Source organism: Lelliottia sp. 489, assembly GCF_050435885.1.
GTDB classification, from domain to species: domain Bacteria; phylum Pseudomonadota; class Gammaproteobacteria; order Enterobacterales; family Enterobacteriaceae; genus Enterobacter; species Enterobacter nimipressuralis.
Genome location: NZ_JBNDLC010000001.1, coordinates 508,694 through 622,858, shown reverse-complemented (window position 1 = coordinate 622,858; position 114,165 = coordinate 508,694). Strand labels below are relative to the sequence as shown.

Sequence of the window (114,165 nt, the reverse complement as noted above, 5' to 3'; positions counted from 1 at the left end):
GATTTCACCACGACCGAGGGCGAACAGGCGGTGGTGCATGGCGCGTATGCCTACACGTTTCGCACGCTGGAGTATGGGCAGGGCCGCTGGTGGTATTTGACCTCGGATCTTGCCGATCCACAGTCACCGGTCGCGCCGGTGCCTGAAGTGCCCAATCCCGAAACCCCTGTGCCCAACCCGGTCACGCCGGGATTACCGGTGTTCCCTGTCATCCCTGAAACGCCGGATGAAAATGTGCCGCAGCGTTACCATCCCGGGGCGGCCCTCTATGAACAGTATCCGCAGATCCTCGCGGAACTGAATCGCGTTCCTACCCTGCAACAGCGCGTGGGTGATCGCTACTGGGTGGACGGCGTTGCGCCGCAAACAGAAAGTGCGCCTGGCTCCTGGGCGCGCATTGAAGGTACGCGTACGCACAGTGAGCCGGTCACATCCACGACCGACGCTCAGCGTACAACCACGCTCTGGAAACTACAGACCGGGCTGGATGTGCCAGTCCATGAAAACCCGCACGGGTTGCTGACGGGCGGCGTGAACTTTAGCTATGGCAAGGCGGATGCGGATATTCGTGCTTACTCTGGCAAAGGCAGTATCAACACCACCGGTTACGGCCCTGGGCTGACGCTGACCTGGTACGGCAATAATGGTTTTTATGTCGACGGGCAGCTGCAAATGATGTTTTTCGACAGCGATCTGGATTCCGATACGGTCGGCAAACCGCTGACATCGTCCAACAAAGGGAACGGCTATGCAGGCTCCGTCGAAACGGGCTGGCGTCTCGATTCCGACACCGGTTTTACGGTTACGCCGCAGGCGCAGCTGATCTGGTCGCGCGTGGATTTCGACAGTTTTGAAGACAGGTTCGACAGCAAGGTGTCACTCAGCGAGGGGAACAGTCTGCTTGCGCGTCTGGGTGTCAACGGCGATCGTCGTGACGAATGGCAGGCGCAGGACAAAACCCGGACACGCTCGTTGCTGCAAGTTACGCTCGATGTGTATCAGGAGCTGGGCGATGGCCGCTCAGTGGATGTCGCCGAGGTGAACTTTGCATCGCGCGATGCGCGGACGCAAATTGCGACGGGCGTTGGCGGGACACTGGCGTGGAATGACGGGCGCTATGAGGTGTACGGCAACCTGGGCGTTCAGGCGAGTCCGCATAATCCATCCGATAACTACGGGGCCGGCGGGAATATCGGGGTGCGCGTCAAATGGTAATGTCCCCGTCTGGAGTGACGGGGAGGGTTTAGTTTACTCAGCGGCGCGATCTCACCACCTGATAGCGCCGCGTAAGGTACTCCACCGGCGCGCTCCAGACGTGAACCAGCCGGGTGAACGGGAACAGCAGGAAAATGGTCATTCCAAGCACCAGATGGACGCGGAAGATGTAGGCCACGCCGTCGAGATGCGCGGAAGCACCGCCGTGGAAGGTGACGACCGCCTGCGCCCAGTCGACCAGTTTCAGCATTTCGCTGCCGTCGGGGTGTTGTGCGGAAAACGGTATCGTCGCCAGACCGAGAATACACTGCACCAGCAGCACGCAGAGGATCAGGATATCCGCCGTGGACGAGGTCGCGCGGATACGCGGATTAGTGAGGCGTCGCACCAGCAGTCCCGCGCCGCCAATCAGCGTCAGCACGCCGCAGACGCCGCCGAGGATCATCGCCATCAGCTGTTTTTGCGACATCGGCAGGAACCACGAATAGACCCAGTGCGGCGTCAGCATCCCGAAGGCGTGGCCGAAAAAGATCCCCAGAATGCCGATATGGAACAGATTCGACCACAGCACCATGCCGCGCTTATCAAGCATCTGGCTGGATGATGCGCGCCAGGTGTACTGCCCGTAGTCGTAACGCAGCCAGCTTCCCAGCAGGAACACGGTCCCGCACAGATACGGGTAGATATCGTAAAAGAAGACGTTCAGAAAGTGCATCATTTCGGGCCTCCGGCGCTGACGTCCACGTACTGAGGCGCGACGTCCTGGCTAAAGCGTCGTTGATATTGCTGCATCGGCGAGCTGTCGCACGCCGTGGCATTGTCCTCAATAAACTTCACCTGTTCCTCTTCCCACACGGCATCCAGCGCCTGGCGGGTGTCATCGCGTTGTTCTGTTGCCACCTGTTTAGTGACGCTGTCACTTGTTAGCTTGCTGGCGGCGAGCTGAAGCAGGGCGTCGAACAGCTGATACTGCGGGACATCGCGCTGTTTTAGCCGCCCGCCGATCAGGGCCAGAATAGGCGCAACGTTTTGCAGCCCCTCGCGCGCCTCATCGTCAGGAATGAGACTCAGATACTCCAGATAGAGCGGCAGATAATCCGGCAGTTCGCGGCAGTCGAGCTGTAAACCGGCTTTCTCGTACTGGCTCATCAGATCAACCATCGCCTGACCGCGATCGCGGGATTCGGCGTGAACATGCTCGAACAACAGCAGCGAGGTGGCCCGTCCGCGCTCAAACACTTCACACCACTGGGCCTGTTTATCCAGCAGCGCCGCGCCAAGATGCTGCTGCGCAAACGGCAGCAGCGGCGGGGCATCTTGTGCGATCAGAGAAAGGGCTTCATCGCGGCTCTCCCATAGCGCCTCGTCGGGGTATTCAATGAGCAGGGCAATAATTTTGAGAATTCGCATTACTCTCCCTCCCCGTGTTCACGCACCTCTGAGATATTAATGGCGTCGATGCGCTGGCTGTTAAACAGGTTGAATTTGGTGTCGGAGCCGTGACAGCCGTCGCCGAAGGTAAAGCCGCAGCCGTTTTTCTCCGGGAAGGCGTCACGCGCCATTTCACGGTGGCTGGTCGGGATCACGAAGCGGTCTTCGTAGTTGGCAATCGCCAGGTAGCGGTACATCTCTTCTACCTGTTCCACGCTCAGGCCCACTTCGTCGATAGCGCGCGTATCGGTCACCCCTTCGACGGTTTGGGATCGTTTGTAGTGGCGCATCGCCATCATGCGTTTCAGGGCGCGCAGCACCGGGCCGGTATCGCCCGCGCTCAGCATATTCGCCAGATACTGCACCGGAATACGCAGGCTCTCGACGGCAGGCAGAATGCTGTCGGTCTGGGGCAGACCCCCCGCATCGGCGTAGGACTGAATCGGCGACAGCGGCGGCACATACCAGACCATCGGCAGGGTACGGTATTCCGGGTGCAGCGGCAGGGCCAGCTTCCAGTCCATCGCCATTTTGTAGACCGGCGAGCGCTGCGCCGCGTCGATCACGTTCTGCGGAATGCCCTGTTTCAGCGCTTCCTCAATCACTGCCGGGTCGTTCGGGTTCAGGAACACGTCGCACTGACGCTCGTAAAGATCCGTTTCGTGCTCGGTGCTCGCCGCTTCTTCGATGCGGTCCGCGTCGTACAGCAGCACGCCAAGATAACGAATGCGCCCGACACAGGTTTCCGAGCACACGGTCGGCTGGCCGGATTCGATACGCGGGTAGCAGAAGATGCATTTTTCAGACTTGCCGCTCTTCCAGTTGAAATAGATTTTTTTGTACGGACAGCCGCTGATGCACATGCGCCAGCCGCGGCATTTGTCCTGGTCGATCAGGACGATGCCGTCCTCTTCGCGCTTGTAGATGGCGCCGCTCGGACAGGTGGCGACACAGCTCGGGTTGAGGCAGTGTTCGCACAGGCGCGGAAGGTACATCATGAAGGTGTTTTCGAACTGGCCGTACATCTCCTTTTGCATCTTGTCGAAGTTACGGTCGCGGGCGCGTTTCTCGAATTCGCCGCCGAGCAGCTCCTCCCAGTTCGGGCCGCCGACGATTTTGTCCATCCGTTTGCCGCTGATCAGTGAGCGCGGGCGAGCGGTAGGGAGATGATCGCCCTCCGGCGCGCGGTGCAGATCCTGATAGTCAAAGGTGAAGGGTTCGTAATAGTCGTCAATGCCCGGCAGCGACGGGTTGGCGAAGATTTTCGACAGCACGCCTACGCGTCCACCGAGGCGCGGCGTGAGCTTTCCGGTGATGCCACGCACCCAGCCGCCTTGCCACTCCTCCTGATCTTCCCAGTTTTTCGGATAGCCAACGCCCGGTTTGGTTTCGACGTTGTTAAACCACGCGTACTCCATCCCTTCGCGCCCGGTCCAGACGTTTTTGCACGTCACCGAGCAGGTATGACAGCCAATGCACTTGTCGAGATTCAGTACCATGCCGACCTGTGAGCGTATTTTCATTTTTTCGCCTCCTGTACCTGATCCCGACCTTCGCCATCCAGCCAGTTAATGTTTTTCATCTTGCGGATCATGATGAATTCGTCGCGGTTCGAGCCGACGGTGCCGTAGTAGTTAAAGCCGTAGGCCAGCTGCGCGTAGCCACCAATCATGTGCGTGGGTTTTGGGCAGACGCGGGTGACGGAGTTATGAATGCCGCCGCGACGTCCGGTCACTTCCGATCCCGGTATGTTCAGAATGCGCTCCTGGGCGTGATACATCATGGTCATCCCTGGCGGCACGCGCTGGCTCACCACCGCGCGGGCGGTGAGGGCGCCGTTGGCGTTGAAGGCTTCGATCCAGTCGTTGTCTTCAATGCCTAACTCTCTGGCGTCCGTTTCGCTGATCCAGACGATCGGCCCGCCGCGAGACAGGGTCTGCATCAGCAGATTTTCGCTGTAGGTGGAGTGGATGCCCCATTTCTGGTGCGGCGTCAGGAAGTTCAGCGCTTTTTCCGGGAAGCCGTTTGGCGGAATTTCTCGCATGTGGGTCACGCTACGGGTATCAATCGGCGGACGGTAGGCCACCAGGCTTTCACCAAAGGCGCGCATCCACTGATGGTCCTGATACAGCTGCTGGCGACCAGATAGGGTGCGCCACGGGATCAGCTCGTGAACGTTGGTGTACCCGGCATTGTAGGAGACGTGTTCGCTCTCAATGCCAGACCAGGTGGGGCTGGAGATGATTTTGCGCGGCTGGGCCTGGATATCGCGGAAACGAATTTTCTCGTCCTCTTTGTTGATCGCCAGATGAGTGTGAGTGCGCCCGGTAAATTCGCCGAGGGCTTTCCAGGCTTTCACCGCCACATGGCCGTTGGTTTCCGGGGCCAGCGCGAGGATCACCTCCGAGGCATCAATGGCCGTATCAATCAGCGGTCGCCCTTTGGCCGGGCCGTCGAGTTTGACGTAGTTCAGCTTGCCGAGGAAATCGACTTCATCCTGAGTGTTCCACGAAATGCCTTTTCCACCGTTGCCGAGTTTGTCCATCAATGGCCCCAGCGACGTAAAACGCTCGTAGGTTTCCGGATAGTTGCGCTCAATAACGGCGATATTCGGCGCCGTTTTGCCGGGAATCAAATCGCATTCGCCTTTGCGCCAGTCCTGAATATCAAAGGGCTGGGACAGCTCCGCCGGGGAGTCGTGCTGCAGAGGCTGCAACACCACGTCGGTTTCGGTGCCCAGATGCCCGACGCAGACGTCGGAAAAGACTTTGGCGATCCCTTTGTAGATTTCCCAGTCGCTGCGGGACTCCCACGCCGGATCGACGGCGGCAGAAAGTGGATGAATAAACGGATGCATATCCGACGTATTCATGTCGTCTTTTTCATACCAGGTGGCGGTCGGCAGGACGATATCCGAGAAAAGACAGGTGCTGGACATCCGGAAATCGAGGGTCACCAGCAGGTCGAGCTTGCCTTCGATGGCGGCCGTTTGCCACTCCACCTCCTCCGGTTTAACGTCGTCCGTGGAGCCAAGATCGTCGCCCTGAATCCCGCTTTCCGTGCCGAGCAGGTACTTGAGCATGTACTCGTGGCCTTTCCCGGAGGAGCCGAGCAGGTTCGAGCGCCAGACAAACAAATTGCGTGGATGATTTTTACCGTTGTCCGGCTGTTCGCAGGCAAAGCGCAGATCGCCCGATTTCAGCGCCTGAACGGTGTAATCCTGCGCCGACATCCCGGCGGCATCGGCGCGCGCTTTGATGTGCAGCGGGTTAAGCGAAAGCTGCGGCGCAGAGGGCAGCCAGCCCATCCGTTCGGCGCGCACGTTAAAGTCGATCAGGTGACCGGTGAATTTGGCGCTATCCGCCAGCGGCGAGAGCAGCTCCTGAGCGGTGAGTTTTTCATAGCGCCACTGGCTGGCGTGGTTGTAGAAGAAGGAAGTGCTGTTCATCTGGCGCGGCGGGCGGTTCCAGTCGAGGGCAAACGCCAGCGGCAGCCAGCCGGTTTGCGGACGCAGCTTCTCCTGGCCGACATAGTGCGACCAGCCGCCGCCGCTTTTGCCGACACAGCCGCAGAAGACCAGCATATTGATCATCCCACGGTAGTTCATGTCCATGTGATACCAGTGGTTCACGCCCGCACCGAGAATGATCATCGACCGTCCATGGGTTTTATGAGCGGTATCGGCGAATTCACGGGCGATCTGTTCAATATGGCGACGCGGTACGCCGGTGATCTGCTCGCCCCAGGCCGGGGAGTAGGCTTTGATTTCGGCGTAATCTTTTACGGCGTTGTCATCTTCCAGACCGCGATCCAGGCCGTAGTTCGCCAGGATCAGATCGTAAACGCTGGCGACCTGTTGCTGACGGCCATCGGCGAGGGTGAGGGTTTTCGATGGCACTTTGCGGATCAGCACCGGGTCCTGCTTCACGCTGCGAAAGTGCGGGTTTTCATTGCCGCCGAAATAGGGGAACGCCACATTCGCGACCTGATCGTGGGTGATGAGCAGCGAGAGCGTCAGCTCAGTCTCCTGACCGGCAGCCAGCGGCTCCAGGTTCCATTTGCCTTTTTCACCCCAGCGGAAACCAATCGAGCCGTTTGGCGCTACCAGGCCACCGGCGATATCAAAGGCGACGGTTTTCCATTCCGGGTTATTTTCCTCACCCAGCCCGTCGGCCAGATCCGAGGCGCGCAGCATCCGCCCCGGGACCAGGCTGCCGTCGTCCCGCGCATCCAGCATCACCAGCATCGGCATGTCGGTGTAGCGGCGGCAGTAGTTGAGGAAATATTCGCTCGGGTTATCGAGGTGGAACTCTTTGAGGATCACATGGCCCATCGCCATTGCCAGAGCGCTGTCGGTGCCTTGCTTCGGCGCCAGCCACTGATCGCTCAGCTTAGCGACTTCCGAGAAATCCGGGGTAATGGCGATGGTTTTGGTGCCTTTGTAACGCACTTCGGTGAAGAAGTGAGCGTCCGGTGTGCGCGTCTGCGGCACGTTCGAGCCCCAGGCGATGATGTAGCTGGAGTTGTACCAGTCGGCCGACTCCGGCACATCGGTCTGCTCGCCCCAGGTCATTGGCGAGGCGGGCGGCAAATCGCAGTACCAGTCGTAAAAACTCAGGCAGGTGCCGCCGAGGAGTGAGAGATAGCGCGTACCGGCGGCGTAAGAGACCATCGACATCGCCGGGATCGGCGAGAATCCGGCGACGCGATCCGGGCCGTAATGTTTGATTGTCCAGACGTTCGCGGCGGCGATCAGCTGGTTGAGTTCTTTCCAGTTAGAGCGGATAAATCCGCCGTGGCCGCGCGCTTTTTTGTAGCTGCTGGTCTTTTGCGGATCGCTCATGATGGCATTCCACGCCAGCACCGGGTCGCTGTGCTGGCCGAGCGCTTCGCGCCACAGTTCGATCAATTTCCTCCGCACCAGCGGGTATTTCAGGCGGTTAGCGCTGTAGAGATACCAGGAGTAACTCGCGCCGCGCGGGCAGCCGCGGGGTTCATGATTGGGCAGGTCAGGGCGGGTGCGGGGGTAGTCGGTCTGCTGCGTTTCCCAGGTCACCAGGCCGTTTTTGACATAGATTTTCCAGCTGCAGGAGCCGGTACAGTTAACGCCGTGGGTGGATCGCACGATTTTGTCGAATTGCCAGCGCTGGCGATAGCTGTCCTCCCAGTCGCGGTTGGTGTGCATCACCTGCCCATGGCCGTCGGCGAAGGTGTCGCCTTTTTGTTTGAAATAACGAAAGCGATCCAACAATTTACTCATGACGTTTCTCCTGACGGGGCGACGCCCACCCCGTGGTTACACTGCTCACAAAAGTGTTGAACGGAATAGTTATGATTTGACGTGTTTCTGCCGACGGCCATACACCAGCCAGGTGACAAACACGCAGACGATATAGAACACCAAAAAGACCTTCATTGCGCCGACGGGGGAACCGGTCATCGCCAGCGAGGTACCGAAGGCTTTAGGAATGAAAAAGCCGCCGACCGCGCCGATGGCGGAGATAAACCCGAGCGCCGCCGCGGTATCAGACACCGCTTCCTGCTGGGCTTGCTCTTCCGTGCCGCCGCGCAATTTGACGTTATAAATCGTGATCTGGCGGAAGATCACCGCGATCATCTGGAAGGTGGAGCCGCTGCCTAAACCGGCGGTCAGGAACAGGCCCATAAACACCAGATAGAAGGCGGTGAAATTGCCGGAACCGGAGCCGGGGAGCGTCAGGAACAGCAGGGCGCTGAAGGCGGCCATCAGGATAAAGTTCACCAGCGTTACGCGCACACCACCGAGTTTGTCCGACACCACGCCACCCGCCGAGCGCGCCAGCGCTCCGATCAACGGGCCGAAGAAGGCGAGGTGGAGAATGTTCACATCAGGAAACTGGGTTTTGGCGAGCATCGCAAAGCCTGCGGAAAAACCAATAAAAGAGCCAAACGTCGCCAGATAGAGCAGGCTTAGCAACCACAGATGCGGCTGTTTCAGCACCGGCAACTGGCTGGCAATCGAGGCTTTCGAGCTGGCAATATCGTTCATGCCGAAAAAGGCGGCGAGAGTGGCAATAATCAGTAGCGGCACCCAGATCCACGCGGCGTTAGCCAGCGACAGCACAGAACCGTCATCCTGCGGTACGCCATGGACGCCGAGAAACGCAAACATCGGCAGGAAGATCACCGCCGGAGCCACCATCTGCATCACGCTGACGCCGAGATTACCCAGCCCGCCGTTAATGCCCAGCGCGCTGCCTTGTTTTGCTTTCGGGAAGAAAAAGCTGATGTTGCCCATGCTGGAGGCAAAGTTCGCACCGGCAAATCCGCACAGCAGGGCGATGATGATAAACACCCAGTAGGGCGTGGCGCTATTCTGCACGGCGATCCCCAGCCACACGCAGGGAATAATCAGAATAACGGTGCTTAATATTGTCCAGTAACGTCCGCCAAATATCGGCACCATAAAGGAATAGGGCACGCGTAATATTGCGCCAGAAAGAGAAGGTAATGCGGTTAACATGAAAAGCTGATCGGTGGTGAAATTAAAGCCGTCTTTATTGAGATTGACCGCAACCGCGCTGAATAACATCCACACGCAGAAGGCCAGTAGCAGACAAGCGACGGATATACAAAGATTTCGTCGCGCGATGTGTTTTCCTTTATTCTCCCAAAATGCCGCGTTTTCCGGTTTCCAGTTATTTAAAAGATAATGATTATTCTTCTCACTTTTTTGTGACATATCGCCCTCGTACTTACCCGTAAAAAACAGAAAAGAGAAGTGAAAACAGTCAGATGGCTGACGTTATACGATTAAGGTTTTTGGAATTTTTCAGATGCTTCTGAAAGGATAGATAAGAAAGCGAATCCCTGAGTTTGCGAGAGGAGAGATGATTCGCTTTATGTGTTACTAATTGTAAAAAATCGCGGTTTTAAATACTCAATTAGGAGTATTAAAACAATTCCAGAGAGATTAATTTATCAAGATGTTTATTAAATGCGTCGTCATCCATTTCGGGCATATTTAACACGTAGATACCGTCCAGTCCGCAGACTAAACCTATCAATCGCCATGCGATATTTTCGGGGCGGTCTGAGAGTGTAAATACCTTTTCTTCGGCGCCCTGACGGATAATGGCGACGGTATCCTGATGCCACATTTCCATGGTCATCACATAGGCGCTTTTAATGTCCGGATCGCGGCTCGCGAGGATCTGCGCTTCCCGCCACAGACGAATATAAGGCTCGAACAGACCCTCATCGCTGCCGAGCATGGCGCGCAGACGATGGCGACAGTCGCCCACCACCTCGGCATCGAGCAGTTCGCGGATCAGACGCACGAAGGCCAATGCTTTCAGCTCGCCGGCGCTGGCGAAATGGTGATGTACCTGGCCGGAGGCAATACTCGCTTCGCCCGCAATGCGCCGCACCGTCATGGCGCTGAACCCTTCGTTTAAGGCGACGCGCATCGCGGCCTGCAGGATATCTTCCCGTCGTTCATCCTTGCTCAAATAGCTCATGTTCTCTCACTCTCAATGGCGACGAAACGAGTGTAACAAAAAGCTGGACACGCGTTCAACTTTCCGTAGGATCGCATCCTGGACACGTGTCCAGATTAGTGTGAAAGGGAAATTTATGTTTCAAAGGTGGTTAGCGTTAGTGATTATCGTGCTGGTGTATATTCCGGTCGCGATTGACGCAACGGTACTGCATGTGGCCGCGCCAACGCTGAGTATGACGCTCGGGGCCAGCGGTAACGAATTGCTGTGGATTATTGATATTTACTCGCTGGTGATGGCGGGCATGGTGCTGCCGATGGGCGCGCTCGGGGATCGTATCGGCTTTAAAAAGCTGCTGATGCTCGGCAGTATCCTGTTCGGACTGTCGTCACTGGCGGCTGCGTTTGCCCCGTCCGCGGCCTGGCTGATTGCCGCCCGCGCGACGCTGGCGATTGGTGCGGCGATGATTATCCCGGCGACGCTTGCGGGGATTCGCACGCTGTTTGTCGAAGCGCGTCATCGTAATATCGCGTTAGGTGTCTGGGCTGCGGTCGGTTCCGGCGGAGCGGCTTTTGGCCCGTTGGTGGGCGGCCTGCTGCTGGAGCACTTCTACTGGGGATCGGTATTTTTGATCAACGTGCCGATCGTGGTGGTCGTGGTGGCACTGGCGGCGCGTTTTGTGCCGAAACAGCAGGGACGCCCGGAGCAGACGCTGAACATTTCGCACGCGTTAATGCTGATCGTGGCAATTCTGCTGCTGGTCTACAGCGCGAAAACGGCGCTGAAAGGGACACTTTCACCGGCTATCGTGGCGACAACGTTGCTCACCGGCGCGGTGATGTTGTTCATCTTCGTGCGTATTCAGCTGCGAGCCAGCAAACCGATGATCGACATGCGCCTTTTCTGCCATCGCATTATTTTGAGCGGCGTGGTGATGGCGATGACCGCAATGATCGCGCTGGTGGGCTTTGAACTGCTGATGGCGCAGGAGCTGCAGTTTGTGCACGGTTTTACGCCGTTTGAGGCGGGCATGTTTATGCTGCCGCTGATGGTCGCCAGCGGTTTCAGCGGGCCGATTGCGGGCGTGCTGGTTGGAAAGCTTGGGTTGCGGCTGGTCGCGGCAGGCGGCATGGGGCTAAGCGCGGTGAGCTTTATTGGTCTGTCGATGCTCGATTTCAGCACTCAGCAGTGGCAGGCATGGAGTCTGATGGTGCTGCTCGGTTTCAGCGCCGCGAGTGCGCTGCTGGCATCGACTTCCGCGATCATGGCCGCCGCGCCGAAGGAAAAAGCGGCCGCGGCAGGGGCCATCGAAACGATGTCCTACGAGTTAGGCGCGGGTCTTGGGATCGCGATTTTTGGCCTGATGCTTACCCGCAGCTTCTCGGCCTCTATCGAGCTGCCGCAGGGGCTGAGCGCCACGCTTGCCGACAAAGCCTCTTCGTCGATTGGTGAAGCGGTCAAAGTTGCGCAAGAACTCACGCCGACGCTGGCAGACGCGACGATTGAAGCCGCTAAAGCCGCGTTTATCACCTCTCACAGCGTCGCGCTTGGTAGCGCCGGTGCCATGCTGATGATACTGGCGTGCGGCATATGGTTTAGTCTGGCGAGGGTGGAGCAGAAGTAACATTAAACCCGGTAACAGAGTTACCGGGTTTTTCTGTGTTAGATATTTTATATTAACTTAAATCATGATTTACGATGGTCTTGCAGATAGCGGGATCGGTTGCAAAATAGTGGGATAACATTGGAGGCTCCTTACATATTTGATAAGGAGTGAAAAAGGAAATGTACAAATAAATCAATAGTGACAATATATTAAATAGAACCAAGAGCATTATCGACACCAAAGCAAGCAGATTGCCTGAATAATTGAAAGCCATAGGTACCTTATTATCTTTAGTAAATGGAACACATGAAATCATTATAATGGCATATATCAGGCACGGAGTGCATGATATCATTGCCAGATGTCGCCCATCAAACCAAAAAAAATCGCTATTGCTAAAAAACAACATGAAGTCATGATAGGGTATATTAATAGAGAAATGAAAAAGGAAGCTTAGTATTATAATAAGAAGAATTGAAATTATAGTAAATGCTATTTTATTTAATATTTTAACGATCATGAGAAGCCTATTTAATAATTCATAAAATGTTAATAGTCTTAATCTTTATTAAGGTATAGATCACTACATCCAATCATTGGTGGTTGACTCCAGCAATTCTTCTATTTGCGGGAAGGTAAGTAGTGATACAAGGATGATAGGGGAGCAACTGGCTAATGGGCAATTGTCCCCATTGCAGTTCTCCTACGAAGCCAGACCATGTAGTGTCTCGTGATGAATCGTAATTGTTCATATTTATTCCCCCGGTATTTTTCATGCCACAAAAAGTTATTACTGACTATCGCAAAAGGATGCGCTATGTCATATAATGCATCCTTATCCATTCACAAGATCTATATATTTTTAGTTAATAATATTTCTGCTATCCCACCTTGGGATTATTCATTATGAGTTTTTATTTGGCAATATTAATGAATCTAAAGTATATAATATAATAAATATTCCGCATTAATCATCAAAGAGATTTTTTGTTGAGGTTATACAAGTTATAGATGGATCGAATTAAACACTTAGCCTGGTTTCTAATCATCACTTCCCTTGCGCGTATTTAGTCTCGGCAGAGTAATACTGGTGATAAATGTGTCCGGTATAGTTCTCGCTAGTGAGTGCACAGGCAAGACTACACCCGGTAACAGGATTGCCAGGTGTAGTCTATGTAATAAAAATCTGTTAATTTAACTCACGGTTTACGATGGTTTTGCAGATTGCTGGATCTTTGGCAAAGTAATGAGAATACGTGGATGGTTCCTTACATAACTGGTAAGGAGTGAAATAGCCAATATAAAAATAAGTCATCAATGATAATATGCTAAACAACATAAATATTACGAGTGAGATTAGTCCCAGTACATTTCCCCAATAATAAAACGATTTTGGTATCTGGTTATCCTTCGTGAATGGAACTGTAGCCATCATTATACTAAGGTAAATAAAAGCTGGTATGGAAGATATGAGTGAAAGGTGCCGCCCATCGAACCAAAAGTAATTACTCCTCCCGAAAAATAGCATAAAATCATGAAAAGGTATGTCAGTAGAGTATGAAATGATAACGACAGATATCGCGAAAACAATAATACATCTTATAATAGACCATGCTTTAATTAAAATATTAACCATTGTTGATACCATTTTAATAATTAAAACTACCCGGTGGTAACATCCCCGTGCTCGTATGGATATTATTCCACTCATTGATACGTTGTTCTTCGTAAAATGCTTCCTTAATCCTATTTTTTAACTCAACAGACCATCCATGTAGTTCGTCGTATTTATTAAGAGTAGAGTTAGTCGCTAAGCCAATAATGATAAGTGCAATTGTGGTTAAGATAACAGGTGCACCAAGCAATATTAACCCAGCAACACCCGCCACAACAATTGAGATCAAAGTCTTAGCAGCATCTGCAATAATATCACCAAAGAAATCCACCAGCGTATATTCGTTTTTGAATATTAACTCTATTGCCCTAAAAGCCAGGGAAAAGTAAACACAAAACTTAGCACCCTGATACAAGTTATACCCTAAACCTCGCCAACCAATACTCAGTTCCAGCAGTTGCAGATTATTCGCGCGATAGCGGGTACCGTTCAGGATGCGACGCAGGCTCGGGTACCCACTGATTTTTATATAGGTAACTCCACCGTATCGACAGGTTTTAGCCGTGATCCCTATACTCTTGAGATTAAAGCGCAACTGGTTAGCTTCATTCAGATAAGTTGAGAATCTACTGCTACTGAATGCTCCGTCCCAGATGTCTTTGAAATTGCCAGCACCGATTTTATATGAAAGAAAATTATCCGTCTGACCTATAAGGTCGCTCAATACACCTCGCGCTTCCTCTATGGTCAGCAACATGAAGTATTGGGTGTTTTTCTCCAGCAACTTTTCCATTTGGGGTAGAGTATCAATATAGGGATGAGTCGGGATCAACTGATTAATGGGCTGTTGCCCCCGCAGCAGTTCTCCCACATAGCCAGACCAGCCGGTATCTCTTGATGAATCGAAACTGTTCATATAACTGCTATCCCTAGAATATATTTTCTTCCCATAGGCTGTACGTACTGGTCCCAGCATTGATATGTTCCCAGCCAATAGACTTATAGCTAAATGAGATTGTCTCCTGGGCTTCTTTTTCGCTCTGAGTGACTGAGTGGGGGATATGTAAGTCCAGCTCAGTTATGCGCGCATCTGTCAGCTTTAACTGGTAATAACACTCCATACGGCCTGCTTTATCGGTACGGTAAAAATCGAATACACAGCTGAGAGACTCATTATCCGTGATGGCTTTGGCCAGCAGTGGCGAGGATTTATCAAGTGGTTTAACGATACTGACATGATGATGATTAACGTTTCTTTCACGAGAAAGGGCATGGGAGAGAGAATAAACAAGAATTTGATCGCTGTGCGCAACTTGCGCTTTATTACCGACAGATGCATGACTCAAACATCCTGAAGAAATCAATCCCTGCATTTCGCCGACAAGCGACAGATAAACTAATCCGGCCATATGATTCATCCCTTTATATTCATTCCATTTATAGATGTTTCACTACGTATATTTTAGTGAAGCGTTGAGCAATTATTCACCGTTCATTATTGGCAGGCAATCTAAAATAAGAATAAATGAGAGGGGAGTTTTACCTACCGCATTCATAATCAAAAGCGACCGTTATGGGGCGTTTCGCTGGAATAGAGAAGAAGAGGGTGAGCAGGCATAAAAAACGCCCGGTAGCGTTGCGCTTACCGGGCCGTTTTTTCACGAATCATTTCTCCTGTGCCGCACTCAGTACACTGTGCAACAGGACGTTCGCCCCTTTCTCAGACCACTCCGGCAGAACGTTTTCCGCTTCGTTGTGGCTGATGCCTTTTTCGCAGGGAATAAAGATCATGCTGGCCGGGGTGATTTTGCTGATATAGCAGGTGTCGTGCCCGGCGCCGGAGACCATCGCTTTTGATGAATAGCCGAGGGCTTCGACCGCTTTTTCACTGCGCATAAGACACTGCTCGTCGAAGGCGATAGGCGCGTAGTCGAAGATTCGTTCGACCTTTGCCGTAACCCCTCGTGTGGCCAGTCCTTGCGCCGCCTCACGCAGCGCGGCTTCCATCGCTTCAAGCACGTCGCTTTGCGGATGGCGGAACTCCACGCTGCACACCACGCGCGACGGGACGACGTTGCGTGAATTTGGGGTTATCTGCGCCATGCCGATGGTCGCGCGGCCGTCCGGTTTGTGCTGATAGCCAATCTCTTCGACCATCAGCGCCAGTTCAGCGAAGGCGGTTAACGCATCGCGACGGCTGTGCATTGGCGTCGTCCCTGCGTGCGCGGCAAAACCGTCCAGCGTCAGGGTAAACCAGCGCTGGCCCATCGCGGCGCGCACCAGTCCGATATCGATAGCCTCATCTTCCAGAATCGGACCCTGTTCGATATGCAGCTCGTAGCAGGCGTGAACCGGAAACGCGCGCGCAGGCACGGTGCCGCGATAGCCGATAGCCTCCAGCGCTTCGCCTACGGTTATGCCTGCGTTATCCGTACGGACGAGGGCGTATTCTTCGCTAAATTGCCCGGACCAGACGCCGGATGCCAGCATCGCTGGGGCGAAGCGCGCCCCTTCTTCGTTCGTCCAGTTCACCAGCACGATGTCGCGCTCGGTTTCCACGTGATGATCGTTGAGGGTGCGCAGAACTTCCAGCCCGGCCAGCACGCCGTAGATCCCGTCGTAATTTCCGCCCAGCGGCTGGGAATCCACATGCGAGCCGGTCATCACCGGTGGCAGGGCGCGGTTTTTCCCGGCGCGGCGAATAAACATGTTGCCCATGCTGTCGACGTCGCAGGTAAAACCCGCTTCCCGCGCCCAGTCGCGAAGCAGGTTGCGGGCAATGCGATCTTCGTCGCTCAGCGCCAGACGCGTTACGCCACCGGCGGGCGTGCCGCCGATCTGCGCCATCATCCCGAGCGTGGACCAAAGCCGCTGCGCATCGATGTGGATCATGCTTTGTCCTTTTTCGTGTGGTAGCGGAAATCACAGCATTTTCCGCCCTGCATGATGGTGGTGGTGCGTGTCAGTTCGACGTCTGGCGCGTAGCCGACGATGAATTTCTCATCGCGGGCGCACGACAGCAGGTGACCGATCTCGCCCAGCCCCATTTCGTGATACATCTCGGCATACCGACAGCGGGTGACGTTATAGTTGTACTGCTGGTCGTCGGCGTCGATCACTTTCACGTCCAGCGCGTTGTCTTTCTCCCAGAGATATTGCAGGGCGATAAAACTCTTCACATCCGCGCCGTTCGGCTCCTGACGGGCAAAATGTGCCCCTGCGTCAATCGCCGCCTGTTCGATGGCTTCCCCAATTACCGCCTGGGCGCGGGCTTTCCCTATCTCGCGCACCAGGATTTCGTAAATAGGTTTAATAATTTCTGCTTCTATTTTGCGGCGGGCGAGAATGCCCAGCTCATTGTTATCACTCATCACATTGCCTCACTGCGTTACTTCGTTTTTGCGCCGCCCAGAACGGTTAGCGGCTGCCATTTGCCATCGACCACTTTGTAGACGGTAAAGGACGGGGATTTCAGGTTGCCCTGTGCGTCAAAGGCGATCTGTCCGGTGACGCCGGAATAGCTGATGGCACGCAGGGCGGGCAGATATTCAGCCGGATCGACAGAGTTAGCTTTTTCCATGGCGGCAACCAGCACGCGGGTGGCGTCATAGGCGAACGGCGCATGCAGTTCGATATGGGTGTGGTAGCGCGACTGATACGCCTGCTCAAAGGCTTTACCGCCCGGCATCTGATCGACCGGCAGACCCGGCTCCAGCGCGACAACACCTTCGCCTTCTTTCTGTGCCAGCTGCAGGAACGTCTGGCTGACAAAACCGCCTGCGCCCATTAGCGTGGCGTTCATGCCCAGCTGTTTGATACGACGCGCCAGCGGAGCGGCCTGGCTATCAACGCCGCCGAAGAACACCAGATCGGCGTTTTTGCTGCGAATGGCGGTTAAGACGGCGCTAAAGTCCACGGTTTTGTCGTCAACGTACTGGCGGTCGACGATCTTCACGCCCTGCGCGTCCAGCGATTTGATAAATTCATCCGCCAGCCCCTGGCCGAACGCGGTACGGTCGTCGATCACCGCGATGCGCTTGGCTTTGAGCGTTTTCACTGCGTATTCGCCGGCGAACTGACCACCGTCATCGTCGTGGCCCATCACGCGGAAACTGGTGTCAAAACCCTGTTTGGTATAGGCGTGACCGGTGGCGACGGGCGCTACCTGGGCGATACCGGCATCGTGATACACACGCGCTGCGGGAATACTGGTGCCGGTATTCCAGTGGCCGACTACGCCCGCGACGCCGCTATCGACCAGACGCTGAGCGACAGCCACCGCGGTGCGCGGATCGGACTGGTCATCTTCGGACTGCAGTTTGAAGGTCACTGCTTTGCCGCCGATGGTCGGGTGCTGTTTGTTGATATCGTCAATCGCCAGCTGCGCGCCGTTCTCCAGATCTTTACCGATACGTGCCGACGGGCCGGTGAGCGGGCCTGCAAGGCCGATGACCACGGTTTCGCTTTCCGCCGCCCATGACGCGGAAGAGGCAAAACCACTGAGCAGAAGAGCGGCGCTGAGCGCACTGATTTTTACGGTTTTCATTATATTTCCCTGGTGTTGGTTGGTGTGTTAAACGGGCATTTCACCCAAATAAATCTGTGCAATCTGATCGTCATTGAGCATCGCTTTCGAGTCGCCGTGATGCACAATGCTGCCGCTGTCCATCACCCAGGCGCTATCCGTCACTTCCAGCGCCAGCCGGGCGTTTTGTTCGATCAGCAGCAGGGCCACGCCGCGCTCACGCAGCCCTTTAATAACCTGAAAAATGTTTTCGACCATCTTCGGCGCCAGCCCCATGGACGGCTCATCGAGAATCAGCAGGCGCGGCTGGCTGAGCAGGGCGCGGTTCAGCGCCAGCAGCTGCTGTTCACCGCCCGAAAGCAGCCCGGCGAGCTGATGTTGACGCTCACCGAGGCGCGGGAAACGGTCGAAAATCTCGTCCATTTCGGCTTTCACATTGGCCGTGTCGCGCCGCAGCCAGGCCCCCATCTGTAAATTCTCCAGCACCGTCATGCGCGCAAAGATGCCGCGACCTTCCGGAACCATCACCAGCCCGTCTCGAAGCAGTGCTTCGGCTTTGCGTTTACGCACCGGCTGGCCGTTAAACGCAATAGCGCCGCCGAAATTTTCCAGCCCGGTGATGGCGCGTACGGTTGAGCTTTTTCCCGCGCCGTTAGCGCCAATCAGCGTCGCCTGTTCGCCTTCTTGCAGAGTGAACGACACATCGCGTACCGCCTGAATCCCGCCGTAATGCACGTCCAGACGTTCGACTTTCAGTAACTCAGACATGGGCGTTGCCTCCAAGCCAGGCGGCGATCACCGCCGGGTCACGCCGAACGGTGTCGGGTGTGCCGACGGCCAGCGTTTTGCCGTAATCAAGCACCGTCAGGCGATCGCAGATCCCCATCACCAGCTTCACGTCGTGCTCAATCATCAGCAGGGTTTTGCCATCGTCACGAATGCGGATGAGCAGTTCGCCGAGGGCGTTTTTCTCAGCCGCATTCATGCCAGCAGCCGGTTCGTCGAGGGCCAGCAGCAGTGGATCGGTCGCCAGCGCGCGGGCGATTTCCAGCCGGCGCTGATGCCCGTAGGCCAGATCGCAGGCGCGATAATGGGCGAATCTGGCGATGCCGGTATACTCCAGCCAGTGCCAGGCCAGCTCGCGGGTTTGCGCTTCTTCGGCGCGTGCCCGTTTGTGATGCGAAAGCGCTGCCCACAAGCCGTTGCGGGTGCGCACATGGCGCCCGACCATCACGTTTTCCAGTACCGACATCTCATTAAACAGGCGCACGTTCTGGAAAGTGCGGGCGATCCCGGCAGCCGTTACTTTGTCGATCTGCTTCGGAAAATAGGGCTTGTCGGCAATCGAAAACTCGCCGCTGTCCGCCGGATACAGACCGGTAATGAGGTTAAAACAGGTGGTTTTCCCTGCGCCGTTAGGGCCAATCAAACCGTAGATTTCGCCCTGATTGATGGAGAGCGAAACATCGTCCACGGCGGTCAGGCCCCCAAAGCGTTTAGACATATTGCGAACGGTGAGCAGGCTCATGCTTTAACCTCCTTGTGGCGAACCGGCCAGATCCCGGACGGGCGCAGCAGCATCACCAGCACCAGCGCCAGGCCGTAGAACAGCTGACGCAGGATTTCCGGGTCGATCAGTACGGTGCCGAACAGCGCCTGCTGTACGGGCGCGGCCTGGCTGCGCAGGATCTCCGGCAGGGCGGTGAGCAGCACTGCGCCGAGGATCACGCCTGGGATGTGGCCCATCCCGCCGAGCACCACCATCGCCAGCACCGCAATGGATTCCTGAAGGGTGAAGGATTCCGGCGACACGAAGCCCTGGAATGCGCCAAATAGCGCACCCGCCACGCCGCCAAAAGAGGCACCCATCGCAAAGGCCAGCAGCTTATAGTTGCGCACGTTGATGCCCATCGCGCGGGCCACGTCTTCGTCTTCGCGAATGGCGTGCCATGCGCGGCCAATGCGCGAATGCTGCAGGCGCAGGCAGACAAAAATAATCAGCACGATCACCAGCATCAGCAGGTAATACCACAGCCACAGGGCCGGGACTTTCATGCCGAACCAGTGGTATATGCCGCTGAACTTCAGGCCAAACAGATTGAGCGTATCGACGCCGGTAATGCCTTTTGCGCCGTTGGTGATGTTCACCGGGCGGTCAAGGTTACGCATCAGAATACGGATGATCTCCCCAAAACCGAGGGTGACAATCGCCAGATAATCGCCGCGCAGTTTGAGCGTGGGCGCGCCCAGAATAATCCCGCACACCGCCGCGACCAGCGCCGCCAGCGGAATAATCAGCAGATAAGAGGTGTGCATCCCATCCGGGAACCAGACGGCGAGAAGGGGGAACGTCTCCAGCAGATGCGGGGACGCCAGCAGCGCCGCAAGATAGGCGCCGACGGCATAAAACGCGATGAAGCCCATATCCAGCAGGCCGGTGTAGCCCACGACGATGTTCAGCCCGAGCGCCAGCATGATGTACAGCAGAGCGAAGTCGATCACGCGCACCCAGTAGTTGCCGCCGAGCTGGCTTGCCACCACGGGGGCGATCAGCAGGGCAAGGACGAACAGGGTCATGCCGGACCAGAAGCGGCGCTGCGAGGCGGGTGCCTGTAATGATGTTGTTGTCATAGTTTTCCCTACGCCCTGTGCGCCACGCGTTCGCCCAGCAGACCCGCCGGGCGGAACACCAGCACCAGAATCAGCACGATGAACGCAAAGACGTCCTGGTAGTTACTGCCAAACACGCCGTGGGTGAGTTCACCCAGATAGCCCGCGCCCAGCGATTCAATGATCCCAAGCAGGATCCCGCCGATCATTGCGCCGCGAATATTGCCGATTCCGCCCAGAACAGCGGCGGTGAACGCTTTAATGCCGGGCAAAAAGCCCATCGAGAAACTGGCGTTGCCGTAGTTACTCGCCATCATTACACCTGCGAGCGCGGCGAAGATGCCGCCGATGGCGAAAGTCAGCGTGATAATGGCGTTGGGATTGACCCCCATCAGCGTGGCCACGCGCGGGTTTTCCGCCACCGCGCGCATTCCGCGCCCGAGACGGGTGTATTCCACAAGTAGCCACAGGCCGATCATCACCGCCAGTGCCAGCGATACCGTGACAATGCCGGTGACGGTAATGATCGCCGGGGGATGGTTCACACTGCCGGAGGTGACGGCAATCGCGTCCATCGGCAGAATTTGCGGGAACATCAGCGGGTTGCGGCTCCAGATAATCATCGCCACGGTTTGCAGCAACACCGAAACGCCGATCCCGGAGATCAGCGGCGCCAGACGCGGCGCGTTGCGCAGGCGTCGATAGGCGAAGCGTTCAACGGCCATCGCCAGCAGGGCGCAGACCGCCATGGCGACAACCAGCGCGAAGCCGAGCTGTAGCAGCTGAGGCATATGCGGGAAGGTGCTGTTCAGCGCGTTCAGGGCCGACAGCGTGGTAAGCGCGCCGACCATCAAAATGTCGCCGTGGGCAAAGTTAATAATGCGCAAAATGCCATACACCATGGTATAGCCCAGCGCGATCAGCGCGTAGATGCTGCCCAGCATCACGCCATTAATCAGTTGTTGTATCAGTGTGTCCAACGTTATTACCCGACAGATTGCTCTTTCAGCGGGTAACATCCAATAATTGAATTAAATTGTAAAATACGCATATATTATTTCTTATGATAATTCGAGATTGATTTATCGCGATGATTTTAAAGAGAATAGTGAGACGTCATCTGAGCGAAATTACGGCCCTAAAATCAACATATGAATAAAACAGAACAATCACTACAGCTGCCTGCTTATGCCGAAAGCCGTCTGGCGAACGATCCGCCCCTGCGTGCCGTGCGCGCCTTTGAGGCGATTGCCCGGCTGGGGAGCGTGACGCTGGCCGCGCAGGAGATGGCGATCTCGCCGTCTGCCGTTAGCCATCAGCTCAAGGTGCTGGAAGGGTATCTGCAAATGCCGCTCACAGAGCGCCATGGGCGCAGGCTGGTCCTGAGCCAGCAGGGACGCGACTATTACCGCTCTATTCGCGCGGCGTTTAATGTGCTGCGCCAGGCGACGGAGCACCTGGTGGAGCAGGCCCAGACCCGTCAGGTGACCATCAGCCTGATTCCGCTGTTCGGTATGGGCTGGTTTATTCCGCGCCTGCCTGCGTTCATGCGCGCCAATCCGCAGACGGAAATTAACGTGGTGTATGCCAACCATCGCAATTATCTGAGCGATGCGTCGGATATGTCGATTCGCTTTGGTAACGGCCAGTGGGCGGGGTATCAGAGTGAAAAACTGATTTCAGGCCAGATGGTGCCGGTGTGCAGCCGGGCGTTTTTACGCGTCCACGGCCATATGGATACGCCGGAACAGCTGCTACAAATGCCCCTATTGCACGATGAAGAGCGCAGTACCTGGCAGCAGTGGTTTATCCAGCAGGGCGTTAAACGGCCTGCGCGCAAGAGCGGCCCGCTGTTTGAGGATGGCTTACTGACGCTGGCGGGTGTGCAGGCCGGTCTGGGCTGCGCGTTGATGCGCGAGCCGCTGATCGCGCCCTATCTGGAGAGCGGCGAGCTGGTGAAAATCTTTGATGCGCCAATCGATGACGGGCGCGATTATTATCTGTGCGTCCGTCAGGATTCGGATATGACCGAAGATGGCAAATTGCTGCAAGCCTGGCTCAGGCGCGCGGCGGTTAGCGCTACGGTGTAAACGAGCAGTTTTTGTCCAGCGCTTCGATCTCGGTGCCACTGAATCGGGCGTATTGTCCGGTGAGACGCCAGAACGCGGGCTGCGTTTCGGTGTAGATCTCGGCGGCCAGAACCAGGCGACGGCGTTCATCTTCACTCAGCTCAAGCAGCGTCCAGGGGACAAAATAGCGGCCAGTGGGAGTAAGCTCAAACCACAGCGGGCAGCCGCAGCCGGGGCAGAACCAGCGTTCGCCGCGCACAGACGACGAGAAGTGCGAAGGGGAGATCGAACCGTCTTCCACGATGGGGTCGCCCTGAGTTTCCAGATACATCGCGATGCCGCCCGACCATTTCTGACACATCGTACAGTGACAGGCATAGACGTCGAGGGCCTCGATGTTGACGCTAAAGTGGCTCATTCCACACAGGCAGCGTCCGGTATAGAGTTGCATGGCGTACTCCTTTATCACGCCAGTGGACTGCGATAAAAAAAGCCAGCCACGAGGGCTGGCTTTTTTAACAGACAAACACTTAGAACTGGTAAGTCAGACCCAGTGCAACGATGTTGTCAGTGCTCACACCAGCAGCTTTGGTGAAGGCATTGTCGTCAACCAGGTTGATTTTGTAGTCAACGTAGGTGGACATGTTTTTGTTGAAGTAGTAAACGGTACCCACTTCAATGTATTTCACCAGATCCTGGTCACCGTAAGAACCGATGTCCTTACCTTTGGACTGCAGGTATGCCAGGGAAGGACGCAGACCGAAGTCGAACTGGTACTGAGCAACCGCTTCGAAGTTCTGAGTTTTGTTAGCAATGTAACCGTCACCGAAGTTGGTCATGTTGCGGGTTTCAGAGTAGGTGGTTGCCAGGTAGATGTTGTTCGCATCGTATTTCAGGCCAGCAGCCCAAACTTCTGCGTTTTCGCCGCCTGCGTTCAGGTTGCTTGCAGCGCGAACCTGGTTGTCAGTACGGTCAGATTTCGCATAGGTCGCACCCACGCCGAAACCGTCGATTTCATAGGTAGAAGACAGACCCCAGCCATCGCCGTTCGCGGTGGTGATATCACGGTCGTCGTTTTTACCCTGGTACTGTGCAGCAAAGTTCAGACCATCAACCAGACCGAAGAAGTCTGCGTTACGGTAGGTTGCAACACCGGTAGTACGACCGGTCATGAAGCCGTCAGTCTGAGTCCAGGTGTCTCCGCCGTATTCTGGCAGAACGTCGGTCCATGCGCCGATGTCGTAGGCTACGCCGTAGTTACGACCGTAGTCGAAAGAACCAAATTCGTTGAATTTCAGGCCCGCGAACGCCAGACGAGTTTTGTTGCCTTTGTCGCCGTTGGATTCGTCGTTGTTGCCTTTGAACTCATATTCCCACTGACCGTAACCGGTCATCTGGTCGTTGATCTGAGTTTCGCCTTTAAAGCCCAGACGCACGTAAGTTTTGTCGCCGTCGTTGCCAGCGTCGTCAGAGAAGTAGTGCAGACCTGTTACTTTACCGTACAGATCCAGTTTGTTACCGTCTTTGTTAAAGACTTCAGCCGCGTTTACCGCGCCTGCTGCCAACAGAGTAGTCACTGCCACTGCAACTAATTTAAGTTTCATTTTAATAATCCTTATAATTTTCTTTTGGGCATTTCCTGAGCCATTAATAAACGATTTCTAAACGAGGTCGTTCGTCAATGGCATGCTATTTTTAGAAATGTTGTAGCCGCATTTCAATAATAAGTTTCAATTTATTGCTGATAATTTCAATTAGTGTGACCGGTGTCTGATAAAACGGCCAATATTCCGCAGATTTGATTATTTATTATTCGGTAATTGAGTATTTTCTAATATTTATAGTTATTGCCAATATAATTATCGATGGTTTTAATTTCATTGCGAAATTAACCGTAATTATAGATGAATTACCGCAATTTAATGAAGGGTGGTAACGAAGAATCAAATAGTTATGAGTCATTTGCTGTGAGAACAGGCGAGCACTACTGAAATATTCAGTCATAAACTATTGCGTGTTCGGCTATATCCATGGCGATTAATAGGCGTTTATTAATCCCAGAGGGGTGTCAGTTTATGTCAATAAGAATGTAAGAAGACGTTACGAGCGCGGGGAATATAAACAGAGTTTAAATGTAAACACTATGTGAAATATAGATAATCTGATGCAGGATCACATTTTATTTATGCAGATAAAACAGAAGGGGGAGATTTCCCCCTGAGTGGAATTATTTTCGGGTGGCGTACCAGCACAGCAGCGAGCCTGCGCAGACCATCAGCGCCCCTTGCCAGAAGGAAAATGAGAGCGGGGCGTTAAGCAGAACAGCCGCCAGTGCCGCGGACAGTACCGGGGTGAAATAAGAGACGGTGGCGAGCACAGAAACATTGCCATGCAGAATGCCGATATTCCACGCCGCATAGCCAAAGCCGAGGGCAATTCCGCACATGAGCAGTTTGATCACCACCGGCACGCTGAATATCATTTCCGGCTGATCGCTGAACAGATATTTCAGCCACAGCGCCAGCGCGGTGAGTAACACGAACAGCGTAATGCCGTTCTGTCCTTTAGCGTATTTGCTGGTGACAGTGCAGTATGCCGCCCAGATAAACGCGCCGGCAAACGCCAGCCCATAGCTCAGCGGGTTGGAGATCACATTGGCGGTTATTTCGTCGATATGCAGACCCTTCTCACCGCCTAATACCCAGCAGACACCGAACAAGGCCAGCGATAATCCGGGTACAATCCACAGAGTCGATTTCTGCCCATTGAACAAAATGGCAAACACAATCGTCAGGCTCGGCCAGAGATAATTCACCATCCCCACTTCGATAGCCTGATGACGGGTACTGGCGTACCCCAGCGAAAGGGCAAGACATATTTCATAGCTCACAAACAGCACGCTGCCGGCAATAAGATAGCGCGGTGAGAAGCGTCTGATAGTCGGGAATCCCACGGTGACTAAACAGAGTAAACCGCTGAGGGTGTAGATCATTGCCGCACCACCGACTGGCCCCAGTCCTTCGCTCACGCCGCGAATTAATCCCACCATGGTGCTCCACAGCACAATCGCGGCCAGCCCAATCAATGTTGCTCTTTTTCTGTCCATTGCTTTCCCAAACGCCAACGAAATTCAGGGGCAAATTTATAGCACTCTTTCCCGCGTTTTCGCGAATCAATCTACAAACCGCTAATCCCAAAGGGTTAAGCAAAGCCGCCAGAGCGGACTATTTAGGGGGCGAAGATCGAGGAGATTGATTTGACGCAAAAAAATCAGGGGCTTTGCTGCTAGTTTGCGGCGCGAAGTCTCCTACAGATAACGAGGACAGCAATGGACGTCAGCCGCAGAAAGTTTTTTAAAATCTGCGCGGGCGGTATGGCCGGAACAACAGCTGCTGCGTTGGGCTTTATGCCTAAACTCGCGCTGGCTCAGTCGCGTAACTATAAACTGCTGCGCGCCAAAGAGATCCGTAACACCTGCACATACTGCTCCGTGGGATGCGGGCTATTGATGTATAGCCTGGGCGATGGCGCGAAAAACGCCAAAGAAGCGATTTACCATATTGAAGGGGATCCGGATCATCCGGTGAGCCGTGGGGCACTTTGCCCGAAAGGCGCAGGCCTGCTGGATTATGTCCACAGCGACAACCGCCTACGTTACCCGGAATACCGCGCGCCTGGCTCTGATAAATGGCAGCGCATCTCCTGGGACGATGCCTTTACCCGCATCGCCAAATTAATGAAAGACGACCGTGACGCCAATTTCGTTGAAAAGAACGAGCAGGGCGTCACCGTGAACCGCTGGCTTTCCACCGGGATGCTCTGCGCATCTGCGGCAAGTAATGAAACCGGCATGCTGACGCAAAAATTTGTGCGCTCGCTTGGCATGCTGGCAGTCGATAACCAGGCGCGCGTCTGACACGGACCAACGGTAGCAAGTCTTGCTCCAACATTTGGTCGCGGTGCGATGACCAACCACTGGGTTGATATCAAAAACGCCAACGTCGTGGTGGTGATGGGCGGTAACGCCGCTGAAGCCCATCCAGTGGGATTCCGCTGGGCGATGGAAGCGAAAAATAACAATGATGCGACGCTGATCGTCGTCGATCCGCGCTTTACGCGTACGGCATCGGTGGCGGATATCTATGCTCCGATTCGTTCCGGTACGGACATCACGTTCCTGTCTGGCGTGCTGCTGTATCTGATTGAAAACAACAAGATCAACGCCGAATACGTTAAACACTACACCAACGCGAATCTGCTGGTGCGGGACGATTTTGCCTTTGATGACGGGCTTTTCAGCGGCTATGACGCAGAAAAACGTCAGTACGACAAATCCTCCTGGAACTATCAGTTCGATGAAAACGGTTTTGCGAAACGCGATGAAACCCTGACCGATCCGCGCTGCGTGTGGAACTTGCTGAAACAGCACGTTTCTCGCTACACGCCGGACGTGGTGGAAAATATCTGCGGAACGCCGAAAGCGGACTTCCTGAAAGTGTGCGAAGTGCTGGCCTCGACCAGTGCGGCCGATCGCACCACCACGTTCCTGTATGCGCTGGGCTGGACGCAGCACACCGTTGGTGCGCAGAACATCCGTACCATGGCGATGATCCAGCTGTTGCTCGGCAACATGGGGATGGCGGGTGGTGGCGTGAATGCCTTGCGCGGACACTCCAATATTCAGGGGTTAACGGATCTGGGGCTGCTCTCCACAAGCCTGAGCGGCTATCTGACGCTGCCGTCGGAAAAACAGACCGATCTGCAGACCTATCTCGCGGCGAACACGCCAAAAGCGACACTGCCGGAGCAGGTGAACTACTGGAGCAACTATCCGAAGTTCTTCGTCAGCCTGATGAAGTCTTTCTACGGCGATGCGGCGCAGAAAGAGAACGACTGGGGCTTTGAGTGGTTGCCGAAATGGGACCAGGCCTACGACGTCATCAAGTATTTCAACATGATGGATAAGGGCAACGTCACAGGCTACATCTGCCAGGGCTTTAACCCGGTGGCCTCTTTCCCGGATAAAAACAAGGTTGTGCGCAGCCTCAGTAAGCTGAAGTACATGGTGGTGATCGATCCGCTGGTAACGGAAACCTCCAACTTCTGGCAGAACCACGGCGAGATGAACGACGTTGATACCGCGTCGATTCAGACCGAAGTCTTCCGCCTGCCGTCGACCTGTTTCGCGGAAGAAGATGGCTCCATCGCCAACTCTGGCCGCTGGCTGCAGTGGCACTGGAAAGGCCAGGATGCACCGGGCGAAGCGCGTAATGACGGAGAAATTCTGGCCGGTATTTACCATCGTCTGCGCGAGATGTACGCCCAGTCAGGTGGTAAAGGGGCGATACCGCTGCTGAAAATGCGCTGGGATTACAAGCAGCCGGATCACCCGGAATCGGAAGAGGTGGCGAAAGAGAACAACGGCTATGCGCTGGAAGATCTGTATGACGCCAACGGCAATCTGCTGGCGAAAAAAGGTCAGCTGCTGAACAGCTTTGCGCTGCTGCGCGATGACGGTTCAACGGCCTCCTCCTGCTGGATCTACACAGGAAGCTGGACCGAGCAGGGCAACCAGATGGCCAACCGCGATAACGCCGATCCGTCAGGACTGGGCAATACGCTCGGCTGGGCCTGGGCGTGGCCGCTCAACCGTCGCGTGCTCTACAACCGTGCATCGGCGGATATCAACGGCAAACCGTGGGATCCGAAACGCAAACTGATCGCGTGGAACGGCACGAAGTGGGCGGGGAACGATATCCCGGACTTCAACACCGCGCCGCCGGGCAGTGCGACCGGGCCGTTTATCATGCAGCCAGAAGGGCTGGGGCGTCTGTTTGCGCTCGATAAGCTGGCAGAAGGGCCGTTCCCGGAGCACTACGAGCCGATGGAAACGCCGCTCGGCACCAACCCGCTGCATCCGAACGTGGTTTCCAGCCCGGTGGTTCGCCTGTATGAAGACGACGCGCTGCGCCTGGGTAAGAAAGATAAGTTCCCGTACGTCGGCACTACCTATCGTCTGACCGAGCATTTCCACACCTGGACCAAACACGCGCGGCTCAACGCCATCGCGCAGCCGGAACAGTTTGTCGAAATCAGTGAAACCCTGGCGCGCTCGAAAGGCATCACCAACGGCGATCGCGTGAAGGTGAGCAGCAAACGCGGCTTTATTCGCGCGGTGGCGGTGGTTACGCGTCGTCTGCAGACGTTGCACGTCAACGGCCAGCAGGTCGAGACCGTGGGCATTCCGCTGCACTGGGGCTTTGAAGGGGTGGCGCAAAAAGGCTATCTCGCCAATACCCTGACGCCAAACGTCGGCGATTCCAACTCGCAAACGCCGGAATATAAAGCGTTTCTGGTCAACATCGAGAAAGCGTAAGGAGCGATTCAATGGCTATGGAAACACAAGACATTATCAAACGCTCCGCGACCAACGGCATGACTCCCGCGCCCCGTGCGCGGGACTATAAAGCGGAAGTCGCCAAGCTGATTGATGTCTCTTCCTGCGTGGGCTGCAAAGCCTGCCAGGTGGCCTGTTCGGAGTGGAACGACATCCGCGATGACGTCGGGCACTGCGTGGGCGTTTACGATAATCCGGCGGATCTCAGCGCCAAATCCTGGACGGTAATGCGTTTTAGCGAAACCGATCAGAACGGCAAGCTGGAGTGGTTGATTCGCAAAGACGGCTGTATGCACTGCGAAGATCCGGGCTGCCTGAAGGCATGCCCGTCCGCCGGGGCGATTATTCAGTACGCCAACGGGATCGTCGATTTTCAGCAGGATAACTGCATCGGCTGCGGCTACTGTATCGCCGGCTGTCCGTTCAACGTGCCGCGTCTGAACAAAGAGGATAACCGGGTATACAAATGCACCCTCTGCGTGGATCGGGTCAGCGTCGGGCAGGAGCCTGCCTGCGTGAAAACCTGTCCAACCGGGGCAATTCATTTCGGTACCAAGAAAGAGATGCTCGAGGTGGCGCAGGAACGCGTCGATAAGCTTAAAGCGCGCGGATATGACCACGCGGGCATTTATAACCCGCAGGGCGTCGGCGGGACACATGTGATGTACGTTCTGCATCACAACGACCAGCCAGAGCTGTATCACAATCTGCCTAAAGATCCGGCGATTGATACCTCCATCAACCTGTGGAAAGGGGCGCTCAAACCGCTCGCGGCGGCCGGATTTATCGCCACCTTTGCCGGTTTGATTTATCACTACATCGGTATCGGGCCAAACAAAGAGGTGGATGACGACGAGGATGAACATCATGAGTAAGTCGAAGATGATTGTGCGCACCAAGTTTGTCGACCGCGCCTGTCACTGGACGGTGGTCATTTGCTTCTTTCTGGTGGCGGTGTCCGGGATCTCTTTCTTCTTCCCGACGCTGCAGTGGCTGACGGAAACCTTCGGGACGCCGCAGATGGGCCGAATTCTGCACCCGTTCTTTGGCGTGCTGATTTTCGTGGTGCTGATGTTTATGTTCGTGCGCTTTGTGCATCACAACATCCCAGATAAGCAGGATATTCCGTGGGTGAAAGGGATTGTCGAAGTGCTGAAAGGCAACGAGCACAAAGTCGCGAAAGTGGGCAAGTACAACGCCGGACAGAAAATGATGTTCTGGACCATCATGAGCATGATTTTTGTGCTGCTGGTGACCGGGGTGATTATCTGGCGTCCCTATTTTGCCCATTATTTTCCGATTCAGGTGATTCGCTACAGCCTGCTGATCCATGCGACCGTCGCCATCATTCTGATCCATGCCATCCTGATTCATATGTATATGGCTTTCTGGGTGAAAGGATCGATTAAAGGGATGATCGAAGGGAAGGTAAGCCGCCGCTGGGCGCAAAAACACCATCCGCGCTGGTATCGTGATGTCGAAAGACTGGAAGCGAAAAAAGAGAGCACGGAAGGGATGAAGTAACCTCATGCGCCGTCGGAATTTGCCGGCGGCGCTGGGTTTGTGCCGTCCTGGGGCAGGTGTTTTATTGGCTGCCCCTGGCGCTTTTCAGAACCGCTCCGCAATATAGCGGAACGGATAATCCGTCGGTTTTACTTTACCCACTTTACGCTTCGGCAGTTTTACCGGCTCGACGGGCAGGGTTTTGTAGGGGATTTGCGACAACAGATGCGAGATGACATTCAGTCGCACCCGTTTTTTATCCTCGGATCGAGCGACAAACCACGGCGCCCAGGCGGTATCGGTGGCAGCAAACATCGCATCGCGCGCTTCGGTGTATTTATCCCACAGTCTGAACGATTTGATGTCCATCGGTGACAGCTTCCAGGTTTTGCGCCCGTCATCAATACGATCCCGCAGGCGGCGCTCCTGCTCTTTGGGCGTCACTTCGAGCCAGTATTTGATCAGAATGATCCCTGCATCCACCATCGCCCGTTCCATGGTCGGCGTGCCATCCAGAAACTTTTGCACCTGTTCAGGCGTACAAAAGCCCATGACGCGTTCAACGCCCGCACGGTTGTACCAGCTGCGATCGAAAATCACGATTTCTCCCGCCGAGGGCAGATGCGGCACGTAGCGCTGGAAATAGAGCTGACTTTTCTCTTTCTCTGTCGGCGCGGGCAGCGCAACGACACGGAACACCCGGGGGCTGACGCGCTCGGTGATGGCTTTAATCGTTCCACCTTTGCCTGCACCGTCGCGGCCTTCAAACACCACGCAGACTTTTAGCCCTTTACTGACAACCCACTGCTGAAGCTTGACCAGCTCAACGTGCAGACGCCGCAACTCCTTTTCGTATGCCTTCTCTTTCAGCGGTTCGCGTTTCACATTTTCCGCCGGGCTTTTCGCTTTCTTGATGTTTCCCATGGCAATCCTCTTCAACAGAAGGGAGGGTAAGAACACTTTGAAGTGTAATCGTGCTCGCAAATCCTCGCGGGAATTATTTACACAACGCCATGGGATCGGGTTAGAATACGGCGTTACTGTATATAAACACAGGTGGTCGTGAAATGCTGACGCTGGACGGGGTAAGAATTGGCAAAAACCAGTTTACGGGCGAGAAAATTGAGAACGGGACATTTCGCCACTGCGACTTTTCTGGCGTCGATCTGACCGGCACGGAATTTATCGGCTGTCAGTTTTACGATCGCGAAAGCCAGCAGGGCGGGAATTTCTCCCGCGCCACGCTGAAAGACGCCATTTTCAAAAATTGCGATTTAACGATGGCAGACTTCAGGAACGCCAGCGCGCTGGGGATTGAAATCCGTGAGTGCCGCGCGCAGGGCGCAGACTTTCGCGGCACCAGCTTTATGAACATGATCACCTCCCGCAGCTGGTTTTGCAGCGCGTACATCACCAAAAGCAACCTCAGCTACGCCAACTTTTCCAAAGTGGTGCTCGAAAAATGCGAGCTGTGGGAAAACCGCTGGAACGGCGCGCAGATCCTCGGCGCAACGTTTAGCGGCTCCGATCTGTCGGGTGGGGAGTTTTCGTCATTCGACTGGCGGGCGGTTAACGTCACCCACTGCGATCTGACCAATTCTGAACTCGGCGATCTGGACGTGCGCGGCGTCGATTTGCAGGGGGTGAAGCTCGACAGCTATCAGGTTGCGCAAATTATGGAACGCCTGGGCGTCGCGATTATCGGTTAAGGATATTCACAAGCCAGACCGAATGAATGGATTAACGTGTCAGAGCGCCAATTCGAACTGGCTCACCATACCAGTTTGTTCAATAATGGCTGTTGCAAATTTTTAACAAATGGCTGTGGTATGAAAAAAACCGTTTTTTCACTGGCGCTGGGTACTTTTGGACTGGGCATGGCCGAGTTTGGCATCATGGGCGTGCTGACCGAGCTGGCGCACGATACCGGCATTTCGATCCCCTCTGCCGGGAGCATGATTTCGTACTACGCCTTTGGCGTGGTCATTGGTGCGCCGATCATCGCGCTGTTTTCAAATAAGTTCTCGTTAAAAACGGTTCTGCTTTTTCTGGTCGCCCTGTGCGTGGTCGGAAACGCCATTTTTACCTTCTCAACGTCCTATTTCTGGCTGGCTATCGGGCGGCTGGTGTCCGGCTTTCCTCACGGGGCCTTCTTCGGCGTCGGGGCGATTATCCTTTCAAAGATAGCGCCGCCGGGAAAAGTCACTCTCGCCGTATCGGGGATGATTGCCGGAATGACGGTCGCCAACCTGGTGGGCGTTCCGCTCGGCACCTGGCTGGGGCATGAATATAACTGGCGCTACACCTTCTTTCTGATTGCGGCGTTTGACGCGCTGGTGATCCTCTCGGTCATTTTCTGGGTGCCGACCCTGTACGATAAAACCGAAACCCGGCTCACGGAGCAGTTTCACTTTTTGAAGAAACCGGAACCCTGGCTGATTTTTGCCGCGACGATGTTCGGTAATGCCGGAGTCTTCGCATGGTTCAGCTTTGTGAAGCCGTTTATGGTCAACGTCTCCGGATTCTCCGCCGGGTTTATGACCGTTATCATGATGCTGATGGGGCTGGGCATGGTGCTCGGTAATCTGCTCAGCGGCAAACTTTCCGGTCGTTACAGCCCGCTGCGCATTGCGGCGACCACCGATCTGGTGATCGTGGTGTCGCTGTTGATGCTGTTTGCCTTCGGTGAAAATCAGGCTGCGTCTCTGGTGATGGGCTTTATCTGCTGCGCGGGGCTGTTCGCGCTGTCGGCACCGCTGCAAATTATGCTGCTGCAAAATGCGCAGGGCGGTGAGCTGTTGGGCGCGGCGGGCGGGCAGGTGGCCTTTAATCTTGGCAGTGCGATTGGGGCGTATTTCGGCGGGATGATGATCGTTCTTGGCTACAGCTGGAGCTATGTGACGTTACCGGCGGCGCTCCTCTCATTCGCCGCCATGTCATCGCTGCTGCTGTATGGCCGTCAGAAAGCCAAACGGGCGGAGGCTAACGCCAGCGCGTTAGCCTGATTTACGTTACGGAAGGTAAGGTTCGCCTAGGGTCAGCATTAAGCGGTTGGCCCAGGCGAAGAACGCCGCAGATTGCACCAGATCCAGCTGTTCAAGCGAGTCCAGAGACTGCTTCTCCAGTGCCGCAAGATGCGCGGGTGTCACAGCGGGTGGCGTCACGGACAGCGCCGCCGCAAAATCAATTTCCGCCTGCCAGCGCGCCGATTGCCCCTCGCTCAGGGACTGCCCCGGCCGCACGGCCAGTAGCGCGTCTACAGCATTATCGTCCTTCGACAGTTGGCTCGCCTTACGCGCATGGACAGATGCGCAGTAAATGCAGCCGTTGATCTTGCTGGTCACCGTCGCCGCCAGTTCACGCTCCGCGCGCGGCAGGCCGCCAGGCGTGTAAAAAATCCCTTTATCGGTCAGCGTGCGCTGTTCCAGAACCGGCAAATTGCGCCCCAGCAGGCGGAAATAGTCTGAGTCCGTATGGCCAAATTTCGCAAGAATAGCCTGCTCGTCGGCGTTGAACTCTGCCAGCGGTTTTGACGCCAGCCACGGCTCCCAGCCAAGCTCCTGCTGCGTGAACTGTACCGGCGCCGGTTTGCCGCTTTTTGTCTCAGGCGTGCTGTGCCAGATCCCCGCCACCACCGGCGTGTCGCTTGCCGCCACGGTTTTGTCATTCAGCAGGCGCAACCCGGCGACGAGACGGCTCTGAAAACTCACGAACGCGATTAGCTGAGCCAGCGTCACAATGGCTTCTTTGCTCCATCCAGCCTGCGTCAGCGCGCTTAATGCGCCGGGCGTGGCTTCGACCGGGGAAAACGTCAGCAGACGCGCAAAGGTCAGCGCGGGCGTCAGGCGTGCGGAAGTCGGATCAGCCAGCCCGAAACCGGCGTAGTGGGCGGCCAGCGCATCGACGCGGTGCCATTTTGCCACTTTAGCAGCCACCGCCGCGCGTTCATCAAGCGGGAACGCCGCATCCTGCTGGCTAAAAAGTGTTTCATAGCTGCCCTGGGCATGACGGGTGGCGGCATCGCGCGTGGCGCGAGCCGTTGCCAGCGGCGAACCGGGGGCGATCTCCGCTAATTCGGCAACAATATCCTGACTTAAAGACATAGGGACTCCTTAAAGAATATGAGGGGCGATATGTTCAGCAATAAGCTCAATCGAACGTAAGGTGTCCCGATGGGACGGCTCAACGGAATGGACCTGGAATGAAATATCCGTCGCCCGTTTGAGGACGGAATCCTGAGCGAGTGATTCCAGCACGGTGCGCGGCGCGCCGATATGGGCGTCGAACTGGCGAATATAATCTGTGACACTGTCACCGGTTACGGTATGACCCGCCGCCCTGTGCGCCTCTGCCTGCCGGGTTAACCCGGGCGTTGCGACGTTCAGAGCATACGCATCGCTGTCGGCCACAAACGCCGTGCGCGAGGCCAGAATTCGCGGCGCCACTCCCGAGGGCAGCGCGGCGAGATAGGCATCCACAATCGGGTTCTGGATCTGGTCGAGAGTGAGCCCTGGCTGGTCAGCCGGGCGAGGCTGAGTGCGGGAGAGCATCAGCCCGTGCCCGGCCCGGGCGGCGCGCACGGCGCCTTCAACGGAAAAGGTCGCAATCCACACCCGCTCTGCCAGCTGCGGCGCAGGTGGATAGAGATGGTTATCCGGATGCGTCAGGGAATCACCGCGCCAGGCACTCTGAATCAGGTGCAGATGGTCGGCAAACGTCGCGCCGCGCTCGTCGAACGTCAGGCCGAAAGGCAGAAATGAGGTCGGCGTGCCGCCGGAGCCAAAACCGACTTCAAGGCGACCGTCCGCCAGCAGATCGAGGACCGCCGCGTCTTCCGCCACGCGCAGCGGGTTTTCCATCGGCAGGGTAATAATCGCTGTACCCAGACGGATGCTTTGGGTCTGGGCCGCAACGTGAGCGAGGAACACCAGCGGCGACGGCAGGCCGCCTTCGCGCTCGTGGAAATGGTGCTGAGCAATCCAGGCCGTATGAAAACCGTGGCGCTCGGCATGGCGGATCTGTTCTGTTGCCAGACGATAACGCTCTTTCGCAGGCGCGTCGTCGAGCAGGCGGGTAAAGAATCCCAGGCGTTTACGCGTCATGCGTACTCCTTCGTAACGGGTGAAAAATGGGGGATGGCGTCGATCAGCTCGCGGGTATAGCTGCTCTGTGGCGAGGAGAAGAGCGCCTCCACCGTGCCATGTTCAACAACCTGACCGCTGCGCAGCACTGTGACGCTGTGCGCAATACGGCGAACGGTCGCCAGATCGTGGGTGATAAACAGATAGGTCAGCCCCAGCTGCTGCTGGAGTTGTTGCAGCAGGGCGAGGATTTGCGCCTGCACCGTGACATCCAGCGCCGAGGTCGCCTCGTCCAGTACCAGAATGGTTGGCTCCAGAATCAGCGCACGTGCGATGGCCACGCGTTGACGCTGACCGCCAGAAAGCTCGCGGGCGGTACGACTCAGCAGCTCAAGCGGCAGGGCCACGCGGGTGGTCACCGCCTCGACGCGGGATTTGCGCTCCGCTCGGGCGAGCTTATTGAAGTTTTTCAGCGGCTCTTCGATGATCTCAAACAGCGTTTGCCGTGGGTCGAGGGAGGCAAACGGATTCTGGTAGACGAACTGAATTTTCTGCCGCAGCTGGCGGCGTGCCTCCACGCTGAGCTGGGTCGCATCAATATCATCGAGGGTAACGCGCCCGCTGTCCGCCTGCTCAAACCCCAGTAATATGCGGGCCAGAGTGGTTTTCCCCGATCCCGACTCCCCGACCAGCGCGTGCGTGCTGCCGCGCTGCACATCAAAACTGACGTTATCCAGCGCCTGTAAAGTGTGGCCTTTACTGAGAGTGAACTGCTTGCTGATGGCCTGAGCGCGAATGGCAGGAGAGGCCAGCCGAAGGCCTGAGACGGGCGCAATGGTCAAGCGCGAACCCTGCAAATCGCTCAGCAACTGGCGGGTATAGGCGTGCTGCGGGGCGCGCACCACGTCGGCAGTTGCCCCCTGTTCCTGAACTTCACCGTGCCGAAAGACCAGTAAGCGATCGGCACGCTGAGCGGCCAGGGCCAGATCGTGGGTGACGAACAGCACCGCCGTTCCCGATTCGCGGCGCAGGATATCCAGCAGATCGAGAATGCGTTTTTGTACCGTCACATCCAGCGCACTGGTTGGTTCATCGGCGATGATCACATCCGGGCGCAACGCGATGGCGATGGCGATCAGCACCCGCTGTTTCATCCCGCCGGAAAGCTGATGCGGATATTGCTTCATCCGCTGTGCCGGGTGGCTTAGCCCGACTTTAGTCAGCAGCGCCAGCACCTGATTTTCTAGCTCGGTCTTTGTGATTTTCTGGTGAATATTCAGCACTTCGCCCACCTGGGCGCCGATGGTTTTGACCGGATTCAGGGAGTTGCCAGGGTCCTGCGGCACCAGGCTGATACGCGCTCCGCGCAGGCTGTTGAGTCGTTTTGCTGACCACTGGCTGATCTCTTCGCCGTTCAGCACAATTTTGCCGCTGTCGCGACGGGCGTTGTCCGCCAGCAAGCCGATAATTGCCTGCGCGGTGGTGGTTTTCCCGGAGCCAGACTCGCCTACAAAGGCCAGCATTTCCCCGCGTTTCAGGGTGAAACTGACGTTGTGGACCACTTCACGCCACTGGCGACCGATGCGGTAGCTTAAAGCCAGATTTTCCACGGACAGAACGGTCATGAGCGGCCTCCGCTTAACTGTTGGCTGATACGGTTGGTGGCAAGCACCACGGCGATCACCACGATGCCGGGGAAGGTGGTCAGCCACCAGGCGGTGGAGAGATAGTTACGCCCTTCGGCAATCAGCAGTCCCCATTCCGGGACGGGCGGCGGGGTGCCGTAACCGAGGAAACTTAACGTCGAGAGGGCGAGGATTGCCTGACCAAACTGCAGGGTCGCGAAGGCCAGCACCGCCGTTAGGGAGTTCGGTAAAATGTGACGCCACAGCACTGCCCAGAAGGTGCCGCCGCTGCCGTAGGCCGCTTCGACATAATCTGCGTGACGAATACGCACCACTTCGCCGCGCGCCAGGCGGGCAAAACTGGCAATCGACGCCACACCGACGGCAATAGCCGCGTTAACCGTGCCGAAACCGAGCAAAATAATCACCGTCAGGGAGAGCAGCAGCGAGGGAATCGACAGCAGCACATCGACAAAACGCATCAGCACCGACTCCACGCGCCCGGCGAAGGCCCCGGCGATAACCCCAATTGCCGTGCCAGCCACTAATCCCATCGCCACGGCCGCCAGGGCGGCGCTGAGTGAGTGGGATGCGCCATAGACAATGCGCGCGTAGACGTCACGACCAAGTTGATCGGTTCCCAGCCAGTGTCCCGCCTGGGGAGCTAAGCGCTGTGCGCCCGCGATCCCTTCAATCGGGCTGTAGTGGGTAAGCAAACCCGGCGCCAGTGCGGCCAGAGCGGCAACGATAATCACGCCCCACGCCAGCCATAACCCGGGCTGAATGTCGACGGTGCTAAGGGCCGGGACGCGTTTTCGCGCCGCGGCGGCATAGTCCACCAGACTCATGATGCACCTCCGGTGACGGTTTGCAGACGAGGATCAAACAGTGGCATCAGCAGATCCACCAGCAGGTTAATCAGCACAAACCCCAGGGCCGAGATCATCACCACCGCCTGTAATACGGCGATATCCTGGTTGTTGACGGCCTGCTGCGTCAGCTGGCCCAGACCGCTGCGGCCGAATACGGTTTCGGTAATCAGCGCCCCGGCAATCAGTTCGCCGAGCAAAATCCCGGCGATATTCAGCACCGGCAGCAGCGCATTGCCCGTGACGTGACGCCACAGCACGCCGGTTTCGCTCAGCCCTTTGGCGCGCGCGACGGCGACGAACGGCTGAGCGGACACCTGATCGAGACTGCGCATCAGAATTTGCGCCAGCGGGGCGGAGATCGGAATGGCGACAGTAACGATCGGCAGGATCAACCCCTGCAATAGCGACGGGTTAATCACCGGAATCAGCCGTAGCTGGAAGGAGAACAGCTGGATGAGCGCGATGCCGAGCCAGAAGGTCGGCAGCGAGATAAACAGTACCGGCACGGACTGAATGGCGTTACTCACCCAGCGCAGCCCCGGCAGACGTGCGGCAAACGCCAGCACGAAGGACAGTATTACGGCAAGCAGGAACGCAGGCAGGGCGAGACTCAGGGTGTCCGGCAGATTGCTCGCGATCAGTTCGCTCACCGGCACGCCCGCCTGCAATGAAAAACCAAAATCGCCGCGCAGCATGGCAAACAGTGTGTGGAAATACTGCAGCCAGAGCGGGCTGTCTGCACCGTAGGCGACACGCATCTCTTCAATTTGCGCCGGGCTTAAGCCCAGATCCGGGTTCTGAAATTTAATCAGCACCGCATCCCCCGGCAGCACCTGAAGCAGCACGAAGGAGAGGGTAAAGGCGGCCCACAGGACCAGCAGCCCCATTCCGGCCCGTCGCAGCAGATAATGGCTCATCATCGCCCCCTTAGTGTTTCTCGATCCACGCGCCGTAGAACGACGGACGTCCTACCGCTTCGAAGTTCACCCCTTTCAGCCATGGCGCACCGGCGAAGACCTGCGGCTCTTCAAAAATAGGGATTACATAGGCGTTATCCAGCAGATAGCGCTGGGCGTCGCCCGTCAGCTGCAGGCGTTTTTGCGGATCGACTTCGGCGGAGATGTTCACCAGCAGTTCGTTGAGTTTGTCGTCGCGGAAGCTTTTCACCTTGTCGCTGGAGCCACCTTTTTGTAGCAGCGCGTCGCGGTTGGCCGGATAGAACATGCTTTTCACTACATCCGGATCGGCGCGGCCGACTTCCGACACCGTCAGCGGCGTTTTCAGCGGATCGAGGTTATCCAGCGTGCGACTGCCCGCATCACCCGCCTTGACGCTCAGCGCCACGCCGACCTGACGCCACTGTTGGGCCACCAGTTGCAGCACCTCTTTGTTTTGCGGCTGCGGCAGGGATTCATAGACCGTCAGCGCCAGTTGCTGTCCGTCTTTGGCACGGATACCGTCGCCGCCGGTTTTCCAGCCCGCATCATCGAGCAACGCGTTGGCTTTCGCCGCGTCAAAGGTCAGCTTGTCGCTGAGATCGACAAAGCCGGCGGCAGAATCGGCAATCACCGATTTCGCCTGCGGGTAATTTGGTGAGAAGAGGGTTTCAACGACCTGTTTCGCATTGGTGGCATGGAGCAGCGCCTGACGTACGCGAAGGTCAGACACTAGCGGGTTATCCGGGCGGAAGCTGATACTGTCGTTCACGCCGCGCGTTGGGGCAGCGTAGATTTTATAGCCCTGTTCGGTGGCCTGTTTTTCGTCGTAGGCTTGCACCTGACGGATAAAGTCAGCCTGGCCCGCCAGCAGCGCGCCGACGCGTACGCTGTCTTCCGGTGTGACGATAAATTTAATGCCATCCAGATTTGCCGGGCCTTGCTGGGCGAGATTTTTCGGGCCCCACTGGTACGCTTTTCGCGCCTCAAGGGTCACTTCCCGGCCCAGTTTTTCATCTTTCACCACGAACGGGCCGGAGCCGATGATGTGGCGCGCGTCGCCCAGCTCCTCAAAGTTGCGCTTCAGGGTGCTGAGTGACACCAGCCCAGAACCAATAGTGGCGGTGCCCTGTAAGAATCCTGGCGACGGTTTTTTGAAGTAGAACTTCACCGTCTGCGGATCGATCACTTCGCTGCGATCGTAGTTGTTGATCACCTCGGAAACCGGCAGGCGCTGGGCTTTGTTGCCCAATCCGTAAGTGTCGAAGTTTTTGGCCACCGCGTTGGCGTCGAGCGGCGTGCCGTCGGAGAACGTCACCCCAGGGCGGATTTTAAAGGTGTATTCGGTTTTGTCGGCGTTGGTGGACCAGCTTTCGGCGATCCACGGCTCCACCTCCAGCGTTTTCGGGTTCTGCCAGGTGAGCTTGTCGGTGATCTGATTCAGAATGCCGCCGTTCGGGTAGAAGCCGCCCGCGGGGGGATAAAGATTGGTGTGCGCCTGTTGTTCCAGATAGACAAGCGTGCCGCCTTTAACCGGAGTGTCGGCGGCGTGAGCAGCCGTCGCCGCGAGGATCAGCGCCGTCAGCAGCGGCAGGCGAAAAGGGGTTTGCATGGTGAATTCCTTTGTTATCTTCGTTTTAGCGTCGGATTCATCATCGGGCGCGGCTGAAAACAAAGGAACAAAGGAATTGAGATAAGGATTGCCGGAAATCGGAAATATATAAGCCGCCCCCGGTCAGGAGCGGATGAACTCTTTACACAAATTTCGCCAGCGGATCCGCTGCTGCAAAGGCAACTGCGCGATTGGCCGCTGGTGGATAGATCAGTTCGTTGGTGATGGCAATTTTGAGTTTTTTCGCCTCTTCACGGACCAGTTTCACCTCTTGCTCCCAGCCCTCGGTGTACACCGCGCCCCAGGCACCGAGATCGAGGCAGGTGACGTAATTGACCTGGCGGTACGGGTAGGGCTCGACGTTCAGCAGGCTGGCAGCGGCGTTGTGTCCGGCAAATTTTCCGAGCTGGATCGCATGCTGACAGGTCATCAGCGCCGTATTCCCCACATCATCCGTTTTCGCATGGGCGGTATCGCCGGTGGCGAAGACGTCCGGGTGCGCAGGGATTTGCAGCAGTTCGTTCACCCGCAGACGCGCCTGAGCGTCACGCTCGCCGTCAATCTGAGTCGTCAACGGATGAGCCTCCACGCCAGCCGTCCAGACCACGGTGGACGCGTCAATGCGTTCGCCACTCTTGAGAATGACGCCTTGCGCATCGACCGCTTCGATTTCGCTGTTCAGACGCCACTCCACGCCCAGTTCTTTGCTGGCATTCGCAATCACATCGCGCAACGCTTCACTGTAACGACCACCGATAACCGCGCCGCGCTCAACTACGATGACTTTAGTCTGCGTATCTACACCAAAACGGGCACGCAAACGCGCCGGTAATTCGGTTGCCAGCTCAATGCCGGTAAACCCGCCACCACAGACCACCACGGTGTTACGCGCCGGGGTAGAGGGCTGATGAACCAGGGCATCGAGGTGTTTTTCGAACACCTGAGCAGATTCAAGCTGATCGATATCAAAAGCAAATTCAGTCAGACCGGCCACCGCCGGGCGTTTGGCCTGGCTGCCGGTGGCCAGTACCAGGCGGTCATACGTTATGAGGGAAGTGTTGCCCTGGCTGTCACGATACCACACGGCTTTCTCTTTGGTATCAATGCGTTCTGCGCTTCCCTGAATGTACTCAATGCCAAGTTCGGCGAACAGTTCCGTCAGAGGAGCCACCAGTCCGGCGACGTTCTCTTCATAGAAACGCGGGCGAACGCGCAGCTCAGGTTGCGGAGCCAGCACGCTAATGCGCAGATCGGTGCTCCCGTTCAGCGCCGCCAGGCGCGCTGCGCTCACCGCTGCCCACATACCGGAAAAACCACTGCCCACAATTAAAATATGCTTTTTCATTTTCGATCCTTTTGCTCATCAGGCTTTGTGTCTGACCTGACTGCAACTATACTGGTCGGAGTTAACTCCGACAACTTTTTTCTGAGTTAACTGGCGAACATATGTAAGATGAGCTGAAAATCAGAGAGTTAACTGGCGAGGGAGTCATGGGCTGTTTTTCTGCTTACGAACGCGGCTATAATAACCACGAATAATGAGAGCGGAGTTAATCATGGCCTTTTACAGTTCCGGTGTGGAGTACGCCATTCATAGTCTGATGTGCATGGTGGATGCCAAAGGCAACGAGCGAGAATTGAGCGTCCGGGAGATGGCGGAACTGCAGGGTGTACCTTACGACTATCTGGGCAAAATCTTCACCCGTCTTTCGCGGGCGGGGCTGGTCAACAGCACGGAAGGCAAGGGCGGCGGGTTTAAACTCGCGCGTCCGGCAGAACTCATTTCAGTGCTGGATGTAGTGCATGCCATTGATGGCGAGAAGAATATGTTTGAGTGTCGGGAAGTGCGCCAGCGGTTGGCGGTGTTTGATGAAGCTCCGCCTGCGTGGGTTTGCGACGGGCCATGCGGCGTGCGTTCGGTGATGGACAGCGCCCAGCAGCGGATGGAAGAAGAACTGGCGCGCCACACCATTCTCGATCTGGCGCGCAAAATGTACCGTAAAGCACCCGATACATTCCTGATTGAGGTACAGGACTGGATCACGGACCGCCGCAGCCCGTCCTGAATCCATTAAGAACGGAAATCAATCACCATACGGCCACGGATCTGGCCTTGTTCCATCTCTTTGAAAATCGCGTTGATGTCGCCCAGCGGGCGCATCGTGACTTTCGGTACCACTTTGCCTTCGGCGGCAAACTGGAAGGCTTCGACCAGATCCTGACGAGTCCCCACCAGCGAACCGACCACCTGAATTCCATCCAGTACCAGACGTGGAATATCCAGGCTCATGGCTTCTGGTGGCAGACCGACAGCCACCACACGGCCACCGGCACGTACCGCATCGACCGCAGAGTTAAACGCGGCTTTCGCCACCGCGGTGACGACCGCAGAATGCGCTCCGCCGGTTTTTTCCTGAATCACTTTCGCCGCATCTTCGTTGCGGGAGTTGATCGTCAGATCGGCACCCATGTCGGCGGCCAGTTTCAGCTGCGCATCATTCACGTCGATGGCAATGACTTTGGCATTAAAGACGTTTTTCGCGTATTGCAGCGCCAGGTTGCCCAGCCCACCCAGACCGTAGATCGCAATCCACTGGCCCGGTTTGATGTGGGAAATTTTTACCGCTTTATAGGTGGTGACGCCAGCGCAGGTGATGCTGCTGGCCGCTGCGGATTCCAGGCCGTCCGGCACTTTTACCGCATAATCGGCGGTTACGATGCACTCTTCAGCCATCCCACCATCAACGGAATACCCGGCGTTTTTCACGTCGCGACACAGGGTTTCGTTGCCAGAGTTACAGTATTCGCAGTGACCGCAGCCCTGGAAGAACCAGGCCACGCTTGCGCGATCGCCCACTTTCAGTGAGGTGACGCCAGGACCGATTTCTTTGACGATGCCAATCCCTTCATGGCCGAGGATCACCCCGGTTTTATCGCCAAAATCGCCGTTCTTCACGTGAAGATCCGTGTGGCAGACGCCACAGCATTCCATCTTCAGCAGCGCTTCGCCGTGTTGCAGCGCGCGCAGGGTTTTATCGGTGACATTAACCTGATGATCTTGAGTAACGACAGCAGCCTTCATATGTATCTCCATGTTCATGTTCGGTATCTGCATAGCCAGTAAGAAAGATGAGAATCGTTCTTACTCCTTAAGGATTAATGCTTTGGCGGTTTTATACAAGGGCGGGGCAACATAATGTAATAATTTCGTTGTCATTCAGGCGATTAAAGCATCAATAAACCATTCAAGCCCTGAATACAGGTGGGGATGAGAAACTGACAGAAAAACGTCATGGTTCTGTCATCTTGAAAACGTAACGTGTTGGCTTCCCAATAACCGAAGAGTTAAAAGACATGAAGCTGTTCAAAACCTTACTGGCCGTTAGCGTTCTTATTTCCGCCTCTGTGCAGGCGCAAAATATCCTGGAATTCCCACAGCCGGAAAATAATCCGGAAGAGTTTTATGCCGTCACCGAAATTCCGGCGGGCGGTATCATCAAATATGAAACCGATGCCAAAACCGGTTTTATTATTGCCGATCGTTTCCAGTCGATGCCGGTGGCTTATCCGGCAAACTATGGTTCCCTCACGCAGTCCCTTGCGGGCGATGGCGATCCGCTGGACGTGATTTTCTACACCCGCGCGCCGATGGCACCGGGTACGCTCATTAAACTGCGTGCGATTGGCGTGCTGAAGATGGTGGATGGCGGGGATAAAGACGACAAAATTGTGGCTGTCCCAGCGAGCAAAATCGACCCGACTTATGATGACATTAAGGAGCTGAGCGATCTGCCGAAAATCGAAGTGCAGCGCCTCGAATCCTTTTTCCGCGTCTATAAAGAGCTGCCGGAAGGGCGTAAAAAAGTGGAGCTGAATGGCTTTAACGATGCCGCGACCGCGAAGCAGGAAATCAAACAGGCGTGGGACGCCTGGAAAGCGAAAACACCGCAATAATAAACTGGCCCGGCTGAACGTGCAGCCGGGCGCAGGGTTACAGCTGTGCTTCTAGCCGGGCAATCTCCTCGCGCCACTGTTGCTGAAGCTGAGGTTTTTGATGCTTCGACTTACGCGCCATATCCTCAGCCAGCAGCGTCTCAAGCGTCACCAGTCTTTCGAGCAGATCGTCAAACTCTGTCGGCGCTGATTGCGCTGTATTGGCTGACACGTCAGATGGGGTTAATCCGCTGCTTTCCCGCAGACGCGCAAACACTGCTTCGGCGTCATGCCATTCGCTGAGCCTGCCGTCCTCAATCAGCCAGAAGCGGTTACAGCTCTGGCTGATGAGCTGTCTGTCGTGACTCACAAGCAGCACGCCGCCTTCGAACTGTTGCAGCGTTTCGGCCAGCGCCTCTTTGCCTTCCATATCCAGGTGGTTGGTTGGCTCATCAAGCATCAGCAGGCTGTAACGGGCGAGCGTCAGGCCGACAAACAGCAGGCGAGAACGTTCGCCGCCGCTGAGAGTACTGACTTTCTGCCCGTGGCGCACCCACGGAAAACCGGCGCTGATGAGTGCCATTTTGCGCACCTGCGGGTCTGGCGCGAACGGCTCCAGCGCCTCCAGCAGCGGGGCATCGTCCGACAGCTGATGCAACGTCTGGTCGTAGTAGCCCAGGGTCAGGCGGGGATGGATTTTCAGTTCATCCGTCGACTGTTCTGTGACAAATTGCCGCCAGATAAGCTTCATCAGCGAGGATTTCCCGCAGCCGTTACGGCCCATAATCGCCACGCGGTCGCCGCTCTTAAGCCTCGCGATATCCACGTCAAACAGCGCGGGCAAGCCGGGCACCGGAGGGACGGGAAGATGCGTCATCTCCAGCAACCGGTCGGCACGCAGCGCATCGCCACGCAGTGTTAACGTCCACGGACTGCCCGCCGTGAGATCGGTCTGGCTCTCTTTCAGGCGTTCGACCTGTTTTTCCATCTGTTTCGCTTTGCGGGCGAGATCTTCGTTGTCGTAGACCTTGCCCCAGGTCGCCAGCCGTTTGGCGCTGGCCGCAACGCGGTCGATCTCTTTTTGCTCGGCCTTGTGCCGCAGGGCATCGCTTTCATCTTTTGCCGCCAGCGCCTGACGGGCGGCGGAGCAAGGGAGGGCGAAACTGTGCAGCGTTTTATCGCGCAAAATCCAGCTGCCGTTGGTGACGGCATCGAGCAGCTGTTGGTCATGGGACACCAGCACAAAGCTGCCGGACCAGTTCTGTAAAAACTGCTCCAGCCAGAGCATGGTTGGCAGATCGAGGTGGTTGCTGGGTTCATCCAGTAGCAACAGATCGGGATCGCTGATCAACGCCCGCGCCAGCAGCAGCCGTGTGTGCTGCCCGCCGCTCAGGGTCGACGACTGTAAGGCCATATCCTGTGAGGTAAACCCCATACCGCCAAGCAACGTTTCGGCGCGCCAGCGCAGGCTGTCGCGTTCCGCTGCGGGCAGTTGCGCCAGCACGGCGTCGAGCATCGACAGAGAATAAATCGATTCCGGCAGATGCTGTTCCACGCGCGCCATCAGGCAGTGGCCGGCGAGCGCCACCGTGCCGACAGAAGGGGACTCGGTGCCATCGAGGATCTTCAGCAGGGTACTTTTGCCGCAGCCGTTATCGCCCAGCAGACCAATGCGGTCGCCTTTTTTCAGGGTAAAGGAGAGCGAGTCGAAAAGGGTGTTAAACGCTGTTTCAACGCGGAGAGATTGTGCAGTTAGTAATGTGCTCATTGTTGCTTACTCAAGTGTTACAGGCATGGAGATGCCTCGTCAAACATCGCTGACGATAACTCAGTAAGCCCGAGGGAAGGGATTCAGGTGTGGGTGTCTTCGCTCAAGCAGAAGTTATCGCAGCACGATACCGATAACGCTTGAGCTGGTGCGATCACCAAATGTATGTGAAACATTGAAAATTTCACTATACAGCATAATTAGCCTCCTTATTTATTCAGTGGGTTTATGGATGAAGGGAGTGTAGCGGGGTTTTACAGGCCCGGCAAGCAGAGTGCCACCGGGCCTGGCGTTTGCCGGGTGGCGTTGTGCTACCCGGCGACTTACAGAGGGAAGGTTTAAATCGAGGTACGACGATAGTTCCGGTATTCCGGCATCCAGAAGTTGTCGTCGATGGCCTGCTGCAATGCATCGGCGGAGGTTTTCACCGCCACACCCTGTTGCTGCGCCATTTTGCCGACCGCAAAGGCAATCGCCCGCGATACGGTATGGATATCCTTCAGTTCTGGCAGCACAAGACCTTCGCCGTTGGTAACCAGCGGAGAGTGCTTGGCCAGAGTTTCGCTGGCAGACATCAGCATTTCGTCCGTGATGCGCGACGCACCGGATGCGATCACACCCAGACCAATTCCCGGGAAGATATAGGAGTTGTTGCACTGCGCGATGGGGTAGATTTTGTCCTTCCACACTACCGGATCAAACGGGCTGCCGGTCGCGACCAGCGCATTGCCTTCCGTCCAGGCGATGATGTCCTGCGGCGTGGCTTCGACGCGAGAGGTCGGGTTCGAGAGCGGCATCACGATAGGACGCGGGCAGTGTTTGTGCATTTCGCGGATGATCTCTTCCGTGAACAGCCCGGTTTGCCCCGAAACGCCGATCAGAATATCCGGCTTCACGTTGCGCACCACGTCCAGCAGGGAGAGCACTTCGTTATCCGTATCCCAGTTTTTCAGGTTTTCGCGTTTCTGCACCAGTTTGGTCTGGAACGGCAGCAGGTTTGGCATTCCATCGGTCAGCAGACCGAAGCGATCGACCATAAACACCCGCGACCGGGCCAGCTCTTCGCTTAAGCCTTCGCGCTGGGTTTGCGCGATGATCTGTTCTGCGATCCCACAGCCGGCAGAGCCTGCACCGAGGAAAACAATTTTCTGGTAGCTCAGCTGGCTGCCTGCCGCGCGGCTGGCGGCGATCAGCGTGCCGACGGTCACCGCTGCGGTGCCCTGAATGTCATCGTTGAAAGAGCAGATCTCATCGCGATAGCGGTTGAGCAGCGGCATGGCGTTTTTCTGCGCGAAGTCTTCGAACTGCAGCAGCACGTCTGGCCAGCGGTGTTTTACGGCCTGGATGAAGTCGTCGACGAACTGATAATACTCATCGTCCGTTACGCGCGGATGGCGCCAGCCCATATACAGCGGATCGTTCAGCAGCTGTTGGTTATTGGTGCCGACATCCAGTACCACCGGCAGCGTGTACGCCGGGCTGATGCCCCCGCAGGCGGTATAGAGCGAAAGTTTGCCGATAGGAATACCCATCCCGCCGATACCCTGGTCGCCGAGGCCCAGAATACGCTCGCCGTCCGTCACCACGATCACTTTGATGTTGTGGTTCGGCACATTTTGCAGAATGTCATCCATGTTGTGGCGGTTCTGGTAGGAGATAAACACGCCGCGCGAACGACGGTAGATCTCGGAGAAGCGCTCACAGGCCGCCCCGACGGTCGGGGTGTAAATCACCGGCATCATCTCTTCGAGGTGATTTTGCACGAGACGGTAGAAAAGGGTTTCGTTGGTGTCCTGGATGTTGCGCAGGTAGATGTGTTTGTCGATTTCGGTTTTGAAGCCCTGGTACTGGATCCAGGCGCGTTCGGCTTGCTCTTCGATGGTTTCGACCACTTCCGGCAGCAGGCCAAGCAGGTTAAAACTGCTGCGCTCTTCCGCGCTGAAGGCGCTGCCTTTATTCAGCAGCGGGAACTCCAGCAGAACCGGCCCCGCGTAGGGGATATAAAGGGAACGATGATGTTTTGCTTTGTTGTCCATGTCACTCACTCGATTTTTTGAATATCCGTCCCTGGCACTGCGTATTGTCATCTTTCTGGCTTGCTGGCAGGGCGACGTCGACTGGCATTATAAAGGAGCTAAATGTTAATTACCGCAACACACAAACAAAAACACCATCGGTTTTGCCGATGGTGTCGTGATTCAGTGACGTGAATTATTTGTCTGCGTGGCGTTTTCTGCCGTGCGTGTGGGTGACTACCGTTTCGTTGCTGCCCTCGATCACCACTTTACGTTGGTTAGACAGCTTGTAGTTCAGTCCCAGAATGTGACGTGCCTGACGGTTCGATTTCATGTTAACTCCTCAATCCTGTTGATAGTTTTAAGGACCAGTTTGCTCTCGCAAACGAAATGTAACCCCTTAGGTTGCAGATCCAGCATAGCAGGTATTTTACAGGGGGCGATGTTGACCACTCACAACGTAGTTAATGGTCTGCTGGTAGATATCACTGAGGATGTCATTATCTGAGGCCTCGACCCAGCGGGTGAGTTCCATCAAAATGTCATCTTCAGTGACCGCGCCATGCTCGGCGCGCAGGCCCTGTTCAATCGCATTCACCAGGGCCGGTTGTGCGGAATGAGTATTTGCTGAGTAATGTGTAAACATGCTGCCTCCGTGTCGTTATCTGTTTAATAATCCGGTACGCAATTCATAATTCACATTCAGAATGGCAAATATTCTTCCCGCTGTGGTTCAGATTCATCCTGGAAATAAAAATATCATATTTAACGTTTTTTTCGTTAACTCAGGGTTTCCAGCGACGCAGATTCGTATATTTTTCGTAGGGCATCGGGGACGGCCATGATATCAATTCAACCACGCTTCCCCAGGGGGTTTTGCCGTAGCAAAAGGCATTGCCTTCGCCACATTCAGCGGGGAATGAAAGGGGTTTTGGCTCGGTAAACATCTCGCCGCCCGCGGCGGTAAAGCATGCTATGGCACGTGCAAAATCATCGACATAGACAGCGAAGTGTTGCAGGCCAAAATCACTGGGACGGGCAGCAGATTGCTGTTCTGGGCCGTGCATTTCAAACAGTTCAATGCCTGGGCCATGAGGCATTGCCAGCATCCTGATAGCGCGGACTTTGGTCCCTGGAAATAGTCTTAAGGTATTTTCCTGGGCTTCGTCATCAATATTTTCACTGCCAGGATCTGCTGAACGATATATCACTTTTGCTGCGAACGCTTTCTCAAAAAATAACGTGGCTTGTTCAATGTCAGGAACCGTAATACCAATGTGGTCAATTCCTCTTACTGAGGGTTGCATAATCATCTCCTGCTATAAAAAGAATAAATATAGCAGGAGACCGTTAGCCTGTTACCACTTCATTTCGCCGGTATTGACCTTCGCGCTCAATTCCAGGGAGCTGACTTCGGCAAGGTCCGGCCACTGTTTTTTCATGGTATCGATCACGCCAGTTGACGCTTTATGCGCCGCGAGAGCCTGCTCAAACTGCTGCAGGTAGGTGCGGGTAAAATCGATGGCGGCGGTACCGGCTGGCGGGGTACCGAGATAATGGCCCGGGATAACGCGCTCGGGTTTGTGCGCGGCCATTTCATCCAGGGTGGACAACCACTGCTGGCGGCTGGCTTTGGTTTGCGTGTCTGCCGTCCAGAGGTGAATGCCGGACGAAACGCCCGTACCGCCGAGAATGGCTTTGGCCGACGGGATCCACACGTAGGCGGCATAGCTGTCTGCCTGCTCGATATCGATTTTCTCACCGTCCACCATAAAGGTGGTTGAGGCAATCACCTGCGGGACAATCAGTTCCGACGGCGCGCCGTCCTTCATCTGCGGCCCCCAGAAGGCCAGTTTGGCATCTTTGGTGGCCTTGATGTGATCCACCACCGCCTGGGTCGCCACCACTTTGGCATTCGGGAAGGCTTTCACCAGTGGCTGAAGGCCGAAGTAAAAATCCGGATCGCCGGAGGTGATCACAATCTTGCTGAGGGTTTTACCGCTGCGGCGCACTTTCTCGACCAGCTGCTCGCCATCTTTGACGCTGAACTGCGCATCGAACAGCACGGCCTCTTTCGGCCCGGAAACCAGCGTCGAAGAGACGGCGAAGATACCTTTCTCCTGTGGGTTATAGGTATCCAGCGTTAAGGACGCGGCAAAAACAGCGGGTGTGAACAGGGCGCACAGTAGGGCAAGGCGATTGAGCTTCATCATTTTGTCTCGGTAGTGTCGGAAAGTCTCTATTGTACGGATCTCTCGATTTGCCAGAATTCCTGAAACAAGACATGCTTAGTTTCATAAATCGAGCAGATGGAGTCATAACAATGGATCGCGTGATTGCCGCCCAGGTCTATAACCGTATTTGCGAGCTGGGGAGTCTCAGCGCGGCGGCCCGCGCGCTGGGCATTTCTCGCCCGATGGTGAGCCGTTATCTGGAGCAGATGGAGAAATGGGCCGGAACGCGGCTGGTGCACCGCTCCACGCGTAAGCTGACGCTGACGCCCGCAGGGGAAAAGGTGCTGCAGAAAACCCGCAATCTCACACGGCTGTCGCAGGAGATTGAGGATCAGTCCTCCCGCGAAACGCCGTCCGGCACGCTGCGCGTAGCCTGCGCCCACTTCACGGCGATGCAGATTGTCGCCCCGATGCTGCCAGATTTTCTGACGCGTCATGCCAAAGTGCGCGTCGAGATGGACGTTAATAATCATCCCGTCAGCCTGGTGGGTGAGCGCATCGACGTGGCGATCCGCATTACCGACAACCCGGAACCTGGAATGATCGCCCGCCGTCTGGGTGAGTGCCGCTCGGTGCTTTGCGCCTCACCAGAGTATCTGGCTAACCACGGCGCGCCGCTAAGCCTTGAGGATCTCGCGCAACACAACTGCCTGCATTACAGCTTTTTTGCCGGACAGTCATGGAATTTTCTCACCGACGCGGGAGAGGTCGTTTCCGTTGCGGTGAGCGGCAATCTTAGCGCCAGTATTTCGTCGCTGCTGATGGAGGCCGCCATCCAGCACTGCGGGATCGCAATGCTGCCGGCGTGGGAAGCGCAGCCCGCGCTGGAGTGCGGCAAGCTGGTTCCCGTCCTCAGCGCATTCACGCCGAAACCGATCGGCATTTTTGGGATCTATCAGTCCAGGGATTATCAGCCTGCGGCCCAGCGCTTATTCCTGGATGCATTGAGCGAGTCGTTGATGACGAAGTGAGCAAACGCCTAAGAGTGTTCCGTGTTCCTCTCACATTGGTGTTGACGTTCTATACTTAATCCTTTGTAAGCCAAAAGGAGAGCAATAATGACGATTCATAAGCACGGTTCGGCACACTGGTCTGGCGATATTAAACGCGGCAAAGGAACGGTTTCTACGGAAAGCGGCGTCCTGAATCAACAACCTTACGGCTTTAATACCCGTTTCGAAGGTGAAAAAGGGACCAACCCGGAAGAGCTGATTGGCGCAGCGCATGCCGCCTGTTTCTCAATGGCGCTGTCACTGATGCTGGGAGAGGCGGGTTACACCGCGGATTCCATTGATACCACGGCAGATGTGTCGCTGGATAAAACTGACGGCGGCTTTGCGATCACCAAAATCGCGCTGCAAAGCAAGGTAACGGTACCTGGCATTGAGCCGCAGCAGTTTGACGGCATTATCCAGAAGGCGAAAGCCGGATGTCCGGTCTCTCAGGTTCTTAAAGCGGAAATCACGCTGGATTATAAACTGAACTAATCTCTGCAAAGCCGGGCGCCGCCCGGCTATTGTGCGTAGATGAGCGTTAACTGACCGCCGAGACGGCGGTTTTTTATTGGGCGCAGTCCGTCTCTTCGCGCAAGCGTGACGCTGTCACATGTCGTCAGGTCACAATACGGCTCTAACCACTCATCGTGGGTATCGTGCGTCAGGACATACCCCGCGAGCCTTTTGAGTGCGCCACGGTTTTGCTGGGTGATATCCACCTTATTAGCTTTCGCAAAGCTTGCGATCATGACCAGCGGCTGAAGGGCATAGTGGTGATAGGCTACGGCACGCGGGCCGCGCTTTTGCTCGTTGGGTAATATGCCGTTCGCGGTAATCTGGCTTGCTGCGATGCGGTACTCTTTTAACGACCAGTCGAAGAGATCCCGGCGATCGAGCGCGACCGACGCCGCCATCACTGACCATGCGGCCCAGTAGCTGTGATTATTGGTTTTAGAAAGGGGCAGACCGTCCCAGTCCTCTCTCACCTGATCGGCAAGCAAAGACAGCCAACGCGTCGTCGCACCATCGTCTTTTGCCGGTGCGTTCAGTTCAATCCAACTGGTGGCGAGCGTCGCCAGCGCCCATTTACGCATCGACCGCCCGGTGTGGTTGGTTTGCGTCGAGGTTAACGCCCCGGCGTTTGCCCAGCTCGTAAAGCCATTCAGAACACACTCCCGCGTTTTCTCATCGCCGCTCTGTTTATAGCGCCAGACCATTTCGGCAATCCCGCGTTCAAAATCGGTTATGGCCTTTGTCTGGGTGCGAAAGTCGCTTTCCGCCTGCGGGTTTAGCGTCGCGCGAGCGCTGTCAGACCCGTCGTATTTGCTGCGAAACACAAGATTGCCGGTGTACGGCGCGGGGAGAGGAACACATTTGCCTTGCAGTCTGTGCGGCTGGGCTTTGACAAAACCGGGGGGCGGCACGAGCGGCGCCGAAAAAACAGACATGGGCAGAAGCAGCAGAATAAGTGTCAGACGCATCAAATGACTGTACGCCAGGATTGCACTTTTGGCATCGTGCGTTATCTCTTTTAAGATAGGTCCTTATTTTTTACAGAAAGAGAGACGGGAATGGCTAATCTGCCGTGGCGGATACGGGTGCGTGTGTGGGCATTGATGAAACGTGCCGCTATGGTGCTGGGAATTGTGCTGATCGTGCTGCTGGCGGTGCGGGTCTATAAGACCGAAACCGGCCCGGCGCTGCATCCCTGGCATACCTGGACGGCGCACGAGATGTCTGTGAAGGAGGTTGATCGCGCCAGTTTCAGTGATTATCTGACGCGCGAAACGGCGATTTTCCACGATCTGCAAACAGAGGTGACGGACAAACTGGATAAAGCGGATCAGACGCCGCTGAACCGTTATTATCGTCACAGCCCTATGTGGCCGGGGCAGTTTCCCGATGACGGCAATCGTTCGTTTGTGCTGATGCCGGAAGGTAAACCGCAAGGCGCCGTTGTGCTGTTGCACGGGCTGACGGATTCGCCCTATAGCGTACGCAGTATCGCCGTTGATTATCAACAGCGCGGGTTTGTGGCCGTTGCGCCACGCTTGCCCGGACACGGTACGGCACCGGGTGCGCTAACGAATGTCGACTGGGAAGCGTGGCTGGCCGTGGCGCGTATGGCGGTTCGCGAAGCCACGCGTCTTGCGGGCAGCGATGTGCCTCTGCATCTGGTGGGCTATTCCAACGGCGGGGCGCTGGCGATGAAATATGCCCTCGACGCCAATGACGATCCCCGTCTTCGCAAACCGCAACAGCTGATCCTGCTGTCTCCGATGATCCGCGTCCACGCATTTGCGCGTTTTGCCGGTCTGGCGGGGTTACCCGCGCTGTTGCCGTCGTTTGCCAAAGCGGCGTGGCTCAGCGTTCTGCCCGAATATAATCCGTTTAAATACAACTCCTTTCCGGTGAATGCTGCGCGCCAGTCCTGGCAGTTAACCCAGGCTTTGCAAAAGCAGCTTAACAATCAGGTGCGCCAGAACAAACTGACCTCGTTCCCGCCGGTGCTGGCATTCCAGTCGGTGATGGATTCCACCGTCAGCACGCGCGGGGTGGTCGATTCGCTCTTTAATCTGCTGCCGGAGAACGGAAGCGAGCTGGTCATATTCGATATCAACCAGGCGAGCACGCTGCGCCCGCTGTTCAGGCCGGGTTCGTATGTGGCGGTGAATGGGCTGCTGCCGACTGCGCCGCGCCGCTTCGCGATCACGGTGGTGAGCAATGCCTCGGCGCAGACGTTAAACACTGAAGCCCGCACCACGGCGCCCGGGGCGGTAAATGATAACGTTCAACCACTCACGACGCCGTATCCGCGCGATCTCTACTCCTTATCGCATGTGGCGATTCCGTTCCCGCCAACGGACGATCTGTACGGCAGCGAGCCTGTGAATCCGCACCATTACGGTATCAACCTGGGAAATATTGCCCTGCGCGGCGAAACCTCGGTGCTGGTGGTAGGGATGGATTCGCTGATGCGCGTGACCTCGAATCCTTTTTATAGCTACATGCTGGAGCGGATTAATCAGCGAATTATCCCCGCAAAGGGATAAACGGCAAATATCCCCTTGCGGGGATAAAAGAGGGCGAAGTAACAATTACTACATTTGGGCTGGTTATGTTTGCACTAAAAAATCTGAAAATGATTTGTTGAGGCAATATTATTAGTCGGCGGCTATAAATTATGATAAACAATCGCTTAAAGGCGAAATTATCATGGCGAGACTGACTTACCGTGCTGACTACACTCATTTATCGAAGCCAGTTAAATTCATCCTGTGAACCATTCGAGCTCATTTCACTGGTCGAAAAAGCAAAACAGCGTAATGCCGGGCTAAACATTACCGGCATTCTGCTGTTTAACGGCGCGGAGTTTCTGCAAATCCTTGAGGGGAAAGAAGAGAACGTCGTTGCGCTTTTCCAGAAAATCCGGGCTGACAAACGGCATAACGGCGTTGTGGAGCTGATGCGCGACTACGGGCCACGCCGCCGCTTCGAAAACGTTGGCATGCTGCTGTTCGACCTGCAGGTAGATACGCCAAAATCCGTGCTGCAATCGGTGCTGCGCTACAGCAAACTCGAAAGCTACCTCACTTCTGAAGATCGGGTATTTAAATTCATTCAGCGTTTTATCACGCATAAAAAGCAGCCTGGTGCGAACGATGCATTTCGCCCCGAAAGCTGGAAACTGGAATCAGAACTGGCGCCTTTTGGACGAGGCGTCGAGGGGTTAATGACAAACCAGATATGCCAGTTTGCTTTCCAGCCGATTGTTGAGCCTTCCGAGGGGAAAATCACCTCCCTGGAGGCGCTGATTCGCGGCAATGACGGGGGAAGTCCGGAGCGATTCTTTAACGCCATTCATCCTGACAAACTCTATGAAATCGATCTTCAGACCAAAGCCTATGTCTTTGCGCTGGCAGAAAAAATCGGTATTGGCAGTCATAAGATCGCCATCAATCTGCTGCCTGGCTCACTAATCAATGTGCCCGATGCGGTGAGTTTCCTGCTGGAAAATATAGCGAAACACCACCTTCTGCCTGAGCAAGTGGTGGTGGAAGTGACGGAAAACGAGATGATTTCCGGCTTTAAACAGTTCAATAGCGCCATCAAACAACTGCGGGCGGCGGGGATCGGTCTGGCTATTGACGATTTCGGTTCGGGGTATGCCGGGCTGTCGCTGCTCACCAAATTCCAGCCGGATAAGATCAAAATTGATCGGGAAATTGTCAGCGATATTCACCTCAGCGGCCCGAAGCAGGCGATCGTGAAATCGATTGTCAGCTGCTGTACCGATCTGGAAATTACGCTGGTGGCAGAAGGTATCGAGAAGATGGAAGAGTGGTGCTGGCTGGAATCGGCCGGGATCAGACGTTTCCAGGGCTTCCTGTTCTCCCGTCCGCAGCTCAACGGTGTCGGGGATATTCACTGGCCACTGATGACGCATTAACGCTTTCTACCCGAAAGGTGAAATTTTTCTCTCCGCGCATATAAACGCCTGGTTGTGAGAAGGGGACTGGCGCTTATTGGTTCAGGAAAAAAGTGACAAAGACAAAACCTTACACACCAGGTAAGGGGATATCCATCGTTATGGTCTATTATCGGTGCGTCTTCTTTTTACAGGTGTGTTATGCGCAATCTTCTTCTTATGACCACATGGTTTATTCCCGCGCTGGCCATGGCAGCCAGCGATATTCCGCCGATTGTGAAGCAGTTTGGCGAGCAGCAGGGCATTCATAATATCAAAGAAATTGATGCTCCCGGCGGAGTAAAAAGCTGGATCGGGCAGTATCAGGACATGGGAGTCACGCTGTTTATGACGCCTGACGGGAAACATATTATCTCTGGTTATCTTTATGATGATAAAGGAAAAAACATCAGCGAAGCCTATTTCCAGAAAGAGATTTACATCCCGTTAGGCCGTCAGATGTGGGATACGCTCAACAAAACGCAGCCGTTGAAAGAGGGCGCACAGACGGCTCCCCGGAAGGTGTATGTTTTTGCCGATCCGTTCTGCCCGTACTGCAAAAAATTCTGGGCCGAAGCCCAGCCGTGGGTAAAAGCCGGGAAAGTGCAGTTAAATACGCTGCTGGTGGCGTTTTTGAATCCGAAAAGTGGCCCAAATGCAACAGCCATTCTGAATGCAGCCGATCCGGTCGCGGCATGGAAAGAGTATGAACTCTCCGGCGGTAAAATTCTGCCGGAGCTGAAAGGCACCTCATCGCGAGAGACCTTTAATTTGCTCCAGCAGCACCAGAAATTGATGGATGAGCTAGGCGCAAACGCTACGCCCGCAATCTATTACATGAATGACCGAAACGAGTTGCAGCAGGTGGTCGGGATGCCCGATCAAAAGCAATTACTGGAAATGTTCGGTCCAAAACCCGACTAGCCGGGGTTCACGAACCCCAGCGAGTTTTGATGTAGCTGACCGCTTCCTGCGCCTGCGGCTGGTTGAGATAGTCCTCTCTGAACAGAATCGTACCGTCGATGTGCGGTACCGATTCGTTCAAATCGAGCTGTTTTTTCAGCTCCGGCACACCGCCATTAACGGTCCAGTCTGGTTCATTTTTAGATCGTTCACCCACTTTATACAGCGCGACACCAATATAAAGGCGCGTGTTGGTCGGCTTTACGACGTCTGCCCACCATTTTGCCAGCACATCATAACGCGCGGCTTTGCGTGAGAAGGGCCAGTAAACCTGAGGGGCAATATAATCCAGGAGACCTTGCTTCACCCAAAGACGGGTATCGGCAAAGGCTTCGTCATAGGCTGCTGCACCGGACGTTTCGGATCCTAACGGATCGTGGGAGCGATTACGCCAGACGCCCGCAGGGCTGACGCCAAATTCGACGCCGGGATTCAGCTGCTTGATCGAGCGCGAAACTTGTTCAATTAGCTGCTGGGTGTTGTGTCGGCGCCAGTCGGCTTTGGACGCAAACCCGGCACCATATTTCTGGAACGTCTGGTAGTCATTGAGCGTCGAGCCTGGCGTTTCGGTGTAGAAATAGTCATCGAACTGCACACCATCGACCGGATAACGTGAAACGACTTCGGCCACAATACTGGTGATCCAGTCGCGGGCTTCAGGAATACCCGGGTCGAGCACGTAGCGATCGCTGGCGGTGCGGATCCAGTCGCGATGCAGAACAAACACGCTGGCCGGATTGAGCGAAATCGTGCGATTCAGTTCCGCAACCGTGCTCGGTTTAGTATTGGTCGTGACCCGGTAAGGGTTAAACCAGGCGTGAACTTTCATACCGCGCTTGTGCGCCTCGTCGAGCATAAACATCAACGGGTCGTAGCCTGGATCTTGTCCGACGTGTCCGGTGAGCGTGTCAGACCAGGGTAAAATCTTTGACGGCCACAGCGCCGTGCCATCCGGTTTGACCTGGAAAAATACCGTGTTGATACCGAGGCTTTTCAGTTTATCGAGCTTATCGGTCAGCGCTTTTTGCTGCACGCTGTTGCGGGTGGCCGGGTTGCTGATATTGACGGAGGAGACCGGCGGCCAGTCGAGACGAGACACGGTAGCAAGCCAAATGCCGCGCATCGGGCCATGGTCACGTGATTTATCAGGCAGTGGATGTTTGGTCACCGGCGGAAGCGGGGTGACTAAGGAAACCGGCGGTTTGGATGAGCAGCTGGCGAGCAGCAGCGCGAGAAGAATAAGTGCGCCAGAACGTTTAACGTGTAAGGGCATCTGATGTTAACTCTTTTTCAGTCGGCTGTTAGCCCAAGGGTCATCATGAAGCGAGTCAGATTCTTCAGGTGCCGCATCGTCCAGCGAGTCCAGATACAGGGCTTCAACTTCAGCACGTGCCCAGGGAGTACGACGCAAAAACTTCAGACTCGATTTAACGCTAGGGTCGCTTTTAAAACAGTTAATGTTGATCAGTTTGCCCAACTGAACCCAACCGTAACGGGCAACCAGTGCGTTGACTTGCATTTCAAGCGTTACGCCATGCAAAGGATCTTTGGAAATATGAGCTGCCATAGTGAAGTCCGGTTTCTGCTGTGAGTCGTCAAGGAGTGCAAGGGAAGGGTACAAGAAAGTCCGGTTATCGGCAAACAATCCAGGGGCTTTTCGCATTGGCAAAGCCGACGATTATGTTCGTTATCGCGTCTCGCGTTAAGACGCAATGACCTGTTTTTGTATCACACTGTATCAACGTCTCTGATACATACACAGGCTTGCAATAAAGGCCCATTCGCACATACCCGTTATACAAACCGATGTTGTTATATCCCCGTGAATCGTACTCAATCGGAGATAACAACATGTTCAGCAAACTCGCATACTCAACTCTGGCGTTAACCGTTTCTCTTGGTACCGTCATATCCTGTCAGGCCGAAGCAACCGGTACTGATTTCGCGACGGCTTTTGATCATCCTCAGCAGATTAACGCCGGCGACCTTAACGTCGGTTATGTCGACATCGGGCCGAAAAATGGTCAACCGATCATTTTATTACACGGCTGGCCCTACGATATTCATAGTTATGCGCAAGTCGCTCCCACGCTTGCAGCCAAAGGATATCGGGTGATTGTGCCGTCTCTACGTGGCTACGGAACTACCCGTTTCCTCTCAGATAAAACGCCGCGTAACGGCCAGCCTTCGGCCATGGCGAAAGACGTTGTGAATCTGATGGATGCCCTGAACATTAAGCAGGCCGTTTTTGCAGGATACGACTGGGGTGCCCGTACGGCGGACATCGTCGCGGCGCTGTGGCCAGAACGCGTTAAATCGCTGGTCTCCGTCAGTGGATACCTGATCAGTAGCCAGCAGATTGGCAAACAACCCTTACCGCCGAAAGCAGAAGTACAATGGTGGTATCAGTTCTATTTCGCTACTGAACGTGGCGCTGAGGGCTATGCCAAAAACACCCATGACTTCGCCCGTTTGATCTGGTCTCAGGCATCACCTGACTGGAAATTTAGCGATGCAACGTTTGACGCCAGTGCAAAATCCCTTGATAACCCGGACCATGTCGCGGTGACGCTCAGTAACTATCGCTGGCGTTTAGGGCTGGAAAAAGGGGAGCGCAAATACGACAGCTATGAGCAAAAACTGGCAACGCTTCCGAATATTACCGTCCCGACGATCACCATCGAAGGCGGAAACAACGGGGCGCCGCATCCTGCTCCACAGGCCTACGCTGGGAAATTCACCGGTAAATATGAACACCGTACCTTTGGCAAAACCGTAGGTCACAATCCACCGCAGGAAGATCCGCAGGATTTCGTTAACGCAGTTGTTGACGCAGATAACCTCTGAAACGTGCTATTTTCAATACGTTACCCTTCAGTCTGGAGATTACTGTGGAGCATATTGATCATATCCTTGTCGTCGATGACGACAGGGATATTCGTGAGCTGATTGTCGACTACCTCGTCAAGTCCGGATATCGCGCCTCTGGCGCGGCAAATGGCAAAGAGATGCGAGTTGTGCTTGATAAACAGCATATTGATCTTGTGGTGCTGGATGTCATGATGCCCGGCGATGACGGATTAACGTTGTGTCGCCAGCTCCGAAGCGGTAAACATAAAGACTTGCCCATTCTGATGCTCACGGCGCGTAACGAAGAAACAGACCGGATCCTGGGGCTAGAGATGGGCGCAGACGATTACGTCGTGAAGCCTTTTGTTGCACGCGAGTTACTCGCGCGGATAAAAGCCATTTTACGTCGTTTCCGCACAATGCCCCCCAATTTACAGGTGACAGAGGCCGGGCGACTGGTCACGTTCGGTGAATGGCAGCTGGACACCGTGGCCCGTCATTTAATCGACAGTGAAGGGATGGTGGTGGCGCTCAGCGGGGCGGAATATCGTTTGCTGCGCGTGTTCCTCGATCACCCTCAGCGCGTCCTGACCCGGGATCAACTGCTCAATCTGACCCAGGGGCGCGATGCCGAGCTTTTTGAACGATCGATTGATCTGCTGGTGAGCCGGGTTCGTCAGCGTCTGAATGAAGATGCCCGCACGCCGGCCTATATAAAGACCGTACGCAGTGAAGGCTATGTTTTTACAATGCCGGTGACCATAAAAGAGGCCAATGAATGACGCTTTGGCCACGCTCGTTGTTGTCCCGGCTGTTGGTCATTGTGCTGGCTGGACTCTTACTGGCCAATACCCTCAGCCTGACGCTGGTGATGGTTGAACGCATGCACAGCGCCCGCACCGTAATGCTGGGTAATCTGGAAAACGATGTTGCCACCAGCGTGGCCATTCTTGACAGGCTTCCCGTTCAGGAGCGGGAAGCCTGGCTGCCGCGGCTTGAGCGCGGTAACTATCGCTATATTCTTGGGCCAGGAGAACCGGGCGCACCGCCTGAGGATAAGCGTTCACGCGATGCCATTCGAACGCTAAAAGAGACCCTTGCGGCTGATCATCCGCTCACGTTTACCGCCGTTCCCGGTCCCATTTCCCATATTCAGGCGCATCTCACCTTACGCGATGGCGCACCGTTAACCATCGATCTGACACCACGCATGCCACCAGTCGCCAGCTGGTTACCTGTCGTGCTGGTATTGCAGCTGCTGCTGCTTGCGGCCTGCGCCTTGATCGCCGTTCGTCAGGTGATTCGACCTTTTTCACAGTTTACCCGCGCGGTTGAAGCGCTTGACCCGGCGGCACACACACCAATGAAGGAGAAGGGGCCGGTAGAAGTGCAAAGAGCCGCGCATGCCTTTAACGCGATGCAGGCGCGCATTCAATCCTATCTCCGCGAACGCGCGCAGATCCTGGCATCTATTTCTCACGATCTGCAGACGCCCATCACGCGCATGAAATTGCGCGTTGAGATGACCGATCAACCCGAGTTACGCGACAAGTTATTGAACGACCTCGATAACATGACCCGTCTGGTGCGGGAGGGGATTGCCTATGCCCGGTCATCAGAATCTCTGAAGGAAACCTCACTAAAGCTGGAGCTGAATGCCTGGGTAAACAGCATTGCCTGTGATTATCAGGACATTGGTAAAAACGTGCAGTTTCAGGCAAACGACACCCGCCTGCCGATAGTGACTCGGCCGCAGGCACTTCGCCGGGTGATGACCAACCTCCTGGATAACGCGCTTAAGTTTGGTGGCTATGCCGTTATTGAGATTGATGATTCTTCTGCCGGATACATTGCTATCCAGATTCTGGATGGCGGGCCAGGGATACCCGATGCTGAACTCGACGCGGTATTACAGCCTTTTTATCGGGTAGAAACATCGCGTAACCGTGATACCGGCGGAACCGGCCTGGGGCTGGCGATTGCCGCACAGCTGACCGCGCAGCTTGACGGGAAACTGCGGCTGGCAAACCGGCCTGAAGGCGGGCTGAAGGTCACGGTAACACTACCGCGTCGCTAATTGTACGGTTTTGTATCCGGTTGCGTTAGCGATACGAGAGCAGACAAATCGCCCCTTTTTGCACACATCCCAAACACATCCGTACGATGAAATACCCTCACTGCAGCGTCGCAGGCCATCTGTAATGTGAGGTTTTTATGTTTTTGATAATCGCTTTTCTGGGCGGGATGATAAGCCTGCTCAGTCCATGTACACTCCCGGTGATTCCTCTTCTGTTTGCCGGTTTTCAGGGGCAGCGAAGACATATTCTGGCTCTGTTGGCAGGGATGATCGTGATGTTTACCGTGGTGGCGATGGTTGTCACTGTTGCCAGCGAATGGATCACGGATGCCACGATAATAGGGCGCTGGCTGGCACTCATTATTCTGGGTACGGCCGCGATGGCCTTAATTTTCCCGTCATTCGCCCAGCGTATAGCCGGGCCTGCGGTCAACGCGGGCAATATCCTCAACACCCGCAGCGGACAAACGCGTGGAATGTTTTCCGCTTTCCTGGCCGGACTTGCCGTCGGTCTGCTCTGGTCTCCCTGTGCCGGACCGATCCTCGGGGCTATTTTCAGTATCAATATTGCGGGTCATTCGACCATCACCACCGGCGCGCTGTTGGCGGCGTATGGCAGCGGATGTGCGCTTATGCTGAGCCTGCTTATGGCCGGTGGTCGAAAATTGATGGCACCGCTGCGGGCCAAATCAGCGCTGATGGAGAGATTGCGCAAGGGGGCGGGTGTGGTGATGTTAGCGGCTGTTGCGTTCAACGCCACGGGGATGAACTCGGTGCTGAAAGGTGCAAATGGAGTGGCAGACCGTCTTGAAACGACGCTTCTGACCCTGGCTAAGCCCGCCACTGCCCCAGTAAAACTGCGGCCGGTGGTAATGACCGAACCCATGAGTCAGTTGCCTTCGTTAAGTGGAGGAACCGGGTGGATTAATGGTGACCCTGTCACGTCTGAATCATTGCGGGGTAAAGTAGTACTGATTGATTTCTGGACCTGGGACTGTATCAACTGCCAGCATACGCTCCCGCATGTCCGCGACTGGGCCACACGATATCAGTCCCAGGGTCTGGTGGTAATCGGCGTGCATACGCCTGAATATCCGTGGGAAAAACCGCTCTCGTCAGTGAAAAAGGCGGTGAAGAAATGGAAACTGCTGTATCGGGTCGTGACGGATGATAACTACCAGATCTGGAACGCCTTCGGAAATCAGTACTGGCCAGCACATTACTATTTCGATGCCAAAGGGCAGTTACGTTATACCTCTTTTGGCGAAGGTAACTATGAACAGCAGGAAAAAGTTATCCAGCAACTGCTTAAAGAGGCCCGGTCATAACGTTGCTCAGGGCTGGCGTTGAGCAATGACACGTCATCCAGAGGAATTCTGGCGAGCAATTCAGCGGCGGGGTCGAATACGTTCGGCTCCGCGTCGCAGGTGAAGGGAAGGGTTCCAGTCGGCCATCTTTGCATCTCCGTTGTGCATGCTTAACACCCGCAGACACCTGCACTGCGGCAGGTATCTGTCCTAAGGCATTTACAGAATACCTTTAAGGGCAACATGATAAAGCAGCATGATGGTTTTCCCGTCGACAATCCTGCCCGTTTCAATGCCGCGCAGTGCCTCTTCCAGCGTCATTTCCAGTACGTCGATATCCTCACCCTCCGCTTTGAGTCCACCGCCTTCACTGGTTTTGTCTTTCAGCTGGTATTCGGCGAGATAAAAATAGAGTTTTTCAGTGACGGAACCTGGGCTCATGTAAGCTTCAAAAATTTTCTCAACGCGGGAAACGCTATAGCCGGTCTCTTCCTCCGCTTCTGCTTTAATCCGGCTTTCCGGATCCATGTTATCGAGCAAGCCCGCAGCAGCTTCAATAAGGTCATCTTCGTGCCCGTTAATAAAGACAGGGAAGCGGAACTGGCGGGTCAGGATCACTGTCTTTTTATCCCGGTTATAAAGCAGGATGGTGGCTCCGTTTCCCCGGTCGTAAACTTCGCGATTTTGCCGCTGCCATTCACCATCGCGCCGCTGCAGATCAAAGGTATATTTTTTCAGGATGTACCAGTTATCTGACAGTGTCTCACTTTCTATGATGCGTACATCTGCACGTTTTGATTGCACGTTTGTTCCTCCTTACGTAGAGTAATTATCATAAACAGCATTGTCGTGCAGCTTCAAGATTAATCGTGCAATATCAGGAATTCCTTATGCTCACAACACAGCGAAAACAATTGATCCTTGAAAAGCTCGAGGCTGAAGGTCAGGTCCAGTCGAAAGCGCTCAGCATGCTCTTCGCGGTGTCTGAAGACACCATTCGGCGTGATTTACGCGAGCTGGCGGCAGAAGGGCGTTTACAGCGAGTTCACGGCGGAGCGCTGCCGTCATCCTCGGCCATTGCTCCGTTTGCTGAGCGTAAATCGGTAAAGATGGATGCCAAGAAAAATGTCGCCCGTAAAGGTGCGCAGCTGATTTCTGACGGCCAGGTGGTGATCATTGACGGGGGCACGACCACTTCAGAGCTGATAAGGTTTTTACCTCCTGATTTGAAGATAACCGTGGTCACGCACAGCCCAGGCATTGCGCTGGGACTTGTCGAACATCCCTCCATTGAGGTTATCCTGATCGGTGGTCGTCTGTATAAACACTCTATTGTTACGGTCGGCGCGGCTGCTATCGAAGGCATCGAAAAAATCCATGCGGACCTGTTCTTTATGGGAGTGACCGGCATCCATCCTGATGCGGGCCTGACGACCGGTGATTTTGAAGAGGCGAGCATCAAACGTGCATTTTCCGGCAGAGCCGCCGAAACGGTTGTGCTGGCTTCCCCCGAAAAAATCAATACCGCGTCATCTTTTGTGATTGGCGATCTTTCGCTGGTGAACACTATTGTCGTTGAAGACGATACCGATAGAGCCTGGATTAACGCGGTAAAAGAAAAGGGGATTTCCGTGGTGATGACCTCTGAACGGGAAGAGGCATAACCCACGCGAAAAGCCTTTATGGTCCGGCCTGTCGATACGCCGACAGGCCAGCAGGCAACATCAAACCTGTGGGATATCCTCAAGCGCAGTGTAAATCTTAAGCCCCAGCGTTTGCGCCACCTCTATGTCCATATCGGCACCTTTGGACGCGCCGGCAATCCTGTAGATAGCATCACATTTTGCAATGAGTCGGTGCGCGACGGGATACAACATGGCTTCACTGATTTCATCATCCATCGATTTCGAGCCAGCCATTTTTGCCAACGGTAAGGCCAGCCATTCGCCAATAACCGGAACGTGGCCACGTTGATAGACGGCTAACGCCGCGTTTTCAAGACGGGCAAGGTTTTCATCAATGCGCGCCTGCACGCCATCGGTGCCGCTACGATAGGGGCCGGCGATTAAAATCAACTGTTGTGTCATATCAACCTCAGTAAATAAGAGTGCATGAGTTTGCACGTTTGTGCGTTTTTTGTTTCGAGGTTTATATTAATCGGCAGCTTCGTGTGATTTCAAGTAATATTGTGCATTGGAGAGGTTTTAAGACAGTTGCAGAAGTGTAGAGCTGGTCTGGTAATGCGTTTGTTTTATTAAATCTCGCATTTAACATAATATACATTATGCGCACCAACCAAATAACTACTCAAATCTGCCACTCACATCAGGCTGATTATGTACAACCGGAGTTCATTCACTCCGGTCTTTTCCGCATCCCTCTGAAATCTGTTCTCAGATTTTTGCCTGATTCACTCGCGCCGACAGCGCCTGGTGATTCTCTTTTCTTTCGCTGTACCGGTCGGACAGATAACCTGCGTGTTTTTTAAGAATCAGCGTGATTTTATATAGCTCTTCTGTGACATCCACAATTCGATCGTACCAGGCTGACGGTTTCATCCGTCCTTCTTCATCGAACTCCTGCCACGCCTTCGGCACTGACGACTGATTTGGAATGGTGAACATTCGCATCCAGCGGCCAAGGATTCGCATCTGGTTGACGGTATTGAATGATTGCGAGCCTCCGCAAACCTGCATCACGGCCAGTGTTTTTCCCTGGGACGGCCGAACCGCGCCTTCACTCAGCGGTATCCAGTCAATCTGCGCTTTCATCACCGAACTCATTGCGCCATGCCTTTCGGGAGAACTCCAGACCATCCCGTCACACCATCTGACCAGTTCCCGCAGCTCGAGCACTTTCGGATGGGTTTCCGGTGCGTCGTCCGGCAATGGCAGACCCGATGGATTAAACATCTTCACGTCGGCGCCCATTTCGGTCAATAACCGCCCCGCTTCTTCTGCGGCAAATCGGCTGTAGGAACGCTCCCGAATAGATCCGTAGAGAATCAGAATGCGTGGCGGCGTTGTTGGGTCACTGCCTGAAATTTTGCTGGTGACCGTATCATCAAAGAATTGTGGTTCGATGGCGGGTAGATGTTTCATGAAATGGCTCCGTTCTTAAACGCTGTACTTTTAAAGTTATCATATATGGATTAACATATGTGTTGTCAAATCTTATCGAGGTGCAACATGCTACAGCCTGTTCAGCTTTTTAAATTACTCTCTGATGAAACCCGTTCAACGATCGTGATGTTGCTCAGGGAGTCCGGAGAGCTTTGCGTATGCGATATCTGTGCGGCAACGGCAGAGTCTCAGCCCAAAATTTCCCGCCATATGGCGTTATTACGTGAGGCCGGGCTGGTTTCCGATCGTCGTGAAGGGAAATGGGTGCACTATCGCCTTTCGCCACATATGCCCGCGTGGGCGGCGGCAATTATTAACTCAGCCTGGAACTGTGAGCGTGAAAACATTCGCAACACGCTCAACAACGCTTCACCTGCTGCATGCTGAAATGCGTTTACATATTCGTCTGAATAGATATGAATGGAGTGACTGATGTTATTGGCCGGTGCAATTTTTCTGCTTACCCTCGTTCTGGTTATCTGGCAACCACGGGGTCTGGGCATTGGCTGGAGCGCCATGCTGGGTGCAGGTCTGGCTTTACTGACGGGGGTCGTTCATCCCGAAGATATCCCGGTAGTCTGGCAAATCGTCTGGAACGCCACCGCCACGTTTATCGCCGTGATCATCATCAGTCTTCTTCTTGATGAGTCCGGGTTCTTTGAATGGGCCGCGCTGCATGTTGCCCGCTGGGGCAATGGCCGTGGCCGCCTGCTGTTCACCTGGATTATCCTGCTGGGTGCGATGGTGGCCGCGCTGTTCGCCAACGACGGTGCCGCGCTGATTTTGACCCCGATTGTAATCGCGATGCTCCTCGCGCTGGGTTTCAGCAAAGGCGCCACACTGGCCTTTGTCATGGCGGCCGGATTTATCGCCGATACGGCCAGCCTGCCGCTGATCGTGTCAAACCTGGTGAATATCGTATCGGCAGATTTCTTTAAACTGGGCTTTGCGGAATATGCCGCAGTGATGGTCCCGGTCAACCTCGCGGCGATTGCTACAACATTGGTCATGCTCCATGTGTTCTTTCGCAAAGAGATCCCTGCCGTTTATGACGTCTCTCTGTTGAAGCAACCGAAAATGGCCATCCGGGATGGCGCGACCTTTAAAATGGGCTGGCTGGTTCTGGTGCTGCTGTTAGTCGGATTCTTTGGTCTCGAGCCGCTCGGCGTGCCGGTGAGCCTGGTTGCTGCCGTCGGTGCGCTGCTTCTGTTTGCCGTCGCGAAAAAAGGGCATGCCATTAATACCGGCAACGTGCTGCGTGGCGCGCCCTGGCAGATTGTGATCTTTTCGCTGGGCATGTACCTCGTGGTTTACGGTTTACGCAATGCGGGTCTGACGCACGCCCTCTCTGCTCTGCTCAACCAACTGGCCGATCACGGTTTGTGGGCTGCGACACTCGGAACCGGATTCCTGACGGCGTTTCTCTCCTCCGTGATGAACAATATGCCAACCGTTCTGGTGGGTGCGCTGTCGATCGATGGCAGTACCGCGACCGGCGTCATCAAAGAGGCGATGATCTATGCCAACGTTATCGGTAGCGATCTGGGCCCTAAAATCACCCCGATTGGTAGCCTGGCGACACTGCTGTGGCTACACGTTCTGGCGCAGAAAAATATGACCATCACCTGGGGATATTACTTCCGGGTCGGGATCGTCATGACCATCCCGGTGCTATTTGTGACGCTGGTCGCGCTGGCGCTTCGCCTGTCTTTCACTGTGTAATGAGGTACTGATATGAGCAACATCACTATTTACCACAACCCAGCCTGCGGCACGTCGCGAAATACCCTTGAAATGATCCGCAACAGCGGGACGGAACCCAAGATTATCCTCTATCTGGATACCCCGCCCACGCGGGAAGAGCTGGTGAAACTGATTGCAGATATGGGGATCAGGGTTCGGGCGCTGTTACGCAAAAATGTCGAACCCTATGACCAATTAGGGTTGGCAGACGACTCTTTCAGCGATGACCAGTTGATTGATTTCATGTTACAGCACCCTATTCTCATCAACCGGCCCATTGTCGTTACCCCTCAGGGGACGCGTTTATGCAGGCCATCAGAGGTGGTGCTGGATATTTTGACGGAAGAGCAGCGCGGTGCGTTCACGAAAGAAGATGGTGAACCTGTTGTGGATGAACACGGAAAACAGATCAAGAAATAACGACTGTTCAAGGGAGCACTCAGTGCTTCTTTGATTTTTCAGGCCCGTACAGAATAACCTGAGCAACCTTCGCTTTTCACCGTCAGCCGTCTTATCAGGAAATACTCAATTTTTTGTGATAATCATTCTGACCTGTTGTTTACACTACACTTAACTCCCGGTTACTAAAAAAAAAGGAGTTCGCATGAAACTATGGCCTGTGATGACGGGTATCGCTGTGGCGCTCACGCTGGTTGCATGTAAATCACCGACCCCACCAAAGGGCGTGAAACCTGTCAGCGACTTTAACGCCAGCCGTTACCTCGGTAAATGGTATGAAATCGCGCGCCTGGAAAACCGCTTTGAAAAAGGGATGGAACAGGTTACAGCGACGTACGGTCTGCGTAGCGACGGGGGGATTACCGTACTCAACCGTGGATATGATCCGATTAAGAACAGGTGGAAAGAAAGTGAAGGGAAAGCGTACTTCACCGGAGCGCCCACCACTGCAGCGTTGAAGGTCTCGTTCTTTGGCCCGTTTTACGGCGGCTATAACGTGATTAAACTGGATAAGGATTACCAGCACGCACTGGTCAGCGGCCCGAATCGCGACTATTTATGGATACTTTCTCGCTCAACAACCCTTCCAGAGGCGGTCAAGCAGGACTTCCTCGCGACGGCGCGTGAGCTGGGCTTCCCGGTGGAACAGCTGGTCTGGGTCAAGCATTAAGGATTAGCTGATAGCGGGCGACAGAGAAAACAGCGCATAAAAAAAGCCCCTGCAATGATGCAGGGGAAACACATGTCAGAGCTTATCGTTATTTTTTAGTTAAACACCATTCCGCCGTCAATCAGCAAAGACTGACCGGTCATGTAGTTAGAATCAGGCCCTGCGAGGTAAGAGACGCAGGCGGCGACATCTTCCGGTTCGGACAAGCGGCCAAGCGTGATGCGTTTGGCGAAGGTTTCTGTGCCGTAGCCCGCCGGTTTGCCTGCGGCATCGGAAATCTGACGGTCAATCTCTTCCCACATCGGCGTTTTCACAATACCCGGGCAGTAGGCGTTAACGGTGATGCCGAGCGGAGCCAGATCTCGCGCGGCGGTCTGCGTTAAGCCGCGTACGGCGAATTTGCTGGAACTGTAGACCGCCAGTTCAGGATTTCCCGTATGGCCCGCCTGGGAGCAGGCGTTGATGATCTTACCGCCGTGCCCCTCTTTGCGAAAAGCGTCGATCGCGGCCTGAATCCCCCAGATCACCCCTTTCACGTTGATGTTATAAACCCTGTCGACAATCTCAGGCGTGATCGACTCGATAGGCGTAGACGGCGCAATCCCGGCGTTATTAACGATCACATCGAAGCCACCCAGCGCCGTCCGGGCTTTCTCTACCGCCGCAAACACCTGCTCGCGGTTCGATACATCTACCTTCACGGCAACGGCTTTGCCACCGTTACGGGTGATTTCATCGGCGACGGCTTTTGCCGTGTCGGCGTTGTAATCGGCAATAGCAACCGCAAAACCATCTTTTACCAGGCGAAGCGCAATCGCTTTACCAATTCCCTGACCGGAGCCTGTTACGAGAGCAACTTTATGCATGTCTTTGTCCTTAAGTAGTTCACAAAATCTGACTGAGATGGAGCTGGCCCATCAGCAGCGGGTTGTCGCTATAGTCGACGGGAATGGCCACCACGGCAGGGCCGTCGACCTCCATCGCCGCACGTAGCGTGGGTTCCAGCGCGTCGGCACTCTCCACGGCAAAGCCTTTCGCGCCAAAGGCATCGGCATAGGCTTTGAAATCCACCGGGCCGAAGGTTACGCCAGAAAGGCGCTGGTATTTTTTCTCTTCCTGGATAGCCACCATGTTGTAGCCGTTATCAACCCAGATGATGTGCAGAATGTTGGCTTTGAGGCGCACGGCGGTTTCCAGCTCCATGCTCGACTGCAGGAATCCCCCGTCACCGGACACCGAGACGACTTTGCGGCCAGGGTTGACCAGCCAGGCGCCAATCGCCCACGGCAGCGCAACGCCCATGGTCTGCTGACCGTTTGAAATCATCACCTGACGCGCGCGGAAGCTGTAGAGATAGCGGGCAATCCAGATGTGGAAACTGCCCATGTCGACGGTGAGCGTCACGTCGTTGTTAACGATGTCCTGCATGGCACGCACGATGCGCAGCGGATGCAGGGCAAACTGGTTAAGCGATGCGCCACGTCTGTCGAGCAAGTCACGCTGATGTCGGCGATCGAGGAGAACTTCAGTGGCGCGCGGGCTCAGCTCCAGCGTATGGCTGATCCGGCTGGCGAGCCGGTTTAGCGTACCGGCAATATCCCCGACCAGTTCGAGGTCCGGGACGTAGTTGCGCTCTTCATAGGCCGGAAGCACATCAATATGCACCAGGGTGGCGTCGCCGCTATTCCACATAGACGGCTCGTATTCCACCGGGCTGTATCCCACGCAAATAATCAGATCCGCCAGATGTAATAGCCTGTCGCCCGCCTGATTATTAAACAGGCCGACGCGTCCGGCGAAGCGGGTGAAGTGCTGTTGATTCACGGCTCCGGCGGCCTGATAGGTGCTGGTGACCGGAATACCGCTTTTCTCCAGCAGCGTATGCAGCGCCGCGCTGTTCGCGGGCTGGCTGGCCATCAGGCCGAGCAAAATGACCGGATTTTTGGCATTTTCGATGAGCTTCGCGACGTCATTAATCGCCGCGTCTGGGGCCGGGCCCATGAGTGCGGATGTGCTGGCGGGCAAAATAGCGCCAGTGGCCGGCAGATCGACAATATCTTGCGGCAGGCTTACAAACGCCCCGCCCGGTCTGCCCTGCTCAGCGGCGCGAAAGGCGTTGGATACCACCTCGGCAATGGCATCCGAAGAACTCACCTCCACGGCGTATTTGGTGACCGGGCTGAACATGCTGACGGTGTCCATGCTCTGATGGACCAGTTTGGCTTTATCTGCCCGCTTCACGGCCCCGCCCAGGGCAACAACGGGGTCGCCTTCGCTGTTGGCCGTGGCGATACCGGTGATCAGGTTCGAACAGCCCGGACCGGAGGTGACAAGTGCCACACCGGCTTTACCGGTCAATCGCCCTACCGCTGCCGCCATAAACGCCGCATTCGCCTCGTGACGCACGGGAATGATGTTGATGGAAGAATCCAGCAGTGAATCAAAGACTTTATCGATTTTTGCGCCGGGAATACCAAAAACCTGTTTCACGCCCTGCGCTTCCAGCTGGCCGACGATCATATCGGCACCATGCGCCCACTGACGAGCCTGTTTATCACTGTTCACGATGATTCTCCTGTTAGTTTTCGACGGAACGGATCGCTGCATCGAGGTCGCTCGGGTGGAGATTAGCCTGCAAAAATGCGCTGTCGGCAGGCAGGTCAATCATCAGCTTGTGAATTTCACCGAACGTGAGTACGCCCTGCTCGAGCTGGTAATCGAGCAGATGCCCGCCGCCCTGACGATCGTCAGTGATGAAATGTTCGTGATAACCCGCCACGTTAATGCCCTGCATATGCTGCGGGGTACGGAATCCGACCAGAACCCCCTTGCGCTGGTTAAAACGGAACACCGGCTGGTCGTCGAGCACGTCGGTCATCGCGCGATAAGGCGGCGTCTGACGAGGAACAGTACGGGTGTGTGCGTGGCGGAAGTTGCCGTCGATACGCAGGGCGCAAAACAGATTATCCGATGGAATTTGCTGGTCTATCACGTCATGGATCTGCTGACGGCTGACCGGTTCATCAAATGTTTTCTTATATTGCGGCTGGAACCAGGTCATCACGGCAAACGGCGTTTTTTGCTCCGGCTTTGCCGCGCGGGCGCTACCATCGGCGCGCAGCTGGTAGACCTGGCTGCTAAAGGCAATCATTTCGCCATCCAGTTCGTTGAACGTGCCGAGGCCAAAATCGCCGTGCGTGAGCAGGCTGGCGATGGTGGTCTCCCCTTCATACACGCCGCTCAACAGGGCGCTCATTAGCGATGTCTGATAGATCACGTTGTCAGGGTGTTGCGCCGAGAATCCTCTAAGGGTTTCGCACAAACTCGCCTCACAATCGCATGCAGATGAATGCGTCATCATGCGTTTCCTCTTCAACTTTATTTATAAAGGTTAAATAAATGTTGACCCGATTCAGCAGAGAGTTCCAATATAGAAAGCATGCGGGTTTGAGACGTTTTTGATATGGAACTTCGTTATCTACGGTATTTCGTCGCGGTTGCGCGCGAACGACACTTCACCAAAGCGGCTAAAGCACTGGGGATGTCACAGCCTCCCCTGAGCCAGCAGATCAAGCGGCTTGAGGAGGAAGTGGGCACCCCACTGTTCAGGCGCTTGACGCGGGGCGTGGAACTCACCGAGGCGGGAGAAGCGTTCTATGAGGACGCCTGCAAAATCCTCGCGATGAGCGATGCTGCGCTGGAGAAAGCCAGGGGCATTGCGCGTGGGCTTAGCGGGAATTTGTCAATTGGGATCACCAGTTCTGATGCGTTTCATCCGCAGATCTTTGCGCTAATTCATCAGTATCAGCTTCAGAACCCGGCGGTGACGGTTCACCAGGTCGAAGCCAATATGTCCTCGCTGATGACGATGCTGGCGGAGGGGGAACTGGATATCGCCTTTGTGCGTTTACCGTGCGAGAGCAGCAAGCAATTTGAGCTGAAATTACTCGATCGGGAACCGATGGTGGTGGCGTTACACCGTACGCATCCCCTTTCGGCGTGCGACGCGCTGGCGCTGGACCAGCTGCGGGATACGCCAATGATTTTATTCCCGCAGGAGGTTGCGCCAGCCCTTTTCGAGCGCGTTTACGGCTGCTGCGAGCGGGCCGGAATTGATATGCACCATACGCTGCAATCCTCCCAGCTTTCGTCATCCCTGAGCATGGTCGCCGCAGGGGGCGGGTTCGCCCTGGTGCCACAGTCGATGGCAGCCATTTCGCCGACCGATGTGACCTATCATGCCCTGACCACACCGGAACTCTTTACGGATATCGCCCTCTGCTGGCGTCGTTTCGAACGCTCGCGGACGGTGAAACGTTTGTTAGCGATGATGAAAGTGGATTGAGTTCCGGTCTTCTGTTCAGCGGCTTTGCTCTAACGCTATCGCTTCACGCACCTTGACCAGTGCGGTGCGTAGATGATCAATCGACACCGACCCCAGCGCGATGCGGATGGCCTGAGGGATGGTCTGCGCCGTACAGAACGGCTCTGCCGTTGAAACGGAGATATGGTTGTCCATCAGATCTTTTACCACCCGGTCGGCGCGCGCCTCTTCAGCCAGGGGAAGCCAGGCGAAATAGGAATTTGGATGAGTAATGCACGCAAGCTCGCCTAAAGACTCCCTGAGTACCGCCTGCCGTTCGCGCGCATCGCGTCTTTTCAGCGTTTCAAAACGCGACACCGTACCGTCCTGAATCCAGTTACACACCAAAGTTGTCATGATGGATGGCGTATTCCAGCTGGTCGCCCGAACCGCGCGTTCCAGGGACTGACGGTACGATTCAGGGCAGATCACCGCGCCCACCCGTAGCCCGGTCGCCACGTTCTTTGAAAATCCGGTGACGTAAACCGTGCGTTCCGGTGCATAAACCGCGACCGGCGGCGGTGGCCTGCCAATCAAATAGGCATACGCCGTATCTTCAATAATGATGAGATCGTGGGCGCGGGCGATCCCGGCCAGCACTTTTCGCTGCTCGCGATTCATCACCCAGCCCAAAGGGTTGTGCAACGTGGGCATGGTGTACACCGCCCGAACAGGGCGTTTTTGGCAAATCTGCTGTAACGCGTTCAGGTCGGGGCCGTCAGCCCGCGACGGGACAGGGATCAGCTCCAGATGATATAACGTGGCCAGCGCTTTAAAACCGGAATAGGTCAGCGCGTCCACGGCCACCACATCGCCGGGGCGCAGCAGCCCCATCACCGTGACGGTCAATCCGTGCTGGGCGCCATTGACGATGACGACATTGTCCGGCGCAGGGCGAAATCCCTGACAGGAGAAATGCCCGGCAATAATCTCGCGATCGGTCAGCCTCCCGGCATGGGGCTGATAACGTAAGTGCGATTCGATATCACCGGCGTTCGACACCTGGCGTAACGCCTCGCGCAGCAGCTCTCCCTGCCCCGCTAACGCGGGATAGTTAAAGTTCAAATCCAGCACATCAGATGCCACGGCCTGTTGATCGACCCCGTGGCCGTAAGGTACAGAAATCTCGCGAACAAACGTCCCTCGCCCGGTTTCGCCGCTCACCAGCCCCATCGCCTCCAGCTCCGTATAGACGCGGGTCGCCGTCGCCAGGGAGATTTTTTCACGCTGTGACAGGTGGCGGTGGGTCGGCAGCCGGGTGCCAGGCGTGAGCGTCCCCGCCCGAATCAACGCTGCGAAGGTATCCACTATCGCTTTATACCGGGCTTTCATCGAATGTATCCATGACAATTTTTTGATTGTATCGGATTCATGAGACTACCATCGGCTTCACAGATGCTCAAGCCTGCGGGCGTGATGAAAATAAAGAGGTGTTCGTGGTCAATTCCGTAGTGCATAAAACGGATTCCAACGCGATGTCCGGCTGGCTGAACGGGCTGCTGGGCGTCATCATTTTCAGCGGTTCGCTACCCGCCACTCGTGTGGCGGTGCTGGATATGAATCCTTTTTTCCTAACGTTCCTGCGGGCATCCATTGCCGGTCTTTTCGCCATGATGCTGATCGTCGGGTTTAAGGAAAAACGCCCGCAGTTGTCGCACTTTTTGCCGCTCGTCGTGGTCGCGCTTGGGGTGGTGATCGGTTTTCCGCTGCTGACGGCGCTGGCGCTTCAGCATGTCACCTCGGCGCACTCGATTGTTTTTCTCGGCCTGCTGCCGCTTAGCACCGCGATTTTCGGCGTGCTGCGCGGCGGTGAACGGCCCAAAAAAGCCTTCTGGATGTTCTCTGTGCTGGGCAGCGTTCTGGTGATGGGCTTTGCCCTCTCACAAAGCGCGGCAGTCTCCCTTGTTGGCGATCTGCTGATGCTCGCTGCGGTGATCGTCTGCGGCCTGGGTTACGCCGAAGGCGCCAGACTGACACGTGTACTCGGAGGCTGGCAGGTCATCAGCTGGGCGCTGTTGATTTCTCTGCCCTTTATGCTGACAGCCACGGTGATGACCCAGCCGGCCTCCTTCAGCCACATCGGATATTCCGCCTGGCTGGCGCTGGGATACGTCTCTCTTTTCAGCATGCTGATTGGCTTTATTTTCTGGTACAAAGGCCTTGCGCAGGGCGGGATCGCCGCCGTCGGTCAGCTGCAGTTGTTACAGCCGTTCTTCGGCCTGGGGCTGTCGGCGACGCTCCTGCACGAAAGCGTCAGTCCGTTGATGATCGTTATCACCGCAGGCGTCATTCTGTGCGTCATCGGTTCGCGGAAATGGGGCAAATAACGCGATTCAGAATGTCCATGATGGAGGCATGGGACAGATCAACGAGCCGCGCCCTGTGCCGCTAACGACAGAAATGCGTTCACCGCGCCGCTTGTCTCCGTGTCACGGCTAATCAGCAGCAAATTGGCCGTTAACGCCGGGGCATTCAGACGGCGATAAACCAGGCCGGGAATGTTCACCTGCTGCAGCGGTGCGGGAACCAGCGCAAGCCCCATCCCGGCGGCAGCGTGGGCCAGGACGCTCAGGGTGCTGTCAGAACGGTGTGCGATCTGCAGCCTGTTTTGCAGCTGCTGGCTCAGCATGAGATACAGATGTTCATGCATATCATGGGCGTCGTAGAGGATCAGCGGCTGCCCGGCAAGCATCTCGACGGTGAATAGCGGACGCTCAGCCAGCGGGTGTTCGTCCGATAATGCCACCAGAATGTCCCAGTCCCCTATCCTCTGCACTCTGATTCCGGCGGTCAGGGTTTTGCTGTGATCCGGCGTGTAGCCGATATCCTGCCGCCCGGCGAGAATGGCTTCCACCTGCTGCTGCGCCGGGACCTCCTGCAAAATCATCTCAACATCCGGATAGCGTTGGCGAAAATGACGCAAATCACGCATCAGTTTCCCGCTGAATACGGCATTCCCGGCAAACCCGATTCGCACCGTGCCGGTCTCTCCGCGCAGGGAACGCGCAACGGCGTGTCGGGCAAACTCGGCCTGCTCCAGCGTGCGTCGTGCCTCGGTCTGGAACAGTTTTCCCGCTTCGGTCAGCTCGACGCTTCGGCTGGTCCGAACCAACAACGCGCCGCCGAGTTCCTCCTCCAGCGCACGGATCTGCATACTCAACGCTGGCTGGACAATGTTCAGGCTCTGAGCGGCGCGGCCAAAATGCTTCTCTTCCGCCACGGCCAGAAAATAGCGTAACTGGCGTAAATCCATGTCGCACCTCCAGCAATCATTAAATCTGATTAATCTGTCATTTTATAGTATTGGATGTTATCGAACGCAGGGTGAATACTCCATGCATCTTTCATTAGCGGAGCACGAAAAATGGAAAACAGAACTGAAGATCGCCTGCAGATTACCGACCTGATCAACGGCTGGATCCACCGGGATTTGAACGAATGGGAGCAGCTGCGTTCACTCTTTCACCCTGACGGCACGATCGAAGTCACCTGGTTTGAAGGGCTTTTCGGTGATTTTGTGACGGGTTCAGAGCGTATGGGCACATCGGATATCCGCACCAAACATCTGATGGGCAGCCCGATTATTACTTTTAAGGGTGACAAAGCGATCGTGGAAACGAACGCCATTATTATCGCCGAAAACGTCAAACTGAACGTGGGCTGCAACGGACATAACCGTTTCTACGACCTGATGGAGAAACGCGACGGCGTCTGGAAACTGTTCCATCGGCAGAGCATTTACGACATGGGCACCTTTACGTTCCCGATGGGCGTGGTGGAGATAGACGCGGCGACTGCCGAGAAATACCCGCGTGAATACGCCGCTCTCGCCTACGTGCTGGAAAAGAGCGGATTCCCGGTTAAACGTGTTTTTGCCACGCGCGGCAGTGAATTAGAGCGAAAAATGAAAGCTGACGGCCAGGCCTGGTTAAACGCCTGAACATAACCATCGCCAATCATCTACACTTGCTGAAACCCGCAAACTGGAGATGCGATGATGGCCGACTGGAACCCTTCTTTATATCTGCAATACGGCGCGGAACGCACTCGTCCCGCCGCCGAACTGCTGGCAAGAGTGGCGCTGAATGAGGTGACGGATGTGCTGGATTTGGGCTGTGGCCCGGCAAACAGCACCGCACTTTTGCATCAGCGCTGGCCATCGGCACGCATTGTTGGCGTGGATAATTCACCGGCCATGCTGGAACAGGCGCGGGTTGCGTTGCCCGAATGCCAGTTTATTGAAGCCAATATTCAAACCTATCGCCCGGCGCATTCGGTTGATCTTGTCTATGCCAACGCGTCGCTGCAGTGGATTTCCGATCACTACGAGCTGCTCCCGCACCTGGTTTCTCTGCTCAAAATGAACGGCGTGCTGGCGATTCAGATGCCAGATAATCGTGATGAGCCATCGCACGTTTTGATGCGTGAAGTGGCTTACGAGCAAGGTTTCCCGGACCGCAGCCGCGATCCGCTGCCCGGCGTTCATGCCTATTTTGATATTTTGACGGACGCGGGGTGCGACGTGGATATCTGGCGCACCACCTACTATCACAAAATGAGTTCGCATCAGGCGATCGTTGACTGGGTGAGTGCCACCGGATTGCGCCCCTGGTTGCAGGAGCTGAGCGAACACGAGCAGCGGAACTATCTGGATCGCTATCTTGAACTTCTGGAGCAGCAGTATCCGCTGCAGGAAAACGGGCAGATTTTGCTGGCTTTCCCGCGCCTGTTTATCGTTGCCCGTCGTGAACCTTAAAAGAACTTAAAGCGACAGGCGATAACGTACAAAATCGTCCGCTTCACTAAACTTGTCATACAGTTTTCGCGCAGGGTTGTTTTGACGCGTCACCCAGTACAGCGTTGACCACCCTTCGCGCTTTCCTTCCGCCTGGAGGGCCTCTATCAGCGCCTTTCCGGCACCGCTCCCACGCACATTTGCATCGACAAACAGATCTTCCAGATAGCATACGGGCGCGGTTGAAAATGTCCCTTCATGCAGTACACACAGGGCGAAACCCACGACTTTCCCGTCCATTTCCGCGACCCGACAGAGCAGCGCAGAATGCGGGCTCAGCGCCCTTTCCCATGTCGACGCGGTCACGGACTCATCGAGTTTGCATTCGTAAAACGCGGTGTATCCATCCCACAGCGGCCGCCAGTCGGCATAATCCTCTGCACGCAACGCCCTTACGATTATCGTCATAGGGTCTCCTCGCCGGTTAAATCGATCGTCATGTGAATACAACGCAGCTGGGCGTCGGCCATTCTTGAATAATGAAATCCCTCGCTAACCGTTACAAAGCCTTGTTTCTGATAGAAGGTCTGCGCGTTGGGCGTTGAGGAGAGCGTTAATTGCGAAATGCCGCGTGCGCGTGCCTCTGCTTTAATCGCCGCGATGATCCGCCCCGCCAGCCCTTTTCCGGCTGCTTCGGGGACGGTAAAGATCGCTTCCACGCTGCTGGCGGCCAGATCGAGATAGCCGCTTGCCACGATTTCTCCCTTCTCATCGTCGACCACGTAAAAGGGATTATCGATTATCACCTGACGGTAACTTTCCGGCATTGCCTCCGGCGTCCAGCGGGCGATCACGTCACTATCATAGCTACTCTGGCAGCCTGCACGGATGGCCAGATTGCGAACGAGCCAGAGTCTTTCGGCCTCTTCCGGTGCGGCCAGTCTTAACGTCATATTTTCCTCGGCTATTCAGTCACAGCAGAATGTGGTAATCATGAAAATAGCAGAAGGCAAACAAAAACATAACGACAAATAATGGAGATCCGAATCGTGAAAACGCCCACGTTAACCACTGAACGTCTGTTACTCAAACCGCTGGAAGCGGAAGATGCGCTGCAAATCCAGACATTATATCCGCGCTGGGAGATCGTTCGTTATATGGTGGCGAGCGTACCCTGGCCCTATCCGTCCGATGGCGCAGAAACATACGTGAACAACGTTGCCCTGCCGGATGTGGAAAATGGCGTGGCGTGGTTCTGGACGATTCGTTGCAAAGATAATCCCGATCAACTGATTGGCCTGATCTGCCTGTACGACGTCGAGGATAATAATCGGGGATTCTGGCTGGCGCCCGAATGGCAGGGTCAGGGCTATATGCGCGAAGCGAGCATTGCCGCGACGGACTTCTGGTTTAATACGCTGAACAAACCGCTTCTGCGTGCGCCAAAAGCCGCCGTCAACCAGCGCTCACAGCGGATCTCTACCAGCAGTGGAATGCGCCTGGTGAGAACCGAAAAGAAAGCCTACGTCAGCGGCGAGCTGGACTCGGAGTTATGGGAAATCACCCGCGAAGAGTGGAACGCCTTGCAGCGTTCCTGAATGTTCATTACGTGAGCTGGTAATGCTTGTCCGGTAAGACGCGGGCGGGGATTTCCGGCTCATCGTTCATTTGCAGCAGATCGATCTCCATCGCATTGCAGATGGCATCCAGCGGCAGGTCGTTATTTTCCACGCCGAAGGGTTCTTCCAGCTCTTCAGCCAGCGCATCGAGGGAGATAAAGGTGTAAGAGATCAGCACCGAGACAAACGGCGTCATGTAGTGCAGATCGACCACCAGGGCGAACGGCAGCATGATGCAGAACAGATAGACCGTGCGGTGCAGAATCAGGGTGTAGGCAAACGGCACCGGCGTATTGGCAATCCGCTCGCATCCGGCTAACACCACGGACATGTCGTTCAGACGATTGTTGAGGCTGTGGAACAGAATATCTGACAGCTGCCCTTCCCGACGGCGCACCGCCAGCCACTCGCCCATGATCAGCAAAATACGGTTCGACGGCGAGTTTGAATCCATCACCGCGCGTAAATGTGACGCAGAAAGATAGCGTGAAAGCTGCTCCGCCTGCGGCTGGCGTCTGAGCGTCATGCGCAGGCAATGGGCGAAGGCGATCTGCAGACGCACGAACTCGCTGAGATGCGGATCGTCCGGGAGCGTGTTTTTCACCTCGCGAAATAGCGAGCGTGACGCTATCATCAGTTGCCCCCAAAGCTGGCGAGCCTCAACGTAGCGCGAATAGCAGGCGTTATTGCGAAACCCGAGGAAGATAGCGATCGCCACGCCGAGAATGCTGAACGGCGCAACGGTCAGTTTGATCCCAAGGGAAGAGTACCAGGGTAACATCACGATAACAGCGATGGATAACAGGAAGTTAAGGAACAACCGGGTAAAGATTTTAGACAGGACGGAGCCGTGCCAGACAAAAATCAGGCGCAGCCAGTGCTGTTGAGGACGAACAATCATAGTCAGCTTCAGGTCAATAAAGAGCGCGACTATTAAACGTGATCGCCGTCACGGTTGCAAGCTTGTTACAGGATTGCTGCCCCTTTTTAACTGCTAGACAAAAAGCGCACGATGCCGAAGTGTGTTATAAAAAAACGAAGCACACAGTATGTTGTAACTAATGATGCTTTAAATAAAACCCGGCCGGAGCCGGGCGAGAGGATTAGCACAGCGGTTTGACGGCCGCGCGCATCCCTTTCAGAAGAATCGCATCCAGATCGAGCGTAACCTGTTCTACCAATCCGCTCACTTTCGTCAGATCCTGCTCCCAGTGATCGCTCACGCTGAGAACCGCTTTTACCAGTTCGCTGGTGCTGATCTGCTTGTCATGATGCTGTGCCCACAGCTGCTGATAGCGCTCCAGCCAGTGCAGATCGTCCTGCACCGGATAGTTTTCACCCTCACGCTCTGCACGATAAAACGCGATCACCGCGGCCAGCGCAAAGGTGAGACGCGCAGGTAATTTCCCGGTCGCCTTCTGCCCTGCCAGCAGCTGCGGCAGGATACGGGTGCGGTATTTTGTCATTCCGTTCAGGGCAATCGACAGCAGCTGGTGTTTGATGTACGGGTTACGGAAACGCCCTGTCACCGCGCTGGCGAAGGATTCCAGCTCATCTTTTGGTAAATCCAGCACCGGGATGATCTCCTGGTAGATGGCCTTTTCCACAAATGCGCAGATTTCTGCGTCGTTCATCGCGTCGCCGACGGTGTCCAGCCCCGCCTGGAAGGCCACCGGGACCAGTGCCGTGTGCGCGCCGTTAAGGATTGCGACCTTGCGCTCTTTGTACGGTTTGATGTCGTCCACAATCAGCACGTTAAGCGGGAATTTATCGAGGCGCAGTTCGGCGGCCAGAGATTTAGGGCCCTGAATCACAAACAGATAGAAGTGTTCAGCGGTATCGAGGAAACCATCGTGGTAGCCCAGTTCCGTTTCGAGCGCGGCCACTTCGTCACGCGGGTAGCCGGTGACAATGCGGTCCACGAGGGTGGAGCAGAAACTGTTGGCATCAACCAGCCACTGGGTGAATGCCGCTGGCAGCGCCCACTCCTGGGCATATTTCAGCACCAGTTCACGCAGCGCATCGCCGTTATAATCAATCAGTTCGCACGGAATAATCACCCAGCCTTTGTCGGCCGCACCGTTGAAATGGCTGAAACGCTCGAACAGTAAACGGGTGAGTTTTGCCGGATAGCTCACGGCAGGCGCATCGTCGAATTTGTCATCAGCGTGATAGCTGATGCCCGCTTCGGTAGTGTTGGAGAACACGAAGCGCATATCCGGATTGTGTGCGAGTTTAAGGAATTCGTCGTACTGGCTGTAAACACTGATTTCACGATTCACGGAGCGGATCAGACGCGCGTCACTCACAGCCTCGCCCTTCTCATTCAGGCCGCGAATGATCGTGGTGTACAGACCATCCTGAGTGCTCAGTGAAGGTGGGAAATCGCTCTGGATAGGACGAACAATCACCACCCCGGAATTCAGATCGGTGTGCTCATTCAGCAGGTCGATCTGCCAGTCGATGAACGCACGTAAAAAGTTACCTTCACCAAACTGGATGATACGTTCAGGATAGAGAGCACCGGGAAAATCACGACGATTGAGTGTGTTCACAAGGGGTTCCTTTTTTAATTAGTCATACAGCCCGATAAGATTGGTCCAATAACTTATCAAACTTTTCGACCATGAAACCCTGTTTTGATCAATTCATAAAGCAATTGTGAAAAATATTATAAAAACTTATAGAACACTGATGTCGCCGTCATTTCGCCGTCCGGCATCAGGGCGTAGCGCGGGATCTCACCGACCTTTTGCCAGCCCGCACGCTGATAGAACGTCTCAGCGCCGCTGCCCGAAGCCGTATCCAGTACCAGCACGGTTTTACCCTCCTCCACTGCCACCGCTTCCAGGGCTTCCATTAAGCGCATCGCCACACCGCGACGGCGGGCTTTTTCGTGGACCAGCAGCTTGGCTACATCCGCGCGGTGCGGCTGGTTCTCCGGTTGATCGGTGATGAGCTGAACGGTACCCAAAAATTCGCCACCTTCGTCTCGACAGGCCAGCACGGTGCGCTCCCGGCGGGCCACGCTTTCCGCCACGCCGAGCCAGAACTGACGCGCTTTTTCAGCCGCAAAAGGCAGCATAAAACTCACCGACGCCCCACCGTTAACGCAGTTTTCGAGGATGTCAGCCAGTGAGTCGAGATGCGAGAGAATATCGTCACGTGAAAGGGTGTGAATGTGCAGAGAGGCGGTCATGGGATTTCCTTGTGAAGAGACCGCCTCAGATTGCCTTTAACAATTATTTAACGCAAGCACGCCATTCATAGGCTTTTATTATGCCCGCTGTCTGCACTGTATCGCTGTTTCATGGCGAGGATTTTGTCATGAGCGGTCTGTAGCCAGCGCTGCAAATCATCCTGCTGATGGTCGAATTCACAGATTCCCCAGGAGAATGTCAGGCTCCAGGGATGCAGCCCACGCTGGTTGTATTCCGCGACCTGCTCATTGAGATACTGCATCGCAATCCAGGCCCCCTGCTCATCCGTATCGGCAAACAGAACCGCGAATTCATCGCTACCGTAACGCACCAGCAGATCGGCCTCACGGAATGAGGTGCGCATCAGCTCGGTCATGGCTTTCAGCGCCGCATCGCCTTCTGCCTGCCCGTAGCGTTCGTTAATCTGTCTGAAGCGGTCCAGATCCATCCAGGCGAGCGTCAGTGGCTCTGCACGACGCCGGGCGCCGGATAAGGCAAACGCCGCTAACTGATTAAATCCACGTCGGTTAAACAGCCCGGTCAGCTCATCCGTCGTCGCCGCACAGGCAGCAGCGAACTCGTCTTCCGCCAGCGCTGCCAGGTCGCTCAGGGCGTTAAGATCGGCCGCAACAAAATCGCGGGGGACATAGTCCATCAAACACAGCGTGCCGACGATAGCGCCGTCGGGCAGACGCAGCGGATACCCGGCGTAAAAACGTACGCCAGGCTGGCCTTTTACCAGCGGATTATCGGCAAAACGGGGATCATGTCGCGGGTCAGACACCACCAGCGGTGCGTTATTAAACAGCGTATGCCCGCAGAAAGAGAGATTGCGCGGCAGAACGGCGGCCATGGCATTGTCTAAAGAGAGCGCCACCAGCGAGCGTTCGTCGATCAGGTTCACCCTCGCCATCGGCACGGCAAACAGGCGTTTTGCCAGCCGGGTGATGCGATCGTAGGGTTGATGGTTGTTCGACTCCAAAAGCCTGGAATCACGCAGGGACAGCAGACGGTCTGATTCATTGGCAGGGATCGCGGGCGCTTTCATGATGTCTCCTGACACGCAGCTTTTTAATAGCTTAGCCTAAAGAAACGACTTGTCAGTGCGCAAAAATTCGATTTTTACCGCCGCGCTTAGCCTGGTAAAGCGCAGTGTCTGCCGCCTGCAGCCAGTCCGTTACGTTTGACATCTCGCGGGTCGCCCCCGCGATGCCAATACTGAGGGTGCAATTGACGGTTTCATGCGCCACATCTTGCATAATGGCGGCGGCCTCCATGATCCGCGACGCCACCACGTGCGCCTCATCGATGCTGGTATCCGGAAGCAGGATCACAAACTCATCGCCGCCCAACCGCGCCGGGGTGTCTGTCTGACGCGTGGCAATGTGTAAAATCTCCGAGACCGAGGCGAGCAACGCATCCCCGACTTTATGCCCGAAACGATCGTTCACTTCTTTAAAATTATCGATATCAATGAACATCAGCGCCGATTCCCGGCAGGCCTGCTGAAGTTTATTCAGCTCGTGTTCGATGCGCTTTTCCAGCAGGCGCCGGTTCGCGATATCCAGCAGCGGATCCATCATCGCGATCCGCTCCAGCTCGCGGGATTTGATCCGCAGACGAATGGCAATACTGTCCGTCAGCACGCTAAGCGCAATGATGTAGATCGCAATCAGGGGCAAGGTGGCAAACATGGTCTGCTGCGAAACGGTGATAATAATCGCCATACCCTGCAACAGCCAGGCGGCGAGAAACACCGCCAGCATGGCTATCGCCGCGCGCTTCATTAGCACAAAACCACCTGCGGACAGACGATCGGCCAGCAGGATGGTGGCAATCACCACCGAGGGCAGCGGATTTACGGCCATCATCGCGATCCAGAACCCTCCTGCCCCTGCATCAATCACCAGATTTTGATGTTCTGCGGACAGCGGCGTAGAAGAGCGGCTGGCGCGCAGCCAGGCGACGGTCGGCCAGACAAACGCGTTTAGCGCCAGCAAAAGCATTAGCCATACTGAACGTTGATGTTCAATCAGGACAGAAAGAATAGGAATAAAACAGAGAAAGGTGCCCAGTATACGCATCAGATACATACGTTTAACAAAACGACTCCCTGGTAAGCGATGGTTTTTACTCAGTTTATCAGTTCCGTTCATTACGCGATTTTTCCGATGTGTTATCACCGGTATCTTATTGAGCTTAAAAATACGTAGCAAGCAATTTATCAGCAAAGTGATAACATCAGGGCCGCATTCTGCCTGGGATGGATACGTTTACATCTGTTCCGTACTTTTTTGCGGTTCGACGACGCGCAGATCGTCTGGATGACGCGCACTGGTACGATTTCGCCCAGCTTTTTTCGAACGATAGAGATACTCGTCGGCTTCGGCTAACAGCTTATTAAAGACCTCCGTGAGCTGCCAGGATTCTGCTTTCGCACTCCCAAGACCAATACTCACCGTCAAAAACAGCGTGTGCTGACCCCAGTTGAAGGGATGCGAAGCAACAGATTCTCTGATACGTTCTGCCAGCTCAACGCCCTGACGGGCATCAACGGTATTGGCCACGACCGCAAACTCTTCCCCGCCCATGCGCGCCACCAGCCCGTCCTCGCCCACCACTTGCTGCACCTGCCCGGCGAAAGAGGCCAGCACCCGGTCGCCACACTCATGACCATAGTTGTCATTAATGCTTTTGAAGTAGTCGATATCGAGCAGCATCACGGTCAGAAAACGGGGATGACGATGGGACTCCTCGTGTTTCAGCGCTTCATACAAACCTGAGCGCGAATAGACGCGCGTCAGGAAGTCATAATCGGCGCGCAATGACACCTGATGAATCAGAGAGTTAATCGCCGCCACGCTCACGGAGACCATCACCGGGCAAATTGCCATGGTAGCGATGCCCAGACGCGCAGAGAACATCATCGGCGTCGAAAGCGGCGTCGCCACGGCAATATTTATAATCGAGTTCGCCACCAGGATGATCTCCACCCCGCCGGTGACAAAGGTCAGCAGACAGGTCGCGGGAAGCGAATAACGCACCGCACACCAGATCAGCGCCGGCAGCGGAAACGCCAGGCTGCCCGCCCCGCCGATCACCACCGAGGCCAGGACAGAGACGATCAGTGCCACCACGGGCATAAAGTGTTCTACCCGCACCGGGTTCTTGATCTCAGGGATTTTAACGGTCAACAGACACGGCAGGATCAGCACGCCGGTCGAGAACTGCTCGCTAAACCAGTCGGCAAACAGCGGCCAGAAAGTTTGACTGTCGATCCCAACGGAACCCATCGCCCCCACCAGCGCGCACAGCAGCGCGGCGATAAGGCAAAAGTTAAACAGGCGTAAGGCATTGATCGGGTCCGGAACCGTGCGGCCCCGACGTCTGTCCCGCGTCACCAGCAGCGCCACGGTCACGATAAACACCATATTGGAGAGGTTGATCACCACCGAGGCCATCCCCCAGTTGGTGGTCACCGCGTCGTACATCAGCATCGCGACATAGGACACCGCGTAATAGTGCAGGCGATTGAGATATGCGTAACGGGCAAACACCCCGGCCATTACGCCATTCAGCGGCCAGAACAGTGAGAGCGCTTCCACCAGACGCAGTTCCGCGCCAATAAAATAGAACAGCGTGGTCAGAATAAAAATACTGACCGCATTGCGAAGCGGATTATCGGGCAGAAAAGGCTTAACGGATGTCAAAGAAGAAGGCATCAAATATCAATCCATATAATTGCTTAGCGCAATTATTTCGCGGTCATCAGCAGAATAATAAAAGATTAGCACGTATCTATAACATACATAGCCGGCATGCATAACCCATCAAGGTTGGGCGTTCATTTGCAGCACCAGCCAGTGGTGGATGACCGTCACAATGTAACGCTGCTGATCGGCATTTAACGCCTCGCCCTGGGGAATATGGTGCCATTTAGCGAGACAACCGCGACAGCAGGTTGCCGTAGCATGCTGGGCGATAAAGACCGGATGCCCGCGCATTGGGGTCTGCTTGCCGTCGTTGACGGGCATGGCCGCCGCCAGACGACGGGCAACAAAATCCGCGGCGTGTTGATCGATAGTTTCCGCCCCTTTGTCCCAGCAGTACTGCCGCTCTTTCGTGCCCAGTTTGAAGCGAGAACGAAAGGTTGAACGTGCCAGCCGGGCAAACAGATCGTCAAGGGTGTTCATCAGTAGACGGACCGCCCCAGCCGCTGGGTGAGTTTCTCCAGCACCGCCACGCCTGCCAGCGAGTTCCCGGCGTCATCCAGCTCCGGGCTCCAGACCGCAATCGCCATTTCGTGCGGCACAATCGCCACCACCCCGCCGCCGACGCCTGATTTAGCGGGCAGCCCGACGCGCCAGGCAAATTCCCCGGCGTTCTGATACATCCCGCTTGTCGCCATCAGCGCATTGACCTGACGCGCCTGCATCGGCGTGACAACTGCCTGATTATGCAGCGAGGAGAAGCCCTGGTCGGCCAGAAACAGGAAAGTACGCGCGAGTTCCACGCAGCTCATTTTCAGCGCGCAGTAGTGGAAATAGTTTTGCAGTACTGTAGCCACATCGTTATGGAAATTACCGAAAGACTTCATCAGCCAGGCGATGGCGGCGTTTCGCGCCGAATGTTCAAACTCAGAGCGAGCAACGTTAGCGTCGTAACTCAGATCCGAAACGCCGCTCAGCTGGCGCACAATCTCCAGCATCCGCTGACGCGGCGCGCTAAGACGGCTTTGCAGCATGTCGCAGACCACCAGCGCACCGGCGTTGATAAAAGGATTGCGCGGTTTACCCTGTTCGATTTCCAGCTGGAGCAACGAGTTAAACGGCTGACCGGAAGGATCTTTCCCTACCCGCTGCCAGATCTCGTCTTCGTCATACTGACGCATCGCCGCAACCAGGCTTAACACTTTGGAGATCGACTGAATCGAAAAGCGCTCGGCGGCATCGCCGGCCTGATAAAGCTCACCTTTCACGGTGCAAATGGCGATACCCAGCTTATTGCCACTGACGCACGCCAGCGCCGGAATGTAATCGGCAACCTTTCCCTGCCCGATTAATGGACGAACCTGCGCCAGAATCTCTTCCAGCATCTGATTATCGATGACCGCAGCCACATGTTGCTCCTTGCCTGGAGGCCAAAAACGGGCTGCGAGTATAACAGAGGCGAATGTGTCGCGTCAGGCGGGAAGACGAAAACGCGAAACCGCCTGCATCAGTAAATACGACTCATCGTGTAAGCGACGCGACGCCTGGGAGGCGGTGGTCACCAGTACATCCGTCTGTTGCGACACCTGATTCAGCGCCTGCAGCTGGCGGGTCATCTGATGAATACTCTCCCCCTGACTCATCGTGGCAGCAGAAATATCGTCAAGCAGACCGCTCAGATTTGCCACCAGCCCGGTTACCTGTTGCAGGTTGTTCTCAAGCTTCACCACCGCTTTCGATCCGTCTTCAATTCCCTGTAACGAGTGATTAATCAGCTCCTGAATGGTTTGCGTCGAATGACTGCTTTTTCTCGCCAGCAGCCCTACTTCACGCGCGACAACCGCAAAACCGCGCCCCTGATTACCCGCATGGGCGGCTTCAATAGCGGCGTTCAGCGCCAGAATGTTGGTCTGAAACGCCACGCTGTCGATCATCGAGACGATCCCGCGCATCTCTGACGATCGTTCTACGATCGCCTGCATGGAGGCATTAACGGTCGACATCATGATATCACCCCCCGCCGCCGTCTTACGCGCTTCATCCGCACGCGAGCTGGCGAGCTTCGCGTACCCCGTATTGCCCTCAACGTGGTTTTCCAGCGTGGCGATGTGCGCCGTCACGTCGCTCAGCTCCTGGGCCTGCCGCACAGACTGCTGATACAGCTTCTGGTTGCCTTCCGCCAGTTCGCCGATGTTTTCTACCATTGCGGTTGTGGCTTCACTCACCTGCGTCACCAGCTGCTGTAATCCGCGCTGCATGGTGCTAATACTGGCGCTCAACTGCCCGATTTCGCGGTTAAAACTGTTTACAGCCGGCGCGGCACCCGAGAGATCTCCGGCGGCAAGCTGGTTGATATGAGCGATAAGCCTGCGCAGCGGGGCAATCACCCAGCGCGACATGCCAAACCACACCGCCACCGCAATCAGTAGCAGGACCACTGGCGCCAGCAGGAACAGCGACTGCAAATCAGCGAGGCGATGCATTAGCGACTGGCGCCCTTCTCCTGCCCGTTGTTCGCTCAACTGCTGATAGCGCGCGTAGTTATCATTAAAGTCGGTCTGAAACGCCTGGGCGGGAACGGCAAAAAAAGCGTCAATGGAATGGGTCTTTACCAGCCCTTCCGCCTGCTCATTGATGGCGCCGTAGAATAACTGATAGCTATTAATCAGCGCCTCATCTTTGAGCGGATTCAGCGCCAGCCAGCCCTTCCAGGCCTCCTGGGAAGCATTAAGCGCCTTTTGCGCTTCATCCATCAGGCTGTTCCAGCTCCCTTCAGAGCCGGTCTCTTTATCCTGCATAAAATAGACGCCCGAGCGATTGAGCAGATCGCTTGCCGCCAGCAGGGAGACATGCGCCAGATCCAGTTTGCTTTGCTGCTGTTGCGCCAGCTGATTTTGTTGTTCATTGCGCTGGGCATCACGAAGCGAGGCGGTCAGGAGAATTGAGGAGGAGAGCTGCAGGGCGGAGAAAAGCCCGATAATACAAAAGATGCCCGCCAGCAGACCAAACTGACGCTTCGCAATACGGCTGAAAATTTGCGTTAGGTTCATAATATTCTTCTGTAACAGTACGTTAGACGCGTGGGAGTCTACGAAACGCAAATGACAGAACCATGACAGAAAAATGACAAAGGCCTTCGCGGTGAAGGCCTTTTAAGCAAGTTTAACAAGACCTACACGCGGTCTTTCCATACGGTCTGGATATTGCAGAACTCATGCAAACCGAAGTGAGATAACTCACGGCCAAAGCCGCTCTTCTTCACGCCGCCAAAGGCCACGCGCGCATCGCTGGCGCTGAAGCCATTGATGAACACCCCGCCGCACTCCAGCTGGCGAGCAAACGCCTCGGCACGTTGCGCATCGGCGGTAAACACCGTCGCCGACAGACCAAAATCACTGTCGTTTGCAAGCATCAGGGCATGTTCCGCGTCTTTCGCCACGGTGATCGCGGCGACCGGCCCGAACAGCTCCTGACGAAACGCGGTCATCTCTGGGGTGACGTTGCCTAATACGGTCGCCGGATAATAATTCCCCGCACCGGCCACTTTCTCTCCGCCAAGTAAAAGCGTTGCGCCCTCGTTAAGCGTCGCCTGCACCTGCTGGTGCAGTTCATCACGCAGATCGAACCGCGCCATCGGCCCCAGATAGTTCTCTTCGTTATCGGGCGCGCCCATCTTCAGGGCCGCAGCAGCCGCGACAAAGCGTTCGGTAAACTGCTCTGCGATCCCCTCTTCGACGATAAAGCGTTTGGCAGCCGCACACACCTGTCCGGTATTCTGATAGCGCCCGGCGACGGCCGCTTTCACGGCCAGATCCAGATCAGCATCGTTCAGCACAATAAAGGGATCGGACCCACCCAGCTCCAGCACGCATTTTTTGAGGACCGCAGCCGCCTGTGCGCCAATTGCCGCCCCGGCACGTACGCTCCCGGTGACGGTAATCGAAGCGATGCGACAATCGTTAATCGCCTGGCTGACGCCGTCGTTCGTGGCGTTGACCCAGCCAAACACCCCTGGCGCAAAACCGGCATCCGCGAACATATCGCCGATAAGCGTCGCCGACCCCAGAACGTTCGGCGCGTGTTTCAGCAGATAGCTGTTACCGGCGAGCAGAATCGGTACCGCCCCGCGCAGCACCTGCCACAGCGGGAAGTTCCACGGCATCACTGCCAGCACCGGTCCCAGCGGGCGATACTCGATCACCGCTTTTTGATTTTCAACCTGCGTCGGTTCCGCAGCCAGCATCGCCGGGCCGTGCTCGGCGTACCAGTCGCACAGACCGGCAGATTTCGTCACTTCGGCGCGTGCCTGCAAAATAGGTTTACCCATCTCACGGGACATCATTTGCGCCATCTCTTCTGCGCGCGCCCGCAGTGCGCTAGCAAGATCGCGCAGTTTCTGCGCCCGGTGAGTAACGCTTTCATTGCGCCACTGACGGAAACCGCGATCCGCCCGCGCGATCGCCTGCTCTACCTCGGCGGCGGTGGCCCACGGATAGGCCGCGAGGGTTTCGCCGTTAGCCGGATTAATTGACAGCGCATGGGTAGCCGGTGAATGAGTCATAGTCTTCTCCACGTAATAAGGGTTGATTGATTGTGGCTCACTCTGCTATTTCTTAAAAATGAATAATACTGACTCACTTATTCACGAAAAGAGAATGCTATGGATTTAACTCAGCTCGAAATGTTTAATGCCGTCGCCCAGACCGGGAGCATCACCCAGGCGGCGCAAAAGGTGCATCGTGTGCCGTCCAACCTTACCACCCGAATCCGTCAACTGGAGGCGGATCTTGGCGTTGAGCTGTTTATCCGTGAAAACCAGCGTTTGCGCCTCTCTCCCGCCGGGCATAACTTTCTGCGCTACAGCAAGCAGATCCTCGCTCTGGTCGACGAGGCGCGGATGGTGGTCGCCGGGGATGAACCGCAGGGGCTGTTCGCTCTGGGGGCGCTGGAGAGCACCGCCGCGGTGCGCATTCCTGAATCCCTGGCGCAGTTTAACCAGCGCTATCCGCGCATTCAGTTCGCCCTGTCCACCGGACCTTCCGGCACGATGATCGATGGCGTGCTGGAGGGCACGTTGAGCGCGGCATTTGTCGACGGGCCGCTCTCGCATCCGGAGCTGGACGGGATGCCGGTCTATCAGGAAGAGATGATGCTGGTTGCCGCCGCCGGGCATGAAAAGGTGTCGCGCGCCACGCAGGTGAGCGGTCGGGACGTGTACGCGTTTCGCGCCAACTGCTCCTACAGACGGCATCTGGAGAGCTGGTTTCACGCAGATCGCGCCACGCCGGGGCGGATCCATGAGATGGAGTCGTACCACGGTATGCTGGCCTGTGTGATTGCGGGCGCAGGTATTGCGCTGATGCCCCGCTCGATGCTGGAGAGCATGCCGGGGCATCTTCAGGTGGAGGCGTGGCCGCTGGCAGAAAACTGGCGCTGGCTCACGACCTGGCTGGTATGGCGACGCGGCGCAATGACGCGTCAGCTGGAAGCGTTTATAGCACTGCTAAACGAACGTCAGCCACCAGCACCTTCTCCATAAACAGGCTAAGCGGATCTTCGTCGTAGGGCGGAAACGCCGGGCGCGCCTGATAACCGCAGCGCTCATACAGCTGGATAGCCGCGTGCTGCTTGATACCGGTTTCGAGGCGCAACGTGTGGCAGTGGCGGCTCAGGGCTTCGTCCTCCAGCGCCGCCAACAGTTTTTCCCCAAGCCTTTGTCCGCGATGGGTGGGATCGATATACACCCGTTTCATCTCCCCGCTGCCGTCGCCGTTGAGCACGATCGCCCCGCAGCCCACGGCATTCAGCTGGTTATCACGGATCACCATCATTAAAAGCGACCCCGCCGCCAGCTGGGTGAGATCGACCAGATGGTTGCTTTCCGCCGGGTAAAGCTCAGTTTGATAGCTGTCCAGGGCGGCGATCAGCGCCAGAATATCCGGATGAGTGGCAGATTCAGAGGTAATGGAATACATGGCAGGCTCCTTTTGTTGTTTGTTATCAACATAGCTGCCACCTCGGTTCAGGTGTTCATACTTTTAACTTATCTCTGTACCTCGTTTGAGGATTACCTGATAAAAGGTGCCAAAAATGCGGGGCACTGTAATTATATACAGTCATTGTGTTTAAACCGCGATAACATCTCCCCCTACTGGCAGCATGCCCGCAGGCTGCGGGCATGTAGACGTAAAAGCGGAGACTACTGGCGCAGGAAGATTTTTCCTTTGAGATACAGCGTGGCTTGCCCGCCAATCAGCACCCGGTCGCCCTGTAGCTCACAGCGCAGATCCCCGCCTCTGGCCGACACCTGGCGCGCCTGCATCTGCGTTTTGCCGAGCTTTTCGCTCCAGTAGGGAATCAGCATACTGTGGGTGGAGCCTGTCACCGGATCTTCTGGCACGCCTTCGCCTGGGCAGAAGAAGCGGCTGACGAAATCCGCTTCGTCGCCAGGCGCCGTAATACAGACCATTTTGTCGAGCGGGATCATGGATGAGATATCCGGGCTGATGGACTCAACCTGCTGCTGGTTTTCCAGCACTACCATATAGTCTCGCGCCACGCGAACCTCTTTCGCGCTGGTGATCCCAAGGGAGTAAAACAGCAGCGCCGGAGGATTATCGACGGCCTCACTCGCCCATGCCGGGAAGTTGAGCGTCAGCCAGTCGCCGTTGCGCTTCACGGTCAGTTTGCCGACAAAACGGGTAGTGAAGGTAATTTCCGTATGCGGATAGTCGAGATATTCGAAGATCACATGAGACGCCGCCAGCGTGGCATGCCCACAGAGGTCAATCTCATCAAGTGTCGTAAACCAGCGCAGCTCAAAACCCTCGTCCGTACGCACGAAGAACGCCGTCTCCGACTGATTATGTTGCTTCGCCATGCTGAGCAACGTCTCGTCCGGAAGCCACTCCTCCAGCGGACACACTGCGGCGGCGTTGCCACCAAAGGCTTTATCGCTGAAGGCATCCACCAGATAAAAATCAATTTCTTGCATCGTCTTACCGCCTGTTTTTATTGTGCTGTTCTTTATATTCAAGGAAAACAACGCCCTTCGCTACAGGACGTATAAGCAAAATATTGAGATCTGCATCACATAATGATTGTCTTTTAGCCAGTTAAGGCTTTAAGATCGCCCTCTCATCTTTTCAGCAACGAACCCCAAATCTTATGCCTTCGAACACAGTTTCACGCAAGGTCGCGTGGCTACGTGTGGTCACGCTTGCCATTGCCGCGTTTATATTCAATACCACGGAATTTGTTCCCGTGGGTCTGCTTTCCGATATCGCTCAAAGTTTCCAGATGGAAACTGCGCAGGTCGGGATCATGCTGACCATCTACGCGTGGGTGGTGGCGCTGATGTCTCTGCCGTTTATGCTGCTGACCAGCCAGATGGAGCGACGCAAGCTGTTGATTGGCCTGTTTGTGCTATTTATCGCCAGCCATGTGCTGTCGTTCCTCGCCTGGAACTTTACCGTGCTGGTGATAAGCCGCATCGGTATTGCGTTCGCTCACGCCATTTTCTGGTCGATTACCGCCTCGCTGGCCATTCGTCTGGCACCTGCAGGTAAACGCGCACAGGCGCTGAGCCTGCTGGCGACCGGCACCGCGCTGGCGATGGTGCTCGGCCTGCCTATCGGGCGCATCGTCGGGCAGTATTTCGGCTGGAGAACCACCTTCTTTGCTATCGGTATGGGCGCATTGATTACCCTGCTGTGCCTGATCAAGCTCCTGCCGAAATTACCGAGTGAACACTCCGGCTCGCTTAAAAGCCTGCCGGTGCTGTTCCGCCGCCCGGCGCTGATGAGTATTTATCTGCTGACGGTCATTGTCGTTACCGCCCACTACACGGCCTACAGCTATATTGAACCTTTTGTGAAGGTTGTCGCGGGCTTTAGCGCTAATTTTGCAACGGTGCTGCTGCTCCTCCTCGGCGGGGCTGGCATTATCGGCAGTATCCTGTTTGGCAAACTGGGCAATCAGCACGCGTCGCTGCTGGTGAGCGGCGCTATCGGTGCCCTGATGCTGTGTCTGGTGTTGCTAATGCCGGCGGCAGGCAGCGAAACAAATTTGGCGATACTGAGTATTTGCTGGGGCGTGGCGATGATGATTATCGGCCTCGGTATGCAGGTGAAAGTCCTGGCGCTGGCACCAGATGCCACCGATGTGGCGATGTCACTTTTCTCCGGGATCTTCAATTTAGGCATCGGTGCGGGTGCGCTGGTGGGAAATCAGATCAGCCTGCATTTTTCTATGTCAGCGATTGGTTATCTGGGGGCGATTCCGGCGCTGGCGGCGTTAATTTGGTCGATTCTGATCTTCCGCAAGTGGCCGGTGGCGCTAGAAGAGCAGACACATCATGGGTGATGTCTGCCAAAGAAAGTAGCAATTGCCCGGGCCTACAGATTGTGTAGGCCCGGCTGTGTTAGTGATAGGTCTTAATAATTTCCAGTACGCCGTTAATAATAAACTGCACACCCATACAGACCAGCAGGAAGCCCATCAGACGGGAAATCGCCTCGATACCGCCTTTGCCCACCCAACGCATGATCGCGCCGGAACTGCGCAAACATCCCCACAAAATGACGCCGATAATGGCAAAGATCAGCGGTGGCGCCACCATGACGACCCACGCGGAGAAGGTTGTGCCATCACGTACCGTTGACGCGGAGCTGATGATCATCGCTATCGTCCCTGGCCCTGCCGTGCTTGGCATGGCGAGCGGTACAAATGCGATATTAGCGGAAGGCTCAGACTCCATCTCTTCCGATTTGCTTTTCGCTTCCGGCGATTCATGGGCTTTATGCGCCGGGAACAGCATGCGGAAACCGATAAAGGCGACGATTAAGCCCCCTGCAATTCGTAACCCGGGAATCGAAATCCCGAAGGTATTCATCACCACCTGTCCGGCGTAATAGGCCACCATCATAATGATGAAAACATACACCGACGCCATCAACGACTGGTGGTTACGTTCGGCGCTGTTCATGTTGCCCGCCAGCCCTAAAAACAACGCCACGGTTGTTAACGGGTTCGCCAGCGGCAGCAGCACCACCAGCCCAAGTCCTATTGCCTGAATTAATTCCACCATAGTGCGTCGTCGTCCTTATCCATAATCAACACTGACAGTATACGGTGAAATGGCCTGACACAGCCACGCAGACAACGTAAGCAGTGTTTTCCGCTGAATTACGATAACCCTGCGTTATGTTTATGATTTAAAAGGACTCAAAAAAAGTTCATGAAACGTTTTAGCAAATCGTGGCATCGGCGGATACATTCGGTTGACTTATACTTGCCTGAGCAATAATATCTGCCGTGATTAAACTACTTGCCAGGGCAACCATTGTGAAAAGCACCAGTGATCTCTTTAACGAAATTATTCCACTGGGCCGTCTTATTCATATGGTGAACCAGAAAAAAGATCGCCTGCTCAACGACTATCTGTCTCCGATGGACATCACTGCGACCCAGTTCAAAGTGCTGTGCTCCATTCGCTGCGAAGTGTGCATCACCCCGGTTGAGCTGAAAAAGGTGCTCTCTGTCGACCTTGGCGCGCTCACGCGCATGCTCGATCGTCTTGTCTGCAAAGGATGGATTGAAAGGCGACCTAACCCCAATGACAAGCGCGGCGTACTGGTGCAGCTCACCAGCGATGGTGCGGCCATGTGCGAGCGCTGTCATGAGTTAGTAGGACAAACACTGCACCAGGAACTAACAAAAAACTTAACGGCGGATGAAGTGGTCACTCTTGAGCATTTGCTGAAGAAAATCCTGCCGTAAACAGAAGAGGTATGACGATGTCCAGACGCAATAATGACGCCATCACTATTCATAGCATTTTGGACTGGATCGAAGATAACCTGGAATCGCCGCTCTCACTTGAGAAGGTGTCTGAGCGTTCAGGTTACTCAAAATGGCACCTGCAACGGATGTTCAAAAAAGAGACCGGTCATTCTTTAGGGCAATACATCCGCAGCCGTAAGCTGACGGAAATTGCGCAGAAGCTGAAAGAGAGCAACGAGCCGATTCTGTATCTGGCTGAGCGTTATGGGTTTGAATCGCAACAAACCCTGACCCGCACGTTCAAGAACTATTTCGACGTGCCGCCGCACAAGTACCGAATCACCAGTATGCCCGGCGAATCCCGCTATCTGCATCCGCTAACACATTGTAATTGCTAATCGCCTGTAATAAGACGTAACCGAGGAAATCATGAAACGTATCGCCTCCGCCGCCCTCACCTTACTGGTGCTGGTCTCCGGCCAGACTTTTGCGGAGCAAACCACTCACGCTAATCAGCAGAACAGCCGCACTACGATGGTTCTGCCTACCGCACACGATCAATCACCTTTTGATTTCAATCATATGGGTGCGGGTAGCGACAAATCCGACGAATTAGGCGTGCCGTATTACAATCAGCACGACCTCTGATTCGTTTTTGCCCCGCGTTTGCGGGGCTTTTTTCATCCCCTGATGCGCGTCGCCCGACGCAGCCGCAATCCAAAGACATTGATGTACAGCCCGGCCATGATCAGCACCGCGCCGATCAGTTGCAGCATCGTCAGTTTTTCGCCCAGCAGAACTGCCGCACTCGCCAGCCCCACCACCGGCACCAGCAGTGACAACGGCGCCACGCGCCAGGTTTCATAACGCCCGAGCAGCGTACCCCAGATGCCATACCCGACAATCGTCGCGACGAAAGCCAGATACACCAGCGACAAAATGGTGGTGAGATCGATCTCAATCAGGCTTTTCAGCATCAGCGCCGGGCCGTCAAACATCAGCGATGCCACCATAAACGGGATGACCGGGATAAGCGCGCTCCAGACAACCAGCGACATCACCGCCGGGCGCGCCTCGTGCTGCATGATCAGCTTGTTGAAGATATTCCCGCACGCCCAGCTCAGCCCTGCGGCCAGTGTGAGCATAAAGCCCAGCATCGCCACGTGCTGACCGTTCAGACTCGCTTCGGCGAGCACCAGCACGCCAAATACCGCAAGCGTAATCCCCGCCAGCTGTTTGCCCTGTAAACGCTCACCAAAGACAAACGCGCCAAGAATGATGGTGAAGAAAGCCTGCGCCTGTAACACCAGCGACGCCAGCCCGGCTGGCATCCCAAACTTGATGGCGCAGAAGAGAAAAGCAAACTGACCAAAGCTGATGGTCAGGCCGTAGCCGAGCAGCAGACGAAACGGGATCTTTGGACGGGCGACAAAAAACAGCGCCGGGAAGGCCACCAGTAAAAAGCGCAAACCGGCGAGCATCAGCGGAGGCATATTGTGCAGCCCCACTTTAATCACCACAAAATTCAGTCCCCATACCACGACCACCAGCAACGCCAGCAGTCCGTCTTTGCGCGTCATACCCTGCCCCTGATTTATTAAATTTTTGTAAACAGATTCAAGGTAACGAAAAAAGCGAGTGAGGAAAAGATCATTAATTCTGGCAGTCAGACAAAGCACTTACGGAAAAATTGGGTGGTATACAACTCCCCTTATAGCGTGATAATCATTGAGACATAAAAAAAGCATAAGCATATGTCGGGCAGGAAAATGAAATCATCACTCAGGCGCTCAACCGCAGCGTTGTTGGCATCGTCATTACTGTTAACCATCGGTCGGGGGGCCACGCTGCCCTTTATGACCATCTACCTCACACGCGTTTACCAGATGAGCGTCGCGAATATCGGCTATGCCCTGACCATCGCCCTGACCATTGGCGTGGTGTTCAGCATGGGGTTTGGCATCCTGGCGGATAAGTTCGATAAAAAGCGCTATATGCTGCTGTCGATTCTGGCGTTTATCGCCGGTTTCGTGGCCATTCCGCTGGTGAATAATGTCACCCTGGTGGTGCTGTTCTTCGCGGTGATTAACTGCGCGTACTCTGTGTTCTCAACCGTACTCAAAGCCTGGTTTGCAGATGTACTGACGCCGGGAGAGAAAGCGCGCGTCTTCTCTCTCAACTACAGTTTTCTGAATATCGGCTGGACGGTCGGGCCGCCGATTGGCACGCTGCTGGTGATGTACAGCCTGCAACTGCCGTTCTGGCTGGCGGCCTTCTGCGCCGCACTGCCGCTGGTGTTTATTCAAGTGTATGTGCAAAAGAGCATTGCGGCAGACAGTGACAACGTCACCGTTCCGTGGCAACCCTCGGTGCTGCTTCGCGACCGGGCGCTGTTCTGGTATACGCTCTCTGGTCTGCTGGCCTCTTACGTCGGTGGCTCATTCGCCAGCTGTATCTCCCAGTATGTGCTGGCGGCGGATTACACCAGTGAATTCGCAGAAAAAGTGGTCGCCGTGGTGCTGCCTGCCAACGCCGCGATGGTGGTCTCTCTGCAATATTTTATCGGTCGCAGGCTGAAGGCCAGCAATATTCGTCCGCTGATGGCGCTCGGGACACTCTTCTTCCTGCTCGGGCTGGGCGGGTTTATGCTCTCGGGCACCAATTTGATCTACTGGGGAATTGCCTCGGCGGTGTTTACCATCGGCGAGATTATCTATGCACCGGGTGAATATCTGCTGATCGATAACATCGCGCCGCCGGGGATGAAAGCGAGCTATTTCTCGGCGCAGGCGCTGGGCTGGCTGGGCGCGGCGGCGAACCCGATGATTACCGGGCTTATTCTGACCCACCTGCCGCACTGGTCGCTGTTTGTGATTATGATGGTCGCGATTGTGGTGGCCTGGCTGATGATCCTGCGCGGGATGAGCGTGAAGCCCTGGGCTGAGCGAGTGGAAACGGCGTAGCGTGTTGCCGGGCAGCGTTTTGCGTGCCCGGCGTTTAACAACATAACTTGCGGGAACCTTAGTGGTGCAACATCTCCTCCACCACCTGCTTTTTAAACATCTCGTTCGGATAATAGGTCGGCCAGTTATCCATCTCTTTCAGCAGCGCCTCATGGGAGGTATTACCCATAAAGAGATGGAAATGCGCCGAGGCACGCGGGCCGATAGTGTGGTCGCTGAACTGCACAAATTTTGGTGCTTTAGAGCTGGCGTCTTTACACTCAAACAGGTAACGCACGCCCTTCTTGCCTGACGCGTAGGTCAGGATCTTGAACCCGCTGTAGTCATAATGACAACTCGCCACCGTTTTGCCGGTGTGGAACTCCATCACGTTATTTTCAATGCCGATGGTGTCTACGTCCGTGGCGTATCCCTTGCGGTAGTAGGCTTTCACCTCGTCAAAGGATTTGCTTCCCTCTTTTTCCGCTTTCTTTTTAAAAACCGGATCCAGTGAACCGTCCAACAGGAAAGGATAAACGGACTGCCAGGTACCGTCCCAGTCGGAGAGCTTGCGGTCTTTAACGTCTTTATTCTCGAATACCCCGTTCGCCGCTTGTTGTTCCGCTTCGGTCATCTGGTGACCGTGCGAGTGGGCAAACAGATGGCCGCTGACCAGCAGCGCCCCCAGAGTCATTGCAAATTTTCCAATATGTGCTGCCAAAACGCGATCCTCACTCCATGTTATGAGAATGCGAATGTTATAATATAACATTTCAAAAAACAATAACCCTCAGATCGCCACTAAGCCGCGAACGCCCTCCTGCTCCATGTTCTCACCGCGCCCGCGCTGAATGATGCTTCCGCGCGACATCAGCAGATAGTTATCCGCCAGTTCCGCGGCAAAATCATAGAACTGCTCCACCAGTAAAATCGCCATATCGCCCCGGCTGGCGAGCTGGCGGATCACCACGCCAATCTCTTTAATCACTGACGGCTGAATACCTTCTGTTGGCTCATCGAGGATCAGCAGCTGCGGACGGCTTGCCAGCGCGCGGCCAATTGCCAGCTGCTGCTGTTGCCCGCCAGAAAGATCGCCCCCGCGACGGTGCTTCATCTCTTTGAGCACCGGAAACAGCTGCCAGATATCCTCCGGGACGCTTTTCGCCTCTCGCGCGGAGAAACGCGACATGCCCAGCAGCAGGTTTTCTTCCACCGTCAGACGCGGAAAAATCTCACGCCCCTGCGGCACGTACGCCACGCCAGACTGCACGCGATGGTGCGGCCTGGCGTGAGTGATGGTTTTGCCCTGCCAGACAATCTCCCCGCTGCGCGCCGGAATCAGCCCCATCAGGCATTTGAGTAAGGTTGTTTTTCCCACGCCGTTGCGCCCGAGCAAGCAAGTGACCTCCCCGCCGGGCGCATCAAAACTCACGCCGCGTAAAATGTGGCTGCCGCCGTAATATTGATTCAGTTCGTTAACCTGTAGCATGACGGCTCCTTTAGCGTCCCAGATAGACTTCAATCACCTGCTCGTTGGCCTGCACCTCACGCAGCGAGCCTTCCGCCAGCACTCGCCCCTGATGCAGAACGGTGACGTGATCGGCGATGGTTTCAACAAAGCCCATGTCGTGCTCGACCACCATCAGGGAGTGTTTCCCGGCAAGCGTGCGAAACAGCTCTGCCGAATATTCGGTTTCCGCATCGGTCATCCCGGCGGCAGGCTCATCGAGCAGCAGCAAATGCGGCTCCTGCACCAGCAGCATGCCGATTTCCAGAAACTGCTTTTGCCCGTGAGAGAGCATCCCGGCGCGCCGGTCGCGCTCGGCGCTCAGGCGCAGCAGCGTTAACATCTCGTGGATACGATCGCTCTGCTCTGACGTCAAACGCGCGCGCAGGCTGGCCCACACGGATTTGTCGCCTTTCATTGCCAGCTCCAGGTTTTCCCACACCGTCAGGGCTTCGAACACGGTCGGTTTCTGGAATTTGCGCCCGATCCCCTGACGTGCAATCGCCGCCGGATCGAGACCCGTTAAATCTATCGACTGATCGTAAATCGCCCGCCCGCTTTGTGGCCGCGTTTTGCCTGTAATCACGTCCATCAGCGTGGTTTTCCCCGCGCCGTTAGGCCCAATGACGCAACGCAATTCACCCACGCCAATGTTGAGCGACAAATCCGTCAGCGCCTGAAAACCGTCGAAATTGACGTTAATCGACTCCAGCTGGAGCACCGGGTCGGTCTGATCGCGAAAGCGGTCGCCGGGCAACTGCCGGGTAAAGAGTCCTTCGGCTGGCTGCATTATTTCTCTCCCTTACGAAAAAGCCCGTAGACGCCGCGCGGTACAAAGAGCGTGACGGCGATAAAAATTCCGCCGAGAAACAGCTGCCAGTATTCCGGCATCGCCACGGTGAAATAGCTTTTCGCACCGTTGACCAGCGCCGCGCCAATCACCGGGCCAACCAGCGTTCCTCGCCCACCGAGAGCCACCCAAATCGCGGCTTCAATGGAGTTCGTTGGCGACATTTCGCCGGGATTGATAATCCCCACCTGTGGGACGTACAGCGCCCCGGCAAGCCCACACAGCACCGCCGAAAGCGTCCAGACCAGCAGTTTGAAACCACGCGGATCGTAGCCGCAAAACGTCAGGCGATTTTCCGCATCGCGCACCGCCGTCAGGATGCGGCCAAATTTGCTCTTCGCCAGCGCAAAACCGATGGCAAGCGAGGCCACCAGCAGGACAACGGTCGCCAGGAACAGGGCGATACGCGTGGTTGTTGCCGTTACCGAGAAGCCCAGCAGCGTGGTAAACCCGGTAAAGCCGTTGTTGCCGCCAAAGCCGGTTTCATTGCGAAAGAACAGCAGCATGCCCGCGTAGGTCAGCGCCTGGGTCATGATCGAAAAATAGACCCCTTTGATTTTTGAGCGAAAGGCAAACCAGCCGAAGATCAGCGCCAGCAGGCCGGGGATCATCACCACCAGCAGCATTGCCCAGGCAAAATGCTGTGTGCCCCACCAGAACCACGGCAGTTCGCTCCAGGAGAGAAACGACATAAACGCCGGGAGGCTTTCGCCCGACGCCTGACGCATCAGGTACATCCCCATCGCATACCCGCCGAGAGCAAAGAAAATACCGTGCCCCAGAGAGAGCATTCCGGCATAACCCCAGACCAGGTCGAGGGCGACGGCAACGATCGCATAGCAGAGGATCTTCCCGACAAGCGTCAGCATCCAGGTGGAAACCGCCAGCGGATGGCTGGCCGGCAGCAGCGCCAGAAACGGAAGAACCAGCAAAATGGCAAGCATCAGGCTGCCAAAAAGCGGGATAAAGCGTGGCGCTTTTCGCGCCAGGGTTAACGTCAGCGGCTGGCTCATCAGTCTGTCACCCTCCCTTTAAGTGCAAACAACCCCTGAGGACGTTTCTGAATAAACAGAATGATCGCCACCAGAATCAGGATTTTGCCGAGCACGGCACCCATTTGCGGTTCAAGAATTTTGTTGAAGATCCCGAGGCCAAATGCCGCCGCCACGCTGCCTGCCAGCTGGCCGACACCGCCCAGCACCACCACGAGGAACGAATCGATGATGTAACCCTGTCCGAGTTCCGGCCCGACGTTACCGAGCTGCGACAGCGCCACGCCTCCCAATCCCGCGATCCCCGATCCCAGACCAAACGCCAGCATATCGACGCGCCCGGTCGGCACCCCGCAGCAGGCAGCCATACTGCGGTTTTGCGTCACCGCCCGTACGTTTAGCCCCAGGCGGGTTTTGTTGAGGATAAGCCAGGTGAAGAACAGGACCAGCAGTACAAATCCCAGCACTATCAGACGGTTCCACGGCAGGATCAGATTGGCAAACACCTGCACGCCCCCCGACAGCCACGCCGGGTTAGCCACTTCCAGGTTCTGCGCGCCGAAGGTCATGCGCACAATCTGGATAATCATCAGGCTGATACCCCAGGTCGCGAGCAGCGTTTCCAGCGGTCGACCGTAGAGATGGCGAATAATCGTGCGCTCCAGCGCCATACCGATCCCGGCAGTCACCAGGAAGGCTACCGGCAGCGCCACCACCGGGTAAAATGCCAGCCACTGGGGCATAAACTGCGCCATCATTTGCTGAACCATCCACGTGCAGTAGGCGCCCAGCATCAACATTTCGCCGTGCGCCATATTGATCACCCCCAGCAAGCCGTAGGTGATCGCAAGTCCCAGCGCCGCCAGCAACAGTACCGACCCCAGCGACAACCCCATAAAGGCCTGCCCCAGCAGATCGCTTATCAGCAGACGATGCTGGATTTTGCTCAGGCTGTTTTGCGCCGCCTCGCGCACGCGAGCGTCGGGTTCCATTTGGGGCTGGGTATAAGGCAACAGACGGGTCTGGGTTTCCGGATCTGCTGAGTGCCCCAGCAGCTCAACCGCCTGCAAACGCACCTCCGCCTGTGGGCTGACCAGCTGGAGATTTGCCAGCGCCACTTCCAGCGCCTGATGCACGCCGTCATCCTTCTCGACGAGCAGACGTTGCTGCAACATATTCAGCATGTCCGGCGTGGCATCGCGCTGCAACTGAAGCGCGGCACGCGCCCTTTGCGTGACGTTGTCACTGGCGAGCAGGTGCGTGGACAGCGCCGTCGAGGCCAACACCCGCAGGCGGTTGGTCAGACGGACCGCTTTCGGCTCGCCCGATACCGTCGACGCATCACCCAGCGCGACCATCTCGCCGTTGACGCGAGCAAAAGCGTGCTTCTGCCCGTCAGCAAACAGGTTCTCTTTTTGCAGGGCCTGCAACAGCGGCAGGCGTTTGACATCCGGCGCGACGGCCCAATGTTCCAGCAATGCGGTTTGCTGGCTGCGGCTTGCGACGACAAAGTTGTCTGCATCCGACGCCTGCGCCATCCCTGGCAGCAGACCGGCAAGCCAGACTATTGCGACGAACATTCGCATTACGCTCATGGCTTTTCTCCGTGCGATTAGGCTTAGTTACTGGCGGTTTTCATCGGCTGGTCGGGCTTTTTATCATTGCCCTGAATGAACGGGCTCCACGGCTGAGCACGGACGGTTTTATCGGTCTGCCAGACCACGTTGAACTGGCCATCGCCTTCGATTTCGCCAATCATCACCGGCTTATGCAGATGGTGGTTGGTTTCATCCATGGTCAGCGTAAAGCCTGACGGCGCTTTGAAGGATTGTCCGGCCATGGCGGCACGCACTTTGTCCACGTCGGTGGTACCGGCTTTCTCTACCGCCTGCGCCCACATATGAATGCCCACGTAGGTGGCTTCCATCGGATCGTTAGTCACTACCGTATCGGCGTTCGGCAGTTTGTGCGCTTTGGCGTAGGCTTTATACGCGGCGACGAACGTCTGGTTGGTCGGGTTATCGACAGACTCGAAGTAGTTCCAGGCGGCGAGGTTGCCGACCAGCGGTTTAGCGTCGATGCCGCGCAGTTCCTCTTCACCCACGGAGAACGCCACCACCGGCACATCCGTCGCTTTCACGCCCTGGTTTGCCAGCTCTTTATAGAATGGAACGTTAGAGTCGCCGTTGATGGTGGAGACCACCGCCGTTTTGCCCCCAGCGGAGAATTTCTTGATATTGGCGACGATAGTCTGGTAATCGCTGTGACCAAACGGGGTGTAGACCTCTTCAATGTCTTTATCCTGAACCCCTTTGGAATGCAGGAAAGCGCGCAGGATTTTGTTGGTGGTGCGTGGGTAAACGTAGTCGGTCCCCAGCAGGAAGAAGCGTTTCGCACTCCCGCCATCCTCACCCATCAGATACTCGACCGCCGGAATGGCCTGCTGGTTGGGTGCCGCGCCGGTATAAAACACGTTTGGCGACATTTCTTCGCCCTCATACTGCACCGGATAGAACAGCAGCCCGTTCAGCTCCTCGAAGACCGGTAATACCGATTTGCGCGATACAGAAGTCCAGCAGCCAAAGACCGCTGCGACTTTATCCTGGCTTAACAGCTGACGCGCTTTTTCCGCAAACAGCGGCCAGTTAGAGGCCGGGTCTACCACCACCGGTTCGAGCTTTTTACCCAGCACGCCGCCTTTGGCGTTGATTTCATCAATGGTCATCAGCGCCACGTCTTTCAGCGGCGTCTCAGAGATCGCCATCGTGCCGGAGAGCGAGTGCATGATCCCGATTTTAATCGTATCGGCAGCCTGCACGCCGAAACTCATCCCCATTGCGACCACGGAAGCAGACAGTGCGAAAGCTTTGATTAAGGTACGACGGTGCATATTTTCACTCCTGAAAAACAAGCTGTGCGAAAACGTCCGGTACTATCTGGACGCAGAATCAAACGTGTCATTTTCAGGAGAGCAAAAAGGATGCCAGGATGGAAAATCGCGGAATTTCAGGGGAGTAAAGGCAGTAAACGGCGGGAAACGACTCAGAATGGCACAGCGCTGCATTAATAAAGTGCAATGCTGTGCCCGAAGAATTACCAGACTTCGTCAGCGATCTGCGTCACCAGACGCACTTTGTCCCACTGCTGGGTTTCCGTCAGGGTGTTGCCCTCTTCGGTCGAGGCAAAACCGCACTGCGGGCTGAGGCAAATCTGCTCTTTTGCCACGTATTGCGCCGCCTCTTCCAGGCGCGCTTTCACCCCTTCCGGGTTTTCCAGTTCGCCATTTTTGGTGGTGATCAGGCCCAGCACCACCTGCTGTTTGCCGGGACGAACAAAGCGTAACGGCGCGAAATCACCGCTGCGGTCGTTGTCATATTCGAGGAAGAACGCGTCCACGTTGACCGAACCAAACAGCACTTCGGCCACCGGCTCATAACCGCCTTCGGAGATCCAGGTGGAGCGGAAATTGCCGCGACAGACATGCAGACCGATGGTCAGATCGTCTGGTTTGCCTTCCAGCGCTTTGTTCAGCACGCGGGCATAGGTACGGGCCAGCTGATCCGCATCGTCCCCGCGCGCTTTGATCTGGCGGCGTTGATCGTCAGAACAGAGATAGGCCCAGACCGTGTCGTCCAGCTGCAGATACCGGCAGCCCGCTTCATAAAATGCATGGATCGCATCACGCCAGGTGGTCGCCAGATCGTCGAAATAGGCGTCCAGTTCCGGGTAAACCGTCGCGTCGATATCTTTACGCCCGCCACGGAAATGCAGCACACTCGGGCTTGGAATGGTCATTTTCGGCTGGGCGTTTCCACTGATGCTTTTCAGATAGCGGAAATCTTCCAGCATCGGATGGTCGCCAAAGCCCAGTTTGCCGGTAACACGCACGCCGTGGGCCTTGGTCTGCACGCCGTTAAACTGGATACCCTGGTTCGAATCGTAGCGTTCCACGCCCTGTAAACCGTCGAAGAAATCAAAGTGCCACCAGGCGCGACGAAACTCACCGTCCGTCACCACGTGCAGGCCGCAGGCGCACTGCTGCTCTACCACCTGACGGATGGCGTCGTTTTCAACGGCACGCAGCTGACCGGCGTCAATCTCACCGCTGGCGAATTTCGCTCGCGCCTCTTTAATCGCATCGGGACGTAAAAAACTGCCTACCACATCTGCACGGTACGGGGCGTGTTGTCGTTGCATGATTCTCTCCTTTGCTGCTGGCATTTGATTGCCAACAGTGATAATTCATTAATTGAAGTTTTAGACTTCTGGATGGCTATATGTCCAAAAGATGTCATAACCCCTGCGTTGCAGCAAACGAGAAAATTTCATGGCAGATGAATTTTTTTCATCTTCGGGTCAGTCATCCGTGGCAAAGGCGAAGTTTTCATCTTCCCAACCTGTAATGCCGCCGATCATGATTTTGACCGGCAAGCCGAGACGGGAAAGCTTCAGCGCCGCCCGGTCTGCGCCGTTGCAGTGCGGTCCGGCGCAGTACACCACAAACAGGGTATCCTGCGGCCACTGCGCCATGGTTTCGGCGTTCATCGCCGACCAGGGCAAATGGATCGCCCCCGGCAAATGACGGCGGGCAAATTGCTCCGGGCGGCCCACGACGTGCAGCAGTACAAAATCCTGCTGATGATTGGCAATGGCGTGGTGCACGTCGGCGCAGTCCGTTTCCACGCTCAGACGGCGCAGAAAATGGGCGACAGACTCTTGTGGGTCGGCGGCGGGAAACTCAGTGACATAACTCATGGTACTTTCTCCTGTATGGCGTTTGTGTTAACAGTACGTTATCCAAAAATTGAGTCAGTGAATGCCTGCGGTTATGCCAGAAAACAGCAAAATGATGACAAACTTACGACAGGTCCCGCGCCCGCGGGTGGTTGCCCTGGCGTACGACGGTCTGTGTACTTTCGAGTTCGGTGTGGCGGTCGAGATTTTCGGCCTGCCGCGCCCGGAAATGGGCGATGACTGGTATCGGTTTAGCGTGGCCTCCGTGGAGCAAGGCGAGCTGCGGGCGACGGGCGGGATCAGAATGGTGGCAGACGGTGATTTAACACTTCTGGAACAGGCCGACCTGATTATCGTTCCCGGCTGGCGCGGTGTGGAGGAAACCGTTCCGCCCGCACTGTGCGAGGCGCTTCGCCGTGCCCACGCGTGCGGCTGCCATTTGCTCTCAATCTGTTCCGGCGTGTTCGTGCTGGCCGCAGCGGGCGTGCTTGACGGGCGAAAAGCCACCACGCACTGGCGCTATACAGAGACACTGAAAACGCGCTTTCCGGCAATTGAGGTGATTGAAGATGTGCTTTATCAGGATGAAGGGACAATTCTCACCTCGGCGGGCAGCGCCGCCGGAATCGATCTGTGCCTGCACGTCGTCCGGCGTGATTATGGGATGGACGCAGCGAACCGCGTGGCGCACCGTCTGGTGATTCAGCCGCATCGCGATGGCGCACAAACGCAGCAGGTGAGCCGTCCGGTCGCGGTATTGCGAGAGAGCCAGCGATTCGGGCAACTGTTTGATTTTCTGCATCAGCAGCTGACGGTGAACCACAGCGTGAGTTCGCTGGCGCGTCGTGTGGGAATGAGTGAGCGAACCTTTCTGCGCCGTTTTGCGAATGCCACGGGAACCACGCCCGCGCGCTGGCTACTGAACGAACGGCTGCTGCGGGCAAAGGAGTTTCTGGAAAATAGCCGCTTAAGTATCGACAGCATCGCAGAACAAACCGGGTTCGGCCATTCCGCTACCCTGCGCCACCATTTTCGCCAGCAGTATGATCTTTCGCCTGCGCAATACCGAAAAGAGTATTTATCCCGTCAGTGTCATGCCGATATTCGCTGAATTTAACGCAAAAAAAACCGCCATAATCTGGCGGTAAATGCTTGCATGGATAGATTTGTATTTTGGTATCTACGTCCGGTATTCCATAACCGGTAGCGGATCGCATAATAAACTACCATTCATTTCATAAACGAATATTAAACAAACGCCATCCGGCATTATCACGACTGGACATTATTCGCTGCTGTACTGATTTGCAGATATTTCATCAGCCCCTGACTGGCGCTTTGAATGGCGTTATCGTTAACCGCTTCAAGGTAAAATGCGCGTGATACGGCATATGGCGCCTCTTCAGCAGGATAGACGTCATATTCGAAGTTTTTGCTTTTCGCCAAGTTGTGGCACTCAAGATGCCACTGCTGGCCCTTCACCTGCGTGCTGTTGCAGGATACGCGGCCATAATCGCTGGTGAGATAAGAGCTGACTCGGGTTTCAGCGGCTTGCAGATAATCGGGTTTATCGTGGAAGTGCGCGTAACCCATATAGGCAGCGCCAACAATTGCGACAGCAATACCGATGGCGGAAAGAGAGGATGCTTTTGTCATTTGATCGACCTGGTCCATAGTCAAAAGCTTATTATATCGGAATCCTCCCAATCTTCTAGCGCCTATTATTTGCAGGTTCTTCAACACGCTGAAATTCCCTTAAAAATGCTGGGTCCATTATTGGACTTGATTCAAATTTGGCGCTAAAAAACTGACAAATTCTTTTCGTTAGTTTGAATATCCGAATAATAACCCGACGCAACTATTGGCATAGTAGCCGCAAATATTACGCGGCGGTGATGAAATGGTTAAAACGTGTTTATCAATCGTACTGCTGACCTGCGCGTTGTTTTCGGGTCAGTTAATGGCGGGGCATAAAGGGCATGAATATCTGTTGGTACAGAATGCCGACCATCAGTTGCGTCATAGCGCGGACAGCGACGAACTGCGGTATGTGGCGGAGGAGTCGGCGGAGGGTTTGCGCGAGCACCATCACTGGCTAAAATCGCGCAAACCGGAGACCCATTTTCGCTGATTAAACCCCTTTACGCTTTGGCAGGGTTTTCATCAGATCTTCCGGGCTGACAGATGCCACCACGCTACCCGGCTGTGGCATCTTAAAGATGTGATTTTTCATCTTACCAATGACGTGCATTTCACACGGACGGCAGTCAAATTTCAGCGTTAACACTTCGTCTCCGTTCACCAGCTGCATTGGCGTTGCTTTCCAGCTTTTGATGCTGCCTTTCGCCTGTTTCGGACACAGGTTAAAGGCGAAGCGCAGGCAGTGTTTGGTGATCATCACCGGCACATCGCCCTTCTCTTCATGCGCTTCATAGGCCGCGTCGATCAGCTGCACGCCATAGCGATGGTAGAACGCCCGCGCTTTGTGGTTGTAGACGTTAGCAAGGAACGACAGGTGGGTGTCCGGATAGACCGGCGCAGGCACAGAAACCGCTTTACGGCTGCCGCGCGGATAGTTTGCCAGACGCGCGTCATCCAGCATCTCTGCCGTTTCGCGACGGAATGCGTTCAACAGGCTGTTCGGAACAAACAGCGCGGAGGGCAGGTTCACCTGAATATCGCGCGCGTAGTAGATTGTCTGCCCGAGCTTCGCCACGCCCTCTTTCAGGCTGTTCAACGCTTTTTCGGCGTTATTCGCCTCTTCAAACTGACCGTCCAAAGTATGAGTCACGCTCACGCCATCTTCGCTGGTCATGGTCAGGATCAACTGCTCTACCCAGCCGCCCAGTTCGATATCCACGGCGATGCGACGTTCGCTGGAGGTTTTCAGCAGCGCCTGCTGCCAGTTGTGGTCCAGGTTGCGATTGAGCGCCGCATTCGGACGCGCTTTATAGAGATCGGCAGGCATTTCATTTGGCCAGATGCGATACTGATTTTCGCCGGTTTTCTCCACTGTATTAGCGCGGAAACCGACAATTTCACGTTTGATCATCACATTCAGACCGTCGCCATTGGCGAGCGTCTCGGTCACTTTCACGTCGAGATGGTCTTTCGCGACCTTCAGCACTTCTCCCACCGGCAGACCGATAAATTTCGGTGAATCGAACGCGCCGATATCGCCTTTTCGCGCATTCACAAAGTAGTCGGTGCTGCCACGGTGGAAGGTTTTATCCGTCGACGGAATAAAGAAATGCTCGGTACGCCCGGCAGACGCGCGCGCCAGATCGCCGCGATCGTCAATGATGGCATCCAGCATCTGGCGGTAGTGCGCGGTGATGTTTTTCACGTAGCTCATGTCTTTATAGCGCCCTTCAATTTTGAAGGAGCGCACGCCTGCGTCGATCAGCGCCGCCAGGTTGGCGGTCTGGTCGTTGTCTTTCATCGACAGGAGGTGTTTTTCGAACGCCACAACGCGGCCCTGATCGTCTTTCAGGGTGTACGGCAGACGGCACGCCTGAGAGCAGTCGCCGCGGTTCGCGCTGCGCCCGGTCTGCGCGTGGGAAATGTTGCACTGGCCGGAATAGGCCACGCACAGCGCGCCGTGAATGAAGAATTCAATGGTGGCGTCGGTCGCCTGGTGGATATCGCGGATCTGGTTCAGATTCAGCTCGCGCGCCAGCACGATCTGGGTAAAACCGACGTCAGAGAGAAACTTCGCTTTTTCAACCGTGCGGATATCGCATTGAGTGCTGGCATGCAATTCAATCGGCGGTATGTCCAGCTCAAGCACGCCCATGTCCTGCACGATCAGGGCATCAACGCCGGTCTGGTACAGATCGGTAATCAGACGCTGGGCAGGCTCAAGTTCATCATCATGAAGAATGGTGTTCAGGGTCACGAACACTTTGGCACCGAAACGGTGGGCAAACGGCACCAGCTCGGCGATATCGCGCAGGCTGTTGCTGGCATTATGGCGAGCGCCAAAGCCCGGGCCGCCGATATAGACCGCGTCCGCACCGTGCAGGATCGCCTCACGCGCGATGGAGGCGTCACGGGCCGGGCTTAAGAGTTCAAGATGATGGGATTGCAGGCGCATACTTCGTCGTTATCCGTTATGGTCAAAATGGCGGCTATTGTAGTCAGAAGTCTACGACAGCGAAACCGTTTTGCGTACCTTTAGCGGGGATAATGTATCAACGAATGAAAGTGCACGGTCTGCCCGCTGCTGTTGCGGTAGGCATGGGGTTTATCGCCCACAAAACGCACGCCGGAATCGGGCAAAATCGTGCGCCAGACGCCGTCGAGACACATCTCCAGTTCGCCACTGATCACCACCACATGTTCAATTACACCCGCTTCGTGCGGCGTCGATTCACTGAGTGCGCCCGGCGCCAGGGTAATCGAAAAGTGGTCAAACTTTAGCGTTTCGTCCCACGGGAAAAGCGGCTTGACCACCATCGCCTGCTGCTGCGGGTCAAAGACGGGCTGCGGGTGCGTTTCCGGTGTAATAAAGGCGGAGAAAGGGACGTTCAGACCGGTGGCGATTTTCCACAGGGTCGAAACCGTCGGGCTGGACTCGTTGCGCTCGATTTGCCCGAGCATCGCTTTCGACACGCCTGTCTCGTCCGCCAGCTTCGACAGACTCCAGCCACGCGCCTGACGCTCGTTTTTCAGCGTTGACGCCAGATGTTGAGTGATATTCATAGATCCTCCCGTTGCCGGGAGTGTACCACTTGTACGCTATAGCGCACAGTGCTACATTCCCACGGACGCTATAACGCACAACGGAGTCTTTATGCGCCCTTCCTCCTCACTTTTTCCGGCGGCGCTGGCCGGATTCGTCGCCGTGCTGGTGGGCTACGCTAGCTCTGCCGCCATCATCTGGCAGGCTGCGGCCGCAGCGGGCGCCACGCCGCAACAGATTGCAGGCTGGATGACCGCGCTCGGCATCGGGATGGGGGTAAGCACGCTCGCCCTCTCCCTGTGGTACAAATCGCCGGTGCTTACCGCCTGGTCCACGCCTGGCGCGGCGCTGCTGGCGACCAGCCTGCAGGGCGTCACCCTTGCCGAAACCATCGGCATTTTTATCTTCGCTAATACGCTAATTCTGCTGTGCGGCGTGACGGGTCTGTTCGCCCGGCTGATGAAAATTATCCCACATACTCTCGCAGCAGCGATGCTCGCCGGTGTGCTGCTGCGCTTTGGCCTGCAGGCGTTCAGTCATCTTGAGGGCCATTTTCTGCTGTGTGGAAGCATGCTGCTGGCGTGGCTTGTCGCAAAAGCCTTCGCGCCGCGCTATGCCATTGTCGCTACACTGCTGGTCGGAAGTGTGGCTGCCTGGGCGGGAGGTGACGTTGTCACGGATAATCTTGCTTTTCGCGTGGTGCTTCCGGAATTTATCGCGCCGAAGTTTACCTTCACCACGCTCGTTAGCATCGGCCTGCCTTTCTTTCTCGTGACCATGGCGTCGCAAAACGCGCCGGGTTTCGCCACCATGAAAGCCTCCGGATATCCGGTCGCGGTTTCGCCGCTGATCATTTTCACCGGCGCACTGGCCCTGCTGTTCTCGCCGTTTGGCGTCTTTTCCATCTGCATCGCGGCGATCACCGCCGCCATTTGTCAAAGCCCGGACGCGCATCCTGACGCCAACAAGCGCTGGCTGGCCGCGGCGGCAGCAGGCGTGTTTTATCTGCTGGCAGGCATTTTCGGCGGATCGATTACCGCGCTGATGGCGGCGCTGCCGCTCAGCTGGATCCAGACGCTGGCCGGGCTGGCGTTGCTGGGCACCATCAGTGGCAGTCTGTATCAGGCGTTACAGCATGAGGCGGAGCGCGATGCGGCCATCGTCACTTTTCTGGTGACTGCCAGCGGTGTAACACTGCTCGGGATTGGGTCGGCGTTCTGGGGGCTTATCGCGGGTGGGATCTGTTTTGTCGTGTTATCACGCTTTCGCCGCGCGTAGCTGCGAGGGGGTTAATCCGAGGGTCGCTTTAAAGCGATTGCTGAAATGGCTGGCCGAGCTAAACCCGCAGGCCAGCGCGATGTCGGTCAAAGGTTGCTGAGTGAACTGCACCAGATTCTTCGCCTTTTCCATACGCTGCTGCATGACGTACTGATGCGGCGCCATATTCATCGACTGGCGGAACATGCGGGCAAAGTGGTATTCGCTCAACGCCGCTACCGCAGCCAGCTCAGCCAGCGTTAACGCCTGGGAGAGATGGTTATTCACATACTCCAGTACGTTGCGCAGCACGTACGGCGACAGGCAGCCAGTGACGACGGGCAGCTTCCACTGCACGCTGGAATAGTTCTGGATCAGGTGGGTCAGCAGCAACGTGCTGGCGGTGCTGAGCGTCAGCTGGTTGGCCTGCTGCTGCCAGTCGCAGCCGAGCAAAAACTGGCGATAAAGCATCGCGATTTTAGGATCGCTGGCGAAGGTTTTTTCATCCAGCGCAATCGCCGCCGGGCTTTTATCCCAGATCTTCTCACCCAGTTCGCGCAGGTGCTCGTCAGTGCAGTAGAGGTGCACAAAGGATAAATCGTCGCGGATGT

General features: G+C 55.6%; 110 protein-coding genes and 1 pseudogene (2 of these 111 only partly in view). 38 read left to right on the top strand and 73 right to left on the bottom strand.

The genetic code is table 11. From position 1 onward, the window contains the following. Nucleotides 1-1,215, top strand: the 3' portion of a protein-coding gene (locus ABIE11_RS03120; RefSeq protein WP_429183966.1) for an autotransporter outer membrane beta-barrel domain-containing protein. It extends 1,005 nt beyond the left edge of the window; 1,215 of the gene's 2,220 nt are visible here — the last part of the coding sequence; its start codon lies off the left edge, out of view; the stop codon is at nt 1,213-1,215. Between the two features lie 37 nt (nt 1,216-1,252). On the opposite strand, the gene narI is transcribed toward ABIE11_RS03120, so the two are convergent. From narI to ABIE11_RS03090, 6 genes are all read right to left on the bottom strand, one after another. Then, complete coding sequence (narI, locus tag ABIE11_RS03115) at nt 1,253-1,933, bottom strand: respiratory nitrate reductase subunit gamma (RefSeq protein ID WP_102103772.1); 681 nt, start codon at nt 1,931-1,933, stop codon at nt 1,253-1,255. After that, nucleotides 1,930-2,625, bottom strand: coding sequence for a nitrate reductase molybdenum cofactor assembly chaperone (gene narW, locus ABIE11_RS03110; protein ID WP_129035262.1), 696 nt, complete (start codon nt 2,623-2,625; stop codon nt 1,930-1,932). Before narW ends, narI begins: the two co-directional genes overlap by 4 nt. Next, nucleotides 2,625-4,169 carry a nitrate reductase subunit beta gene (gene narH, locus ABIE11_RS03105; protein WP_429183965.1) on the bottom strand — a complete coding sequence of 515 codons (1,545 nt, stop codon included), beginning with the start codon at nt 4,167-4,169 and terminating at the stop codon, nt 2,625-2,627. Before narH ends, narW begins: the two co-directional genes overlap by 1 nt. Beyond that, nucleotides 4,166-7,906, bottom strand: a complete 3,741-nt coding sequence (locus ABIE11_RS03100) for a nitrate reductase subunit alpha (protein WP_371975178.1) — start codon at nt 7,904-7,906, stop codon at nt 4,166-4,168. The genes narH and ABIE11_RS03100 overlap by 4 nt, the downstream gene beginning before the upstream one ends. A 69-nt stretch (nt 7,907-7,975) precedes the next feature. Beyond that, nucleotides 7,976-9,367 (bottom strand): NarK family nitrate/nitrite MFS transporter, encoded by a 1,392-nt coding sequence (locus ABIE11_RS03095; RefSeq protein ID WP_429183964.1) that lies wholly within the window; start codon nt 9,365-9,367, stop codon nt 7,976-7,978. Between the two features lie 211 nt (nt 9,368-9,578). Next, nucleotides 9,579-10,145, bottom strand: coding sequence for a TetR family transcriptional regulator (locus ABIE11_RS03090; RefSeq protein ID WP_429183963.1), 567 nt, complete (start codon nt 10,143-10,145; stop codon nt 9,579-9,581). Between the two features lie 115 nt (nt 10,146-10,260). Here ABIE11_RS03090 and ABIE11_RS03085 point away from each other — a divergent pair, with 115 nt between their 5' ends. Then, nucleotides 10,261-11,748, top strand: coding sequence for an MFS transporter (locus ABIE11_RS03085; RefSeq protein ID WP_371975175.1), 1,488 nt, complete (start codon nt 10,261-10,263; stop codon nt 11,746-11,748). Nucleotides 11,749-13,379: 1,631 nt separating this feature from the next. Here ABIE11_RS03085 and ABIE11_RS03080 read toward each other — a convergent pair. The 9 genes from ABIE11_RS03080 to ABIE11_RS03040 all read right to left on the bottom strand — a co-directional run bounded on the left by ABIE11_RS03080 (nt 13,380) and on the right by ABIE11_RS03040 (nt 21,460). Further along, complete coding sequence (locus ABIE11_RS03080) at nt 13,380-14,261, bottom strand: hypothetical protein (RefSeq protein WP_429183962.1); 882 nt, start codon at nt 14,259-14,261, stop codon at nt 13,380-13,382. Nucleotides 14,262-14,274: 13 nt separating this feature from the next. Next, nucleotides 14,275-14,754 (bottom strand): Hcp family type VI secretion system effector, encoded by a 480-nt coding sequence (locus ABIE11_RS03075; RefSeq protein ID WP_429183961.1) that lies wholly within the window; start codon nt 14,752-14,754, stop codon nt 14,275-14,277. Nucleotides 14,755-15,010: 256 nt separating this feature from the next. After that, nucleotides 15,011-16,237, bottom strand: a complete 1,227-nt coding sequence (locus ABIE11_RS03070) for a Zn-dependent hydrolase (RefSeq protein ID WP_429183960.1) — start codon at nt 16,235-16,237, stop codon at nt 15,011-15,013. After that, nucleotides 16,234-16,716 carry an L-2-amino-thiazoline-4-carboxylic acid hydrolase gene (locus ABIE11_RS03065; RefSeq protein ID WP_100780087.1) on the bottom strand — a complete coding sequence of 161 codons (483 nt, stop codon included), beginning with the start codon at nt 16,714-16,716 and terminating at the stop codon, nt 16,234-16,236. The genes ABIE11_RS03070 and ABIE11_RS03065 overlap by 4 nt, the downstream gene beginning before the upstream one ends. 17 nt (nt 16,717-16,733) lie before the next feature. Next, nucleotides 16,734-17,891 carry a branched-chain amino acid ABC transporter substrate-binding protein gene (locus ABIE11_RS03060; RefSeq protein ID WP_429183959.1) on the bottom strand — a complete coding sequence of 386 codons (1,158 nt, stop codon included), beginning with the start codon at nt 17,889-17,891 and terminating at the stop codon, nt 16,734-16,736. A 27-nt stretch (nt 17,892-17,918) separates the two neighbouring features. Further along, entirely contained in the window at nt 17,919-18,638 is a 720-nt protein-coding gene (locus ABIE11_RS03055; protein ID WP_429183958.1) for an ABC transporter ATP-binding protein, read from the bottom strand. Further along, nucleotides 18,631-19,398, bottom strand: coding sequence for an ABC transporter ATP-binding protein (locus ABIE11_RS03050; RefSeq protein ID WP_129035271.1), 768 nt, complete (start codon nt 19,396-19,398; stop codon nt 18,631-18,633). Before ABIE11_RS03050 ends, ABIE11_RS03055 begins: the two co-directional genes overlap by 8 nt. Further along, nucleotides 19,395-20,501 (bottom strand): branched-chain amino acid ABC transporter permease, encoded by a 1,107-nt coding sequence (locus ABIE11_RS03045; RefSeq protein ID WP_429183957.1) that lies wholly within the window; start codon nt 20,499-20,501, stop codon nt 19,395-19,397. Before ABIE11_RS03045 ends, ABIE11_RS03050 begins: the two co-directional genes overlap by 4 nt. A gap of 8 nt (nt 20,502-20,509) precedes the next feature. Further along, nucleotides 20,510-21,460 carry a branched-chain amino acid ABC transporter permease gene (locus ABIE11_RS03040; RefSeq protein ID WP_429183956.1) on the bottom strand — a complete coding sequence of 317 codons (951 nt, stop codon included), beginning with the start codon at nt 21,458-21,460 and terminating at the stop codon, nt 20,510-20,512. 171 nt (nt 21,461-21,631) lie between these two features. Here ABIE11_RS03040 and ABIE11_RS03035 point away from each other — a divergent pair, with 171 nt between their 5' ends. After that, on the top strand, nt 21,632-22,570 hold the full coding sequence (locus ABIE11_RS03035; RefSeq protein ID WP_107703531.1) for a LysR substrate-binding domain-containing protein: 939 nt from the start codon (nt 21,632-21,634) through the stop codon (nt 22,568-22,570). Here the strand turns inward: ABIE11_RS03035 and ABIE11_RS03030 are convergent. From ABIE11_RS03030 to yddG, 3 genes are all read right to left on the bottom strand, one after another. After that, nucleotides 22,560-23,000 (bottom strand): GFA family protein, encoded by a 441-nt coding sequence (locus tag ABIE11_RS03030; protein WP_429183955.1) that lies wholly within the window; start codon nt 22,998-23,000, stop codon nt 22,560-22,562. The genes ABIE11_RS03035 and ABIE11_RS03030 overlap by 11 nt on opposite strands. A 79-nt stretch (nt 23,001-23,079) precedes the next feature. Continuing rightward, entirely contained in the window at nt 23,080-24,153 is a 1,074-nt protein-coding gene (gene ompC, locus ABIE11_RS03025) for a porin OmpC (RefSeq protein ID WP_100780096.1), read from the bottom strand. 623 nt (nt 24,154-24,776) lie between these two features. Then, on the bottom strand, nt 24,777-25,655 hold the full coding sequence (gene yddG, locus ABIE11_RS03020) for an aromatic amino acid DMT transporter YddG (RefSeq protein ID WP_429183954.1): 879 nt from the start codon (nt 25,653-25,655) through the stop codon (nt 24,777-24,779). A gap of 222 nt (nt 25,656-25,877) precedes the next feature. Here yddG and fdnG point away from each other — a divergent pair, with 222 nt between their 5' ends. From fdnG to fdnI, 3 genes are read left to right on the top strand one after another with little or no spacing between them, the layout of a single operon-like run. Next, a complete protein-coding gene (gene fdnG / locus ABIE11_RS03015) occupies nt 25,878-28,925 on the top strand; it encodes a formate dehydrogenase-N subunit alpha (RefSeq protein ID WP_409255099.1) in 3,048 nt (1,015 codons plus the stop codon). Between the two features lie 11 nt (nt 28,926-28,936). After that, a complete protein-coding gene (gene fdxH, locus ABIE11_RS03010; RefSeq protein WP_100780101.1) occupies nt 28,937-29,821 on the top strand; it encodes a formate dehydrogenase subunit beta in 885 nt (294 codons plus the stop codon). After that, nucleotides 29,814-30,470 (top strand): formate dehydrogenase-N subunit gamma, encoded by a 657-nt coding sequence (fdnI, locus tag ABIE11_RS03005; protein ID WP_100780102.1) that lies wholly within the window; start codon nt 29,814-29,816, stop codon nt 30,468-30,470. Before fdxH ends, fdnI begins: the two co-directional genes overlap by 8 nt. 84 nt (nt 30,471-30,554) lie before the next feature. Here fdnI and ppk2 read toward each other — a convergent pair whose 3' ends face one another. Next, nucleotides 30,555-31,373, bottom strand: coding sequence for a polyphosphate kinase 2 (ppk2, locus tag ABIE11_RS03000; RefSeq protein ID WP_107703536.1), 819 nt, complete (start codon nt 31,371-31,373; stop codon nt 30,555-30,557). Between the two features lie 143 nt (nt 31,374-31,516). Here ppk2 and ABIE11_RS02995 point away from each other — a divergent pair, with 143 nt between their 5' ends. Together ABIE11_RS02995 and araJ are read left to right on the top strand one after the other, a co-directional pair. Further along, nucleotides 31,517-32,158, top strand: a complete 642-nt coding sequence (locus tag ABIE11_RS02995) for a Qnr family pentapeptide repeat protein (protein WP_100780104.1) — start codon at nt 31,517-31,519, stop codon at nt 32,156-32,158. A gap of 120 nt (nt 32,159-32,278) precedes the next feature. Further along, nucleotides 32,279-33,454 (top strand): MFS transporter AraJ, encoded by a 1,176-nt coding sequence (araJ, locus tag ABIE11_RS02990; RefSeq protein ID WP_100780105.1) that lies wholly within the window; start codon nt 32,279-32,281, stop codon nt 33,452-33,454. A gap of 6 nt (nt 33,455-33,460) precedes the next feature. On the opposite strand, the gene ABIE11_RS02985 is transcribed toward araJ, so the two are convergent. From ABIE11_RS02985 to ABIE11_RS02955, 7 genes are all read right to left on the bottom strand, one after another. Continuing rightward, nucleotides 33,461-34,552: an alkylhydroperoxidase domain protein gene (locus ABIE11_RS02985; RefSeq protein WP_429183953.1), complete on the bottom strand. Its 1,092-nt coding sequence runs from the start codon at nt 34,550-34,552 to the stop codon at nt 33,461-33,463. 9 nt (nt 34,553-34,561) lie between these two features. Next, nucleotides 34,562-35,551 carry a putative FMN-dependent luciferase-like monooxygenase gene (locus tag ABIE11_RS02980; protein ID WP_429183952.1) on the bottom strand — a complete coding sequence of 330 codons (990 nt, stop codon included), beginning with the start codon at nt 35,549-35,551 and terminating at the stop codon, nt 34,562-34,564. After that, entirely contained in the window at nt 35,548-37,155 is a 1,608-nt protein-coding gene (locus ABIE11_RS02975; RefSeq protein WP_429183951.1) for a dipeptide ABC transporter ATP-binding protein, read from the bottom strand. Before ABIE11_RS02975 ends, ABIE11_RS02980 begins: the two co-directional genes overlap by 4 nt. Next, nucleotides 37,152-38,003, bottom strand: coding sequence for an ABC transporter permease (locus ABIE11_RS02970; protein ID WP_429183950.1), 852 nt, complete (start codon nt 38,001-38,003; stop codon nt 37,152-37,154). Before ABIE11_RS02970 ends, ABIE11_RS02975 begins: the two co-directional genes overlap by 4 nt. Next, the gene (locus ABIE11_RS02965; RefSeq protein WP_429183949.1) at nt 38,000-38,944 is read right to left on the bottom strand and encodes an ABC transporter permease; all 945 of its coding nucleotides are present in this window, start codon (nt 38,942-38,944) and stop codon (nt 38,000-38,002) included. Before ABIE11_RS02965 ends, ABIE11_RS02970 begins: the two co-directional genes overlap by 4 nt. A 10-nt stretch (nt 38,945-38,954) precedes the next feature. Next, nucleotides 38,955-40,574, bottom strand: a complete 1,620-nt coding sequence (locus ABIE11_RS02960) for a TIGR04028 family ABC transporter substrate-binding protein (protein WP_429183948.1) — start codon at nt 40,572-40,574, stop codon at nt 38,955-38,957. Between the two features lie 142 nt (nt 40,575-40,716). Further along, the gene (locus ABIE11_RS02955; protein ID WP_429183947.1) at nt 40,717-41,919 is read right to left on the bottom strand and encodes an NAD(P)/FAD-dependent oxidoreductase; all 1,203 of its coding nucleotides are present in this window, start codon (nt 41,917-41,919) and stop codon (nt 40,717-40,719) included. A gap of 211 nt (nt 41,920-42,130) precedes the next feature. Between ABIE11_RS02955 and ABIE11_RS02950 the strand changes: the two genes are divergently transcribed. Continuing rightward, entirely contained in the window at nt 42,131-42,640 is a 510-nt protein-coding gene (locus ABIE11_RS02950; protein WP_100780116.1) for an RrF2 family transcriptional regulator, read from the top strand. A 5-nt stretch (nt 42,641-42,645) separates the two neighbouring features. Here the strand turns inward: ABIE11_RS02950 and adhP are convergent, their stop codons facing one another. Further along, complete coding sequence (gene adhP, locus ABIE11_RS02945) at nt 42,646-43,656, bottom strand: alcohol dehydrogenase AdhP (RefSeq protein ID WP_102103749.1); 1,011 nt, start codon at nt 43,654-43,656, stop codon at nt 42,646-42,648. A 272-nt stretch (nt 43,657-43,928) separates the two neighbouring features. Here adhP and ABIE11_RS02940 point away from each other — a divergent pair, with 272 nt between their 5' ends. Further along, on the top strand, nt 43,929-44,528 hold the full coding sequence (locus ABIE11_RS02940; RefSeq protein ID WP_123427881.1) for an inorganic diphosphatase: 600 nt from the start codon (nt 43,929-43,931) through the stop codon (nt 44,526-44,528). A 37-nt stretch (nt 44,529-44,565) separates the two neighbouring features. Here ABIE11_RS02940 and ABIE11_RS02935 read toward each other — a convergent pair whose 3' ends face one another. From ABIE11_RS02935 to ABIE11_RS02910, 6 genes are all read right to left on the bottom strand, one after another. Further along, the gene (locus ABIE11_RS02935) at nt 44,566-46,275 is read right to left on the bottom strand and encodes an ABC-F family ATP-binding cassette domain-containing protein (RefSeq protein WP_429183946.1); all 1,710 of its coding nucleotides are present in this window, start codon (nt 46,273-46,275) and stop codon (nt 44,566-44,568) included. Nucleotides 46,276-46,613: 338 nt separating this feature from the next. After that, a complete protein-coding gene (locus ABIE11_RS02930) occupies nt 46,614-48,311 on the bottom strand; it encodes an NAD-dependent malic enzyme (protein ID WP_102103746.1) in 1,698 nt (565 codons plus the stop codon). Between the two features lie 175 nt (nt 48,312-48,486). Beyond that, on the bottom strand, nt 48,487-48,624 hold the full coding sequence (sra, locus tag ABIE11_RS02925; RefSeq protein WP_102103745.1) for a stationary-phase-induced ribosome-associated protein: 138 nt from the start codon (nt 48,622-48,624) through the stop codon (nt 48,487-48,489). Nucleotides 48,625-48,720: 96 nt separating this feature from the next. Further along, entirely contained in the window at nt 48,721-48,936 is a 216-nt protein-coding gene (gene bdm / locus ABIE11_RS02920; RefSeq protein ID WP_100780123.1) for a biofilm-dependent modulation protein, read from the bottom strand. A 139-nt stretch (nt 48,937-49,075) separates the two neighbouring features. Next, complete coding sequence (locus ABIE11_RS02915; RefSeq protein WP_429183945.1) at nt 49,076-49,597, bottom strand: VOC family protein; 522 nt, start codon at nt 49,595-49,597, stop codon at nt 49,076-49,078. 51 nt (nt 49,598-49,648) lie between these two features. Then, nucleotides 49,649-50,500 (bottom strand): Vmh family MBL fold metallo-hydrolase, encoded by an 852-nt coding sequence (locus tag ABIE11_RS02910; protein WP_429184264.1) that lies wholly within the window; start codon nt 50,498-50,500, stop codon nt 49,649-49,651. A gap of 113 nt (nt 50,501-50,613) precedes the next feature. Between ABIE11_RS02910 and ABIE11_RS02905 the strand changes: the two genes are divergently transcribed. Together ABIE11_RS02905 and ABIE11_RS02900 are read left to right on the top strand one after the other, a co-directional pair. After that, nucleotides 50,614-51,495, top strand: coding sequence for a LysR family transcriptional regulator (locus tag ABIE11_RS02905; RefSeq protein ID WP_181827895.1), 882 nt, complete (start codon nt 50,614-50,616; stop codon nt 51,493-51,495). Nucleotides 51,496-51,582: 87 nt separating this feature from the next. Continuing rightward, the gene (locus tag ABIE11_RS02900; RefSeq protein WP_100780129.1) at nt 51,583-52,011 is read left to right on the top strand and encodes an OsmC family protein; all 429 of its coding nucleotides are present in this window, start codon (nt 51,583-51,585) and stop codon (nt 52,009-52,011) included. Nucleotides 52,012-52,037: 26 nt separating this feature from the next. Here ABIE11_RS02900 and ABIE11_RS02895 read toward each other — a convergent pair whose 3' ends face one another. Further along, nucleotides 52,038-52,856 (bottom strand): mannuronate-specific alginate lyase, encoded by an 819-nt coding sequence (locus tag ABIE11_RS02895; protein ID WP_429183944.1) that lies wholly within the window; start codon nt 52,854-52,856, stop codon nt 52,038-52,040. Between the two features lie 234 nt (nt 52,857-53,090). On the opposite strand from ABIE11_RS02895, the gene ABIE11_RS02890 reads away from it, so the two are divergent. From ABIE11_RS02890 to dsbG, 3 genes are all read left to right on the top strand, one after another. Beyond that, nucleotides 53,091-54,572, top strand: a complete 1,482-nt coding sequence (locus ABIE11_RS02890; protein WP_429183943.1) for an alpha/beta hydrolase — start codon at nt 53,091-53,093, stop codon at nt 54,570-54,572. Between the two features lie 182 nt (nt 54,573-54,754). After that, the gene (locus ABIE11_RS02885) at nt 54,755-55,969 is read left to right on the top strand and encodes a diguanylate phosphodiesterase (protein WP_312069032.1); all 1,215 of its coding nucleotides are present in this window, start codon (nt 54,755-54,757) and stop codon (nt 55,967-55,969) included. A gap of 180 nt (nt 55,970-56,149) precedes the next feature. Further along, nucleotides 56,150-56,911 carry a thiol:disulfide interchange protein DsbG gene (gene dsbG, locus ABIE11_RS02880; protein ID WP_429183942.1) on the top strand — a complete coding sequence of 254 codons (762 nt, stop codon included), beginning with the start codon at nt 56,150-56,152 and terminating at the stop codon, nt 56,909-56,911. A 7-nt stretch (nt 56,912-56,918) separates the two neighbouring features. On the opposite strand, the gene ABIE11_RS02875 is transcribed toward dsbG, so the two are convergent. Both ABIE11_RS02875 and ABIE11_RS02870 read right to left on the bottom strand, forming a co-directional pair. Beyond that, on the bottom strand, nt 56,919-58,223 hold the full coding sequence (locus ABIE11_RS02875; protein WP_181827891.1) for a glycoside hydrolase family 10 protein: 1,305 nt from the start codon (nt 58,221-58,223) through the stop codon (nt 56,919-56,921). Nucleotides 58,224-58,229: 6 nt separating this feature from the next. Then, nucleotides 58,230-58,517: a VF530 family DNA-binding protein gene (locus ABIE11_RS02870; protein ID WP_194512432.1), complete on the bottom strand. Its 288-nt coding sequence runs from the start codon at nt 58,515-58,517 to the stop codon at nt 58,230-58,232. 284 nt (nt 58,518-58,801) lie between these two features. Here ABIE11_RS02870 and ABIE11_RS02865 point away from each other — a divergent pair, with 284 nt between their 5' ends. From ABIE11_RS02865 to ABIE11_RS02850, 4 genes are all read left to right on the top strand, one after another. Further along, the gene (locus ABIE11_RS02865; RefSeq protein ID WP_429183941.1) at nt 58,802-59,797 is read left to right on the top strand and encodes an alpha/beta fold hydrolase; all 996 of its coding nucleotides are present in this window, start codon (nt 58,802-58,804) and stop codon (nt 59,795-59,797) included. 44 nt (nt 59,798-59,841) lie between these two features. Continuing rightward, nucleotides 59,842-60,582: a response regulator gene (locus ABIE11_RS02860; RefSeq protein WP_025204193.1), complete on the top strand. Its 741-nt coding sequence runs from the start codon at nt 59,842-59,844 to the stop codon at nt 60,580-60,582. After that, a complete protein-coding gene (locus ABIE11_RS02855) occupies nt 60,579-61,877 on the top strand; it encodes an ATP-binding protein (protein WP_429183940.1) in 1,299 nt (432 codons plus the stop codon). The genes ABIE11_RS02860 and ABIE11_RS02855 overlap by 4 nt, the downstream gene beginning before the upstream one ends. Before the next feature lie 137 nt (nt 61,878-62,014). Further along, nucleotides 62,015-63,205, top strand: a complete 1,191-nt coding sequence (locus ABIE11_RS02850; protein WP_429183939.1) for a cytochrome c biogenesis protein/redoxin — start codon at nt 62,015-62,017, stop codon at nt 63,203-63,205. 26 nt (nt 63,206-63,231) lie between these two features. On the opposite strand, the pseudogene ABIE11_RS02845 reads toward ABIE11_RS02850, so the two are convergent. Together ABIE11_RS02845 and ABIE11_RS02840 are read right to left on the bottom strand one after the other, a co-directional pair. Beyond that, nucleotides 63,232-63,331, bottom strand: a pseudogene (locus ABIE11_RS02845) (trans-aconitate 2-methyltransferase); the annotation flags it as partial. Nucleotides 63,332-63,403: 72 nt separating this feature from the next. Continuing rightward, on the bottom strand, nt 63,404-63,988 hold the full coding sequence (locus ABIE11_RS02840) for an NUDIX domain-containing protein (protein WP_100780147.1): 585 nt from the start codon (nt 63,986-63,988) through the stop codon (nt 63,404-63,406). Nucleotides 63,989-64,074: 86 nt separating this feature from the next. On the opposite strand from ABIE11_RS02840, the gene ABIE11_RS02835 reads away from it, so the two are divergent. After that, nucleotides 64,075-64,848 carry a DeoR/GlpR family DNA-binding transcription regulator gene (locus ABIE11_RS02835; protein ID WP_429183938.1) on the top strand — a complete coding sequence of 258 codons (774 nt, stop codon included), beginning with the start codon at nt 64,075-64,077 and terminating at the stop codon, nt 64,846-64,848. 60 nt (nt 64,849-64,908) lie between these two features. Here ABIE11_RS02835 and ABIE11_RS02830 read toward each other — a convergent pair whose 3' ends face one another. Next, nucleotides 64,909-65,271, bottom strand: coding sequence for a DUF4406 domain-containing protein (locus ABIE11_RS02830; protein ID WP_129035296.1), 363 nt, complete (start codon nt 65,269-65,271; stop codon nt 64,909-64,911). Nucleotides 65,272-65,577: 306 nt separating this feature from the next. After that, nucleotides 65,578-66,285, bottom strand: coding sequence for an arsenical resistance protein ArsH (gene arsH, locus ABIE11_RS02825; protein ID WP_429183937.1), 708 nt, complete (start codon nt 66,283-66,285; stop codon nt 65,578-65,580). A gap of 87 nt (nt 66,286-66,372) precedes the next feature. Here arsH and ABIE11_RS02820 point away from each other — a divergent pair, with 87 nt between their 5' ends. The 4 genes from ABIE11_RS02820 (at nt 66,373) to ABIE11_RS02805 (ending at nt 69,178) form a co-directional block, all read left to right on the top strand. Continuing rightward, on the top strand, nt 66,373-66,693 hold the full coding sequence (locus ABIE11_RS02820) for a metalloregulator ArsR/SmtB family transcription factor (RefSeq protein ID WP_429183936.1): 321 nt from the start codon (nt 66,373-66,375) through the stop codon (nt 66,691-66,693). A gap of 45 nt (nt 66,694-66,738) precedes the next feature. Further along, entirely contained in the window at nt 66,739-68,028 is a 1,290-nt protein-coding gene (locus tag ABIE11_RS02815; protein WP_429183935.1) for an arsenic transporter, read from the top strand. A gap of 12 nt (nt 68,029-68,040) precedes the next feature. Further along, nucleotides 68,041-68,469 (top strand): glutaredoxin-dependent arsenate reductase, encoded by a 429-nt coding sequence (arsC, locus tag ABIE11_RS02810; RefSeq protein WP_429183934.1) that lies wholly within the window; start codon nt 68,041-68,043, stop codon nt 68,467-68,469. Between the two features lie 184 nt (nt 68,470-68,653). Beyond that, nucleotides 68,654-69,178, top strand: a complete 525-nt coding sequence (locus tag ABIE11_RS02805; RefSeq protein WP_107703563.1) for a lipocalin family protein — start codon at nt 68,654-68,656, stop codon at nt 69,176-69,178. A 95-nt stretch (nt 69,179-69,273) separates the two neighbouring features. Here the strand turns inward: ABIE11_RS02805 and ABIE11_RS02800 are convergent, their stop codons facing one another. The 3 genes from ABIE11_RS02800 to budA are packed head-to-tail and all read right to left on the bottom strand — an operon-like array spanning nt 69,274 to nt 72,536. After that, nucleotides 69,274-70,044, bottom strand: coding sequence for a (S)-acetoin forming diacetyl reductase (locus ABIE11_RS02800; protein WP_231275597.1), 771 nt, complete (start codon nt 70,042-70,044; stop codon nt 69,274-69,276). 19 nt (nt 70,045-70,063) lie between these two features. Then, nucleotides 70,064-71,785, bottom strand: a complete 1,722-nt coding sequence (gene alsS / locus ABIE11_RS02795) for an acetolactate synthase AlsS (RefSeq protein WP_429183933.1) — start codon at nt 71,783-71,785, stop codon at nt 70,064-70,066. Then, entirely contained in the window at nt 71,757-72,536 is a 780-nt protein-coding gene (gene budA / locus ABIE11_RS02790; protein ID WP_429184263.1) for an acetolactate decarboxylase, read from the bottom strand. The genes alsS and budA overlap by 29 nt, the downstream gene beginning before the upstream one ends. A gap of 105 nt (nt 72,537-72,641) precedes the next feature. Here budA and ABIE11_RS02785 point away from each other — a divergent pair, with 105 nt between their 5' ends. Beyond that, complete coding sequence (locus ABIE11_RS02785) at nt 72,642-73,523, top strand: LysR substrate-binding domain-containing protein (protein WP_429183931.1); 882 nt, start codon at nt 72,642-72,644, stop codon at nt 73,521-73,523. Between the two features lie 15 nt (nt 73,524-73,538). Here the strand turns inward: ABIE11_RS02785 and ABIE11_RS02780 are convergent, their stop codons facing one another. After that, nucleotides 73,539-74,873: a PLP-dependent aminotransferase family protein gene (locus ABIE11_RS02780; protein WP_429183929.1), complete on the bottom strand. Its 1,335-nt coding sequence runs from the start codon at nt 74,871-74,873 to the stop codon at nt 73,539-73,541. A gap of 104 nt (nt 74,874-74,977) precedes the next feature. On the opposite strand from ABIE11_RS02780, the gene ABIE11_RS02775 reads away from it, so the two are divergent. Then, the gene (locus tag ABIE11_RS02775; RefSeq protein WP_231275601.1) at nt 74,978-75,868 is read left to right on the top strand and encodes a DMT family transporter; all 891 of its coding nucleotides are present in this window, start codon (nt 74,978-74,980) and stop codon (nt 75,866-75,868) included. Between the two features lie 38 nt (nt 75,869-75,906). Here ABIE11_RS02775 and ABIE11_RS02770 read toward each other — a convergent pair whose 3' ends face one another. Further along, complete coding sequence (locus ABIE11_RS02770; RefSeq protein ID WP_429183927.1) at nt 75,907-76,794, bottom strand: LysR substrate-binding domain-containing protein; 888 nt, start codon at nt 76,792-76,794, stop codon at nt 75,907-75,909. 111 nt (nt 76,795-76,905) lie between these two features. Here ABIE11_RS02770 and ABIE11_RS02765 point away from each other — a divergent pair, with 111 nt between their 5' ends. Continuing rightward, nucleotides 76,906-77,481: a nuclear transport factor 2 family protein gene (locus ABIE11_RS02765; RefSeq protein ID WP_429183925.1), complete on the top strand. Its 576-nt coding sequence runs from the start codon at nt 76,906-76,908 to the stop codon at nt 77,479-77,481. 57 nt (nt 77,482-77,538) lie between these two features. After that, nucleotides 77,539-78,297 (top strand): trans-aconitate 2-methyltransferase, encoded by a 759-nt coding sequence (gene tam / locus ABIE11_RS02760; RefSeq protein WP_129034923.1) that lies wholly within the window; start codon nt 77,539-77,541, stop codon nt 78,295-78,297. 6 nt (nt 78,298-78,303) lie between these two features. Here tam and ABIE11_RS02755 read toward each other — a convergent pair whose 3' ends face one another. Continuing rightward, nucleotides 78,304-78,744, bottom strand: a complete 441-nt coding sequence (locus ABIE11_RS02755; protein WP_429183923.1) for an N-acetyltransferase family protein — start codon at nt 78,742-78,744, stop codon at nt 78,304-78,306. Further along, nucleotides 78,741-79,229: a GNAT family N-acetyltransferase gene (locus ABIE11_RS02750; protein ID WP_248858480.1), complete on the bottom strand. Its 489-nt coding sequence runs from the start codon at nt 79,227-79,229 to the stop codon at nt 78,741-78,743. Before ABIE11_RS02750 ends, ABIE11_RS02755 begins: the two co-directional genes overlap by 4 nt. 96 nt (nt 79,230-79,325) lie before the next feature. On the opposite strand from ABIE11_RS02750, the gene ABIE11_RS02745 reads away from it, so the two are divergent. Then, complete coding sequence (locus tag ABIE11_RS02745; RefSeq protein WP_100780878.1) at nt 79,326-79,874, top strand: GNAT family N-acetyltransferase; 549 nt, start codon at nt 79,326-79,328, stop codon at nt 79,872-79,874. A 7-nt stretch (nt 79,875-79,881) separates the two neighbouring features. Here ABIE11_RS02745 and ABIE11_RS02740 read toward each other — a convergent pair whose 3' ends face one another. The 10 genes from ABIE11_RS02740 to sad form a co-directional block, all read right to left on the bottom strand. Beyond that, nucleotides 79,882-80,796 carry a bestrophin family protein gene (locus tag ABIE11_RS02740; protein WP_100780169.1) on the bottom strand — a complete coding sequence of 305 codons (915 nt, stop codon included), beginning with the start codon at nt 80,794-80,796 and terminating at the stop codon, nt 79,882-79,884. Between the two features lie 202 nt (nt 80,797-80,998). Continuing rightward, nucleotides 80,999-82,450 (bottom strand): tagaturonate reductase, encoded by a 1,452-nt coding sequence (locus tag ABIE11_RS02735; protein ID WP_429183920.1) that lies wholly within the window; start codon nt 82,448-82,450, stop codon nt 80,999-81,001. Between the two features lie 116 nt (nt 82,451-82,566). After that, a complete protein-coding gene (locus ABIE11_RS02730) occupies nt 82,567-83,094 on the bottom strand; it encodes an N-acetyltransferase family protein (RefSeq protein WP_429183918.1) in 528 nt (175 codons plus the stop codon). A gap of 65 nt (nt 83,095-83,159) precedes the next feature. Beyond that, complete coding sequence (locus ABIE11_RS02725; RefSeq protein ID WP_429183916.1) at nt 83,160-84,143, bottom strand: sensor domain-containing diguanylate cyclase; 984 nt, start codon at nt 84,141-84,143, stop codon at nt 83,160-83,162. Nucleotides 84,144-84,195: 52 nt separating this feature from the next. Then, nucleotides 84,196-85,188 (bottom strand): diguanylate cyclase, encoded by a 993-nt coding sequence (locus tag ABIE11_RS02720; protein ID WP_429184262.1) that lies wholly within the window; start codon nt 85,186-85,188, stop codon nt 84,196-84,198. 180 nt (nt 85,189-85,368) lie between these two features. Next, a complete protein-coding gene (locus ABIE11_RS02715) occupies nt 85,369-86,817 on the bottom strand; it encodes a diguanylate cyclase (protein WP_429183914.1) in 1,449 nt (482 codons plus the stop codon). 108 nt (nt 86,818-86,925) lie between these two features. Beyond that, nucleotides 86,926-87,288, bottom strand: coding sequence for a DUF4186 domain-containing protein (locus ABIE11_RS02710; protein WP_123427936.1), 363 nt, complete (start codon nt 87,286-87,288; stop codon nt 86,926-86,928). Then, entirely contained in the window at nt 87,288-88,214 is a 927-nt protein-coding gene (glsB, locus tag ABIE11_RS02705; protein WP_107703578.1) for a glutaminase B, read from the bottom strand. Before glsB ends, ABIE11_RS02710 begins: the two co-directional genes overlap by 1 nt. A 63-nt stretch (nt 88,215-88,277) precedes the next feature. Further along, nucleotides 88,278-89,855: a methyl-accepting chemotaxis protein gene (locus ABIE11_RS02700; RefSeq protein WP_429183911.1), complete on the bottom strand. Its 1,578-nt coding sequence runs from the start codon at nt 89,853-89,855 to the stop codon at nt 88,278-88,280. Between the two features lie 122 nt (nt 89,856-89,977). Beyond that, nucleotides 89,978-91,366, bottom strand: a complete 1,389-nt coding sequence (gene sad / locus ABIE11_RS02695; RefSeq protein WP_429183909.1) for a succinate-semialdehyde dehydrogenase — start codon at nt 91,364-91,366, stop codon at nt 89,978-89,980. 99 nt (nt 91,367-91,465) lie between these two features. Between sad and ptrR the strand changes: the two genes are divergently transcribed. After that, nucleotides 91,466-92,344, top strand: a complete 879-nt coding sequence (ptrR, locus tag ABIE11_RS02690) for a putrescine utilization regulator PtrR (RefSeq protein WP_102103712.1) — start codon at nt 91,466-91,468, stop codon at nt 92,342-92,344. Here the strand turns inward: ptrR and ABIE11_RS02685 are convergent. Both ABIE11_RS02685 and ABIE11_RS02680 read right to left on the bottom strand, forming a co-directional pair. Beyond that, entirely contained in the window at nt 92,298-92,780 is a 483-nt protein-coding gene (locus tag ABIE11_RS02685) for a GNAT family N-acetyltransferase (protein ID WP_429183907.1), read from the bottom strand. The two genes, ptrR and ABIE11_RS02685, sit on opposite strands and share 47 nt — an antisense overlap. Nucleotides 92,781-93,004: 224 nt before the next feature. After that, complete coding sequence (locus ABIE11_RS02680) at nt 93,005-93,799, bottom strand: PhzF family phenazine biosynthesis protein (protein ID WP_409255065.1); 795 nt, start codon at nt 93,797-93,799, stop codon at nt 93,005-93,007. 173 nt (nt 93,800-93,972) lie between these two features. Between ABIE11_RS02680 and ABIE11_RS02675 the strand changes: the two genes are divergently transcribed. Beyond that, on the top strand, nt 93,973-95,169 hold the full coding sequence (locus ABIE11_RS02675) for a sugar transporter (RefSeq protein ID WP_429183904.1): 1,197 nt from the start codon (nt 93,973-93,975) through the stop codon (nt 95,167-95,169). Nucleotides 95,170-95,227: 58 nt separating this feature from the next. On the opposite strand, the gene ABIE11_RS02670 is transcribed toward ABIE11_RS02675, so the two are convergent. Next, a complete protein-coding gene (locus ABIE11_RS02670) occupies nt 95,228-95,893 on the bottom strand; it encodes a MarC family NAAT transporter (RefSeq protein ID WP_100780182.1) in 666 nt (221 codons plus the stop codon). A gap of 257 nt (nt 95,894-96,150) precedes the next feature. On the opposite strand from ABIE11_RS02670, the gene marR reads away from it, so the two are divergent. Genes marR through marB form a run of 3 tightly spaced genes read left to right on the top strand, consistent with a single transcriptional unit; the run spans nt 96,151 to nt 97,236 of the window. Then, on the top strand, nt 96,151-96,585 hold the full coding sequence (marR, locus tag ABIE11_RS02665) for a multiple antibiotic resistance transcriptional regulator MarR (protein ID WP_100780183.1): 435 nt from the start codon (nt 96,151-96,153) through the stop codon (nt 96,583-96,585). Nucleotides 96,586-96,602: 17 nt separating this feature from the next. Beyond that, nucleotides 96,603-96,986 (top strand): MDR efflux pump AcrAB transcriptional activator MarA, encoded by a 384-nt coding sequence (gene marA, locus ABIE11_RS02660; RefSeq protein ID WP_142503360.1) that lies wholly within the window; start codon nt 96,603-96,605, stop codon nt 96,984-96,986. 31 nt (nt 96,987-97,017) lie between these two features. Continuing rightward, nucleotides 97,018-97,236, top strand: a complete 219-nt coding sequence (gene marB / locus ABIE11_RS02655; protein WP_100780185.1) for a multiple antibiotic resistance protein MarB — start codon at nt 97,018-97,020, stop codon at nt 97,234-97,236. A 32-nt stretch (nt 97,237-97,268) separates the two neighbouring features. Here the strand turns inward: marB and eamA are convergent, their stop codons facing one another. After that, nucleotides 97,269-98,168 carry an O-acetylserine/cysteine exporter gene (gene eamA, locus ABIE11_RS02650; protein WP_107703585.1) on the bottom strand — a complete coding sequence of 300 codons (900 nt, stop codon included), beginning with the start codon at nt 98,166-98,168 and terminating at the stop codon, nt 97,269-97,271. A gap of 189 nt (nt 98,169-98,357) precedes the next feature. On the opposite strand from eamA, the gene ydeE reads away from it, so the two are divergent. Then, entirely contained in the window at nt 98,358-99,551 is a 1,194-nt protein-coding gene (ydeE, locus tag ABIE11_RS02645; RefSeq protein ID WP_123427951.1) for an efflux MFS transporter YdeE, read from the top strand. Nucleotides 99,552-99,609: 58 nt separating this feature from the next. Here ydeE and zinT read toward each other — a convergent pair whose 3' ends face one another. The 8 genes from zinT to ABIE11_RS02605 all read right to left on the bottom strand — a co-directional run bounded on the left by zinT (nt 99,610) and on the right by ABIE11_RS02605 (nt 107,634). Then, the gene (zinT, locus tag ABIE11_RS02640) at nt 99,610-100,251 is read right to left on the bottom strand and encodes a metal-binding protein ZinT (RefSeq protein ID WP_181827859.1); all 642 of its coding nucleotides are present in this window, start codon (nt 100,249-100,251) and stop codon (nt 99,610-99,612) included. A gap of 69 nt (nt 100,252-100,320) precedes the next feature. Beyond that, the gene (gene urtE, locus ABIE11_RS02635) at nt 100,321-101,019 is read right to left on the bottom strand and encodes an urea ABC transporter ATP-binding subunit UrtE (protein WP_100780189.1); all 699 of its coding nucleotides are present in this window, start codon (nt 101,017-101,019) and stop codon (nt 100,321-100,323) included. 10 nt (nt 101,020-101,029) lie between these two features. Further along, a complete protein-coding gene (gene urtD / locus ABIE11_RS02630; protein WP_107703587.1) occupies nt 101,030-101,827 on the bottom strand; it encodes an urea ABC transporter ATP-binding protein UrtD in 798 nt (265 codons plus the stop codon). After that, complete coding sequence (gene urtC, locus ABIE11_RS02625) at nt 101,827-102,900, bottom strand: urea ABC transporter permease subunit UrtC (RefSeq protein ID WP_429183899.1); 1,074 nt, start codon at nt 102,898-102,900, stop codon at nt 101,827-101,829. The genes urtD and urtC overlap by 1 nt, the downstream gene beginning before the upstream one ends. Beyond that, nucleotides 102,900-104,474: an urea ABC transporter permease subunit UrtB gene (gene urtB / locus ABIE11_RS02620; RefSeq protein ID WP_429183897.1), complete on the bottom strand. Its 1,575-nt coding sequence runs from the start codon at nt 104,472-104,474 to the stop codon at nt 102,900-102,902. Before urtB ends, urtC begins: the two co-directional genes overlap by 1 nt. Before the next feature lie 23 nt (nt 104,475-104,497). Then, nucleotides 104,498-105,769: an urea ABC transporter substrate-binding protein gene (gene urtA / locus ABIE11_RS02615; RefSeq protein WP_100780193.1), complete on the bottom strand. Its 1,272-nt coding sequence runs from the start codon at nt 105,767-105,769 to the stop codon at nt 104,498-104,500. Nucleotides 105,770-105,972: 203 nt separating this feature from the next. Then, on the bottom strand, nt 105,973-107,076 hold the full coding sequence (locus ABIE11_RS02610; RefSeq protein ID WP_129034895.1) for a cobalamin-independent methionine synthase II family protein: 1,104 nt from the start codon (nt 107,074-107,076) through the stop codon (nt 105,973-105,975). Between the two features lie 159 nt (nt 107,077-107,235). Continuing rightward, nucleotides 107,236-107,634: a rhodanese-like domain-containing protein gene (locus tag ABIE11_RS02605; RefSeq protein ID WP_102103700.1), complete on the bottom strand. Its 399-nt coding sequence runs from the start codon at nt 107,632-107,634 to the stop codon at nt 107,236-107,238. A 73-nt stretch (nt 107,635-107,707) separates the two neighbouring features. Between ABIE11_RS02605 and ftrA the strand changes: the two genes are divergently transcribed. After that, nucleotides 107,708-108,724, top strand: a complete 1,017-nt coding sequence (ftrA, locus tag ABIE11_RS02600; RefSeq protein ID WP_429184261.1) for a transcriptional regulator FtrA — start codon at nt 107,708-107,710, stop codon at nt 108,722-108,724. A gap of 161 nt (nt 108,725-108,885) precedes the next feature. Here the strand turns inward: ftrA and ABIE11_RS02595 are convergent, their stop codons facing one another. Next, a complete protein-coding gene (locus ABIE11_RS02595) occupies nt 108,886-109,269 on the bottom strand; it encodes a hypothetical protein (protein ID WP_429183894.1) in 384 nt (127 codons plus the stop codon). Nucleotides 109,270-109,513: 244 nt separating this feature from the next. Between ABIE11_RS02595 and ABIE11_RS02590 the strand changes: the two genes are divergently transcribed. Then, nucleotides 109,514-109,744: a DUF2554 family protein gene (locus tag ABIE11_RS02590; protein WP_123427967.1), complete on the top strand. Its 231-nt coding sequence runs from the start codon at nt 109,514-109,516 to the stop codon at nt 109,742-109,744. On the opposite strand, the gene ABIE11_RS02585 is transcribed toward ABIE11_RS02590, so the two are convergent. Continuing rightward, a complete protein-coding gene (locus ABIE11_RS02585; protein ID WP_429183891.1) occupies nt 109,745-111,709 on the bottom strand; it encodes a peptidase U32 family protein in 1,965 nt (654 codons plus the stop codon). It abuts the gene before it with no gap. An 80-nt stretch (nt 111,710-111,789) separates the two neighbouring features. Then, on the bottom strand, nt 111,790-112,317 hold the full coding sequence (locus ABIE11_RS02580) for a helix-turn-helix domain-containing protein (protein ID WP_429183889.1): 528 nt from the start codon (nt 112,315-112,317) through the stop codon (nt 111,790-111,792). Between the two features lie 70 nt (nt 112,318-112,387). Here ABIE11_RS02580 and ABIE11_RS02575 point away from each other — a divergent pair, with 70 nt between their 5' ends. Then, entirely contained in the window at nt 112,388-113,575 is a 1,188-nt protein-coding gene (locus ABIE11_RS02575; RefSeq protein WP_429184260.1) for a benzoate/H(+) symporter BenE family transporter, read from the top strand. Here the strand turns inward: ABIE11_RS02575 and ABIE11_RS02570 are convergent. After that, nucleotides 113,555-114,165: the 3' portion of a helix-turn-helix transcriptional regulator gene (locus ABIE11_RS02570; RefSeq protein WP_429183887.1), read on the bottom strand. 262 nt of this gene lie beyond the right edge of the window; the window shows 611 of its 873 coding nt (coding positions 263-873); its start codon lies beyond the right edge, outside the window; the stop codon is at nt 113,555-113,557. The genes ABIE11_RS02575 and ABIE11_RS02570 overlap by 21 nt on opposite strands.

Coding starts and splice junctions, on each gene's coding strand:
- narI (WP_102103772.1), bottom strand. CDS start 1,933: ATGATGCACTTTCTGAACGTCTTCTTTTACGATATCTACCCGTATCTG.
- narW (WP_129035262.1), bottom strand. CDS start 2,625: ATGCGAATTCTCAAAATTATTGCCCTGCTCATTGAATACCCCGACGAG.
- narH (WP_429183965.1), bottom strand. CDS start 4,169: ATGAAAATACGCTCACAGGTCGGCATGGTACTGAATCTCGACAAGTGC.
- ABIE11_RS03100 (WP_371975178.1), bottom strand. CDS start 7,906: ATGAGTAAATTGTTGGATCGCTTTCGTTATTTCAAACAAAAAGGCGAC.
- ABIE11_RS03095 (WP_429183964.1), bottom strand. CDS start 9,367: ATGTCACAAAAAAGTGAGAAGAATAATCATTATCTTTTAAATAACTGG.
- ABIE11_RS03090 (WP_429183963.1), bottom strand. CDS start 10,145: ATGAGCTATTTGAGCAAGGATGAACGACGGGAAGATATCCTGCAGGCC.
- ABIE11_RS03085 (WP_371975175.1), top strand. CDS start 10,261: ATGTTTCAAAGGTGGTTAGCGTTAGTGATTATCGTGCTGGTGTATATT.
- ABIE11_RS03080 (WP_429183962.1), bottom strand. CDS start 14,261: ATGAACAGTTTCGATTCATCAAGAGATACCGGCTGGTCTGGCTATGTG.
- ABIE11_RS03075 (WP_429183961.1), bottom strand. CDS start 14,754: ATGGCCGGATTAGTTTATCTGTCGCTTGTCGGCGAAATGCAGGGATTG.
- ABIE11_RS03070 (WP_429183960.1), bottom strand. CDS start 16,237: ATGATCCACATCGATGCGCAGCGGCTTTGGTCCACGCTCGGGATGATG.
- ABIE11_RS03065 (WP_100780087.1), bottom strand. CDS start 16,716: ATGAGTGATAACAATGAGCTGGGCATTCTCGCCCGCCGCAAAATAGAA.
- ABIE11_RS03060 (WP_429183959.1), bottom strand. CDS start 17,891: ATGAAAACCGTAAAAATCAGTGCGCTCAGCGCCGCTCTTCTGCTCAGT.
- ABIE11_RS03055 (WP_429183958.1), bottom strand. CDS start 18,638: ATGTCTGAGTTACTGAAAGTCGAACGTCTGGACGTGCATTACGGCGGG.
- ABIE11_RS03050 (WP_129035271.1), bottom strand. CDS start 19,398: ATGAGCCTGCTCACCGTTCGCAATATGTCTAAACGCTTTGGGGGCCTG.
- ABIE11_RS03045 (WP_429183957.1), bottom strand. CDS start 20,501: ATGACAACAACATCATTACAGGCACCCGCCTCGCAGCGCCGCTTCTGG.
- ABIE11_RS03035 (WP_107703531.1), top strand. CDS start 21,632: ATGAATAAAACAGAACAATCACTACAGCTGCCTGCTTATGCCGAAAGC.
- ABIE11_RS03030 (WP_429183955.1), bottom strand. CDS start 23,000: ATGCAACTCTATACCGGACGCTGCCTGTGTGGAATGAGCCACTTTAGC.
- ompC (WP_100780096.1), bottom strand. CDS start 24,153: ATGAAACTTAAATTAGTTGCAGTGGCAGTGACTACTCTGTTGGCAGCA.
- yddG (WP_429183954.1), bottom strand. CDS start 25,655: ATGGACAGAAAAAGAGCAACATTGATTGGGCTGGCCGCGATTGTGCTG.
- fdxH (WP_100780101.1), top strand. CDS start 28,937: ATGGCTATGGAAACACAAGACATTATCAAACGCTCCGCGACCAACGGC.
- fdnI (WP_100780102.1), top strand. CDS start 29,814: ATGAGTAAGTCGAAGATGATTGTGCGCACCAAGTTTGTCGACCGCGCC.
- ppk2 (WP_107703536.1), bottom strand. CDS start 31,373: ATGGGAAACATCAAGAAAGCGAAAAGCCCGGCGGAAAATGTGAAACGC.
- ABIE11_RS02995 (WP_100780104.1), top strand. CDS start 31,517: ATGCTGACGCTGGACGGGGTAAGAATTGGCAAAAACCAGTTTACGGGC.
- araJ (WP_100780105.1), top strand. CDS start 32,279: ATGAAAAAAACCGTTTTTTCACTGGCGCTGGGTACTTTTGGACTGGGC.
- ABIE11_RS02985 (WP_429183953.1), bottom strand. CDS start 34,552: ATGTCTTTAAGTCAGGATATTGTTGCCGAATTAGCGGAGATCGCCCCC.
- ABIE11_RS02980 (WP_429183952.1), bottom strand. CDS start 35,551: ATGACGCGTAAACGCCTGGGATTCTTTACCCGCCTGCTCGACGACGCG.
- ABIE11_RS02975 (WP_429183951.1), bottom strand. CDS start 37,155: ATGACCGTTCTGTCCGTGGAAAATCTGGCTTTAAGCTACCGCATCGGT.
- ABIE11_RS02970 (WP_429183950.1), bottom strand. CDS start 38,003: ATGAGTCTGGTGGACTATGCCGCCGCGGCGCGAAAACGCGTCCCGGCC.
- ABIE11_RS02965 (WP_429183949.1), bottom strand. CDS start 38,944: ATGAGCCATTATCTGCTGCGACGGGCCGGAATGGGGCTGCTGGTCCTG.
- ABIE11_RS02960 (WP_429183948.1), bottom strand. CDS start 40,574: ATGCAAACCCCTTTTCGCCTGCCGCTGCTGACGGCGCTGATCCTCGCG.
- ABIE11_RS02955 (WP_429183947.1), bottom strand. CDS start 41,919: ATGAAAAAGCATATTTTAATTGTGGGCAGTGGTTTTTCCGGTATGTGG.
- ABIE11_RS02950 (WP_100780116.1), top strand. CDS start 42,131: ATGGCCTTTTACAGTTCCGGTGTGGAGTACGCCATTCATAGTCTGATG.
- adhP (WP_102103749.1), bottom strand. CDS start 43,656: ATGAAGGCTGCTGTCGTTACTCAAGATCATCAGGTTAATGTCACCGAT.
- ABIE11_RS02940 (WP_123427881.1), top strand. CDS start 43,929: ATGAAGCTGTTCAAAACCTTACTGGCCGTTAGCGTTCTTATTTCCGCC.
- ABIE11_RS02935 (WP_429183946.1), bottom strand. CDS start 46,275: ATGAGCACATTACTAACTGCACAATCTCTCCGCGTTGAAACAGCGTTT.
- ABIE11_RS02930 (WP_102103746.1), bottom strand. CDS start 48,311: ATGGACAACAAAGCAAAACATCATCGTTCCCTTTATATCCCCTACGCG.
- sra (WP_102103745.1), bottom strand. CDS start 48,624: ATGAAATCGAACCGTCAGGCACGTCACATTCTGGGACTGAACTACAAG.
- bdm (WP_100780123.1), bottom strand. CDS start 48,936: ATGTTTACACATTACTCAGCAAATACTCATTCCGCACAACCGGCCCTG.
- ABIE11_RS02915 (WP_429183945.1), bottom strand. CDS start 49,597: ATGCAACCCTCAGTAAGAGGAATTGACCACATTGGTATTACGGTTCCT.
- ABIE11_RS02910 (WP_429184264.1), bottom strand. CDS start 50,500: ATGAAGCTCAATCGCCTTGCCCTACTGTGCGCCCTGTTCACACCCGCT.
- ABIE11_RS02905 (WP_181827895.1), top strand. CDS start 50,614: ATGGATCGCGTGATTGCCGCCCAGGTCTATAACCGTATTTGCGAGCTG.
- ABIE11_RS02900 (WP_100780129.1), top strand. CDS start 51,583: ATGACGATTCATAAGCACGGTTCGGCACACTGGTCTGGCGATATTAAA.
- ABIE11_RS02890 (WP_429183943.1), top strand. CDS start 53,091: ATGGCTAATCTGCCGTGGCGGATACGGGTGCGTGTGTGGGCATTGATG.
- dsbG (WP_429183942.1), top strand. CDS start 56,150: ATGCGCAATCTTCTTCTTATGACCACATGGTTTATTCCCGCGCTGGCC.
- ABIE11_RS02875 (WP_181827891.1), bottom strand. CDS start 58,223: ATGCCCTTACACGTTAAACGTTCTGGCGCACTTATTCTTCTCGCGCTG.
- ABIE11_RS02870 (WP_194512432.1), bottom strand. CDS start 58,517: ATGGCAGCTCATATTTCCAAAGATCCTTTGCATGGCGTAACGCTTGAA.
- ABIE11_RS02865 (WP_429183941.1), top strand. CDS start 58,802: ATGTTCAGCAAACTCGCATACTCAACTCTGGCGTTAACCGTTTCTCTT.
- ABIE11_RS02855 (WP_429183940.1), top strand. CDS start 60,579: ATGACGCTTTGGCCACGCTCGTTGTTGTCCCGGCTGTTGGTCATTGTG.
- ABIE11_RS02850 (WP_429183939.1), top strand. CDS start 62,015: ATGTTTTTGATAATCGCTTTTCTGGGCGGGATGATAAGCCTGCTCAGT.
- ABIE11_RS02835 (WP_429183938.1), top strand. CDS start 64,075: ATGCTCACAACACAGCGAAAACAATTGATCCTTGAAAAGCTCGAGGCT.
- ABIE11_RS02830 (WP_129035296.1), bottom strand. CDS start 65,271: ATGACACAACAGTTGATTTTAATCGCCGGCCCCTATCGTAGCGGCACC.
- arsH (WP_429183937.1), bottom strand. CDS start 66,285: ATGAAACATCTACCCGCCATCGAACCACAATTCTTTGATGATACGGTC.
- ABIE11_RS02820 (WP_429183936.1), top strand. CDS start 66,373: ATGCTACAGCCTGTTCAGCTTTTTAAATTACTCTCTGATGAAACCCGT.
- ABIE11_RS02815 (WP_429183935.1), top strand. CDS start 66,739: ATGTTATTGGCCGGTGCAATTTTTCTGCTTACCCTCGTTCTGGTTATC.
- arsC (WP_429183934.1), top strand. CDS start 68,041: ATGAGCAACATCACTATTTACCACAACCCAGCCTGCGGCACGTCGCGA.
- ABIE11_RS02805 (WP_107703563.1), top strand. CDS start 68,654: ATGAAACTATGGCCTGTGATGACGGGTATCGCTGTGGCGCTCACGCTG.
- ABIE11_RS02800 (WP_231275597.1), bottom strand. CDS start 70,044: ATGCATAAAGTTGCTCTCGTAACAGGCTCCGGTCAGGGAATTGGTAAA.
- alsS (WP_429183933.1), bottom strand. CDS start 71,785: ATGCAGCGATCCGTTCCGTCGAAAACTAACAGGAGAATCATCGTGAAC.
- budA (WP_429184263.1), bottom strand. CDS start 72,536: ATGACGCATTCATCTGCATGCGATTGTGAGGCGAGTTTGTGCGAAACC.
- ABIE11_RS02785 (WP_429183931.1), top strand. CDS start 72,642: ATGGAACTTCGTTATCTACGGTATTTCGTCGCGGTTGCGCGCGAACGA.
- ABIE11_RS02780 (WP_429183929.1), bottom strand. CDS start 74,873: ATGAAAGCCCGGTATAAAGCGATAGTGGATACCTTCGCAGCGTTGATT.
- ABIE11_RS02770 (WP_429183927.1), bottom strand. CDS start 76,794: ATGGATTTACGCCAGTTACGCTATTTTCTGGCCGTGGCGGAAGAGAAG.
- ABIE11_RS02765 (WP_429183925.1), top strand. CDS start 76,906: ATGGAAAACAGAACTGAAGATCGCCTGCAGATTACCGACCTGATCAAC.
- tam (WP_129034923.1), top strand. CDS start 77,539: ATGGCCGACTGGAACCCTTCTTTATATCTGCAATACGGCGCGGAACGC.
- ABIE11_RS02755 (WP_429183923.1), bottom strand. CDS start 78,744: ATGACGATAATCGTAAGGGCGTTGCGTGCAGAGGATTATGCCGACTGG.
- ABIE11_RS02750 (WP_248858480.1), bottom strand. CDS start 79,229: ATGACGTTAAGACTGGCCGCACCGGAAGAGGCCGAAAGACTCTGGCTC.
- ABIE11_RS02740 (WP_100780169.1), bottom strand. CDS start 80,796: ATGATTGTTCGTCCTCAACAGCACTGGCTGCGCCTGATTTTTGTCTGG.
- ABIE11_RS02730 (WP_429183918.1), bottom strand. CDS start 83,094: ATGACCGCCTCTCTGCACATTCACACCCTTTCACGTGACGATATTCTC.
- ABIE11_RS02725 (WP_429183916.1), bottom strand. CDS start 84,143: ATGAAAGCGCCCGCGATCCCTGCCAATGAATCAGACCGTCTGCTGTCC.
- ABIE11_RS02720 (WP_429184262.1), bottom strand. CDS start 85,188: ATGTATCTGATGCGTATACTGGGCACCTTTCTCTGTTTTATTCCTATT.
- ABIE11_RS02715 (WP_429183914.1), bottom strand. CDS start 86,817: ATGCCTTCTTCTTTGACATCCGTTAAGCCTTTTCTGCCCGATAATCCG.
- ABIE11_RS02710 (WP_123427936.1), bottom strand. CDS start 87,288: ATGAACACCCTTGACGATCTGTTTGCCCGGCTGGCACGTTCAACCTTT.
- ABIE11_RS02700 (WP_429183911.1), bottom strand. CDS start 89,855: ATGAACCTAACGCAAATTTTCAGCCGTATTGCGAAGCGTCAGTTTGGT.
- sad (WP_429183909.1), bottom strand. CDS start 91,366: ATGACTCATTCACCGGCTACCCATGCGCTGTCAATTAATCCGGCTAAC.
- ptrR (WP_102103712.1), top strand. CDS start 91,466: ATGGATTTAACTCAGCTCGAAATGTTTAATGCCGTCGCCCAGACCGGG.
- ABIE11_RS02685 (WP_429183907.1), bottom strand. CDS start 92,780: ATGTATTCCATTACCTCTGAATCTGCCACTCATCCGGATATTCTGGCG.
- ABIE11_RS02680 (WP_409255065.1), bottom strand. CDS start 93,799: ATGCAAGAAATTGATTTTTATCTGGTGGATGCCTTCAGCGATAAAGCC.
- ABIE11_RS02675 (WP_429183904.1), top strand. CDS start 93,973: ATGCCTTCGAACACAGTTTCACGCAAGGTCGCGTGGCTACGTGTGGTC.
- ABIE11_RS02670 (WP_100780182.1), bottom strand. CDS start 95,893: ATGGTGGAATTAATTCAGGCAATAGGACTTGGGCTGGTGGTGCTGCTG.
- marA (WP_142503360.1), top strand. CDS start 96,603: ATGTCCAGACGCAATAATGACGCCATCACTATTCATAGCATTTTGGAC.
- marB (WP_100780185.1), top strand. CDS start 97,018: ATGAAACGTATCGCCTCCGCCGCCCTCACCTTACTGGTGCTGGTCTCC.
- eamA (WP_107703585.1), bottom strand. CDS start 98,168: ATGACGCGCAAAGACGGACTGCTGGCGTTGCTGGTGGTCGTGGTATGG.
- ydeE (WP_123427951.1), top strand. CDS start 98,358: ATGAAATCATCACTCAGGCGCTCAACCGCAGCGTTGTTGGCATCGTCA.
- urtE (WP_100780189.1), bottom strand. CDS start 101,019: ATGCTACAGGTTAACGAACTGAATCAATATTACGGCGGCAGCCACATT.
- urtD (WP_107703587.1), bottom strand. CDS start 101,827: ATGCAGCCAGCCGAAGGACTCTTTACCCGGCAGTTGCCCGGCGACCGC.
- urtC (WP_429183899.1), bottom strand. CDS start 102,900: ATGAGCCAGCCGCTGACGTTAACCCTGGCGCGAAAAGCGCCACGCTTT.
- urtB (WP_429183897.1), bottom strand. CDS start 104,474: ATGAGCGTAATGCGAATGTTCGTCGCAATAGTCTGGCTTGCCGGTCTG.
- urtA (WP_100780193.1), bottom strand. CDS start 105,769: ATGCACCGTCGTACCTTAATCAAAGCTTTCGCACTGTCTGCTTCCGTG.
- ABIE11_RS02610 (WP_129034895.1), bottom strand. CDS start 107,076: ATGCAACGACAACACGCCCCGTACCGTGCAGATGTGGTAGGCAGTTTT.
- ABIE11_RS02605 (WP_102103700.1), bottom strand. CDS start 107,634: ATGAGTTATGTCACTGAGTTTCCCGCCGCCGACCCACAAGAGTCTGTC.
- ftrA (WP_429184261.1), top strand. CDS start 107,708: ATGCCAGAAAACAGCAAAATGATGACAAACTTACGACAGGTCCCGCGC.
- ABIE11_RS02595 (WP_429183894.1), bottom strand. CDS start 109,269: ATGACAAAAGCATCCTCTCTTTCCGCCATCGGTATTGCTGTCGCAATT.
- ABIE11_RS02590 (WP_123427967.1), top strand. CDS start 109,514: ATGGTTAAAACGTGTTTATCAATCGTACTGCTGACCTGCGCGTTGTTT.
- ABIE11_RS02585 (WP_429183891.1), bottom strand. CDS start 111,709: ATGCGCCTGCAATCCCATCATCTTGAACTCTTAAGCCCGGCCCGTGAC.
- ABIE11_RS02580 (WP_429183889.1), bottom strand. CDS start 112,317: ATGAATATCACTCAACATCTGGCGTCAACGCTGAAAAACGAGCGTCAG.